This window comes from Micromonospora pattaloongensis (assembly GCF_900107255.1).
In the GTDB taxonomy this organism is placed as follows: Bacteria; Actinomycetota; Actinomycetes; order Mycobacteriales; family Micromonosporaceae; genus Micromonospora_I; species Micromonospora_I pattaloongensis.
Map to the genome: position 1 here is coordinate 1 of NZ_FNPH01000006.1, position 115,343 is coordinate 115,343.

Here is a 115,343-nt window from a genome sequence, read left to right on the forward strand (position 1 = left end):
GCGGCCACCAAGACCAACGACTAGCAAGATTCAACCAGCAGAGGGGGTCCGTTTTCGGCCGTCGCGAAGGGGTCCGTTTTCAGCCGTCGTTGACACGTAGCGTTCCGGTCGTCTACGGCGATGAGGAGGAGCGCATGACAACACAGTCGGTCCGCGATTTCCGGGGTACGCCGTCAGTCGGTCCTGAGGGCGCAGGGAGCACCAGCTGGGGCGATCGCAGTTCGTTTCGCTGGTCGTGGGGTGTGGTCGCAACGCTGTGTGCTTCGGTGCTCGCGATCGTCGTTGCGGACGTCCTGAATCCGCATGACAGCCCGGTGAGTGAGACGGTCAGCCGGTATGTGAACGGCACGGCGTGCTGGCCGGTGCGGTTAGGCACCCCGAGGGGCTGTGCCGCGGATAGCAGCGTCGACCGGCTACTCATGCGCTGGATCGACCAGGCACCTGGTCTTGCTGCGGACCGAGCTGGCTGATCTCGTACCCGTTGGGATAGCTCTTGGCTTTGATTCCATCGGCGAACAACGGCGTGGTCTGTGGCGCGCCGAACCACCGCTGAAGCCGCGACCGCGTTTTCAATGCCGCGTGCAGGCCGGCCCGGACCGGCCAAGCCGGCGCGTCGACTCGCACCGCGCGCCGCAGCGCCGCGTCGTACATGGCGCTGACCAGCGCGTTGCCCAGCGAGGCGAGGGGCTTGGGGATGCGGGTGAGCATCAGCATGCGGGTGGCTCGCTCGATGGCGGCCGCGTCGTCGTTGGGTTTCAGGTGGCTGGCGTCGTGGGCGTCGAACCAGGTCTCGAACTCCTCGTAGGAGCCGGGGATCTCGGTGATGCCCATCCGCCGGCCCAGCTCGCGATAGAAGAGGTAGGTGGCCTGCCGCTCGTGGCAGCAGGGCTGGCGCCAGCCGTACTGCTGCAGCCACCGGGTCGGAACTACCACCAGGCAGCCGAGGACGTAGAGGAAGTCGTCGTTGCTGATGTCGTACGGGCGGTGGATCTGGTTGACCCGTCGCAGCGCATCCCGGCCTCGAGGCTGCTCGAAGCCATTGAGCACCATCTCGTACATCAGAAGGCCGGTGTCGTCGATGCGCTTCTGGGTGCGCTCGGTCAGCTCACCGGTGGCGGTGTGCACGGCGGCGATCGACGGGATCGAGAAGGACCGGTTGAAGGCAAGGTTGAGCCCGAGCTTCATGTCCCACGGGAACTCGTAGCGCAGCATCGTCTGGTAGATGGCCAGGTAGTCGCGCTCCGGGTCGAGTTCACGGATGCGAGCGAGGTTGGCGTAGCGAGCTCTCGTCATCGGGCATCTCCAAGCGGGGACTGCGAGCTGCGGAATTGTCGAGACGCGGTCAGCGTCCGGGCGACTACGACTGATCGGGCGTAGGCCGCGGAGACAAGTGTCAGCCAGGAGACCTCGCCGGCGTAGCCCGCCAGCGGGGCGATGCAGGTCACCTGCGGGCTGGATGAGTCCGGCGGCGAGGCCGGCACGGTGCGCGCGCACAGCGCAGGCCAGGTGCTGCCCACGGTAGCGGCCCAAGAAGGCCGAACCGCAGCGCGCAGAACGAGCTTCGGCCGGTACGACACTGAAAGCGGAAGCAGAAGTATGCATCACCGCGCGTCAGCAATGGCGATGAATTCCAGTCCACCCGGAGCGGCATGAGCGCCGTCTGATCGAGCAGTTCGGCGGCAATATGGTGCTCTGTCGGCCGCCTGACGGTGGGCGCGTGGGCCATAATTCCGGTCGTGCAGATCGAGCTTGTCAGGGGTGACATCACCGCCGAGGCAGTGGATGCGATCGTCAATGCGGCGAACTCGTCGCTGCTCGGTGGTGGAGGGGTGGACGGCGCGATTCACCGCAAGGGCGGGCCGGCGATCCTGGACGAGTGCCGCGCGCTGCGGGCCAGCCGGTACGGCCGGGGCCTGCCAGTCGGACAGGCCGTGGCGACGACCGCCGGGCGCCTCCCGGCCCGCTGGGTCATCCACACCGTCGGACCGGTATGGAGCGCCACCGAAGACCGCTCGTTGCTGCTGCGCCGCTGCTACCGAAACTCACTCGCAGTTGCCGGCGACCTTGGCGCGAAGTCGGTCGCCTTCCCGCTGATCTCCTCCGGCGTGTACCGCTGGCCAGAAGAGGACGCCGTCACCCAGGCGCTGACCGCCACGCGCACTGCACCGCCGGGGATCGAACTCCTTCGTCTCGTCCTGTTCGACGACGACACCTGGCAGACCGCTGAGCGGGTCAGGCAGGCACTGCACGGCCAGCGGATCCCGCCGGGCCAGGAACCCGAAGACCTCTGACGCGGCCTCGCCGCCAGGGCACCTGCGGCTGGCACGCACGTCGATGGCGACCCGTGACACAGTCTGCGGCGATGGCGGCTCGGCGCGCGAACGTGGCTTCGCGGCGCCGGGGTGGACGCTTGGGCTGAGACGGGGATGGCGTCCGTGCAGCGATCGTCGAGTTCTCGCATGTGCGTGATGGTCGCGGGTTTGGCAGACTGCTGCGTCGCCTGCGCTGTCGAACACGTGAGGTGCTGACGATGCTTGACGAAGGTGTCCAGCCCAACGAAACCACCGTGCCGATGCTGCCCTGTGTGGCACCGGAGGAAACCCTGACCTTCTGGCGCACCCTGGGCTTCGCCGTGACCTACGAACAGACGAAGCCCTACCTGTACCTGGCGTTCCGGTGGCGCGGATTCGACCTGCACTACGGGCGCGCGTCCAGAAACCTGGACCCGTCGGAGAACACCGGCGGGTGCCTGGTAATGGTCGATACGGTCGCGCCGTACCACGCAGCGTTCACCGAGGCGATGCGCCGCACGTACGGAAAAGTGCTTGTCAAGGGGCTACCCCGGATATCGCGGTACCGGCCCGGCGCCTCACGGTTCACCGTCACGGACCCGTCGGGAAACTCGATCATCTTCATCCAGCGGGACGAGCCGACAGAGTTGGAGTACGGCGGCTCCAAGCAGCTGCACGGGCTTGCCCGGGTCCTGGACAACGCGCGGATCCTGCGCGAGTTCAAGAACGACGACCGGCATGCCTTCCGAGCCCTGAACTCGGGACTGCGCCGCCACGGCGACAGCGCACCGGCCGTGCAGCAGGCAGTGGCGCTGGCCGTGCTCATCGAGTTGTCGACGGCGCTGGAGGAGCCGGAACGGGTACCGGAGTGGGGCGCCAGGCTCCGGCAACTCAGCCTGACCATGGAGGAGCGTCGTCAGGTCGAGTCCGCCGTTGCCGACCCCACACTGCTCGAGCCATGGATGCCCGCCACGGCCTGACGCACCGGCCACCGTGTGACGCCGAAACGATGGTGCCCGACGTCCCCCTGTTAGCCGCCACATCCGGCCAGGCCAGCCAGGATGACCGCGTCCTGGAACCCCGCACGCGGCTCTCAGCCGAGCAACAGCGGCAGGAGCTGGTTGCCTTGGCGCTCGATCTCGGACAGGTAGGGCGTGTCGGAAAGTACGAAGTGGGCGATGCCGAGCTCCGCGTACTTCCGTAGCGATCTCGCCACGTCCTCGGCCGAGCCGACCAGCCAGGTCGTGCCGGCGCCGCCGGCGCCGAACCTGCCGGGAGCGGTGTACAGGTTGTCGTCGAGCACCTCGCCCCGTGCGGCGAGGTCGAGCAGCCGCCGCTGACCGGCCGCGGCCTGCCAGTTCGGGTTGTGCCAGATGGTGCCCGTGCCGTTCGCCATCCGCGCGACCTTGGCTTCGGCGTCCGCCCAGGCCTGTTCGGTGGTGTCCCGTACCAGGGTGGTGACCCGCAGCCCGAATTCCAACGGGGCGTGTTCGCGTCCCAGTTCCGCGCTGAGTCGCCTGAGTCGCTCGATCCGCTCGGCGACACCATCGAGCGGCTCGCCCCAGAAGAGCTGGACGTCGGCCTCGGTGGCGGCCACCCGCGCGGCGGCCGGGGAGGCGCCGCCGAAGTAGAGCCGGGGGTGCCGGCGTCCGTCACGCACGACCGGTCGGGGAGCGACCGTGGAATTGTCGACGCTGAAGTGTTCGCCCCGGTAGGTGACGTCTTCCTCGGTCCACAGCTTCCGGACGAGCTGCATGAACTCCTTCGTGCGGGCGTACCGGTCGGCCTGGTTGCCATCGCTGTCGCCGTACGCCGCCAGGTGGTCCTTGCCCGAGACGATGTTGATCAGCACCCGTCCGCCGGTGAGGTGGTCCAGCGTGGCGGCAAGCTGTGCCCACGGGAGCGGGCTGCGCTCCGCCATGTCAGCCCGTCGAACCGCCGCATCGAAACATGGACGTTCAGCAAAATCCTCGGCACTGTTGTGCACATGGCGACAGAGGAGGACGTACGGCGGGTGTGCCTGTCCCTACCTGGTGTGATCGAGCGCCTGAGCTGGGGCCAGCCCGCGTGGTTCGCCCGCACGCTGATGGCGCGGATGTGGGAAGACGGGGTGGTCACGGTGAAGAGCGACGAACGGGACTCGCTCGCGGGATCGGATCCCGACACTTTCTTCTGGACACCGCATCACGACCGTTCGCCGAACCTGGTGCTGGTGCGCCTCGACAGGGTCGACGACGATGAGTTGGACGAACTCCTGCGGGAGTCGTACCGGCTTGCCTCCGGCCGTCGACACGCTAGCTAGCCGTCCCGTTGGCGGCAGTCGCCAACCTCCCTGTTGGCGGCTAGATCAGTGAAGCCCAAGCCGCGTCTCTACTTGTCGCGTTGACCGTCATGCGTCACGCCGATCAGGGACATCGGTACCGGGCGGCGCGATACCGCCTCGGGATCCTTCCCCTCCTTGGTCCACGGCGGGGCGAAGAAGTTGATGGCTTCGTCGAGTCGACACGCTCTAACCTCTTCGACCCATCCCTGCCAGCGCAGAGACCCGTAAAAGCCTGTCATCACACCACCGAATCATGGCGGGGTGCCAGTCGCCGTAACCCTGTTCGGATAGAAGATCGCATCGGCAACTCGACGCCGGCGTCAGCCTGCGCGACGTGCAGATCGTCGTCCGCTACGCCGACCCGCGAACCACCATGAGCTACGACCGAGCCCGCAAGAACCTCGACCGCCACCCCAGCTGCATCCTCGGCGCCTACAAGGCCTCCGGAACGTAGATCGCCGCTTCCCCCCTGCCGAGTCAAGGACGCGGCGTCGCTGACAACCGACGACACCCTGTCGGGGCCTGACCGGTATGTTGCGCGCATGTCTTCCCACCTGGGTCATGGTGCATCAGGAGCAATCCGGCGCTTCGCCGGATGCGTCGCGCGTGGCTCGGTCGGCTACCCCTTATTGAAGGGCATCAACTACTGGGACGAGTTGAAGGACTCGCCTTCCCAGATGGAGATCTGCTTCGCCATCTTCGCTAACGTCCTCGAGCTCGACGAGCACGGAGTCCCAACCAACGAAAAGCACGCCGAGCGTCGCGCCGCGACGTGGCTCTACCAGTACTGCACTGGCAAGCTTCCTCCTGGGGAAGCCGAGCTTGCCTCGTGGGAAGTGCAGCTCTACTGACTGTTGGGGTTTCTGGACCGGTTGCCCTGCTCCGCTCCTGGTTACCCGGGACCGTCTCTTCGTGTTTGACGTGGCGCGGGCCGCGCACACTCATTCCCTCTGGCGTGCTCACCACGGAGTACGCCAACCGGCCGCAGGGGGGCAGGACGGGTCAAGCCGCACCTGGTCAACGGGTACATCGTCAAGAACGCCACGCGTGGGTCGTCAAGACCGGCACCTACACGTACGACGAGGCCGGCAAGGTATCGGTGCTAGTGCACAACTGCGGCCTTCGGTAACCGCATTTCTGAAGATGCCCCCGAGGCGTCACTTGGCCTGGGTGTCATTGTGGCGGTTGAGTGGAGGAGTGCCGTGAAAGCTGATTGTCAATCCGCCGTTGACCGCGCGCGTCAGGTGTTTGCGCTGGTGGCCCGGCGTGACAGCCTTGATGTTCGCACCTCGGAGCCCCTGTTCCGGGAACTCGTAGAAATCGCGCAGCGGCACACTCACTGTGCCGATGCCCTGGAAGTTGAGTTTGTTCGGCAACTGGATAACCTTGTCGGGGACATGGTTTCTGCTTTTCAATACTGCATGCACGTGCTTCGGTGGCAAGGGGTTCGTGATGAGGTCGCTCTGAGGCTGGCGCGGGTGCGCGAATACGTGACTACCGATGATCCGGCGGAGAGGGCTCGACTGAAATTAGAGTACGGGGAGCATGCGGTTAATGCTCGGCTCCTTGGGCCACTTGGGTGGATACTCGAGTCGTTCGAGGTGGACTGGGCCGACCGTGACTTGTTCGAGTCCCTTGAGGACGTCACTTAGAAATTTATGGATGGTTGCAGTCGGTGACCGAACTGTGTCGTCGGTTTCCTCGGCGCGCACCGCCAGGCTGACGCGACGTAGTCCGGACCGCCGGCGCCGCAGACCTCACTTCACCGCGATGCCCGTGATTGAAAGAGGAAACCGCTGGCTACTGCTCGGAACCTGCCGGTAACCTGCCTCGGCCAGGGAAGGAGACAGCGGTGACCGACACGATGACCTTGTGGCGGCCAACCGGCCCCAAGGAACTCGACCTGGTGTGCGCCTCCGGTTGGAAGGCGTGGCCGCCGCGCCTGCCCGACCAGCCGATCTTCTACCCGGTCCTCAACGAGCAGTACGCGATCATGATCGCGCGGGACTGGAACGTGCCCGCCTCCGGGGTCGGCTACGTCACCCGGTTCGAGGTCGACCTTGAGTTCGCCTCCCGCTACCCGGTTCAGCAAGTAGGCGGGCGCGACATCCTCGAGCTGTGGGTGCCAGCCGAGGAACTTGACGAGTTCAACCAGCACATCGTCGGGCTGATCGAAGTTGTCCACGCGTTCCGGCCCGGCAGTTGAACAGGCTTACGAGACCGGCGTGGATCGTCTGAACGGCCGGCGAGGGTCCAGCATCCACTGGGCAGGGAAGCCGAGTGCCGGTGTCACGACGCCGTCATCGGTCTCCCAATGTGACGCGTCGAGCTGGACGTTCTGGTAGCCGTGACGGTCCAGGCAGCTGGTGGCCTGTTCCCGCAGGGATGGTGCTGGGGCGAGACCAGGTGCCTCAACGCGTGCCGGGCGCAGCGGGTGGAAGCAGCGAAGCCGTCTGCGGGGTCGACGACCGGCCCGAATCGAGTTCGGTCGGGTGTGTTGGCTCGGGCAGGATGGCGGGGTGATCCGGATGAGACGAGGCAGCAGGGTTCAGCCGTCGACGGTGGGGGAGGGCGGGCCTCTCGGGGCGGTGCGGGTCGCGGTTGACGGTGCCGCCGCGGGCCGGTGGGAGGCGTTGAACCATCTGGTCGAGGTGCTGCTGGAGGTCGATGATGCCGGCGACGAGGGGGTGGCGCGGTCGGCGTTGGCGCTAGTGGCCGGCGCTGCGGGGGTGGTCATCCGGCTGGACCGGCACGCGCGGCAGGCGCCCTGGTATGGCCCGTACCAGGAGTCCACATTGCGGCGGGTCGGGGCCCGTTTCTCGATCACGACGTCGGGGCCTGTCGCGATGGCGCTGGCGAGCATGCATGGCGACGGGCGAATCCGGGAACGCGCGGTCGCGGCGATGGTCGGCCGGCCGTGCCCGGAAATGATGCCGTTCCTCGTGCTGCGTACCGCTGATTGGGTCAAGCCGGTACGGGACCGGGCGCGGGCGGAGCTGGCGTTGTTGCTCGCCGACGATCCGGGTGGCTATCTGCCGGCGGTGCTGCCGATGGCGTTGCGCCTCGACGCGCGGCTGCGAGGTGGCTTCGCCGTCACCCAGATACGGGCGGCGTTGCTGTCGGCGCCAGCAGAGGTGTGGCGCGGGCTGCTCGGCTCGGGTGGCCGCCGGCAGCGGCGGTTCGTGTTCGACATCGTCCTGGCTCAGGGCTGGCTGCGTCTGCCCGACTACGTGACCTGCGCCGAGACTGACTCGGATGTGGGAATTCGGGTCCGGGCAGCCGAGGCGGCCTGCCGTGAGGCGGTCTGGTCCCGCCGGCACGACGTCCTGCGTCGTTTGGCCCGGTCGGTTCGTGCTGAGGTGCGGGTGGTGGCGTTGACCGGGCTGGTCCGGGCTGGTCAGGACAGCGACGTTGCCGCGTACCTGGAGGATGACGCGCCGCTGGTCCGGGCGGTGGCCCGGGACGCGGCCCGCCGGCTCGGCATCGACGCCCGGGAGCATTACCGGACTGCGGTCAGCGCCGGGGAGCCGGCGTTGGGTGCGATCGTTGGGCTTGCCGAGACCGGCTCGGCAGCGGACACCCCGCTGCTGCGGCCGCTGCTGAGCCACCCGCAAGCCAAGGTCCGTGCCCAGGCGGTACGGGGCCTGCGCCTGCTCGATGCGGTTGTCGCGCAGGAGGTGCTTCCGCTGCTGCGGGATCCGTCGCCGGCGGTGGTCCGGGAGGCGACCACCGCGCTGCGGCCCTTGACCGGTGCCCTGCCGCCGGACCTTCCGTGGGAGCTGCTCGGCGACGTCCGGGTGGAGTTGCGTCGTGCCGGCTACCGCCTCCTATGTGGCCACGGCGTCGACGTCGAGTTGCGCGCTGCCCTGATGCTCACCCTCGACCCGGACCCACGCCTGGCCGAACGTGGCAAGGCCGACGTGACCCGCCTGGCCCGGGACGGCGCACGAAACACCTGGCGCCGCACTCCACCACCCGAGCTGCCGGTCACTGTCGCGCAGCACGGCGAGCTCGTTGCGTTGGCGGCACGAGCGGCGGCGGCAGTCGGCGAGGACACCAGCCGGATGCTCACCACCTGGCTGGCGCGTACCCGCCCCGACGCATGAGTGCGCTCCCCGCCTCACAACCCTTTCTCGTCGCCCCGCAGGCTCACGTTGGCAAGGCCAATGCATGGATTCGGTCAGGTGAGGTTAACCAGCTTCTCCGGCAGATTCTGAGTAGTCGACCCGAATTGGGTGAGGGCCCGCATCTCCGGCAGCGCGCCGACGTTGACCCATTCTCCACGCCGGCGCGCACCTTTGCCGGATTAGCGGAAAGGGACCGACTTATGTACAGGTCGGAGCAGTAGCGGACCGTCACTCGGGTCGCGCTGGGCTACGTCAGCCGCTGCACCAGATGGCGGCATGACCCGGTGTCCACGTCTGGGGACGGCATCTGGTGTGTAACCAAGATGACTGATGCTTTCTTGACCATGTTTTCGTCGGTTAGCCTGCCACCCAAACGATACCCGCACATGCTTGATAAGCGCTGTCGCAATACGTGCCGGCCCCTGGCGGATGGTGCTAGCAGAGTGTCAGCTCATTTGGTGGGCATCTTCCGTGCACCGAACGTGGAAGGGCTTCCCATGGCTCTCGCCGACCCGGCTTCCCTGCGCCTACTGATCGTCGATGACGTCCGCCTCTACCGCGAGGGCCTGGCCGCGATCATGTCGCGGGAGTCCGGCGTCCGCGAGGTGGTGACGGCGCGCGACGCCGCGTCCGCCATCGCCCTCCTCGACCATCACGACCCTGATGTCGTTCTCGTCAACGTGGCCGGCGGCAACCACGCCCCGCTGCACCTGGTGCGCGCCCACCGGCCGGAGATAGCCATCGTCGCGCTAGGGGTTTCGGAGGCGGAGGAGGACGTCATAGCCTGCGCCGAGGCCGGCGTCGCCGGGTACCTGTTACGCACAGAACCGCTGGACCACCTGCTGCCGGTCGTGCGGTCAGTCGTCGCGGGCGAGAGCCTCTGCTCGCCGCGGACGTCGGCGATGTTGCTGCGCCGGGTGCAGTCCCTTGCCGCGCAGCGGGTTCGCGGTCCACGCGCACCCAGCCTCACGGCTCGTGAGGACGATGTCCTGCGCCTGCTGGATCTGGGCCTTTCGAACCAGGAGATCTCCGAGCGGCTCGGGATCACGGTGCGCACGGTGAAGAACCACGTGCACAACATTCTTGAGAAGGTCGGCGCCCGGCGGCGGGGCGAGGCGGTGGCCGCCTTCCGCCGGCAGGTCCCGGCCGAGTACCGGGTGAAGACCGGCTGACGCCGCCTCGAGGTACGGGTACGGGGTCCGGATCCTTGGTTCGTTACGCTCGACTCCGCGGCGGGTCACCCTCGTAGGCGTGCCGATCCGCCTCGCTGTCTCGCAGCTGCCGGAAATGCTCGTGGACGTCGTCCGCGAGGCGTTCCGGGCCGAGCCCGACGTGTCCGTCGAGGTGCTGCGCTCCGTCGATGGCGACGTCTCCGCCGCGATCCGCCGAACCGGCCCCGACATCGTCATCGTCGGCACCGAAGGCGGGGATGGCCGTCCCAACTGCGATCTGCTGCTCGCGCACCCCGACGTGGTGGTGCTGAACCTCTCGCCGGATGCGCGTTCGGGTTGGATCTGCGAGCTCCGCCCGTGCGCGCGCAGCCTCGGCGAGCTCTCCCTCAGCAGCCTGCGCGCCACCGTGCATGAGGCGATCCTCCGCAAGCAGGCGGGCGGCCATGGGGTCGGGTGACGTGATGGCGAGCCTCCTCTGGCGCGCCCGGGCCGGCATCCGCACCGAGCGGATGCCCTGCTTCGCGGGGCACGGCATGGCGGACCCGGCGTACCGGCCACCGCGGTTGCCGTATGTCTCCGTGGTCGGCCCGCTCAACGTCGAGCTTGAGCCCGAGCGCGACCCGCCGCGCGCGGCGCACCTGTGGGTGCAGACTCCCGGACACGTCGCGGGCGCGCCGCGCACGGCCGCGGAGACCGTACCCGCGCCCGGCCCGCTCACACTCGTGCTCGACGGCGAGGTGCAGGTCACGGCCACAGTGGATGCCGGTGCCTTGGCCGGACAGCCGCTGACCTCGGACGGCGTCGCCGTCGCTGTCGCTGCCGCCGCGGAGGACGCACTGCGGGATGCCATCCACGCCGGCGCCGCCCGGAGCGGCGGCGTGCCCGTCACGGACCCGGAACGCGTCGCGGAGCTGGCAGCGCTCACCGTGCGCTGGGACGCCACCGGACGCCGCTTCGTGATCTCGTCGGGACGGCGCGGCACCCGTCCGGTGGCCGACCCCGACGGTCGGCCGAGCGGGGTTGCCGTCCCCGCGCCGGCGGGTACGGTGGCGACTGCGCTGGGGCTCGCCGGGGTTACCGGCACCCCCGGCCGCCTCGTGCGGCACCGGCGGCCGTTGCCGACCGCGGTCGCGGTCGACGTGCGCGTGGACCTGTGGGCCGGCTCGCAGCTTGAGCTCGCGGACGCGCTGGACACGTGGATCCGGGTCACTCCCACGCGCGGCCAGCTCCTGGAGCGGCCCGCGCTGCTGGCCGCGGACGTCGCCCAGGGTGCGACGGCGCTCCGGCTCCAGTTGCAGGGAGATCCCGGCACCCGGTGGACCCTGCTGCAGCTCGAACCGACGGGCGGCGGGGCGACCGGCCTCACCGACCGCCGCACCGGCCGCGCACCCGTGCTGGACGGAGCGACCGCCACCGAGGACGGCATCCGGCTGGACGGCGCGGCATCGGCGCAGTGCACGTTCTTCGACCCCCCGCCGGTGCCGCTGCCGTGGCTGCCCGAGCACCCGGCGATCGACGGGTACGCGGTGACCGCCGGACTGCGGTTCGACGCCGGTGCGGCGGTCGGCGACACCGCGCCCGTACTGACGCTGGAGCACGCGGCCGTGCCCGTGCTGTCGGTCCAGGTCGAACACGTGGCGGGTACCAACGGCGGTGAGCCGCAGGCTCGCATCCGCGCCGAGGCACGCCGCGACGACGGCACCCACCTCGCGGCCGCCGTCGCCACCGTCGCGGCCACACGGCTGGTCGCGGGGGTGGAACTGCACGTCGTCGCCGACGCCGCGACCGGCGTCGTCACCATGTTCCTCGACGGCGCGCCCGTCGGAGCGCCGAACGGTGACCCGGCCCCCGGAACGCCCGCGGCCGGCCCGGGGCTGGCCCTGCGCCTGGGCGCCGCCGCCGGTGTGACCCCGGCCGTGACCGTGGGCCACGTGCACGTGCAAGGCCGCCCCCTCGGCCCGCCCGACCCGCGCTCGCGGGCCGGTGTCGCGCCCGCGGCGGCGTGGGCCCCGGGCGACCCCGTCTCGCTCGGGCGCACGGAGGACGGAGTCACGGCGTCCGGCGAGGTGTTCGCGGCCACGGTCGTGGCGGTCGACGGCGACGAGCTGATCCTCGACCGGCCGGTCGTCGGCTCGTTTCCACGGGCGGCGTCGCTGGTGTTCGCGCGGCCGCTGTTCTTCTCCCAGCGGCAGCTGCGGCGGCAGGACGACCTCATGAACCGGCTCTACCGGATCTGCGCCGAGTACCGCGTGTCCACCTTCCTGGACGAGCGCTTCCCATCGGTCAGCGCGCCACTGGTGGAGACGCCGCGGATCGACATCACCGACTTCTCGCGGGCCGTACGGCCCGCCCCCGGCCATCCCGGCACGCGCGCCGTGCTCGTGACCGGTTCGGCGGCACCGCTCCCCACAACAGCGACCACAACAGCGGACATCGCACTGTCGGAGGCACCTCATGGCTGAACGGCTCACGCCCGGCGTGTACGTCGAGGAGGTCGGCGGTGGCGTCCGACCGATCCAGGGCGTCGGCACGTCGACCGCCGGTTTCATCGGCGAGGCCGCGCGCGGCATCCCCGACCGCGCCGAGTTCGTCTCGGGATTCCGGGACTTCGAGCGCCGCTTCGGCGGCCACCGGCGGGGCGAGGCGGGGTTCCTCGCAGCCGGCGTCGAGGCGTTCTTCGCGGCCGGTGGCCGGCGGGCGTACGTCGTGCGCGTACTTCCCGCCGACGCGGCGGCGGGTTTCGTCGGCCCGGTCGCCGCGCGCGCCGCCGACGTGTGGGGCGTCACGCGCGACGCCCTGCGGTTCGACGCCCGTGGCAACGGCGCCTGGTCCGACCAGCTGCGCCTGCACGTGGAGCCCTCGACGTCGTTCACCGACCGCGCGTACCGGCTGCGGGTGGAGTGGGTCGAGGGCGGCCGGTCCCGCACCGTCGAGCTGTTCGACAACCTGAGCACCGACCCGGCGTCCGAGGACTACGGCCCGCGCCTGGTCAACGAGACCTCGCAGTACCTACGCGTCACCGACCTCTACCAGCAATCCCTCGATCAGCCCGAGCGCACGGTCCCGCCGCTGCCCGAGGAGGTGCCGGCGGTCGTCAGCCGGGCTCCCGCCGGCGACGGGCACCGGATTCCCGTCGGTGCGCGGCTCACCTTCGCCTGGCGCGACGCCATCTCGGGCCTCGGCACCGACGCAGCGGCCCCGCCGTCGGTCACGTTCACCGAGGCGACCGTCGAGGGCGCCGGCGGCAGCGTCGAGAACGGCCTAGGACTCCTCACGCCCGAGCGACTGCGCGGCGTCCTCGCGGCGGCGCTGGGCGACGACTTCCGCGTCTCGCGGCCGGGCGACGGCGAGGTTGTGCGGGTCGAGCCGGCCATCGCATCGCGCGCCTACGTCGCGATCACCCCACCGCCGGACGAGGACAGCTTCGACCTCACGCCGGTGGACGCCGTACGGGTCCGGGTGGCCCAGGCCGACGGCGACGCCGAGCAGCTCTACGAGGTCGACACCACCGATCCGGCGACCGACGAGCTGTCGCCCGCCCAACTCGCCGCCCGCATGGCTGAGGCGATCGAGGGCGCGGCCGCGGGCAACCCGTACGGGCTGAAGGTTGACAGCGCCGGCCGCTTCGTCGTGCTCACCGCGCCCGCCGCCAGCGACGGCGTGACCATCGCCGTCGAGGCGGTGGGTGCGGCCGCGCCGTGGCCGGAACCCCGCCGCGCGGGCGGCACCGCCGGCATGGTGGTCGACGATCTGAGCGCGGTGGAGGTCACCGTGGGGGAGACGATCCAGCTCGGCGTCGGGCGCGCGCTTTCCGCGCTCTTCCCGTCCGTACGCGCCAACGGCCTGGTGGAGAACGACGCGGGCAACCCGCTCCTGCGACCCGCGGAGACCGAGGACACGCCGCTGCGGCTCCTCGGCGGCAGCGACGGCACCGGCGAGGTGGGCGTCACCCAGTACACCGGCGCTGTCACCGAGGCCGGCCGTACCGGGCTGCACGCCTTCGACACCGTCGACGTGAACCTGCTGGTCATGCCCGGCCGCAACTCGCCGGACCTGCTGTCGGCGGCGATGGCGTACTGCGACAACGAGGACGTCTTCCTCGTCGCCGACGGCGTGGGCAGCATCGACAGGGAGTTCGAGATCTCCGCTGACGAGGTGCGCCGGCTCGGCGAGGGCCTGCCGGCCCGCTCCAACAACGCCGCGCTGTTCTACCCCTGGATCGAAGTGCCGGACCCCGTCGGCGTCGGCCGCGCCCCGCGGCGCACGATCCCGCCGTCCGGCCACGTCGCGGGCATCTTCGCCAGGACCGACGCCACGCGTGGGGTGTGGAAGGCCCCGGCGGGCATCGAGGCCGTCGTCAGCGGCGCCGTCGACGTGCAGCACCGGCTCGTGAACGCCGACCAGGACCTGCTCAACGTCATCGGGGTCAACTGCATCCGGCAGTTCCCCGGCGTCGGGATCGTCTCGTGGGGCTCGCGCACGCTGTCGGCCGACCCGCAGTGGCGGTACGTTCCCGTGCGGCGGACCGCGCTTTTCCTCAAGGAGTCGCTGCGCCGCGGCCTGCAGTGGGCGGTGTTCGAGCCGAACGACGACGAGCTGTGGGACCGGATCAGTATCAACATCTCCGCCTTCATGCTCGGCCTGTTCCGCCAGGGCGCGTTCCAGGGCGCGACGCCGGACGAGGCGTTCGCGGTCAAGTGCGACCGAGAGACGAACCCACAGGAGCTCGTGGACGCCGGGATCGTCACCGCCCAGGTGGCGTTCGCACCGCTCAAGCCTGCGGAGTTCGTCGTCATCCAGATCAGCCAGAAGAGCCTCCTGGCGGTGTGACGCATGCCGAACCAGCCCCCGCTGACGCCGTGGTACCCGTTGCGGACCTACCAGTTCCGCGTCGGAATCCTGCCGCCGCCGGCGGACCCCTCCGGCGGACGGACCTTCCTCGGTCCGCCCGTCGGACCCTCGCGGGAGACGCCGCCGCAGCCCGCCCCGGACATGCGGGGGTACATCGCGGGCGTGCAGCGAGTGTCGGGGCTGAACCTCACGGTCTCGGCGCACGAGACATGGGAGGGCGGCAACGCGCTGCACCGCTACGCCAACCCCGACAAGGCCACCTGGGACCCCATCACCCTGGAACAGGGGCTGGCGATCGACGACACGCTGGAGCGCTGGGCGGCCGCCGTCCTGAGGTTCCTGCGAACCGGCCTGGTCGAGCCCGGCGAGCCGGTGAAGCGCAACGTCGTCATCGACGTCTGGGACACCCGGCTGCACGGCTTCGAGCTCTCGCGCGGGCTGGCGCCCGCGGATGCCACCGGTGCCGGGCCGGCCGACCAGCGCCTGCGCCGCTACGTCGTCCTCAACGCGTGGGTGAGCAAGTTTCGCGCCATTCCACAGCTCGACGCGCTGGCCGACGAGGTGGCGCTCCTGTCGGTCGAGCTGACGCACGAGGGCTGGCGCGCCGGCCAGCCGTCCGCCATCACACCCGCCGTCATGACGACCTGACCTGACCCACCGAGAACGAAACGGCCCGAACGAACGGCCTGAACCGAACGGAGCGAACCGTATGCCCAGGTTCGAGGAGTCCGACCGCCGCGATCCCTTCCGCAACTTCAACTTCCGCATCGTCATGGGCGGCGTCGTAGTCGCGGCGTGCCGCAAGATGTCTGCGCTCGAGGTCACGGTCAACAGCACCAAGTTCCGCGCCGGCAACAGCCCGTCCACCGTGGACGAGATGCTGCCCGGCCGCACGGAGTACCAGCCGGTCACGTTCGAGGGCGGGGTCACGAACGACCGCACCTTCGAGGCCTGGGCCAACCAGCTCGTGCAGTTGACCGAGCGTCCGACGGCCGCCCTGGAGCCGAACTTCCGGCGCGAGGTCGAGATCCACGTCTACGACATCGACAACACGACGCTGGTGCGCAAGTACGTGCTGCACCGCGCGTGGGTTTCCAAGTACACGGCCATGTCCGAGCTGGCTGGCGACGGCCAGGACACGATCATGGAGACGCTGGAGCTGACGCACGAGGGATTCGAGCGGCGGGACATCGACTGATGCCCAGCGAGCTGCTCCTGCACCGCGGTCTCGTCGACGCCACGGGCGCCCGTCACCGCCGCGTCTCGCTGCGCCCGCTCGGCGGCCACGAGGAGGCGGCGCTCGCCGAGGCGGTGTCCCTCGACGGCGGCGCCCCCGACGAACGCACGGTGCACGAGGTGCTCGCCGCCTGCATCGAGCGCCTCGGCGGCTACCGGCACGTCACTGCCGAACACGCGGCGGCCCTCACCCGGGGCGACCGGCAGCGACTGGCCCTCGCGCTGCGCGGGATCATGCTGGGCGACCCCCTCGTGCTCACGCTGCGCTGCTCGAGCGCCGCCTGCGGCGAGCTGGCTGACCTGGAGCTGCACGTCAGCTCACTTCTCGGCGGTGGCGCCACCGAGCCCGACCCTGAGCCGCAGTGGTGGGCGGTGGAGACACCCGACGGCGTGCTGCACGTGCGCGCGCCCACCGGCGCCGACGACGAGGCGTGCGCGGGGCTGCCCGGTGGGACCGCACAGCGCGCCGGCGTGCTGTGGGACCGCCTGCTCGACGTCGGCGACCCGCCCGCGGCGTGGGCGGACCTGGCCCCCGTGACCCAGCAGTTGCTCGCCCGCACCCTGGCCGACAGCGGCACCCTGCCGGACCTGCTGTTCGTATCCGCCTGCCCCGCGTGCGGCGCGTTGCTGGAGCTGGAGCTCGACCCGTTCCAGCTGCTGGCCCGGGAGCTGGCGCTCGGCGCCGACCGCCTGCTCGCCGAGGTGCACTGTCTGGCCTTCCACTACGGCTGGGGCGAGGAGGCGATCCTCGCGCTGCCCCGGCCCCGCCGCTGGCGGTACCTGGAGCTGCTCCGCCGGCAGCTCGAAAGCCGACCACTGACCTGAAGGGAATCGCGCGATGCATGAGGTGCCGCACCACGGGCTGACCCGACGCCAGCTGGAGTACCAACTGTCCTGGCTCATGCGACGCCGCCCGCAGGACCCGACGAAGCTGCCGGAGTTCATCGGCGACCTCGTCGTCACGCTCATCGACCGCAACAACGTCGCGCTGGCCGCGCACGCGGCCGAGGCCGCGCGCACCGACCTGCCCGACGGCTCCTGACAGCGGGACACGGCGATGGCACTCAACCTCGACCCCCGGCTCGTGGCGTTCGACGCCCAGCTCGAGCGCGGCGCCATCATGCGCCTGGACCCGGCCGGCACCGGGTCGTCGACGAGCGGCGGCCCGACCGGCCGCTCGTCGCCGGCCGGAACGGCGGCGTCCCAGGCCTCGCCCGCACTCAGCGGAAAGGTCCTCTACTTCCAGTACAACCCGGAGACCATCAGCCGGACCCGCACGGGCAAGTGGGAGCCCCGCAAGAAGCGCCGCGGCCTGACCATCGAGACCCCGCAGGCCGTGCGTCAGCGCTCGGGGCAGGGATCGTCCGCGCTGCTCGCCGAGTCCGAGACGATCTCGCTCAAGGTCATCTTCGACGCCACCGAGGCCCTGCTGGCCGGCCGCGTCGACGCCGAGCGCACCGACGGCGTCCTCCCGCAGCTGGCGTTCCTGGAGCTGCTCTCCACGGGCAAGGAGGGCAACACCGCCGACCGCAACCGCGAGAGCGTGCAGCCCGTACGCCCCGACGAGCTGCTGCTCATCCTCGGCCGGCGACGCCTGTTCCCCGTCGTGCTCACCAGCATGACGATCACCGAGAGCAAGTTCCTGCCGACGCTCGTCCCGCTGCGCGCCGACGCCGACCTGAAGTTCACCGTGCTGGAGCCGGACGAGTCCGCGTACAGCGGCACCATCTCGACCGCGTACGCGCGGCTGCTCTCCGGCCGCACGACGCTGTCCAGCGCCGCCGCCGCCGAGGACGCCGTCGTCTCCGCGATCGACCGCGAACTCACCCGCGATCCGTTCCAGGCGCCGGGCCCCACCGAGCAGGTGACGGCATGACAGACCGTTCCTCGCGCCACGCCGACCTGCCGACGTACCGCCGACCGGTCCCCGGCGGCCCGGACGACGCCGAGCTGTTCACGCCGCGCCTGCGCACCCGTCCCGCCCCGACCCGGCAGCACCTGGTCACCGGCGCCGACCGGCTCGACCTGCTGGCGTACCGCTACCTCGACGACCCGCACGCCTTCTGGCGCATCGCCGACGCCAACCCGGACGCCGACCTCGACGCCCTCACCGAACCGGGCCGCACGCTCGGCATCCCCGGGCGGTCGCGGTGACACCCCAGCGGCGCCAGCGCCGACCCGAGCTGCGCCTGTGGCTCGACGGCCGCCCGGTTCAGCGGCCGGGGGACTGGGTGCTGCAGCTGGAGGTCGAGGAGCGCAGTGACGAGGCGTCGTCGCTGCGGCTCGTCGTGGACATGAGCCCGATCGCGGGCGACCGCGGCGCCGGCGACTGGGACGTGCTGGAGCACGCCAGCTTCGCGGAGGACCTGTTGATCCCCGACTTCCGCCTGCTCCGGCGGGTTACCGTCGAGTTCTCGCTGGTGAGCGACGTCCCGGACGACGAGCCGATCGCGGGCGTCGTGTTCGACGGCTATCTCACGGCGGTGGAGCCGGTCTTCGGCGAGTCCCGCGTGCCGGACTCGCGGCTGGAGCTCACCGGCCTCGACGCGTCGTGCCTCATGCACTTCGAAACGGTCACCCGTACCTGGGCCGACATCACCGACGCGCAGATCGCCACCGAGATCTACCGGAAGTACGGCTTCGCGGTGACCGGGCCGGGTGCGGCCGGCAGGGGCACGTCGGTGGAGGACGGCGGCCTGGACCGCCCGCTCCGACGCGCCGTCCTCGTGCAGCGCGCCACCGACGCCGAGTTCCTGCGCCTGCTGGCGCGCCGCAACGGTTTCGAGACGTACGTCGAGCCCGGCCAGGGACCGGTCAGGGAGGGGCCACACCCGGGCGACACCCTCACCGGGCACTTCCGCTCGCCCAGCGTCGAGCCCCCCGAGCAGCCGCCGCTGGAGCTGTTCCCGCGCGACGCGCCGTCGCTGATCGCGTTCCGCGCCCGCTACGACAGCCACCAGCCGACGCGCGTCCTCGGATGGCACATCGACGAGCAGAGCCGCCGGCTGCGCCGCACCGACGTCGGCGATCCCGGCTACCGACGGATGGGCACGCACAGCCGCGCCGACGTGCTGGCCGAGCGCCTCGGGGCGATCCGACCGGTGCGCGTGGCGACCTCCCAGCACCCGACCCAGTCGGCCGACCTGCAGACCACGGACGTCCCGCACTCCGACGCGGAACTCGACGCACTCGCCCGCGCGCAGCTGCGGCTCGTGGACTGGTTCGCCGTCGGCAGCGGCACCGTCATGTGCGAGCGTTACCCGTCGATCGTGCGCTCCCGCCGGCCGATCACCGTGTCGGGCGCCGGCCACCTGCTCGACGGGCCCTGGTACGTCCAGGCGGTCCGGCACCGCTGGGGCGTCGACCCGACCGACCCGGAGACCGAGCCGTCCATGCGCCGCTACGAGGCCGACGTGACCCTCGTACGCAACGCGCTGGGCGGCATGGGCTGAGGCAGGGGCGCATGGGCGACGGCATCCGATCCCCGCTGACGACCTCGATGGCCAGGTCGATGGCGTTCCCCTTCCGCGCCGGCGACCGGGGCGCGGTCGAACTCTCCCCGCGGGCGCGCGCGATCCACGAGTCGATCGAGCAGTTGCTGCTGACCGTTCCCGGCGAGCGGGTCAACCGGCCCGACTTCGGCTGCGGCGTGCAGCGCCTGGTGTTCGGCGGCGCCAGCCCGGAGGTCGCCGCGGCCGCGGAGTACGTCGTGTCCGCCGCGGTGCAGCGCTACCTGGGCGCGCTGCTCACCGTCGACGCGGTACGCGTGAGCGTCGAGGAGACGCTGCTGCTCGTCGACGTCCTCTACACGCTGCGGGACACGGGCGAGGAGTTCGTCGCGACGGTCGCGCAACCGCTGGAGGTGGCGCCGTGACCGCCACGATCCCGCCCATGCCGCGGGCCGGTGAGCCGCCCGCCGTGGTGAACCGCACGTTCGGTGCGGTGGGCCTGGGCGCCGCGCTGGCGGCCGCCCAGGAGGAGCTCGCGGTCGCCGCCGCGGACGGCCGGACGGGCGATCAGGTCTGGCAGCTGCCGCCCGGCGCGCACACCCTCGAGGGCGCCCTTGAGCTGGGCGCGGACGGCGTCGCGCTCACGGTACGCGGCGACCGCACCGTGCTCGCCGTCGTGCCCGCTGCCGCGGCGAGCGCGGTCGAGGTCGCGGCGCTGCTCGTGCGGGGCCGGGCCGTGGTGCTCGAGGGCGTCACCGTGGAGTGCCCGCCCGTCGCCGCCGACCTCGTCGGCGTCCGGCTCGAAGGCACCGACCGCGCCGCTGCGCGCAACGTCGCGGTACGCGGAATCCACGCCCGAACGGCGACCGGCCTGCGCGTGACCGCGCCGCGGGTCGAGGTGTCCGGCTGCGCGGCGGTCGAGGTGGTGGCGTCCGAGGGTCTGGCGACCGGCGTTCAGGTCAGCGCGGACGACGTCGCCGCCAGCGGGGTGCGGGTCGAGGGTGCGCGCGGCCCGCAGGCGCGGGGGGTGGCCGCCGACGCCGACCGGGGCCTGCTCGCGGACGTCACGGTCACCGGGCTCACCGCCACCGCACCCGGCGGGGTCGACGACGCCGTCCAGGTCGCCGCTGGGGTGCGCGTCGAACGCGTCGTCGCCCACCGCGACGCGCCCGTCGCCGACGGCGTCGACCTCGTGGCCTGGTTGCAGGCCGCGCAGGCCCGGCTCGCCGCCGCGCCCGCCGGCACGTCCGAGACCTGGAACCTGCCGCCGGGTGCGTTCGCGCTCGACGCCGGCCTGCACCTCGGCGCCGCCGGGCGTCACCTGGTGGTGGCGGGAACGACGGCGCCCGGCGCCCAGACACACCTCGTCGTCGGCGACGCCACCGCGGTGGCCGGCGATCTCGTCGCCCTCGCGGTCACCGGCGACCGCGTCGAGGTGCGCGACCTGCTGCTGCGCGCCCGCGCCACCGGCGCGCTCGTCGGCGTCCGCGCGACCGGAACGTCGTCGGCAACCCTGCGGGGCGTCGAGGTGGCCGAGGCGCGCGGCGACAGCGCCGCCGCGGTGGAGGTCGCTGCGCCCTGGGTGTCCCTCACGAGCGTGCGGGTGCGGGCGGTCCGCGCGGACGCAGCGGCAGCCACGACCCTCGCGGTGGGCGTCGCCGCGACGGCAAAGCAGGTGCGCCTCTCCCGCGTCGCGGTTACCCAGGTGAACGGTCCGACCGCGACCGGCATCGACCTCACCGCCTCGGTGCGCGCCGACGTCGCGTCGCTGCACGTCGAGGGCGTCACCGGAGCTACCGCCGAGGCCGCGCGGATGCGTGTCGTCGGCCCGTCCGGGACGCACCGCGAGCTGTCGCTGCTGGACGTCGCCCTGCGTACCATCCGTGGCACGGACGCCGCCCACGCCCTCGTGGCCTTCTGCAGCGGCGACGTGGCGGTGCGCGGCCTCACCGTGGCGGCGCTGGAGGCCGCGGACGCGATCGGCGTCCTGGCCGTCGCCGGCGGCGAGCTCGACTGGCTCGGCGGCACCGTCGAGGACGTGCGCGGCACGGCCCGTGGCGCGACGGGCGCCCGTCTGCTCTGCCTGCCCTCGCGCGCGGCCATCACGGTCCGCGACGTCCACGTCGAGGCAGTCCGCGCGCCCGGCGTCGGGCCGTCGGCCGACCCGTCACCCACCTGGCGCGCCTGGCTGGAGCAGCTGCGGCCGTGGATCGCGGACGGCGCCGGCACCGGGCCGCCGGCACCGATCCCGACCGCCGACCCCGCGCACGTCGACGAGGTCACCGGCCTGCACGTCTGCGCGCCGGTCGAGGACTTCGAGCCGTTCCTGACCGACGTGACCGCCAGCGCGGACGGCGGGGACGCCGGCGCGGTCACCGTCGCGGCGTCCGCGCTGCGGCGGGTGAGCGGCACGGCGCTGCAGATCGAGGCCGAGCTGCGAGACGTCGAGATCCGGGGCGTCGAGGCGTGGACGGCGGTGCGCGGCGGGTCCGTGCGGGGCGAGCGGGTGCTGCTGGCCCAGGCGACATGGCACCGCATGCACACCGGGCTGGAGTTCGGGCCGTGCCTGTTGTCCACCGTGGACGCCCTGCTCACCGGTGTCGTCGGCGGACCCGCGGTGGTGACGGGCCCGGAGACCGACCTCGCCGACGTCCTCGTGACCTTCGCGGCCGCGGCACCGCCGCCGTTCCGCCCGGCCCCCGATCCCCTGCCGTACACGGTGCCCGGGCCCGCGGGCATCCCGCCCTCGGTGCTCGCCGGTAGCCTCGCGCCCGCCGCCGTCGTGGACCTGCGACTGGCCGACCCGCGGGCGCACGACGTGGCCGTCCGCGTCCCGGGCGACGCCGAGCGCACGCCCACCGTCCTCGGTGCTCACCCGCCGGGGCAGCCCGGGCGGTGCGCGCTGCGCGACCCCGAACCGCCGCCGCCTCCGTCGGTCGATCCGCCGCCGGTGCCCGGCCCGCCTGTCGACTACCGCGCCCGCGACGCGCGGAGCCTGCTCGCGCTCATGACCGACCGCGCCCGCCGCACCATGCCGGGCTGGGCGCCGACCGGCCCCGCCGACCACACGACGATGTGGCTGGAGCTGCTCGCCGCACGCCTGGACGCGCTGGCGTACCGGCAGGAGGTCGCCGTCGCCGAGGGCTACCTGGGCACCGCGCAGGCGCGCCGTTCGGTGGAGGACCACGCCCGGCTCGTCGACCACCACGCCGATCCCGGCCTGTCCGCGACCGCCATGATCCGGGTCGAGCTCGACGACGACGGTGCCGGTGCGCTCGGCCTGACCGGGCACATCGCCGCCACCGGCGGCGTGGTGATCCCCGCCGGGACGCTCGTGGTCAATCCCGACGCCAACGACCGCTTCGTCGTCTTCGCCACGGAGTCCGATCTCGCCGTCGAGCGGGCGCTCGACACGTTCCGGCTCGCCGAGCCGGTCGAGCCGGGAGCGACCTCGGCGGTGCTCGCCGGGGACCACACGACGCTCGCACGCGACCGCTGGCTGGTGATCCTGGCGACCGACCCGGAGAACCCCGCGCTGACCGACCCGGACATGCCGCCGCACGTCGTGCGGGTCACCCGGACCGAGGTGGGCACCGACACCACGCGGGTGTCCTGGGACCCGCGCCGGCCCTCGCCCGCGCGCTACCGGCCGGACACGGCCACCGTCCTCGGCAACGTCGTCCCCGCGCACCACGGACTGCCGCTGACGCCGCTGTCGGCGCAGGGAGCGGCCGCCGTCCTCGAGGGCACCGAGGGCGACGACCTGCTGCGCCCGTGGCGCGAGCGCCTGACCGTCCGCGATCCGGGCGGCCCGTCGCGGGAGGTCGAGCTGCCCTGGGCACCGGTCAGCGTGCACGCGCCCGGCTGGCCGTGGCCGGGACACCCGGCGCGCTGCGGCGTACCGCAGATCGCCGTGAGCGTCGACGGCGAGCCCTGGAACCTGGCCGACGACCTCGCCACGCTGGGCCCCGCCGACGAGAGCTACGTGCTGCGCCCCGGCCGGGCGGGCGGCGTTGCGGCGGTGTTCGGCGACGGCGTGAACGGCGCGGCCCTGCCGGCGCGCGAGGTCTCCGTCGAGTTCGCGGTGCGCATCGGGCTCGGCACCGTGGCAAACGTCGCGGCCGGCACGCTCACCCGCCTGCTCGCGCTCGGCGAGGGCGGCGACGCCGACCTCCTGCGCGGGGAGGGCGACGCCCAGCGCGTGGACCTGCTGCACAAACACCTGCGCGTGTCCAACCCCGTCGCCGCGACCGGCGGCCGCGACCCGGAGCCGCTGGAGCACGTCCGGTACGCGGCGCCCCTCGGCGTGCGTGATCTGCGGTCGGCCGTCGTCCCCGAGGACTACGAGCGGCTGCTGGAGGAGCTACCCGATGTCGCCGCCGCGCGGGCCCGGGTGCGGACCACCGGGCAGCGGCCCGCGGTCTCGGTCACGCTGCTGCTGCGCGACGAGGACGCGCTGGCCGCCGGCGGCGATGCGGGGGAGGCCGAGCGGCTGCGCCGGTGGGCGCTGGCCCGCGAGCGGCTGGAGTCCGTGCGCCTGCTGGGATTCGACGTCGAGCTCGTGCCGCCGCGCTTCGTGCCGCTCGACCTGGACCTCGTCGTCGACATCGCGCCCTGGGCCACGGGGGAGACGGTGCGCAATGCCGTCACTGCGGCGCTCGGCGGGCCCGGCGGCGCGCTGGACCCCGACACCTCCGGGCTCGGCGGCGACGTGCACGTCGACGCGCTGCACCGGCGCGTGCTCGGCGTCCCGGGCGTCGTCGCGGTTCGGGTTCGGCGCCTGCGCCGCCTCGAGCCGGGGGCGCCGGAGCGGGTGGGGGCGGGTGTGCTGCCCGTCGCCGGCGACGAGGTCGCGATCCTGCGTCACCCGTACGGCCCCGCGTACCCGCACGGGGTGCTCACCGTCGAGATCTGCGGGGGGACGTCGTGAGGCCCGCCCAGCCCGCCCATCGGGCCCGCGACCACCGCGCGCTGCTGGACGCCATGGCGCGGGACGGCCGCCGTCGCGGCCGGATCCTGCCCCGGCCGTGGGATCCGGTGCGCTCGGCGACGCTGCCGGACTCGCCCGACCTGGCCGACCACGGTCGCGGCCTGCTCGACGCCCTCGCCCTCGGTCTGCACGTCCTGTGGGTGTACCAGGAGGCCTGGGCGGACGAGGGCTTCCTCGCCACGGCCCGGATCCCCGCGTCCGTGCGCCGGCTGCTCGAACTCGTCGGGTACGCCGGCGATCCCGGCTTCGCCGCCGGGGGCCTGCAGCATTTCCGCTGCCGGGAGGGTGCGACCACGACGCTTCCGCCGGGCTTCCGGGTGCGCGCGGACGCCGGCGGCGGGCACCCCGCCGCGGTGTTCGAGACCATCCGCGCGATCCGGCTCTGGCCGCAGCTCAACGAGCTGCGGCCGTTCCTGCCGCTCGGGCCACCGTCGCCGGCCACGACGGGCGCCGTCGCGTACGCCGTCGAGCTGCTCCAGCCCGAGGTGTCCGTCCCACCGCCCGAGGTGGCGGGCGCGGTCGCGCTGACCGACGAGCTCGGCGACCGGTTCGCCGCGGCCCGCGCGGGCAACCTCGCGCAGCGCAACGCCGTCCGCGCCCGGCAGAAGGCGCTGGCCCTCGCCGACGTCGTCTCGCAGCTGAAGGCGGCGGGCGGCCCGGAGGCGTGCCCGGACCTCTTCGAGCAACTCTGCGAGGACCTCTGCCACGCGCAGAGCCTGGCCAACCAGGCCGGCTACGACCCGCTGCCCGGCCCGCTGTCGGAGTCGCAGGAGCTGCTGCTGTCCCTCATGCGCGGCATGAGCATGCGGCAGCCGGCGGCGGTGCAGGCGCTGCAGGACGCGCTCGCCCGGGCGCCGGGTGAAGCGGACGTCGCGTGGTCGCGCCGCCTGGACCGCATCGCCGCGTTCCTCGACGCGCTGGTCACCGCGCTGTTGCAGGAGGCCCGCGACCAGGTGGTGCGGCTGCATGGGCCGCGTGCGCTGGAGGCCGCCGACCGAGCGGCGAGCGTGGCGTCGCCGGTCGCATCGTTCACGCTGCCGGGCCGCCGCGGCGGGCGCGGCGTCGCGGCGCCCGGCACGGACGCGCTCTACTTCGACGCCGCCGCCGAGCTGCTGCGCCCGGGTGACTGGCTCGTGGTCGCCGAGGACGTGCCGGTGCCCGACGGCACCGACGCGACGGCGCGGGAGTACCGGGAGGCGGTCCAGGTCGTGCGCCTGCGCCGCGAGGTGCCGGCGGGCGACACCGAGACGGCCGTCCGCGTCACTTTCACGCCGCCGCTCGTGCGCCGGTACCGGCTGGACCGGACCGTGCTCCTCGGCAACGTCGCGGAGATCACCCACGGCACGACCACGAGCGACCATCCGGTCTGGGCGGGCGACGAGGTGCACCTCGACCTGGCCGCCGGGCCCCTCACCTGGTTGCGCTCGTCGAGCCCGGATGCGACCGACGGCCGCCTGCCGCAGGTGTCGCTGGAGGTCGCCGGGCGCGCGTGGGAGCGGGCCGGGGATCTGCGCGGCCGGGCAGGGACCGCCACGTTCGCCGTCGAGGTCGCGCCCGACGCGACCAGCCGGCTGCGGCTGGCCGAGGGCGGCGCCGCGCCCGCGCTCGCCGACGGCACCCCGGTCACCGTCACGTACCGAACCGGCACGGGCGTCGCGGGCAACCGGCCGGCGCTCGCCGTCGCGGCGCTCGCCAGCGCGGACCCCGCCGTCGCCGAGACGTTCAACCCGCTGCCGGTCACCGGCGGCGTCGATCCTGAGGACGCCGACACCTCGCGCACCCGGGCCCGCGCCGGCACGCACGCGCTGCAGCGCGCGGTCTCCGCGGACGACCTGCGCGCCCTCGCGCTCGCGTTCGGCGGCGTGCGCCAGGCCGCGGTGCTGCGGGACGCCGTGCGGCGCCGGGACCACCTGACCGTCGTCGTCTCCGCCGAGGGCGGCGCGGCGCTCACGGATGCCGACGCCGCGCGCCTGCGCGCGTTCCTGCTGGCGCGCACGCCGCCGGGGACCGCCGTAACGGTGCTGGCCCGCGGCGTCGTGCCGGTGCGGATGCGCGTCGTCGTGCGGGTCGAACCGGGTCGCGACCCGCTCGCCGTCGTGCGCGAGGTGCGCCTGAGGCTCGGCGCCGACGCTGAGGATGGCGTCGCGCCCGGCCTGCTGCAGCCGGACGTCGCGCAGCTGGGCCGGCCGGTCCACGCCTCCGACGCGTACCGCGCCCTCGACGGTGTGCCGTACCTGGCCTCGGTGCTGGTCGACCTGCTGTACCGCGACGGCACCCCGCCGGCTCGTCACGACGTCGTCGCCGTCGGCCCGGCCGAACTCGCGCTCTGGGCGGCGGACCAGCCGCTCGACGTGGTGTGGGAGGAGGCACGCGACCTGTGAGGAATCTCAGCCCCGCCGCCCGCGCGCTGGCCGCCCTGCTGCCCGGTGTGTACCTCTCGCGCGACGCGACCGTCGACGGCCGGCCGCTGCACGTGCTGCTCGAGGTGCTCGCCGCGCCGCTGGCCGAACTCGACGCCGCCATCGACCGCCTGCGCGACGACCACTTCGTCGAGCGCGCCGCCCCCGAGGCCCTGCCGCTGCTCGCCGACCTCGTGGGTGCCCGGCTGCTCGGCGACGACGCCCGGACCAACCGTGGCGTCGTCGCGCGGACGGTGCACTGGCGCCGCCGCAAGGGCACCCGGGCGACGCTGGAGGAGGTGCTGCGGGTCACCGGCGGCTGGGACGCCGAGGTCGACGAGGCCTTCCGGTCCCTGCAGCAGACGCAGGATCTCGCGTTCCCGGCGCCGTGGCGGGGACGGGTGCTCGACCTCACCGACCCGATCGCCGTGGCGGATCCGCTGTCGCGCCGCACCTCGGGCGCCGACCCCGAGCACCTGGCCCGGCGCCCCGGCGAGGACGTCGACGAGGCGCTCGCCCGGCTCGGCCGCGTCGACGCCGGCCGGCCCGCGACCTCGCCGCGCACGGTGGACTTCCTCGGCTGGGCCCGCCCGGAGCACGCCGTCGTGGCCACCAGCCGGGTCGACGTGGCCGAGCTGGAGCAGGTCGAGGCCGGCGCGCGCCGCGAGGTCATGCGCCGCGGCGAGGCGGGCGTCGCGTTCGCCGGCGTCGTGCTCGACCCGGGCGGCCGCGACGGGCCGCTCGCGGGGCGCCTGCCCCTCGCGCCGCCGGACGCGTTCGCCACGCTCACCGACCTGCACGAGCCCGCGCCGCCGCCGGCACCGGACGCGGGTCGCGCGCGGATGCTGACGCCCACGGCGCTGGCACAGGACCCCGACGCGGTGGAGCGCGCCGACAGCCTGACGGTCCTCGTCGACGGGGTGCGCGTCGTCGGCGCCGACCCGGAGCCCGCCGCGGGCGACGACCTCGCCGTGCAGCCGGTCGGCCCGTCGCCCGTCCTGCGTCTGTCGGACACGGAACGGCCCGGGCCGGGGGAGGACTGGATCCTGCACCTCGTCGCGGTGGCGGACCCGGCGACCCTCCCGGCGGACGTGTTCGCCGCGGAGCCCTCGGGCGACGTCCTTGCCGCCAACCCGGCGCTGCTGCGGGCGGTCGTGCGCCGGGGCGCGCGGGACGCCGTCCAGGAGCAGCCCGCGGCCCAGGTGCCGCGCGGGGGTGCGACGGTGTCGCTGCGCCTGCAGCGGACCGGGACCGCGACCGGCCACCGTCGACGTGCCGCGGGCTGGCAACGCTTCACGATCGGCGAGCGCCGCGCGGCACCAGCCAGCGACGTGGCGCTGATCGACGTCGCTGGGACGCGGATCGTCGTACGGCTGGAGCACCGCGCGGCCGGCGGGCTGTCGCTGGCGAGCTGGCGGCCCGACGCACCCGCGTCACGGTGGACCGCGCGCGTGCTGAGCCTCGCTGGCATGCCCGCCGCCGAGCGTCCCGCCGCCGCGAACGGGGGAACCGAGGGCCCCCAGGTGTCCCTGGTCGGGCTCGATGACGGCTCGGTCGTGGCGGTCGGCGCCCTCGCGTCCGGGGACGGGCTCGCGGCGTGGCGCATCCCCGACCCGTCGAGCCCGACACCGGTGCTCGAGCGCCTCGACACCCCGCCCGGGCGCCGCCCCGCCGCGCGCCTGGCCCCGTCGGTGTGCCTGCACGGCGGGCGGGTGCTCGTCTTCGGTGGAACGGGCGGGGCCCGCGTGCTGGAGGACCTGTGGTCCATCGCGACGTCCGGGCCGGACGCGGGTCGGTGGACACCACACATCGCGCGCAACCGCCCGCGCCGCACGGGCGGGCGCCTGCTGTCGACGCCCGGTGGCCTCGTGCTCCTCGGCGGGGCTTCGGTACCCGGCTCCCTCGACGTCACCGTCCGGCGCGTCGACCTGACCCGCGCGCGCCCGTCCTGGGAGCCGTTGGCCGACCTGCCCGTCCCGGCGGGCCGTCCCGGCGTGCTGTGGGCGCGCGTCGCCGGCGACGGGATCGAGGCCGTCGCGTGGGCCGACCGCACCGCCCCCGCCGTCCTGCGCCACGACGCGACGCGTGACCGGTGGACCAGCGGTGATCCGGAACCCGACGCACCCAACCCGGCCGCCGAGGGGGAAGCCCTGTTCGTCGACGACGAGCTGACGGTCGTGGGGCCGCCGCCGCTGCCGCCCAGCGAGGTGACGTTCCGGCTGGCCGGCCGCGGCCGCATCGCGTTCCTGCCCGCGCTGGACCTGCCCGCGGCGGACGCCGTCGCCGTCCACGCCGTGCGTGACGACGGCTCGACCGTCCGCCGCTACCTGCCCGGCGAGGTCGCGGAGCCGTCGCTGCGGCTGGGCGCCGGGCGGGCCGCACCGACCGACCGGCGCGCCGCTCCGGCCCAGCGCCTCGGCGTGCCCGGCCGCCTCGCGTGGGCGCCGCTGCGGCTGCGCCAGGTGAGTCTCGGGCGCTGGGACACGCCGCTGGCCCGGGACGGCGGGCACGAACTCGACGCCCATGTCGGCCTCGACCCTCGGCTCGGCCGCCTCCTCGTGCCCGCCGCGCTCGCCGACGGCGTCGTCACCGCGTCCTACCGCGTCGCCCGCGGCGCGCCCATCGGCGCCGGGTTCGCGCCGCCCGGCCGGCAGAGCCCGACGTCATGGGTATCGCCGGAGCGCGCGGGGGTGCCCGGCGCCGACGGCATCCCGATCGAGCCCGAGCTGGCCGCCGGGCTCGCCCGGGCGCGCGGCGGCGACGCGCGGCTGGGCGTCCTGGGCTCGCCGCGTCTGCCCGCACAGACCCTCGCGGCGCAGCAACGGCAGCGGGTGGCGGTGTGGCCAGCCGACACCGGCGGCGTGCCGTACGTGCTCGCGGACGACGGCGTCTCGCTGGCCCTGCACGAAGCCGCCGCGGAAAGCGTCGACGACGACCCGGACGCCGGCCCGTCCTGGGCCTTCACCGGTCTGGAAACCGCGGGATCGGTCGAGCTCGCCGTCGCCGGAGGTGACCTCGACCTCGGCTGGTGCACTATCGGGACGCCCGGCGAGGTCGCCCTGCGCGTGGCCGGCGCGGGCCACGCCTCGCCGCTGCTGCGGCTCACGCTGCCGCCCGTCACCGTGCGGGTGCGGCTGACCGGGTGCCGGCTCGGGCGCGTCGAGCTGCCGCCGTGGGTGTTGCTGGAGGCGAGCGGTTGCACGTTCGACGCCGGGTCGCGCGACGGTGTGGCGATCGCGGCGGCGGGAGCCGACGTGCGGCTGACCCGGTGCACGGTGCACGGGCAGGTCCACACCGGACGGATCGCCGCGTCGTCGTGCCTGCTGCTCGGCGCCGTGACCTGTGACCGGCCGGAGGCGGGCTGGCTGCGGTACAGCGTGCACACTGGCAGGGGCCGGCCCCCGGTCGCCTACCACAGCGAGCGCCACCGCGCGTCGCTGTGCTCGCTGGACCCGCTGCACCCGCTGCACCTGGCGCTCGCCCCGAACAACCCCGCCGCCGTCCTCACCACCGGCGAGGGTGGGTGCACGCCCGGCGCGCACTCCGGCCTCGCCGCGCGGCTGCGCGAGGTGACCGAACGCACCGACGACTTCCTGCCGCTGTCGCTGGTACCGCACCACGTCGACGCCGCCGAGGCCGACCTTCTCCGGATGGGCCTGGAGAGCACCCCATGACCAACCCGCAGGAGACCAGGAGGTCGCCGTGAAGGCCTACACATCCCGCGAGCGCTTCGACGAGCGGCGCCGGTTCACGGGCGTGCGCGAGCGCATGGGGCAGGTGCGGCTGGACTCCGAGACCAACGAGCAGGTGGTGCTGGCCCGCACGGACGCCCGCCGGCGCAGCGGCGACGTCGCCGAGGGCTCGCCCGACGACGGGTTTGCCATCGGCGACACCCACCTGGTCGACCCGATCACGACCCTCGCCGGGTGGAGCGCCGAAGCGCTGCCGCTCGACGACGAGCGCATCATCCCGCGTCGGCTCACCCTCGCCCGCCGCGAACCGGAGACGCTGCCGCACGTGCTGCGCACCCGCGGACACGTCGCCGTGCTGCGCACGCTGCCGGAGCCGATCGACCTGGCGCGCCTGCCGGTGCCGCTGCACCCGGCCGGCGCCACGTACCCGGCCGCTGCCCTCGTGGTGAACCTGCGGTTCGAACGCCCCCCGGCAGATGACGAGATTGTCGACGTGCGCGTCGTCGTCCTGGACGCGGACGGCACCGAGCACGCCGTCGCCAGCCTCGGCGAGCCCGCGTCCGGCTGGATCACCGTGCGGATCGCCCGCTCCGACCTGGGTCCCCTCGTGCGCAACATCGACGGCCGCCAGGCGCTCGTGCTGACCGGCTGGGGCCTGCGCGGCCTGCCGCCGCGCGCGGAGACCGACATCGACGCGCTGCTCGCGCAGGACGCCGCCCTCGGCGACGGCGACGTCATCGTCCGCGGCGGCGACGGCACGCTCACCGGCGCCGGGCGCCTCTACGTCGGCGGCCTGCGGACCTTCATCGAGCACGACTGGCGGTACAGCCTGCAGCCGGACCTGCCCGATCCCGAGCCGCTGCAGCGGCCCCCCGCCGGGCCGGGCGGCACACCCGCCGGGCACCACGTCGTCTACCTCGACGTCTGGGAGCGGTCGTGGCACCGGTTCCAGGACCGCTTCCTCGCCGAGGACGCGCTGCCCGGGGAGGAGACGGCGTTTCGCACCCGCAAGGTGACGCAGGTGCGGGTCCTGCCCGTCGAGCCGGACGGCTCGGAGGCGCTGCCCACCCCGACCGGCGACGGCCGCCTCACGACCAACGTGCCGTCCGGGGAGCTGCCCGACCGCTTCCCGCCCGAGGCGGCCGACCCGTGCCGCGACCGCTGCCTGTTCACGGAGAACGCCGCGACCGGTGAGGGATACACCGGCTCGCGCAACGTCCACGTGCGGGTGGAGGTGCTCGCCACGCACCTGGCGCGGCCCGTCGTCGGTTGGTCACGCGAGAACGCCTCCCTCGTCGCCCCCCTCGTGCGGGACGCGGTCGCCGGCGCCGCCGCCGTCTTCGTCGACCCGGCGGACGCCAAACTCCTCGTCGCCGGCGACGTCGTCGTCGTGGAGGACGAGCGCAGCCGCCTCGACGGCGACCGCGCCGCACACCGCGCGGTGCTGCGGCGGCTCGCGGCGGTCGATGCCGCGACCGGCGAACTGGAGCTCGAGGCCGCCGGGCACCCGCTCAGCACCGACCCCGAGCCGCTCGTCGCCGGCGGCGGCCTGGATCGGGCCTTCGCGCTCGCCGACGCGGCCGCTGTCCGACGTTGGGACGGCGCGGACTGGCTGCTCGATGGCGTCCGCTACAACCTCGCCGACGGAATCACCTTCGCGCTCGCCGGATCGGACTTCCGCCTCGGCGAGTACTGGAGCTTCACCGCGCGCGTCACGAGCCCCGACGGCGCAGCGCGCGGCGTGGTGGAGACCCTCGTCCACGCGCCGGTCCATGGGCCGCGGCACGAGCGGGCGCCGCTGTCGCGGATCACCTGGACGCCGACCGGGCGGGCCTTCGAGGACCTGCGGACCCGGTTCCTGCCGCTGCACGAGGTCCGGGACCGGCTCGTCGAGCTGGGCCGGCACAAGCTGTCGCCGGGGCCGTTCACGGTCGTCGTCGGTGATGGCAACCGCACCTTCGGCGACATCGACCAGAACCTGCCCGAGGGGGTGACCGGCGACGAGGCGCTGCAGGCCGCGCTGGACCGGCTCGGCGTCGACGGCGGCACGGTCTACCTGCGCGCCGGAACGTACCGCCTGGAGCACCCGGTGCTCGTGCGCGGCCGCAGCCGGGTGCGCATCCTCGGAGACGGCGACGCCACCCGCGTGGAGATCACCGGCGCCGGCGGCGCGTTCTTCCTCGACTGGTGCGGCCTCGACGGAGAGGTCTCGCTCGAGCGGCTGAACCTGGTGGAGTCGCCCGCGCCGCTCGTGCCCGTCGGCCTCGACACGCTCGCGCCGCAGCTGCCCGGCGCGCCCGACGGCGACACCACGGCGCGTCCGCTGCAGCCGTCGGATCTCCTGCCCGGCGCCGGCATCGCCGTCGACCTGCTCGCCGGCTACGCGACGCGGCTCAAGCAGATCCGTCCGTTCGAGGGTCGCGGCGCCGAGGCCGTCGTCGCCACGGTCGCCCAGCTGCGGCGGCTCCAGCGGCAGCGACCCGGCCGCCCGCTGGACGAGGTCGCGCCCGACGAGCTCGCCGTCCTGCGCTCCCTGCCGCACGGCGTCGTCACGGTCGCCGACTGCCGGCACGTGCGCCTGGATGGACTGACCGTGACCTCGCGCGAGGCCGGGATGCCCGGTGTCGTCAACGCGGCGGTGCTGGTCGCGGGCGCGTGCGAGGGCGTGAGCGTGACCCGCTGCCGGCTGCAGGCGCCCTCGGGCGTCGTCGCCGCCCCGTACGGCACGTCCTTGCGCCCCGAGTCCCTCGTGCTGTGGCCCCGCTCGGGCCTGTTCCTGCACGGCCTACGGATCAGCGACAACGACATCCGCGCCTCCGGCTCGGCGTCCGACGGCGTCCGTGTCGCCGACGGCGTCATCGACGGGCTCGTCGTCCAGGCCAACCGGATCGACGGCTTCGCGCGCGGCATCTCGGTGCAGGACCGCGCCGAGACGCGGGCCGGGGAGGCTCTCGACTCCTCCGTCGTCGCGGGCAACGTCGTCACCGGCTGCCGGGAGGTCGGCATCGGGGTCGCCGGTGACGGCGTGGACGTCGCCGCCAACGAGGTCCGCGTCGCCGCGCCGGACGGTCCGCAGGACGAACTCACCGTGGGAATCCAGGTGACCGGCAGCGCCGGCCGGATCAGGGACTGCTGGGTGGAACTGCCCGGCACCGCCCCCGCGGCCGCCTTCGCCCTGCAGGCGGGCATCGTCGTCGGCAGCGGCATCGTCGCGTCGCACACCGCGCCGGGCGAGGCGCACGCCGTCCCGCGCCCGGTGCACGACGTCGAGGTCAACGGCAACCGCGTCGAGGGGCAGGGCTCGCTCGCCACCGGCATTCTGATCGGCGGCGCCCAGCCGGTCTTCGACGTCCGGGTACGCGGCAACACCGTGCGCAACCTCGGCGACGCCGGCGTGCGCGCGTGGGGGTACGGCGGCTCGGTCGGCGGCCTGCGAATCGAGGACAACGACGTCGAGGCCACCGCCCTCGGCTACCTGTCGTGGGGGGCCGACGCGGTGGCTGACCTGTCGGGGCGCAGCGGCCTGACGCTGCCCGCCACGGCCTCGCCGGCGGACGCCCTCAGCGCGCTGCTCGCGACGTCGGGCGACGTGGACGCCCCCATCGACGACGTGCTGCGGTGGCTCGAACGCGCCACCCTGCGCGGCGGCATCGTGCTCAGCCTCGTCGAGGAGAGCGAGGTGCGCGGCAACCGCGTCGCGGACGTGGGGACGCACACCCTGCCGCCCGGGTTCGCCGGCCCCGGCGCGGGAATCCGCACCGCGGGTGTCGTTGCCTGCGGCGGCCGTGACCTCGTCGTGGAGAGCAACCGGGTACGGCGCGTCCTCGCTCCGGTCCAGGTGATCGTCGACGTGCCGCCGGGGCCGGCGCCCGGACGCCCGCCGATCTTCGACGTGCTGCGGTCGATGGGCCTGGCGACGACCGGGGCGCAGGGCATCGACACCTACGGCGCGGCCGTCGCGCTACGGCGGTCGGTCATGGACTACGCCGCCGGGGACCGGTCGGTCCGGCAGCGCGTCGGCGGCCGCATCTACACCGCGATGGAGTCGCTCGCGCAGGCACTCGAGGCGACCGGGACGGAGGGCCGCCGGCTGGCGCTGGAGCTTTCCGGCGGCATCGGTGAAATGCAGGAGGCACAGAGCACCGCCGACCACACGCGTGCCGCCAACCACGTACGGGCCACGCTGTCCAAGGTCGCCGCGCTCGGTGCGGCCGACGAGGAGACGGCGCGCGCCTGGGACATCGCGGGGCGCTTCGACAGCGCCCTGCTCGGCAGCCCCGACGCGGTGCTGTCCGCCGCGACCGACGTGCTCGAGGGCGCCGCCGAGCTGACCCAGGGCCTGGAGACCCTCGACCTCGACGTGGCCGGCAAGGCGCAGGCCGTGATCGCCGGAGGCGGCAGCGAGCAGACGCGGACGGCCGCCCGCCTCCAGCTCGCCGCCGCCCTGGGCACGACAGCCGAGGGGCGGGGGCAGCGGCTGTCGATCGAGCGCGCCGCGGCCGGCGGCGTGCTGTCGGGCAGTGACCGCAACGTCGCCGAGGGCATCGTGCGGCTCAGTATCGAGGCGCTCGACGTGCCCGATCCCGCGGAGCTCAACGACCAGACGATCGCGAGCCTGGAACGCGGCGCCACCGCGCTGGCCGACGTCCTGCAGGACGCCCACCCGCCGCTGGCCGACCGCGTCCGCCACGACTTCCGCCTGCTGCGGGAGGCGGGCGGGCGGCCGGACCGGCTGTCCGTTCGGCGCTTCCTCGGCACCCTCGACGCCGCGCGGGCGGTTGCGGCCGGCACGCCGGGCGGTGTCCAGTTGCGCGCGGAGGACGTCGCCGCGCAGCAGGACCGGTTCCAGGCAGAGCTCGTCACGCTCACGGCGGACGGGCTGGAGCGCCGCGTGCAGGGCCTCGCGCTGGACACCGAGTCAGCCGCCACCCGGAACCTGCGGCTGCTCGGCCAGAGCGCGGGACAGCTGGTGAACCTCGTCGGCACGGATCCCGAGCTCGCCGGTCCGGCGCGCCAGGCCCGGCAGGCGATCGCGCTGGCGGTCACCGACGTCGAGCGCCGCTCCGAGCACACGGCGCGCGCCCGTCAGCACCTGCGCGACCTGCAGGCGGTCCAGTCGCGCAAGGCCGGGATCTCGGTGACCAAGCCGGCGGACGTCGCGGCGACGGCGGCCACCGGCGGCGTCGACCCCAAGCCGCTCGCCGCGCTCACCGAGCTGCTGCTCCTGCTGCGGGACACGACCGACGACGCCGTCCGCGCGGAGGGGGCCCAGCTCTTCGACGAGGGACTGCGGCGGCAGATCGACGCCGTGGGTATCCGGGGGAGCGAACGGGAAGCGATGCTCGCGGCCCTCGGTCCGGCGCTGTCCACCATCACGTCCGGTCCGGGGCCGGACGCGGTCGCCGCGGCGCTGCACGTGCTGTCGGATGCGCTGGAGCGGGTGTCCCTGCGCGCCGCTCAGGCCGAGAACGCGGTGCCCGAGGCCCGCGCGGTGTACGCGCTGTCCGGGACGGTCACCCGGGCGCTGGATCCGAGCGCCGACGAGCAGGCCCGGCTGGTCGTGGTGTCGCGGTGGATCACCGGGAACGAGGCGGTGCTGTCGCCGTCGACCGTCAGCGAGGTGCTGCGCGAGACCCGGCTTCGCGGCACCCTGTCCGCCGTCCAGGCCGGCCTGCGGCGCTACCTCGACATCGGACCGACGATCCCGCCGCTGCCGCAGCGCGTACGGATCGAGGCGCATGCGGCGGACGGCCTGTTCGGCGCGGGCGTGGCGCGGGCGCTCACGGTGCGCGGCAACGCGTTGGAGGATGTGCGCACGGGCGTCACGGTCACCGCCCCGCCCGCACATCCGCTCGCCCCGCTCGGCGAGGCCGCCGCGACGCTCGCGGTCGAGGGCAACACGGTGACAGGCGGTGTCGTCGCCGCGTTCGAGCTGGCACCCGGCGGCACGGGCGCCCTGTCGGTCAGCGGCAACGAGGCGACCGCGTGCGCGGGCACCGCGCCGACCTCCGGCGCCGACCTCGGCCAGGCGGTCGTGCGGGTCACCGGGCAGGGTTCGCTGCTCGTGGCCGACAACCGCCTGCACGGCAACGGGAACCGCCGCTCCGGCGGCCCGGTGCACGAACTGTTGCTCGACTGGCGCGGGGACGCCACGGTGCGCGGCAACCTCGTCCGGCACGCCGGGGGCGACGCCGGCGGCGCGGGCCTGGCCGTGCTCGCCAGCGAGGTCACGCCGAGCGTGCTGCACGGCCTGGCGCGGCAGCCGGCGCTCGACGTCGAGCCGCTGCCGGTTACCAGGCCGTTCCCGCAGCCCGGTGGCGGTGTGTTCGAGCCCGGCGGCGGCGTGCTCGGCGGCGGGGTGTTCACCCCGGGCGCGGGCGTGCTGTCCCAGGCGGACGAACTCCTCGCGGCGGGGCTCGGCGCGAGCGCCGGTGCCTTCGCCGGTGGCGGCACGTTCGGGGTGGGAGCCTTCCGGCTGGCCACCCGCTCGACGCGGCCCGAGGTCACCGTCACGACGATGCCGGCGCCGCCCCCGCCGTCGGTGGACCTGCCCCAGAACCGGGCCGACGAGTGGGTGGCGACCGCACCGGCCGCCCGGTTCGAGCCGCTGGTGCAGTTCCTGCTGCGCCTCCCGCGGCCGTTCGTGCTGCCGGTACCACTGGCGCGGCGCGCCGTGCACGTGGCCGGCAACGACATCGTCGCGGCCGGTCCGGCGCTGCTCCTGCTGGCCGAGGGAGCGATCGTGTCCGCCACCGTCGTGGGCAACGAGCTGGAGTCGACCGCCCCCACCGGCGCCGCCTACCTGCGGGGCGTGGACACGACGGTCTTCGCGTCGAACCGCTGCGAGTGCCTCGGACTGACCAACGTGGTCGTCCTGCGTGCGGGCAGGTCCCTCGTCGGCGTGCAGGGCAACATTGCCGCCGGCGCCGAGCCCCCGGCACCAACCCCGCCGCCGTTCATCCCGGTCCGCCCCGAGCTGGAGAAATTCAGCGACCTGGTGCTCCAGGTGAAGGTCGGGCCCCAGGCGACAATGAACCTCAAGCTCGACGAGCAGGCCGTCCTCAACGCCCTGGACACCACCGCCGAGACGTCGTACCGCGAGGTCAGCGAGGACGCCGAGGCGACGTTCAACCTCTTCGCCAAGCAGCAGAAGCTGGTCACCCAGCCGGGCGTCGCCAACGTGCTCACGTTCGGCGCCAGGGACAGGATCTTCGGGTTGGGGCGGGGACCGGCGGGTCCGGTCCTGGAACCTCCGGCGGTTGCCGGCCCGAGCGTCCCGGCCGGACCGGTCGCGCGACCGGCCGAGGAGAGCGGCGACGCCGGGGACACCCGGCCCGCCGCGGCGGCCGTGCCGGCGGACGCCGACGTCGAGAAGGCGTTCGTCGTCTCCAACACGATCCTGGAGAACAGGGAGCTGAGCGGCTCGGCGAAGCTGTACGGGATGGCCGTCAGCGCCGGGCTGGCCGCGCACCAGGCCCGGGCGCTCGTGCAGACGCAGCTGGCGCGCGCCGGCGGCGACCAGAGCGCCGCGCTCGCCGGCGGGCTCGCTGCCATCACCGGCGTTGTCGATGTCGGGCCAACGGTCACCGAGCGCGTCGAGCGCGCGCACCCGGTGGAGAGCCTGCTCGCGACGCTGTTGCGCAACCGCGCGTTCACGCCGGTCGGGCCATCGATCGTCGCCTTCCCACCACCCCCGCCGGACCCGCGCCGGCGCTCGATGGTCGTCATCGGCGGCAGCCGTGTCGCCGCGACCGGCAACGTCACCACGGCTGGGGTCCACGTCCACGACGCCGCGCAGGCCATCGAGAACAACCTCTGAGCCCACCCCGACGACGCAGGGAGCCCGCCATGCCGCCACCCACCAGCCTCACCGCCGGTCACCTCGCGTACGCCGTCGTGCCCCCGGCCCCCGACGACGCCGCCGACCCGGCTCGCGACCCTGTGCCGGTCCTCGTCGCGGGCCTCGACCGGGTGGACTCGCTGCTGCGGATCGCCGACGGGGCGCGGGTCCGCCTGACGGTCCTGCCCGAGCCGCCGCAGCAGCTGAGCCTGACCGAGCTCGTGCAGGCGGCCCGCCGGCGGCTGCGCGGGCAGCGGGTCCGGCTGGACACCGACGAGCTCGCGGCCCGCCGCTACGTGCTCGATCGCGTCCGCGAAGGCCTGGTCACGTGAGCCTGCGCGCGCAGCTGGAGAGCTTCCCGGCCGAGGCCCAGCTGCTGGTTTTCACGACGCTCGGCCACGTCTACGTGGGGTCGGTCGTGGACATCGAGGAGGACGCGATCCGCCTGGCGCGGCCGGACGGGCTGGCGGACATCGTGCTCGCGCTCGGCGACGTCTCGGGCGTGCGGCCGACGGTCGAGGAGACGGAACGGAGGTTCTGATGAGCGACGGCGTGCTGGAGGACCTGGTCGCGCAGCTGCTGGAGCGGCTGGACCAGCGGTACTACGGCAAGTACCGCGGCTACGTGCACGCGGTCGACGACCCCGACAACCTCGGACGCATCCGGGCGATCGTGCCTCGCCTGCTCGGTGACTCGACCCCGACCGGGTGGGCGATGCCGACGGCGCCGTACGCCGGCCCGGACCAGGGCTTCTTCGCGGTCCCCGAACCCGGGACGGGGGTGTGGATGGAGTTCGAGGAGGGCGACCTGTCCAAGCCCATCTACAGCGGCGCGTGGTGGGGGTCGCCCGGCGGCGGCGACATCGGCGGGCCGGACAGCACCGCGCGGGCCGGGGCGCCGCCGGTGCGGAACGGCTCCGCCGAGCGCACGCCCGAGGTGCCGCAGCACGAGTACCCGCGCGAGAGCGCGACGCCGAAGGTGCGCATCCTCAAGTCGGCCACCGGGCACCACATCGTGCTCGACGACCGGCAGGGCAACGAGCGTATCGAGATCCATGACCGCACCGGAAACCGGCTCATCCTCAGCGAGGAGGGCCTGGACCGGATCATGAGCAACGAGCGCACCCTCAACAAGGGCGCGCTGTCCGAGCAGATCGACGGCGACGCGAGCCTCGAACTCGGCGGCAAGCGCACGGAGGGGATCGGCGGGTCGGACACCCGGGACGTCGACGGCGACTGCACGCTGACCGTTGGCGGTGACCTCACCGAACGGATCGCCAAGAGCGCCTTCGTACGCACGGTCGACGCGAACGGCACGACGATCTCGGTCGGCGGGCCGCTCACGGAGTCGGTGTCCGGCTCCCACACGCGGACCGTCTCGGGCGCCGTCAGCGACACGATCGTCGGCGGCTACGGGCTCACCAGCGGGCAAGGCGTCAGTGTCTCGGCGGCCGGACCGGTCAGGATCGCCGCCGGGCTGCCCGACCTCAGCCTCCAGGCGTTCGCCGTCGACGCCCTCGCCGGCAACCTCTCGCTCAACACGAAGATCGGGATCATGCAGCTCGGCGGCATGGGGGCGACCTCGCCGATGGTGCTCGGCGACGGGCTAGCCATCCACCACACGATGCTGGCGCAACTGCTCAAGCTCGTGTACCCCGTGCTGGCCCCGGCGTACGGGCCCGCGATGGACGCCTGGGCGGCCATGACGGCGACGATGGACCTGTCGTACTTCGGCTTCGTCAAGCGCTTCCCGGTCGGGTGACCGCGATGGACCCGCGATCGAACGGACGGCGGGCCGACGGGACGCGGCCGGACCGGCGGCACACCTGGCATCGGATGGACCCCTCCGGGCTCATCGAACGGCTCACGCAGGCGCAGGCGCTGCTGCAGCAGGCCGCCGTCGTGGCGGCCGCGACCGACGGCGCGCGCCTTTCGGCGATGGCGGAACTGCAACGCAGGCTGGGGGAGGAGCGCCATGACGACGCGCACCGGCGACGCTACCGCTGAGCTCGTCGACCTGCTCCGGCTCCACTGCCCCGACGTCGCGGAGGAGACACTGCAGCGCCTGGCGAGCGCGGCGGTCGCCCTCGGCGAGGCGTCCGGCGAGCCGGCCGCGGCCGGGGACGCCGCCCAGGGCCTGCGCTGGAACCGCCTCACGCTGGGCGGCGTACCCGGACTGGCGCAGGTCGTGCCGGCGGCGCAGGTTCCCGTGCAGGTCATCTCGGCGCTGCTCGAGTTCGTCGCCGGGATCCTTGAGGTGGTCTCCAAACTGCTCGTCGGGCTGACCGATCCGTTCCGCGCGCTCATCCTCGCGGCGATCGACCTGCTCACGACGATCGTCGAGGACCTGCTCAACTCGGGCGCCTACGTGTACGTCGACGCACCCGGCCTCACCTCCAACGTCGCGACGATGCAGGACCTCGGCCTGGGCGAGGTCGAGCTGCCGACCTGGATCGCCGGGCAGACGCCGCCCAAGCCCGACCGCCCGGCGGACGGATTCGCGCAGTGGGCGTACCGTTTCCGGCAGTCGTTCGACGACCCCGGCGACCGCAACCGGCCCACCTTCTCCGACGGCGCACCCGTCGAGGCGCTGTTCATCGTCGCCACCGCGCCGCAACTGCCCGACCTCGCGGCGATGGGCCCGCTGCTGGCCTCGCTGTTCGACGCCAAGGCGTTCGGCAAGGCCTGGGAGCACTTCGCCACCACGTTCCCCGAGTGGCCCGCCGACCCCGACCGCACCCGCATCCGTTCGACGTCGGTGCGTCCGGACTGGAACGACTGGCGGCTGCGGGACCTCTCGTCGCAGGACAACTACCCGCTGCGGATGCTCGAGAAGGTCCCGAGGTGGCTGGAGGCGTTGCTGCTCAACGTCGACAACGTCATCGAGCTCATCAAGTCCCTCGTCGCCGCCGTCCGCGACAAGATCGAGGTGTTGCGGCAGATCATCGCGATCCTCCAGGGCGTCATCGACGCGCTCGCCGCGCTGCTGGCCACCGGGCTGCACGGCCTGTTCGTGCACACCGACGAGGGCATCGACGGCCTGGTGAGGGCGTTCCTGGAGGCCGAGAACCGGCCGAACACCTCGACCGAGGACGGCAGCGTGCAGACCGCGAACGCCGTCATGGGGGTCTGCCTGCTGGCCGGCACGAGCGAGATCGCGCCGATCTGGATGCTGTTCGGGCAGGGCGAGCCGGCCGACCAGGCGTACGCCTCGCTCGTCGAGGACTGGAACACGCTCGGTGAGCAGGCGGAGGCCTCCGTCGCCGACGCCAAGGCACTGGCGAGCAAGGCGTGGAAGGGCGCCGAGGGGGCGGGCGGCGCCGAGGCGCTCGGCATCACCGGCCTCTCCGACGAGCTGGTCACCAAGCTGGGCACCGCGCGCGACGACCTCGAAGAGGCCGCGGACACGTTCCCCGGCGCCGTCGCTGAGGGGTTCGAGCAACTGCTCGCCGAGGGTGTGCCGCTGGACCCGGCGACGCTGGCATTCGTGGAGTCCACCCGCCGGGCGCGCCGTCGCGGCAGCCGGTCGCTGGCGATGTCGCTCGGTCCGCGGCAGGGCGGCAACCGCGGGGGCGCGTCGTGAGGGTGGGACGGGCGTTCCGGCGCGAGACCGACCTGTGGGCGACGGCCTGGCAGCAGGTCGAGACCTCCCTCGAGCAGATCGACGGCGCGCGCGACGCGGACGACCCCCACCGGCGCAAGGTGGAGGTCCTGCTGCGGGTGGCCGGCGTCGTCGAGCGGCGGCGGGCGGTCGCCGATCCGGAGGGCGCGCTCAGCGCGCCGGTGGTCGACGCCCTGCCGCAGCAGTACTGGGACGTCGAGACCGAAAAGATGCTCGCGGTCGATGGCTGGGACCCGGCGCTGCGCGCGTGGCGCGTGCCGGGAACGGACGAGCTGGAGCTCGCGGTCGCCCAACTGCGCGTGACGCTCTCGAACGACGACGAGCCGAAGGTGACGCTGCACGACGAGGTGCGGCTGCCCCGGCCCCGGTCGATCTTCACCCGCTCACCCGGCAAGGGGCAGCCGCCCGCGCTGCTGGTGCTTCCCGCCTACCCCGGGGTGGGGTCGGCCCCCATCGTCGGCCCGTCCGGCCGCAACGTGGACGTCGCCGCCGATCCCAAGGGCGGCGACCACGGGCGCAGCGGCGACCGCGTGAGCCTGTTCTGCCAGGCCCGACGCCGCGACGCCACGATGTCCGGCGTGCCGTTCCTGTCGCTGGGCGACGCCGATGAGGAGCCGGACGAGCCCCCGGAGGCCGTGGTCGCGTGGGGGACGCTCTGCGCGCGGCGGCGGTCCGCACCGCGCAACGACGTCAAGCTCACGATCGCGCCGTCGAGCCCCCCGCCCGCAACGGGCGGCCTCGTCACCGCGGCCACCACGGTCCTCGACGGCCTGCGGACCGGCATCCTGACGCCGTTCACCGCCGCGCCGGCGCTGGCCTCGATAGCCGCGCAGGCTCGCGCGGTCGCCGCCGCGCTGCCCGGCGACGGGGAGGTGCTCACGGAAGCCGCCGCGGAGCTCAAGGAGCTCGGGTGCCGCACGTTCCTGCCGGACAGCGTGGCAGACGCCGCCGCCGCGCTGCGTGGCTCGGCTGCGGCGTGGACCGCCCTGGCCGATGCCGCCGACGATGTGCGGCTGAAATCCTCGGCGGATTCGCGCCGGGCCATGGCCGACGCGATCGAGGCCGTGGCCGCGGCCGGCGAGCCCGAACTGCTCGCCACGCCCGTGGAGAGCGGGCCGCTGCGCGCCGATCTCGACGATGCCACCGCCGCCCGCATCGGTTACCCCGACGGGACGCTGCGCCAGCTACGCCTGCTGGAGGCGACGTTCGCCTCGAGCTGGCGCGGCCGGGTGCGCTGGTTCGCCGACCGGCACCGGCTGCTGCTGGACGGGCTCGCGGCGCGGTTCCGCGCACCGTCCGTGCTCGGTGTCCGCGCGCTGGTCAACGGCGGCGACACGGGCCTGCTGTACACCGGCCTGACCGTCGGCGAGGACGCCACGGTCGGCAGCGACACGCTGACGACCGCGCAGCCGGCCTCGCTCGTGCCGTCGCTGTCGGAGCTCGAACCCGGCACCGTCGGGATCGTCACGGGTGAACGGCCGGCGGCCGCGGTGATCGTCGGTCTCGACCGCCGCGCCGACCGCCTGGCCCTGGTGACCACGCCGCTGCGGGTCTCCACCACCCCCGGCCCACCCGGCAGCCCGGGAATCGTCGCCGCCGGCTCGACGATCAGCAGCGTTGCCACCGCCCTCGCTGACACCGAGCTCCGGCTGGGCGAAGCCGCCGCCGGCCCCCACGCCGACGGGCCGGTGCACGAGGCGGTCGGCCTGTGGTCACGGCTGTGCCTGGTGTACGGACGCGGCGTGATCGACGCGGAGATCCGGGGGTCGGCCGCCCTACGGACGGTTCCCGAGCCGTCCACCGTGCCGCTGCAGGCCATGCCGCTGCACGGCTCCGTTCCCGCGTTCGCGACGAGCCTCGTCCTCGCGCGGCTGCGACCGGAGCTCTGGACCGGCACCCCGGCCGGCCGCGTGCCGCTCATCGCCCGGCCCGGCGAGCTGCTCCTGCTGCGGGGGCGCGCCGCGCCGGACCCCGACACGGGGACGCCCGGGCCGATGGTGCAGGGGGTCGTCGAGGTCGACAGCGTGGTGCGCGCGACAGCATCCCTCGTCGACCGGATGGACACGTCCGCCGCCGCGATCCTCGCCTCCGATCCCGCCGCGCTCCCGGGACCGGACGCCGGCTCCTGCCTGGTGTGCGGGCCCCAGGAGGACGTCGCCGTCGTGGTGCTGCGACGGTCGTGGCTGGCGACCGCCCTGGTCGGCGAGGTGACGCTACGCCGGGACTTCCCGGGCTTCGACGTCCCGAGCCTGGCGACCGGTCGCCTGCTGCCGCTGGACTTCCTCGCCGAGGTGACCAGCCGCTCCTCGGCTGAGTTGGCCGGGCCGCCCGACGTCGACCGCGCCGAGGAGTTCGCGGCAGCGCTGGAGGTCTTCCGCGGCTGGACGCGGCACGCGTTGGAGTGACCAATGAGGAGGAACCAGTGGTGACCCCGCCCCGAACCGACGACGCCTACCGGGTCGCGCTGCTGCTGCGCGACCTGGAACGCGTACTGCACCCGTTGGCCGTGAGCGACGGCGGCCAGTTCCGCGCCGTGCCGGGCGTCCCGGGGCCGCTACCGCCGACCACCGTGGCGGGAGCGCCGCCGACCCCGGCCGCGCGAACCGCCGCGGAGTGGGCGGCGTCCCCCCGGCCGCCCTCGGCGGGCGCGCGCTCCCCGGCGATCCGCACGCCATGGGTGGAGCCGCCGCCGGCTCCCCGGAATGCGACGCCGCGCGCCACGCTCGAGCCGCCCGCTTCGCAGCCGGAGCCGGCACAGACCGCGTACCTCGGGGCGGATCGCCAGCCCGCGGCGCGCGGTGGCGGTCGCGAGCCGCCGGTGGTCGCGCACCCGCCCACACCCCCGGCGGTGACCCGCGCCGCGACGCCGCCCCAACCTCGCGTGGTGAGTGCCGTCGCGCCCGCGCCGCCGGAAACGTCGCCGCTCGTCCACCTGGCGCAGCCCGGTCCGCCGCCGGTCCTGCCCGCCGCGCCACCGGGGGATGTCGTCACGGCGCCGCCGGACGCGGTTGTGCGCACCGGTCGCGTCGCCCCGCCCGCGTCGATCGCACCCGACGAGCGGCCGTGGCCCGGACCCCCGGTGTCAGCGCGGCCGTCCGCGCCGTCCCGGCTGGATCCCGCGGTGCCCGCCGCGCCGCCACCGGGAAAGGGGCCGCCCGCGCCGCCTCCGCCGCGCGACGTGGACCCGGCCCCGGAATCGGACCCCGGGCCACCACTGCCGCGCACGTGGCCGGTGCCGGCGGTTCCGATCGCCGCCGACCTGGCCGCTGCACGCACGACACCGGGACATACGACCGTGGCCGGCGCAGCGCCCCCGCTGCCGCAGGCGCCGCCGCCTCCGCCGGAGCCCGCCGCGCCGCCGGCGGACCGGGTCCATCCGCTGCCCGCCTCGGCGAGCGCCGCCACGCCCGTCGGGAAGCCCGCCGCGGCCGACGACGTGCCCCGGTACACGGCCGGGGACGAGGCCGACGAGGACTGGACGCCGGCGCCACCCCAACCGCCGCGCCCCGCGCCCGGCCCGCGCAGGCGCGGCGTCTCGCCGGTGCGCGCGCGGGCCGACCGCCGGTTCCTCGACCGGTCCGTATGGAGGTCCGGATGACCGCCGTCCCCGGTGACGCCCTGCTCGCCCACGTCCTGCGGGCCGTCGCCGGCTGGCTGCCCGAACGGTACGGGGTGCTGCTCGAGGCCGGCCGCTTCGCCGACGGCCGCGAGGCGCTGGGCCGGGTCGCCACGGCCGGGGGCGCGCGGGCCGCGACGCGCGGAGTCGCACCGGGCGAGGCCGCGCGCCTGGTCGAACTCGTGCTCGACCGGTGGGCCGCGCTCGGCACGGTGGAGCTCCCGCCGCTGGCCGTGCTGCTGCCCCCCGACGACGAGGACGCCAGCTACCGCCTCGCGGTCCACGGCGTCGACGAAGGCTGGACGGCGAGCTGGTCGGGTCCGGTGACGCCGTCGGCCGACGGCCGGTCCGCCGTACCCCGGCCGGGGAGCGCGGGGCGGGTGTCCGCCCGGGTGTTCGCGCGGTCGGCGGCCGGACGTACGGTGCTCACCCCGGTGCTCCACAGGGACGGTGCGGCCTCATGAACGGCGGGCCGATCGGGGCACAGCAGCAGAAGGGCGTGACCCCTCCCGCCCCGAGAGACGCCCTCGACCCGCCGGCCCCTCTCGTCCTGTCCCCGAACATCTTCGGGCCGCTGCCGATGGCACCCGTTGTGCCCGGCGGCGCGGGGCAGGACTTCGTGCCCGCCGGCGGGCGGCTCGCCCCAACGGCGCGCGTGGCCGCCCCGGCCCCGTTCCCCCTGGTCGTCCCGTCGGGTCGGTTCGTCCGGCTCCCCGGCGAGGAGCAGATGACCTGGATGGCCGAGGGTGCTCCGGCGGAGCCGGCGGCGCTGGTCGCCCTGCTGTATTTCGCCTGGTCCGATGCCGCGGGAAGCAGCCGGGCCGGCGAGGCCGAGCCGGAAGGGCCCACGCACCTGACCATCCCGGAGGTGCTGCGCCTCGGGGACCGGGCGTCCTGGGTGAAGGCGCGGGAGATCTGGGAGCAATTCGGCAGCAACCTGCTCGACGACCTCAACGACGTCATGGACGACACGGAGCTCGGTGGGATCCTTCCCCTCCTGCGCGGGGTCGTGCCGACCGAGCAGCTGGTGAAGCTGTGGGACGGCTACTTCAGCAACGACGTCGCCGGGATCATCCGCACCCTGGAACGGATGCCCGATGAGGAGCTCCTCGGCCTCGTCTCCGACTACCGCAAGACCGGCAAGCTCACCGGCACGTCGGCCGATTCCCTGGTGGGCACGGTCAGCAACATCCTGCGCCGGGAAGACGACAACGGATACCGCGCGTTACGCGCCCTCGTTGCCCGGTTCGGGCGCGTCACCGGCGCGACCGGTCCGCAACTGGAGGCCGCGGACCGCGACGCGGCCGTGAACCTCACCAGCGAGCTGCGGGTCAAGGCGGCCTTCCTGCGGATCTGCGAGGCGGACCGCCGCTCCAGCCCGGACCTGGGCTACCTCGCCGTCACGGACCTGAAGCCCCACGAGCGGTACTGGCTACAGTCGCAGTACCTCCAGTCGTGGACACCGTCCACGCTCGGCGGCACGTTCCAGAAGCGCCTGTACGCGTTGCTCGAGTCCAACGACGACGTCAGCGTGATCATGCGGGCGCTGGACCTCTCACAGGAGCAGGCCGCCCGGGACAACGCCACCGAGAACGCGGTCGGGGTCAGGGTGGCCGCCGAGGCGCTGGGCACGGCCCTGCGGCAGTTGACCGAGACCGCGGGCGACCCGAAGGCGACGGAGCCGGACCGCGAGACCGCCCGAACGCGGCTGCAGGAGATGGCTGACAATCCCGCGACGGTCAACCGCCTGCTCGCCCTGCCCGACGGGGAGAAGCTGGTGCGCCAGGGGCTCGGGCTCTCCCGCGCCGAGGTCGCCCGGTACCGGGTGCTGCAGGCCACCACGGCCACCGAGCTCATCAACGCGCTCAAGGGCCTGCACGCCTTCAACGTGTCGGCCATCCTCGAGGCGCCCGACGTCAAGCAGCACCTGGCGGACAAGGAGCTTGCGGTCACGCTGCCGATGATGCGGGTGCTGGATGCGTACGCCGCGCTGGAAGGCGCACAGCCGACGTTGTCGCTCGTCCTCACTCCCGGCATGGTGCCGGTGGGCAACACGCACGGACTGATCAGCCTTGATCTCGGCCCGAGCACCGACGCCGACGTCGAGGAGAAGCCGCCCGCGACGCTTCAGCTGGCATCGGCGCCGGACCCGAACGCCCCCGACCCCCAGGTCGTGGTCGCCGCCTACACGATCCACCGCGCGGCGCAGGCCGACGACCTGGCGGGGGTCGTGGCAGCGGTGCGGCCGTTGCGCCGCTCACAGCGGGCTGCGCTGCGGGACGAGGCGTACTTCCAGGCGGCGCTGGAGACGCTGCGGTCCTCGTGGTGGGACAAGACGCCCGGGAAGATCGCGGACGTCATCGCGGATCCGTACGCGGATCTCCAGGTCGCGGCGGACGCGCTGATCGCGGCCGGGCTCGTGGGCGAGGTGCCGTACGCCTACGACGTGGCCGACGCGCGCAAGCTCGCGGAGGGCCTCGCCGTCGATCCCCGCGACCGGCGGCTGCTGCGCTACCACTACGTCATCGAGGCCCTCGAGGCCGAGGAGAGCGCCGCCGGGGGCGGGGGCTGGCTGGACACCCGGCTGGCGATGTCGCGCCGCGGTGTCCCGCCGGAGCTGGAGATCGGGTCGGAGCTCACCACGGCCTACGAGAACCGCATGTTCGTCATCGACCGGCTGGACCCGGTCCCGAAACTGCGCGCCGAGGAGGCGTTCCTCGGCGAGCCGGACCTCACCCGGCCGGACATGTCGCCGGAGGAACTGGCGCTCGAAGCCGAGTTCATGCGGATCCGCCTGCACAAACAGCTGGCCGCCGCGTCGGCCGGCATCGACGCCTCGGGTGTCTTCGGCTGGTCGCCCGAGACCGTGACGGAAATGGCGGCCGAGTTCGAGCGGGTATGGGCGAGGTTCTCGACGACCGGGTGGAGCCATCCGGCGCTCGTCCAGCTCGGTGCGGCCTACTACGACGCGCTGGACGCGATCGACCGCAACCGCGGCGAGCGCAATGAGGTGGCCCAGTTCGTCGGCCAGCTCGCCGCAACCGTGGCCGGCATCGTCGTCATCGTCGCCACGGCCGGCACCGGAACGCCGCTGGTCGTGTCCATGCTGATGGCCGCCGGGTTGGGCGCCGGCGCGAGCGCGAGCGTCGCCGCGCAGTTCCGCGACTACACCACGCCGGACCAGGCGGTCGAGGACGTCGCCCACGGCGCCGTCACGGCGGCGCTGACCGTGGCGGGCGAGTCATTCTCCAACCCGGTCGGCCAACTGGCCGGCAAGCAGATGGCGCGCTTCGCCGCCCGCAGCGCCGTCAACAAGGCGGTGGCCGGCGCGGCGAGGATGGCCGTCGAGGGCGCGATCGACGGGGCGATAGGGGGCGCGGGCGACGCCGTCTTCACCACGGCGATCGACCGGGCCACCTGGGAGCGCAGCGCCTCGGCCATCTTCGCCCGTTTCCTCTCCGCGGCTGCCCAGGGCGCGTTCTGGGGCGGCGTGACCGGTGCGGTCGCGTCGCCGGTCGTGGGAGGTGCGTTCGCGGGCGCCGGGCGACTGCTGCGGATCGCGGGCGAGCTGGGCGCCGTGGGCGGAGAGGTCGCCTCCGGGCTCGAACACGTGGCGGCTCTGGCCGACCAGGGCCGGTTCGACGTCGCCCTCCGCCGACTCGACGAGCTGAACCTGACCGGCGCCCAGCGCGACGCCCTGACCCAGGATCTGTACCGGCGGGCCCTGGGCAGCTCGGCGGACGGCGCGGCCGTCCCCGACCACGTGCTTCGCGAGCTGGAAAACGCGCGACAGGTCACCCGGAGCCTGGAGTACGAGCCCGCTGCGCGCCCCGGGGAGCGGCCCCGGCTCGACGTGACCCCGATCGAGGATCTGTTGAAGCGGCTGGAAGCCGACCTCGGTGCGGGGAACGTGACGCACGTCCGCAAGATCCTCTACGGGGAGATCCGGCTCGCCCCGGAGGAGCTGATCACCAAGCAGCATGCCTTCGGGCGCGGTCTCGACGACGCCTTGGCCGAGCTCGCCTCGCCGGCCGAGCGCGCCGCGATGCCGCCGTACGAAGTTCGCGTGTTGCCGCCCGAGGCGTTCGAGGGGATGTTCCGTACCCGGCAGGGCCGTGCGCTGACCCTGCTCGAGGGCGACCGGGCGGTCGTCTACGTGCGCTCGGACGCTCCGATTCGTACCCAGATGCTGCAGGAGGCCGCGCACCTGCGGCAGCTGGCCGACCCCGAGTTCGCCGCGGACGTGCGCTTCCTGACCGAGCGCAACGTGCTCGACTGGGCGGACAAGTCGGCCGAGGACAGGCTGCACCTGCTCCACGTCCAGCGCCGCCTCGAGATCGACGCACAAGAGCGCATCCTGGCGGCGCTGAAAAAGGAGGCGCCCTACGGCGGTGTCACTCCCGCCGAGCTGGCTGAGGCGCAGGCTCGGTTGGCGGAGCTGAGCCGGCACGAGGCCGAGGCCCGGGCGCTCACGCCGGAGGACATCGCCGAGATGAACGCCGGCACGCGGCCACGCCCGAGCTGGATGGAGGAGGAGGCGCGGCTGTTCGGACGCGAGACGGTCGAGGTGCGACCCCCGGCCCCCGCGTCGGGGCATGCCCCCACCGCCAAGGTCGTCACCGATTCGCCCGCCCCCCGTACCGGCCAGCGCGCGTACCAGATCGGCGACGAGTGGCCGAAGCACACGTATGTGACGTCGGGGATCGAGGGCAAGGTCACCGCGATCGACACGGTCGACGGCACGACCGCGGTGACGGTGACGCCGACCGGCGGTGGAGAGCCACGGGTCTACCTCATCGAGGCGGGCGGCACCACGTTGCCGGGGATCGAGCTCGACGCGGAGGTCCAGCGCGGAACCCGGCTGGGTGGCTGGTCGCAGCGTTATCGCCTGATCGAGGTACGGAGTGGAAAGACTGTGCTGCGAAAGGTCGAGGAGGTCTTCGACGCCAAGGGCAACTGGGTGGAGCGCGGGTCGTACCGCACGACGCGGGGGGAGATCCTGGAGGAAGCGGCGCAGCTTCAGGTGTCGGCGGAGCTGACGCGCGAGGCGCGGCGGCGCGGTACGACGCTGACCGACTGGTGGATCGTGCCTCGCGGCCGCGAACGCTGGGGGTTTGACCGGGTTGTGGTGGAGTTCCACGGGGAGGGTGCCGAGATGACGGCGCTCATCCGGGTGCTGGAGGTCAAGGACTACCCGAACTCCTACGTGCCGCTGGCCGAGTTCACGGCGATCACGGACAACTTCGCCAAAAACCTCGGCGATCTCCGGGCCGTCCTCCGGGCGCGTGCGAAGGAGCTGGCCAAGGCCGGGGAGACCCACGCCGCCAAGGCGTTGTCGAACGCGTCGAAGGCGGGAGACGTCCAGGTAGAGATCTGGCTCGGCCCGAAGACGAAGATGGGGGAAAGCGAGTTGGACGCGCGATCGGTCCTCGGCCGGCTCCGCGCGTCCGTCAACTCGCAACCGGGCAATGTGAAGCTCAAGGAGGGCGGGCCGACCGACGTCCGGGCGACCTACCAGCGACAGGCGGTCGAGGCCAGGAAGGCGGCGAAGGCGAAGTGAGGCTGCAGGAGTTCGTGTCGTCGAGCACGGCGGGGTTCGGGATCGACCGGGACGGCCTGCGCGAAGGGATCGAGGAGATGTTCCCGCCGGACGGGGCGTCCCGGTTCGATGTCGGCGCCCAGGAGCCCGTGGTCGACGACGCGATCGTGGCCGTCGGCGGGCGCGACGCGGGGCAGTTCGAGCCGCTCGTGCCCGCGGTCGTGCGGCAGGTCGCCGCGCTCGACTCGGCCGACCCCGACGCCGTGCAACCCAACCTCTCGGTGCTCGGCGTCATGAACGGCCTGCAGATCATGGGCCTGGACGTGCCGGAGGCGGCCGTCCGCACCGGCACCGGCTGGCTGGCCGGGATGCGAACCGCCGGCCTCGAGCCGGAGTGGATGCACTGGACGCGCGGGCTCGCCGCGCTCGCGCTGGGCGACCTGCCGACCGCGCGCACGATCGCCGCTCTGCCGGAGACCGGGCCGGTCGAGGCCCACCCCGACGTGAGCCCGGGGTTCAACATCCAGGCGTGGCAGGCGCTGCTCGTCGCCGCGGTCGAGCGCGCGCTGCCGTGGGAGCAGCTGCGGCCACGCTGGGAGGAGCTGATCGCCTTGACGGTGGACACGTTCTTCCAGACACACGTGCTGGCGCAGGCGTCCGTGCCGTGGCTCGGGCGTGTCGTGGGCCACGGCATCGCGGGCGTGCCCGTGGGCGAGGTCGCGGACTGGATCCACGACGAGCTGCGCCGGTTGACGGCGGCGCCACGCTAGGCGGGTGCGTCACTCGATCTCGACGTCCAGCACGACGGATGGGCGCACCGGATGACCGTGGCTGCTCCAGAACCGGTGGAGCAGGTCGAAGTCGTGGCTTTCCTGCACGCGCAACCGCGCCTGTCGCCCGTGGACGGGCGCCAACGCCATGCCGGTCAACGCCTCGTGGACGACGCCCAGCAGCTCGCTCTCCTCCTCCGCGCGGTGCGACCAGGCGGAGACGATCAACCCGGCGCGCAGGCCGTCGGCGCCGCGCCGGGCCGCGACCCGGAAGAGCGCCACCGAGACCGCCGGTTTCTTGCCCGTGAGCAGCTCGTCCGTCGGCGAGCCGTGTACGACGTGGATCTCCTTGAGGAACCGCTGCCGCAGGCACACCGCGAGTTGGTCGTGCAGGTCATCCAGGCCGGTGCGCAGCAGCTCGCCGCGGTCCGGAAGTCGTGGCCCCGACAGCGCGCCGTCCGGCTGGCGGGACAGCCGTCCCATCTCCAGCAGCTCCAGCGCGATGGCGCGTTCCAGGTCGTCCTGGCCGACCGGCGCCCCCCGCCGGTGTGCGAGGAACACCGCCTTCAGCGCGGCGTTGCGGATGTCGCCGCCCGCCAGTCGGTGCGCCTTGGCCAGCCGGCCGAGGTCCACATCGTCTGCCCGGACCACGCGCTCCGGCAGCATCAGCTCCCAGATCCGCTCCCGCTCGTCGGCCCCGGGGAACGGGAACTCGATACGGAACTGGAAGCGGCGCAGGAACGCCTCGTCGATGCCGCCGCGCAGGTTCGTCGCGAGGATGGTCGGGCCGTCGTGCTGCTCGATCCGCTGCAGCAGGTAACCGACGAGCATGTTCGCGAAGTGGTCGCCGGCGTTGGACGTCCGTTCCGTACGGTTGCCGAACAGGGAGTCCGCCTCGTCGAAGAACAGCACGGCGGACGCCCGCTCGGCCTGGGACATCACCTCATCGACGTTCTTCTCGGTCTCGCCGATGTACTTGCTCACCAGGCGGGCGACGTCGACCGTGTGCAACGGACGGCCCAGCGCTGCGGCGACAGCCTCGGCCGCCAGGGTCTTGCCCGTGCCCGACACCCCCGAGAACAGCGCGACCGGACCGCGCTGCAACCGGTACCGGCGTTCGAGCCCCAGGTCCTCGGCGAGCTGATCGCGGTGCTTGACGTAGTGGACGAGGCGGTCGAGCGCCTCGCGGGTCGTGGGACGCAGCACCAGGTCGTCGAAGCCGCGCGTCGGGATCGTGCGACGACTGTGCCGCACATGCTCCACGCCCATGCCCGCCGCGACGGCGTCGAGCGCGTCCGCGTCCGCGGTCGCGCCGCCGTCGGTCGCCACGTCGAGGACGCGCCGGACGCCGCGGCCGTCCAACCGGTGTCGAGCGGCGAGGGCCCCGGCCTCGCCCGGGGTCAGCGCGACACCGCGCGCCGATGCCTCCGCGAGCCACGTGTCCCGCCGCCCCGCCCACCCCGCCGGCAGGGCCTCCACGTGCGGAACCGGAACGGCGAGCGGGTCGCGGCACAGCAGCCACGCGGCACCGCCGAACGCCACGAGGTCCTCGACGGACCGCACCACGCTGCCGACCTCCGCCTCCTGGACTGCGGTCAGGTCGAGCAGGGGCAGCGCCCCGGTGCAGAGGCCGGCCCGCCACGCGGCAGCGGCGACGGCGGTCGCGTCGGCAGCCGCGGCGGGCACGCCCACGACGACCAGCCGGCGCTGCCGGGGCACGAACGACCGCGCGGTCTCCACGAGGTCGCCGTGGCCGAACACGACCTGCAGTGCCGGCGAGGGCGGCACCCCGGCGTCCTCGCGTAGGCCGGGCGGCTCGCCGCTCCCGCTCGTCCAGTACTGACCCAGGGCCTGGGGCACCGGCGGCTCCGGTGCGCCGAACAGGGCGGCGACGAGGTCCTCGGGCAGGTCCAGCGGCCGCGCCAGCGGCGCGAACGCGCCGGGCAGGCGCACCACGAGGCCACTGCGTACCAGCCGGCCCGCGGCGCCGAGCGAGGTGGCCAGCAGTCGGTGGCGCTCGGCGTCCCGGCCGAGGATCGCGTGCAGGACCCGCTCCGTCGCCCGCGGCTGGTGCAGGTCATCCTGCAGTACGGCGTACACGGACTGGTAGCGCGGCTCGACGTGCGGCGCGAACAGCACAACCAAAGCTTCGAGTTCGCACTCCACAAGCCCCAGCGCCGCCCCGATCCGCCGTAGGACGTGCGGGCCCCCCGGCAGCAGCCCGGCCCGGTCGGCCGGCTGGCCGACGAGGTCGGCCACGGAGGGGCGCACAAGGTTGCGTACGGCCGTCCAGCCCCGTCCACCGCCTCCGGCAAGCTTCTCCGCGCGGCGCTCCTCCTCGGCGCAGACCTCGAGGACGCGCCGGTCCAGTCGCTGCAGGGCATCAATGAGGAAGACGTCGAGCATCGCCAGGCACCCCGTTCCTCCAGTACGTCAAGCCTAGTTCGGGGCTGGTTGACACCAGGTCGGCCGTGCGGCCGGTGTTCCGACGAATCCGATCCAGCCCGGAACCGGACCTGGTGGGGTGATTGATCATGTATTCGCCGGGCGCGACCAGGCATCGGCCGGGGCGCTGTGGGGCTGCCCGTGGGCAGGGTGGGTCAGTACAAGTAGATGGCGATGAGCAGCCCGATCGCCCAGCAGGCGAATGTGCCGAGCAACGGGACGACGCTGCGAAGCACCGGAGGCTCGCCCACCTCTATAAGGTCCTGGGCCCGCTGCCGACTGTCGCGGAGCTCTTCAAGGTACTGGCGGTTGCGGTTGGCGTACCGCGGTGATAGCCGAGCCAGCCACCAGAGACGGTCAAGTCCCACCTCGAAGCGCCTCTCCGCCAGGTGCACCGTTATTCGATCTCCGGAGACGCCGGATTCGACGATGGTGAGAGCACGAACCTCGCCCCAAGGAACGCGCGCGACGCACCAGAATGAGCGGACCGCTAGGCCGTAGGCGTTCCACGCCAGACGCGGGGCGAAATCGAAGATCCATAACGCGAGCGTGATACACAGCGTGAACGCCGGCATTGCCAACGTGGGAGGCAGCCCGAATGCCGACCACTCGACCAGCGGGCTGATGGCGGTGAGGCCAGCAATCACTAGAAGACCCCCGTAGGCAAACCCGCGACTTGGGCCTATGACGCGAGTGCGCGTCGGGTTCAGCGACCGGCCGGACATTATCGGCCGGCCTCGGGACGAGTTTCCGCGTCCGCCGACCGGCGGAACATGTGCAACGCCTCACCCAGGTTCAAAGGGGCGAGCCCGTACTCGTGCTCCCACTCGCCGTTGCACTGCGAGGCGTACCAGGCCTGCAACCAGGTCCACACGCCGGGCGCTAACTCGTCGTATTCGTCCTGCACTCCGTGGCTCCCGGCCTGCCGATGATCGTTGTCAGCGCCAGGTAAGGGTAGGTCTCACGGGCGACGTATCGCTTGAGGCAACGCAGGATTTCCGCTTTGGTCTTGCCTTCGCCGGTCACGTACAGATCTTCGGGCGGTGGGCGGGCCGCCGCACGGACGCGGCCTGCCGGTGGGCATGGTGCCCACCGGCAGGCCGGATCGTGGTTGTTACGAGATCGCCGGTGAGCCGGTGAGGCTCCAGGTAAGGTCGCCCTTGCCGTCGCCGATGATGTCGTAGGAGACGTTGCCGTCGGCCGTCCATCCGCCGGTCGCCGCCGTCTGCAGGAACGGTGTGGCGCACGTGAGCATGTATCCGTAGGTGGAGCCGTTCGCGTTGTAGGTCGCCGTGCAGCTCGCGGTCTCGAAGTCGGAGTCGTACCGCTCGAGCCGCACGTTGATGATGAAGTGGTAGAAGATGTTGACACTGCCGGCCTTGGGACCGTTGGTCATTTCGGCGTAGGCGCGCACAGTGTCGACGTCGACGCGCTGTACGCACAGCGTGATGGTGATGTTGCGCTGTGCGGTGGCCGTGCCGTTGCTGAATCCCTTGGAGTTGCCCCGGCACTGCTCGACGGCGGCGGCGCTGGCCGGCGACGTGATTGCCACCGTCCCGACCAGGGTCGCGGCGATCACGAGCAACGTCGCCAGTCCTTTTTGGAACCGCATGTCCTTGTCCCCTTCACTGTTCAGGAAATGGCCGGAGAACCCGCGAGGCTCCAGGTGAGGTCGTTCTTGCCGTCGCCGATCAGGTCGTAGGAGACATTCCCGTCGGCCGTCCATCCGCCGGTCTCACTCGAGTACCGGTCCTGCGTCTGGCAGGTGAACCGCTGCCCGCCGGCGTCGTCGAAGTTCGTCCATGCGGTGGCGTCGCAACTGACGGCGGCCATGTCCGCGTCGTTCTGCTCCAGCCGGACATTCACCACCAGGTGGTAGACGATGTCGGCGGTGCCGGACTTGGCGCCCATCGACACCGAGCCCCACGCGCGCAGGGTCACGTCGTCCCGCTCGACACACAGTCGGACCGTTACGCTCCGCGAGGCGGGCGTCGCGCCGCCACGGGCGAACACCTTGCTGTTGCTGCGGCACTGGATGTTCGCCGCCGGGGCGCTCGCGTTCGCGTTCGCCGCCGGCGCGAACGTCAGCACGCTGGCCAATACCGCGACGACCAGTGCGCCGACTCCAAATCTCTGTGTACTCACCGTGTCATGCCCTCCCGTTCCCCGAACCGGGTGTCCGCGGCAACGGCCGCTCCGCTGCCGGCTACTTTGACGGTCGCCGATGGGCGTGGAAAGCGAGTGGACGCCGCGTGAAAGCCGGCGAATTCATCGATACGATGGCTGCGCGAAGCATCTGGGCCTGGGGGACCATAGACGTGGGTGAATTACGGGTCGCTGTGCTGGGGCCGATTCAGGTGGAACGCGCCGGCAGACCCGTGCGGCTTGGGCCGCGATTGACCGAGCTGCTGTCGGTGCTGGTGCTGGAGCTGGGCGCGGCAGTGCCGGCCACCCGCCTCGTCGAGCTGCTGTGGGGGGACCCGGCGCCGCCGAGCGCGGCGGCAACGCTTCGCAGCCACGTCTCGCACCTGCGCCGGGCGCTCGGCCCGGCGTCGCTGGTGACCGTCGGCAGCGGCGCCGGCGTCGGCTACCGGTTGACCGCTCCGCCCGAGTCGACCGACGCCCACCGCTTCGAGCGGGCCTGCGCCGACGGACGTCGACTCCTGGCGACCGGCCGGCCCAAGGACGCCGGATGCGCCGTCACGGTGATCGGTGAGGCGCTCGCGTCCTGGCGCGGTCCGGCGTACGCCGAGGTCGCGGACCGGTCCTTCGCCCTGTCCGAGGTGGCCCGCCTCACCGCCGTGCGCCGGGCGGCTCTGCGTGACTACGGTGAGGCGCTGTCGGCCTGTGGCCGGCACGCCGATGCGGCCGCGCACCTCGCGGGCTGCGTGGCCGAGGAACCGCACGACGAGGGTCTGCGCCGGCTGCTGGTCCTCGCGCTGTACGCCGCGGACCGGGTCGACGAGGCGGCCGAGGTGTGCCGGCAGGGGATCGAGCTGTTACGCGAACGCGGCATCGACTCTCCCGGCCTGCAGGACCTGCAGCGGCTCGTGCTGCGCCGGGAGGTGCCGGCGTCGGCGCCCCCGTCGCCGGTCCCGCGCCTGCTACCGCCGGACCCGCAGCGCTTCGTCGGGCGGGCGGACGAAATGGCGGTGGCCCGGCGTCGGCTGGGCGATGCCGCCGAGCGCGGCGGGGTGCTTGTCGTCACCGGTCCGGCTGGTGTGGGGAAGACCAGCTTCGCCGTCCGGCTTGCGCACACCGTCGCGGAGCGCTTCCCCGATGGCCAGCTGTTCCTGAATCTGCGCGGCTTCGACCCGAGCGGGACGCCGATGGACCCGGCCGAGGCGCTCCGGGTTGTCCTGGACACTCTCGGGATGCCGCCGCACCGCATCCCGGCCAGCGTTCCCGCGCAGGCGGCACTGTACCGCGACCAGCTGGCCGGCCGCCGGATGCTCGTGGTACTGGACAACGCCCGTGACACCGACCAGATCCGCATGCTCCTGGCCGGCGTGCCCGGCTGCGCCACGCTGGTGACCAGCCGCAACCGGCTGGCCGCGCTGGTGGCCTACGACGACGCGCACCCGTTGACCCTCGACCTGCTCTCCCGCACAGAGGCCGAAGACCTGCTGGCCCGCCGGATCGGTGCGGACCGCGTCGCCGCCGAGCCGGGCGCGGTGGACACGATCGTCGAGCGGTGCGCCCGCCTGCCGCTGGCCCTGTCCATCGTGGCCGCGCGGGCCGCGGCCCATCCGGCGTTCACGCTCCAAGCGCTCGCCGATGAGCTGCTGGACTCCGGCGGCGGGCTCTACGCGCTCGCCGGCGGTGAGGCGGTGACGACCGTACGGACCGTCTTCTCCTGGTCGTACCGGACCTTGAGTTCCGCTGCGGCGCGCCTGTTCCGGCTGCTCGGTCTGCCGGTCGGGCCGGACATCGGCGTACTCGCCGCCGCCGCCCTCGCGGGGTGCCCGCCGGCCGAGGTACGGCCGCTTCTGGTCGAGTTGACGTCCGCGCATCTGCTGGCCGAACAGGTCCCCGGACGGTACAGCGCGCACGACCTGTTGCGGGCCTACGCCGTCGAACTCTCCCGCGACGACGCGTCGGACGACCGGCAGGCCGCCCTGCGCGGGCTGCTCGACTACTACCTGCACACCGCGTACGCGGCCGAACGTTTGCTGTGGCCGCACCGGGACCCCATCACCGTCGAACCGGCCGCCACCAAGGTGACGATCGACGACCTCACGGACCAGAGCGACGCGCTCGCCTGGTTCACCGCGTGCCGGGCGGCGCTCCTGCCGGCCGTCGAACACGCCCTCGACGCCGGCTTCGTCACCCACGCATGGCAGCTGGCCTGGACCCTGACCTCGTTCCTGCACCGGCAGGGACTCTGGCCCGCCCTCGCCGCCAGCCAGACCGCAGCGCTCGCCGCCGTGCAGCACCTGGGCGACCGCGCGGCACAGGCACAGGCACACCGGGAGCTGGCGCTCGCCCTGACCCAGCTGAGCCGCCACGACGAGGCACACGCCCACCTTCGACGCGCCCACGACCTGTTCGACGAGCTGGGTGACCGGGTCGGTCAGGCACACACGTACCTCAACCTCGGCTGGATCTGCGAGGTGCAGGGCCGTCAGCGGGCCGCACTGGACCACGACCGGCGGGCCCTCGAGCTGTTCACCGCGGCTGGTCACAAGATCGGACAGGCCAGGGCGCTCAACGCTGTGGGTTGGGACCTCGCCCAGCTCGGGCAGCACCTCGACGCCGTCAACCACTGCCAGGAGGCACTCCGGCTGCACCAGTCGCTCGACAACCTCTCCGGTGAGGCGCGGGCCTGGGACAGCCTCGGTTACGCCCACCATCACCTCGGTCAGTTCGCGGAGGCCCTCGCCTGCTACGACCGCGCGCTCGCGCTCCACCGACAGGACGCGGACCGGTACTGCGAGGCGGAGACGCTGACCCACCTCGGCGACACCCAGCACGCCGACGACGCCGACGACGCGGCACGCGGGTCCTGGCTGCTTGCCCTGGCCATCCTGGAGGATCTCGGTCATCCGGACGCCGAGCAGGTTCGGCAACGGCTGGCGGCGGTAGCCGACGGGCCAGGGTAGCCGCGACAGGCCACGACGTCCCCGTCGCAGCGCAGGGCAGAGTCGACCGGGTGCCGAGCACGACAACTACTCGCGGCGAAAATGGCCGGCTACGCCCACGTCACCGTCGACCGCGCCCACGACGCCCGGTTCGTCCTCGGCCGCATCGAGGACCTGGTCGCCGGCCGCAACCCGGACGCCGAGCGGCTTCCGCTGCGTAGCGGAGCGGCACGGCGACCCCGGTTGCGAGCGCGGCTGCGAGCAGGTGTCGGCGGGTCAGTGCGTGGTCATCGATCATCCTGGGTGTCGGTGGTCTCGACTCGCGCGATGAGCAGCTTCAGGCGCCCGATCTCGTCGGCGAGCGCCGTGTTGCCGGCGCTGGTGAGAGTGATCCAGGTCCGGCCCCGCCGTCCGGCGTAGCCCTTCTCGACCTGGACCAGGCCGGCGGTCTCCAGCACGCTCAGGTGCTGGGAGAGGTTGCCGGCGGTCAGTTCCAGTTGGGTGCGTAGGTAGCCGAACTCGACCCGGCGGGCCTCGTGCGCGATGGTGAGGATCCCGAGCCGGACCCGCTGGTGCACCACGTCGTCCAGGCCGGTGACCGGATGCGGGGATTCGATCTCGTCCGGCTCCGGGGTGTCGGCGGCGTCGGTCACCGGGGCCGCCGCAGCCGTTGCGCCAGCGTGAAGCCGGCGCTGCCCAGCAGCAGCGCGCTGCCGTTGATGACCAGCTGGGGTATGAACCAGGTGTGCGGACCCCAGTGCGCGCCCCAGCCGAAGTTGATCGGCACCAGGACCACCGCGAGGTACCCCAGGGTGAACAGCAGCAGCGCGACGTGCCGCTCCAGCCAGGCCAGCACGAGCAGGGCCAACCCGATCGCGCCGGGCGGGTCGAGCAGCCGGAACAGGAACTGGGCGAAGGCGGACGGCTCCTCCGGGTAGGCCAGCGGGTTGAGGTGGGTCCACACCGCCGCGAAGGCGAAGCCCAACCCGATGAGCGCGACGCCGGTGACCGCGTACGGCAGCACCCGGGTGTCCACGCCCCGGGCCCGGGCCGCCCGCAGGTACCCGCCGGCGATCACCACGTACGCCAGGACCAGCGCCGCCAACCAGTAGAACGTCACGGTCTGGAGCCAGACCGTGCACACCTGGCCGTCGTTCGCCGGGTGGCAGTCGCTGATGACGCGACCGTACCGGTACGCCGGGATCGCCCCGAACGTCATCAGGGCCAGCACCAGCAGCGGCAGCCACGTCACCCGCTGGTCAAGGCGAACCCGGCGCGCGAGGTCGCGCGCATCAGACAGCAGCCGGCGGGGGTCACCGCCGGCGGGTACCGATTCAGTAGTCATGCGAACAGGTTTGCATAGCAAACTCGTTTCCGCTAGTACTACCTTCGGCGGCTGCCGCGCAGTCAGCCCGGATCCGTACCAGCCCGCGGGCGAACGCCGCGACGACGAAGACGCCGAGGGCCAGTACGCAGGCCGTGCCGCCGGCCGGAAGCCGCTTGCCACCCAGGCGGCGAGGTCATCGATGGTCAGTAGAGGGCTGGCCGCCATTCGGGGGCGGCGGGGCTGTTCATCGCCGGCCTAACATGTTGGCCGAACCGGGCTGGCGTCGCATAGCGCGGCCGGCAGATTGCCGGTGGGCCCTGGCGTCTGACGGCACGGCCGGGGCTGCCCGGGAGGAGGCGGTGGTGAGCGGCACCGACAAGCCGATCGGTTACTGGCTCAAGCACCTGCACAACATGATCGAGGAGCAGTTCGACGCGACGCTAGGCGACCTCGGCCTCGACCGCCGGCAGTGGCAGATCCTGAACCTGCTCTCCGCCGCGACGCGCAGCCGCAGCGAGATTGAGCAGGCGCTCGCGCCGTTCTGGCCGGATGGCCCACGTCGACTCGAAGCGGCCGTTAACGGTGCCGATGGCCTGGCCGCGCGGGGGTGGGCGCGGTACGACGGCGGCACGTTCAGCCTGACCGAACAGGGGCGCGCGGCGCACCGCGCGGCGGCGGAGCGTGTCGGCGAGACGCGGCGGCTGCTGCTGCGCGGGCTCACCCCCGAGCAGTACGCCGAGACCGTCCGGCTGCTGTCGGTCATGGCCGGCAACCTCGAGGCGGCCTTGGCAGGCCGTGCGGCGGGCAGCAAGCAGGACTGAGCGCAAGAGAAATCTCCGGCCGCGTGGCCGTGCACTCACACGTGGTTGGAGAACTCGACCTGCCATCGCCACGCCGAGTGATCATCGGCGTGCCACCACGCCCGCAGGATGCCCGCCTCGCCCCCCGGCAGGATCACCAGCCGCCCCAGGTCGTCGTCACCGGGCCACCCGTCTTCCAGCGTGATCCGGTCGTCCCGCCGGACCAGAAAACTCATCGGCCCGGGCGCGCCGCGCTTGAGATCGCGTCCCTCGGCGCGGGGCGACCCGTCCTCGCCGCGCACCGTCACATCCAGCACCGGCGGCGCCGCGTGCACCAGCAGCCGGTCGCCGGCGACCTCCGCGCCGACGCGGGACCGGGCGAACGACAGACCCGTCGCTCCGACGTGCGGCATCCACAGGTCCCACACCTCGTTCATGTCCATCACATACCCGTCGCGCGGCACACCATACGGGAGCAGCGGTGGCGCTATTCGAGGCTCGCCAGCTCGTCCGCGGACAGGCGAAGCGCCCCGGCGGCCACGTTCTCGACCAGGTGGTCCGGGTTGCCCGTACCCGGGATGGCCAACACGTGCGGCCCGCGACTCAGCGTCCAGGCGATCCGGACCTGCGCCGGCGTGGCGCCGTGTTGACGTGCGATGGCGAGCACGGCGTCGTTGTCGGCGACACCGCCGGCCTCACGTCCGTCACCCGCGATCGAGTAGAACGGCACGAACGCGATGCCCTGCTCGCCACACGTGCGGAGGGTCTTGTCGCTGATGCGATTAGCGATGCCGTACGCGTTCTGCACGCACACGACGGGGGCGATCGCCTGGGCCTGTGCGAGATGTTGCGGGCGGACATTGGAGATGCCCAGGTGCCGGATCAGGCCGGCGTCGCGCAGTTCGGCAAGCGCACCGAAGTGTTCGGCGATCGAGTCGAGGCCGTGTTGGCGCAGGTTCACCACGTCCAGGTGGTCGCGGCCGAGCTGGCGCAGGTTCTCCTCGACCTGCCCACGTAGTTGATCCGGCCGGGCCAATGGCAGCCAATCCCCGGCCGGATCCCGGCCGGGGCCGACCTTCGTGGCGATGACCAGATCGTCGGGATACGGCGCCAGCGCCCGGTTGATCAGTTCATTGGCCGAGCGCAGCGGGGAGAAGTAGAACGCCGCCGTGTCGATGTGGTTCACACCCAGCTCGACCGCACGGCGCAGCAGGCCGATGACCCGATCGCGGTCGCTCGGCGCGCCGAGGGCGCTGCCCGTCAGTCGCATCGCGCCGAATCCGATCCGGTTGACGGTCACGTCGCCGAGCGTCCACGTACCCGCCGAAGCCGCAGTGGTCCTGTGAGTAGACATTGGACGAACATAGCCATGGCCGCCGATCTGCCCGGTCGGTCGTGTGACGGATGGTGCCACGCCAACATCAGGGTTACGTTGCTTGTGGTCAGAGATCACTGCCGAGCGCGGCACGGTTGGCGGCGTGGGACGCCGGCCGCCGGTGGCGGCGACCGGCGTCCCGCGGCCGCGCGTCAGCCGTCGGTACGGTCCTCGGCGATCACCTGCGCCCGCAGTTTCACCAGGGCGCGGAGGGCCAGGCTGTACATCTCGATGCTCTTCTCGCTGTGCGTGTCGATCGCGGTCTTGAGTTCTTTGAAGGTTTTGGCCACGACCTCGTCCAGGGTGTTCTTGTCGATGCCGTTCATCGCTGTCCCTTCGTCTCGGTTCGATCGGACCGGCGTTCGCACCGGCCAATGCGTGATGCTCTGCCACGGGGCGCAGATCCGCATGCTCTGCGTCCCCCGAACGCACCGCCAAAGACGCGGTCATGGCGCTGCGGGAACTAACGAGGTCCGGCTGACGACTATGTGACCGAGACAACCGCTGCGCGCCCTCCGCGGTGGCGGGTGGCAGCCGACGGCGCTGTTGCGCCCCGACCGAGGAGTTCGCCGTGACTCTGGAAATCGACACGACGAGCGGTGAGACGCGCGCCGCTGCGGCGCCCCCGCGACCGAGGGGCGCGTGGGCGCTGTTGCGGCCGTTGATCCTTCGTCTGCACTTCTACGCGGGCGTACTGGTCGCGCCTTTCCTGCTGGTGGCGGCGGTCAGCGGCGGGCTCTACGCGCTGAGCCCGCAGCTGGAGCGGGTGGTCTATGCCGAGCTGCTCGAAGCGCCGGCCGCGTCCGGTCCCGCGCAGCTGCCGCTGGCTGACCAGGTGGCGGCCGCGGAGCGGGTGAGCACGGTGACCGGTCTGGTCGCGGTCCGGCCCGCCCCGGCGGGTGGCACGACGCGGGTGCTGTTCGACAACGGCACGTTCGCGGAGTCCTACCGGCACGCGGTCTTCGTCGATCCCGCGACGGGGAACGTCCTGGGTCAGGAGACGGTGTACGGCACCAGCGGGTCGCTGCCGGTGCGGTCCTGGATCGACGAGCTGCACCGGTCGCTGCACCTGGGGGAGACGGGCCGGCTCTACAGCGAGCTCGCCGCGTCCTGGTTGTGGGTGCTGGCGTTGGGTGGGCTGGCGTTGTGGGTGGCTCGAACGCGGGCGCGCCGGTCGGCGCGCGCCCTGCTGGTGCCCGAGGCGGGCGCGCGGGGTCGGGCCAGGACGCGTTCCCGGCACGGCGTGCTCGGTGTGTGGCTGCTGCTCGGGCTGTTGGCGCTGTCGGCCACCGGGTTGACCTGGTCGCGTTTCGCTGGCGAGAACGTGACCGACCTGCGTGCTCGCCTGGGTTGGTCCACGCCGGGGCTGACCACCGCGACCGCGTCGAATCCGGGCACGGCCCACGGCGGCGATCACGGGGATCACGGCGGATCCGTCGCCGGCAACGGGGCGGTGAACGTCGCGGACATCGACGCCGTGCTCGCCGCTGCCCGCGCGGTCGACGTCAGCTCCGACCAGGTCGAGATCGGGCTGCCGAAGCCCGGGAAAACCTGGACCGTCACCGAGGTCCACCGCGAATTTCCCACCGCCGTGGACGCCGCGGCCGTCGACCCGACCACGCTGGCTGTCACCGACACCGTGCGTTTCGCCGACTATCCCTTCATGGCCAAGCTGACCCGCTGGGGCATCGACCTCCACATGGGCGTGCTGTTCGGGCTGCCCAACCAGATCGCTTTGGCCGGTCTCGCGGCGGGCCTGGTCACGATGCTGGTGCTCGGCTACCGGATGTGGTGGCAGCGGCGGCCCACCAGCGCCGCCCGGTGGCGCCCCGGCCCGGCCTACGGCCCCGGCGCACTGCGGGCGTTGCCCTGGCCCGTGTTGGCGGCCGTAGCAGTGGTGGCGATCGCGGTCGGGCTCTTCCTGCCCCTGCTGGGGGTCAGCCTGCTCGCGTTCCTGCTCGTCGACACCGCGCTGGCCGCGTACCGGCGGGTCACGACCCGGACCGCCTGATCCACCCGTCGGGGTGACCGGCGAGCACATATCTGTCGACTTCTATTGCCGCGCCAATCGAGCGGATGGTAGTCATTTGGGACCCGAGAAGAGGGGACCAACTCATGAGCCAGCCGCAGAACGAAGGGGTGAGCCGGCGTCGCGTTCTCGGCGGAGCAGCCGGACTCGCCGCCGGCGCCGCGGCCGTCGCGGCGCTGCCATCCGGCGGCGCGTCCGCCGCTGCCGCGACGAACGCCCCCGACCTCGCCCGCTGGCGTCGGCAAGCCGCCCACGTGACGATCACCCGGGATGACTGGGGCATCCCGCACGTGGTGGGCAGGACCGATGCCGATGCGGTGTTCGGGATGATGTACGCGCAGGCCGAGGACGACTTCAACCGGATCGAGCGCAACTATCTGGTGAGCCTCGGGCGGCTGGCCGAGGCCGAGGGCGAGGGTGCGATCTGGCAGGACCTGCGCCAGCGGCTGTTCGTCGACCCCGCGGTGCTGAAAAGGGATTACGCGAAGGTCCCGGCCTGGCTGCGCAAGCTGATGCAGGCCTGGGCGGACGGGCTGAACTACTACCTCGCGACCCACCCGGAGGTGCGACCACGCGTAATCGATCGGTTCGAGCCGTGGATGCCGCTGAGCTTCTCCGAAGGCAGCATCGGCGGCGACATCGAGCGGGTGCCGCTCACCCAGCTCGAAGCCTTCTACGGCAAGCGTGCGGTGCCGATGACGGACGAGGAGCGTGGGCTCCTGTTCCGCGAGCCCAGTGGCTCCAACGGCATCGCGATCGCGCCGAGCCACACCCGGGACGGCCACGCACTCCTGCTGATCAACCCGCACACCAGCTTCTTCTTCCGCTCCGAGCAGCATGTGACCAGCGGCGAAGGGCTCAACGCCTACGGCGCCGCCACCTGGGGGCAGTTCTTCATCTACCAGGGCTTCAACGCGAACACCGGCTGGATGCACACGTCGAGCGGCGTCGACAACGTCGACGAGTTCGCCGAGACGATCGTGACCGGGGCGGATGGTCGCCGCTTCTACCGCTACGGCACGGCGCTGCGGCCGGTGACGACGAAAACGATCACGTTGTCCTATCGCACCGCGGATGGCGGACGGGCGCAGCGCAGCTTCACCACCTTCGCCACGCACCACGGCCCGATCGTGCGCGAGGTCGACGGCAGGTGGATCGCGTTCGCGCTGATGAACCGGCCCCTCGAGGCGCTGCAACAGAGCTTCCTGCGCACCAAGACGCGGGATTACGCGGACTTCATCCAGGTGGCGGACCTCAAGGCCAACAGCTCGAACAACACGCTCTTTGCCGACTCGAACGGTGAGATCGCCTTCCTGGTGCCGCAGTTCATGCCGCTGCGGGACGATCGCTTCGACTATCGCCGGCCCGTCGACGGCAGCGACCCGACGACCGACTGGCGCGGGCTGCACAGCCTCAGGAGCCTGCCGCAGGCGGTGAACCCGAGGAATGGCTGGGCGTTCAACGCGAACAACTGGCCCTGGACCGCGGCCGGCGCGGACAGCCCGCGGGCCGCCGACTATCCACGCTACTTCGACCAGGCCGGCGAAAACCCCCGCGGGCCGCAGGTGGTGCGGGTGCTGACCGCGCGGCGCGACTTCACCCCGCAAACGCTGATCGCCGCCGCCTTCGATCCGTACCTGACCGCTTTCGCCCGGCTCGTGCCGGGGCTCGTCGCGGCGTGGGACAAGCTGCCCGGGGGCGACCAGCAGAAGGCGGAGCTCGCCGGCCCGGTCGGCGTGCTCCGCGACTGGGACTACCGCTGGGGCGCGCAATCAACCGCGACGTCGCTGGCCGTGTTCTGGGGTGAGGCGCTCTGGGCACCCCTGGCCCAGGCGGCGAGAGACGCCGGCATGTCGATGTGGGATTACCTGGCCGAGCGGGCCACCGACGCCCAGCGGCTCGCGGCGCTGGAGGCGGCGACGGAGCGGCTGACGCAGGATTTCGGCAGCTGGCAGGTGCCCTGGGGCCAGATCAACCGCTTCCAGCGCAACGACGGCGCGATCGTGCAGACGTTCGACGACGCCAGGCCGAGCATCCCGGTGCCGTTCACCTCCGCGCAGTGGGGCTCGCTCGCCTCGTTCGGGGCGCGGCGCTACCCGGGCACGAAGCGCTACTACGGCACCAGCGGCAACAGCTTCGTCGCCGTCGTGGAGTTCGGGCCGAGGCTGCGCGCCTGGGCGGTAACGGCGGGCGGCGCGAGCGGACATCCCGACTCGCCACACTTCAACGACCAGGCCGAACGGTACGCGAGCGGCAACCTCCGGCGCGTCTACTTCTATCCGGAGGAGCTCAAGGGCCATGTCGAGCGGAGCTACAAGCCGGGGCACTGATCCCGGATGACCGCCACCGAAGGGGTGTGACACAGTCCCGAGCAGCCCTCACTGAGCGGGGGCGACCTCCAGTTCGGTGGCGCTCTCCGACGGGATCTGCGCCCCCTCCGCCTCGGCGCGCACCGCGGCGTCGTGGGCGGCCATGGCCTCCTGACGATCGTGCTCCTCGCGCAGGATCGCCGTGGCCTTCCACTCCTCGGGGATGGCGAACGCGTCGACCAGCGTGATCATGTGCGGTCGCAGCTCGTGGAGCAGTTGGTTCACCGTGGCGGTGAGCACCTTGGCGCGGGCGGGTGTCAGCCTGCCGTGTTCGAGGAACCACGCCTTGTCCCGCTCGATGGTCGACAGCGCGTAGAGGTCGCAGACCTTGTCGAGCAGCGCCTTCGCGCCCGCGTCCGCCGTCCGCTCGATGCCGGCGACGAACGCCTCGAGCACCACCCGGTCGATGTGCGCCTGCGCGGTGCGCAGCACGTGGTCCTGGACGCCGTTGAACACGTCGAACGGCTTCATGCCGTCGGTCGCCGCGTTCCTGCGCAGCCGCCGGATCGCGCCCTCGAGCACGTGCTTCTCGCGGTCCTCGAAGGTCTTCAGCTGCCAGCCGCGGTCGCGCATCGGCACGTCGTCCTCCCGGCCGGGGACGGCGTCGACGAGCCGCTGGATCAGCCCGCGGGCCGCCGTCCGCTCCAGCACCGTCTCGCGGACCAGATCCGCGATGAAGCCGATCCTGCCCCAGCCGTCGAGCGAGCCGAACGTGTCGCGGTAGCCGGTGAGCAGACCCTTCGCGACCAGCTGCAACAGCACCGTGTTGTCGCCCTCGAAGGTGGTGAACACGTCGGTGTCCGCCTTCAGGTGCGGCAGCCGGTTCTCCTGCAGGTAGCCGGCGCCGCCGCAGGCCTCGCGGCAGAGCTGGATCGTGCGGGTGGCGTGCCAGGTCTGGGCGGCCTTGAGGCCGGCGGCGCGGGACTCGATCTCGCGCTGGGCGGCCTCGTCGATCTCCTCGCCGTGTTCGTGCACCGCCGTCTGGATGTCGTGCATCTGGCTCACCAGCTCGCCCTGCGCGAAGTGCAGCGCGTAGGTGGTGGCCAGCGCCGGCAGTAGCTTGCGCTGGTGCGCCAGGTAGTCGTTGATGACGATCTCGCGCTCCTCGCCGGGAGCGGTGAACTGGCGGCGGATGTCGCCGTAGCGGACGGCGATGTCGAGCGCGAGCTTCGTCGCCGAGCCGGCCGAGCCGCCCACGCTGACCCGCCCGCGCACCAGTGTGCCGAGCTGGGTGAAGAAGCGCCGCGTCTCGTTGCCGATGCGCGACGTGTACGTGCCGTCCTCGGCCACCTGCCCGTACCGGTCGAGCAGCATGTCGCGGGGGACCGTGACGTGGTCGAAGGTCAGCCGGCCGTTGTCGACGCCGTTGAGGCCGGCCTTGGGGCCGGCGTCGCCGATGGTCACGCCGGGCATGGGGTTGCCCTGCGCGTCGCGGATCGGCACCAGCCAGGCGTGCACCCCGTGGTTGGTCCCCCGCGTGATCAGCTGCGCGAACACGACGGCCATCCGCCCGTCCTTGGCGGCGTTGCCGATGTAGTCCTTACGGGCGGCCGCGTGCGGGGTGTGCAGGTCGAACGTCTGCGTCTCGGGGTCGTAGGTGCAGGTCGTGCGCAGCTGCTGGACGTCGGAGCCGTGCCCGGTCTCGGTCATCGCGAAGCAGCCGGGCAGGTCGAAGCTGATGATGTCCCGCAGGTACGCGTCGTGGTGCCGCTTCGTGCCGAGCAGTTGGACGGCGCCGCCGAACAGGCCCCACTGGACTCCGGCCTTGACCATCAGCGACAGGTCGCCGAAGGCGAGCATCTCGATCGAGGTGACCGATCCGCCCGAGTCGGCCTGGCCGCCGTACTCCTTGGGAAAGCCCAGGCTGGCCCGGCCGGACTCGGCCAGCTTCCGGGCCATCCGGGTGACCCGCTCGCGGGCTTCCTGCACGCTCTCGCCGTAGACCGGCAGGAACTCCTCGTCGTGCAGGTTCTCCCGGGCGTCGCGGCGCACGTGAGCCCAGCGGCCGTCGAGGACGTCGCGGATCGCGGCCGGATCCACGCTCGTGGGCAGGGTGCTGGTCACTTCTCCTCCTGACTTGCCGCGGCGGCCTGGTCGCCGACGAGGTCGGACAGGCTCGATGTCTAAGCCATCACCAGGACATCACGCCGATCATCCTAGGTGGCGGAGGAGTCGAGGTCGCGGCGGAGCCGCCGGGGCGGGGTGAACGCGTACAGGTCGAGGATGCCCGGAGGATCGGCGATGCCGGGGCCGCCGGCGCGGACCCAGGCGACGATATCGTCGGCGGCGTCGGGGTCGTTGACGAGGCCGAGCCACACGGGGTGGCCGCCGGCGGCGCGCCCGGCCGCCGACGGTTGCACGACGATGACGTTGGCGTGATCGCAGGCGTCCAGGCACCCGGTGGCGCGGACCCGGGCCTGCCCGGCGAGCGCCCCGCGCAGCTGGGCGAGCTGCGCGGGGTGATCCAGTCCGGGGATCTTTCCCGTACCGCAGCAGCAGCCCCGGCACACCGTGACCGTGCAGGACCCCGCCTCCCGCGACGCCGGGCGGCGGGGGCGACGGCTCACCGGGCGTCCCCGGGCCGGCGCCGGGCACTCGCGTGCAGCAGGCGGCGACGGATGATCACACGAACACGCTATCCAGGCCGTGGTGCCTGAGCCGGACGGGGGCGGCGCTGCGGCTGCTCCGCTTCCGCCCGGTCAGGCGCGGCGGGGCACCTGTCGTGCCGGATTGCCGCCCCAGGTGGTGCCGGCCGGGGCGCTGCTGCCCTTCATGAGGAAGGAGCCGGGCGTGACGACGACTTCGTCGGCCAGCTCGACGCCGTAGTGCACGAGCGCGCCGGTGGCCACGGAGCAGCCGTTGCCGAGGCGGATCCGGTCCGACTTGAACGTGCCGTCCTCCAGCGAGTGGGAGTGCAGGCTCGATCCCTCGCTCAGGGTGCAGTAGTCGCCGATCTCGACGAGGCTCCTCTCCGGCATCCCGCAGCCGTCCTCGTAAACGCGACGGCCGATCCGCAACCCGAGCAGACGCAGGAAGAACGGCTTGAACGGGGTGCCGTTGAAGATTCCGAGGACTCCGGCCTCGTTGAGCTTCCAGTAGCGTTCGTGCCGCCAGTACCGCCGGTCGTAGATCGAGCAGTACAGGGGACGGAGTCGGCGGAAGCCGAGGGTGATCCAGTTCAGCAGGACGACGTAACCGATGCTCAGCAGCAGCGCCAGCGCGACACCGGCGGTGATCGTGAAGACGTGCACCCCGGCGGGGTCGTGGAGCCGTTCGACGCTCACCACGGTCAGGACCGGAAGGTAGAAGAGCAGCCAGCGGGAGGCCAGGAAGCAGCCGATGGTGGCGAGGTTGGAGCGGTTCTTCCGCGCCAGTCGGCGACGGAACTCCGCCCCGTTCTTGAACTCGTCGAACTGCGCGTCCCGGCGTACGGACCGCGGGATCTCGAACGGCGGCGACCCCAGTAGCCCCACACCATTCCTGACCGGTCCGTCGATCGGAACCATCACCTTCGTGGCGAGCAGGCAGTTCTCCCCGACCCTCGCTCCGGCCGGGTAGACGATGTTGTTGCCGAGAAAGCTGTCCGAGCCGATCGTCACCCGGGACAGCGCGAACGACGTACTGGAGAACTGGGCGTTGCCCATGGACAGCCCGTCCGAGACGAGCACGCCGCCGCGGACGTCACACAGGAACGGGCTGTCGTGCTTCTGCCCGACCCCGAAGTTTGAACCGGTCTGTCGTACCTGGTTGAACCGCCAGCCGATCGCGCGGAGGTAGCCGATGATGTAGGAACTGTCGCCGAAGACGATGTTGAAGAAGCGCACGTTGCTGAACCGGGAGACGATCTGGAAGCACATCCAGTGCCACCCGTACAGCGGGTAGGCCCGGGCGGTGACGAGGAACAGGTGCGCCAGCCGGGGCACGGCGACGGCCAGCAGCAGGCCGAGCGGGATCGCGCCGAAGAACATCAGCAGCGACCCCTCGACCGTGCTGATGTCGACGAAGAACGCCAGCGCGGCCCACACGATGACCAGCTGGCTGTCGACCACCACCCGACCGAGCAGTTGACTGGTCGCGTAGGAGAACCGACGCGCCCGCGAGCAGGACTTCGGCGGGGGCAGGGGATTGCCGGTCCGGCACGGTACGGCCGGTGACCCGTGGAAGGTGGCCCCGGCCGGTATGACCGTGCCGGCCCCCATGGTGGACGCGTGGCCGAGGTGCGCTCGGTCGCCCAGCACCGTGTCGATGTCGAGGACGCTGCCCTCGCCGACGTGGACGCCCCGGCCGAGGCTGATCGGGCCCGTGGTGATCCATCCGGCCTCGGCCCGGTAGCCGAGGAAGCTCACGTCCTTGCCGATCACCGTACCGGGGCCGAGCGTGATCAGGTCGGTGCAGACCGGAACCGATCGCGACAGCACCACGACACCCGGACCGATCTTCGCCCCGAGCGCCCGCAGGTAGAGGGAGTACAGCGGCGACCCGACGAAGAGCACCATGGGGCTGGCCCGGATGACCCGCTTGACGATCCAGAACCGGACGTAGGTGAGCCCCCAGATGGGGAACGTTCGTGCCCGCCACCTACCGATCAGCAGCCACTTCACCGCGACCGGTAGCGCGGCCGTAGCGAGAAACGCGAGGACGCCGAAGCTCAGCGAGCGCAGCGCGCGGTCGAACAGCCCGGCACCGGCGGTGATCCAGCCGTATCCGGCGACGACGACGGCGGACACGACAAGCATGGACGCCAGACCGAAGAGGGCCTGCAGCGCCGCGCAGCCGTAGTACTCCAGGCCGGTGGGCACCCGCACGGGCGGCGGCGGTGGTTCGACCGGCGCGGCCGGCGCGTCCGCGTCGAGCACCCCGGCGACCACTACGGCGAAGGCGCGGACGGACGGGTTCAGATACACGTCCTTGATCGAAACGTCCGTGCCGAACCGTTCCCGTACCCGCGTGCAGTAGCGCGCCATCGTCAGCGAATCGGCGCCGAGATCGGCGAAGAAGTTGTCCTCGACCGACACCCGTTCCACCCGCAGCAGCTCGGCGAGCAGATCCGCCAGCACCGACTCCGTCGCCCCGGCCGGGGCGACGACGGTCGACGTCGTCGGCCGGCACCGCGGCCCGGACGGGGCCGGCAGCCTCTTCCGGTCCACCTTGTCGCTGGGCAGCCTGGGCAGGTCCGGAAGCTCCTCGAGGTACGCCGGAACCATGTAGCCGGGCAGCCGGGTCCGCAGCGCGGCGAGCGTCCGTCCGTGGTCGAGCGGCGCCGCCCCGGCACGCCGGGTGTAGAACGCCGCGAGCTCCACGACGCCGGGCTCCGGCTCGTACGAGGTGACCGCCGCCTGGGCGATCTCCGGCAGCCGCAGCAGCACCGACTCGATCTCGGTCAGCTCGATCCGGTACCCGCGGATCTTCACCTGCGTGTCGATCCGGCCGAGATACTCGATCTGGCCGTCGGCGTTGACCCGGCCGAGGTCACCGGTCCGGTAGATCCGCCCGGACGGGTTGTTCGGGATGCCCAGCTGGTCGGGGATGAAGGCGCGTGCGGTGAGATCGTCCCGGTTGACGTACCCGGGGGAGAGGCAGATGCCGGCGACGCCGATCTCACCGGTGCCGCCCCGCGGTAGCGCCCGTTGCTGCGCGTCGAGGATCACCACCGAGTACGTCGGCAGGGGGACCCCGATGGTCACCGGCTGCTCGGGGCGCAGCCGTGCCCAGGTGGCGGTGACCGACGTCTCCGTCGGCCCGTACACGTTGAGCAGCGTCCGGCCCGGTCGGTGCCACCGCCTCACCAGGTGCGGCGGACAGGCCTCGCCGGAGACGAGGACGAACCGGAGGCCGGGCAACTCCTCCTCGATCGTGGCCAACAGCGTCGGTACGCAGCAGAGCGCCGTGACCCGATGGTGGACGAGAAAGGCGGCGAGATCGCGGCCGACCAGCGCTCCGGTCGCGGTGCTGGGGACCAGGGTCGAACCGGAGATCAGCGGCACCCAGATCTCCTCGACGGAGAAGTCGAACGCGATCGTCATCCCCTGGTAGACGCGATCGTCCGCGCGCAGCCCGTACGTCTCGGTGGCGACGTGGACGAAGTTGCAGATGTTCGCCTGGTTGATGGCGACGCCCTTGGGCTGGCCGGTGGTGCCGGAGGTGTAGATGATGTACGCCAGGTCGTCGGTCGCCGGCCCCAACTCGTCCCGGCCGATGCGGCGCGCCTCGGGGGAAGCGGCATCGACCCGCTCGTCCACCCGGACCGCCGTGTCCACCCGGATCACGGCGGCGTCCACCCGCTCCAGGCGGTCGGCCAGCGCCGAGACCGTGAGAATCGTCCGGACGCCGGCGTCGGCGACGATGTAGGAGATCCGATCCGCCGGGAAGGCGGCGTCCATCGGCACGTACGCCGCGTGGATCTTGCAGACGGCGAGCATGGCGAGGTACGCGAAGGCGGATTTGTCGACGAACAGGCCGACCCGGTCCCCGGGGGACACGCCCTGGGACAACAGGTGACGCGCGAGCTGGTTGGCCCGGGCATCGAGTTCGGCGTACGTCATCCGCAGTTCGCCGTCGTCGACGGCCAGGTGATCGGGATCGCCCTCGGCCACGAAGCGGTCGCAGCGCCGCTCGAACAGGTGGTGCAGCCGCTCGCCCGGCCGCCACCGGACGCGGTTGTCGACGCCCTCGGCGGTCAGCACCAGCGTGTCGGCGGGCGGGGCAGCCTGCCTCGGCGTACGGGTCGCGGGCGTCGTGCCAGTGCGTCCCGGGGCCATCCCGGGCTGCCCGGTCACGCGGTCACCAGACCGGAAGAACTGCGGGTCTCGCGCGCCGATGCGACGGCCCCGGTGGCCGCCAGCAGGATGTCCAGACCGTCGTCCAGGAGCTTGTGGGGTGTCGTCAGCGGCGGGAGCACCTTGACGACCTGGTCGTACGAACCCGCGGTCTCCAGCATCAGCCCGTCCGCGAAGCAGCGGCGGACGACGGCCGCCGCGTAGGCGCCGGAACCGACGTCGATGCCGCACATCATTCCGCGCCCCTTGACGGTCGCGCCGGGGACCAGAGCGGCCGCCTCAGCCAGTCGACGGGCGAGCAGGTTGCTCCGGCGTGCCACGTCGGCGGCGAAATCGCGGGTCGACCAGAACTTCTCCAGGGCGACCCGGGCCGTGACGAACGCGTGGACGTTGCCCCGGAACGTTCCGTTGTGCTCGCCCGGGAGCCAGACGTCGTACTCGGGCCGGATCAGCAGCAGCGCCATCGGGAGGCCGTAGCCGGAGATCGATTTGGACAGTACGACGAGGTCGGGAACGATGCCGAAGGGCTCGAAGCTGAAAAACGTGCCGGTCCGACCGCAGCCCGCCTGGATGTCGTCAACCACGAGCAGGGCTCCACTGGTCGACGCCAGCTCCGCGATCCGGCGTACCCACGCCGGCGACGCGACGTTGAGCCCACCCTCGCCCTGCACCGTCTCCAGCAGGATCGCCGCAGGCGCGTCGAGCCCGCTGGAGGGGTCGTGCAGCATGCGGTCCAGGAGCTCAGCCGTGTCGATGCCGTCGCCGAGGTACCCGTCGTACGGCATCCGCGTCACCCCGTACAGCGGGATCTCCGGACCGCCCCGATGGTGCCGGTTCCCGGTCGCGGCCAGTGCGCCCTGCGACACCCCGTGGAAGCCGTTGGTGAATGCGATGACATTGGTCCGGCCGGTGACCTTGCGAGCGAGTTTGAGCGCCGCCTCGACCGCGTTGGCCCCGGTCGGACCGGTGAACTGCACCCGGTGGTCCATCCCGCGCGGCAGCAGCACCAGCGACTCGAAGGCCGTGAGGAACGCGCGCTTGGCGGAGCTGAACATGTCGAGGCTGTGCGATATTCCCCGGCGCTCGAGGTGGGCGATCAGAGCGGCCCGCATGTCCGGGTCGTTGTGCCCGTAGTTCAGCGAACCCGCACCGGCGACGAAGTCGAGGTATTCGCGGCCGGTGACGTCCCGGACGACGCTTCCCTCCGCCGTGTCGAGGATGAGATCGAGTCGGCGGCAGTAGCTGCGCACCACCGACTCGCGGCGTTCGAAGATCGAAGGTTCGTATGGACGCGGGATGGCACGTCTGGTCACCGCACCCCCCGTGGTCTGTGGATCATCACAGACCTCCTTCCTGATCACCGCAGAGGTTTTTTTCCTTGTGCTACAACGAGGGCTGGCCGGTCCAGTTCCATGTCGACTCGCCGTCGCCGGTGCCGTGGAATCCGGCGTCGAACGCACGAGGATCGATCGCCTCAGCGGGTAGTCTGCGGGGGCGGTGTCATCGCAGTCTCACAGCAGCCTCACCGCAGCCTCACAGACACGGAGGTTGCCCGGTGAACGCGAGAGAGGGCCATGTTAGAGCGCCTTCTGCCGGCCGGCGTTATCTGTCGTGAGGCCTTCGACGACCGGGTCCCGGCTCCGTTGCCCGCAGAGGAAGCATGCGCCGTCGCACACGCCGTGGAAACACGCCGACGCGAATTCGCGACGGCGCGACGATGCGCCCGAGAGGCGTTGACGGCGCTGGGCGTTCCCGTTCGGGCCCTGCCGGCCGGACCGTCGAGGGAACCGCGCTGGCCAGACGGTGTCGTGGGGAGTATCACCCACTGTGACGGCTATCGTGCTGCCGTTGTCGCGTCCCGCGTCAGGATGGCCACTCTGGGCGTCGACGCGGAGCCACACGACCGACTGCCCCGGGGCGTGTTGGACCGCATCGCGCTTCCGGCCGAGGTGGACTGGGTGATGCGGAGTACCGCGATCGACGGTTCAGTTCACTGGGACCGGCTGTTGTTCTGCGCCAAGGAGGCCGTCTACAAGGCGTGGTTTCCGTTGGCGCGGTGCTGGCTGGGGTTCGAGGACGTAGCCGTCTCCCTCGAACGTCCTCGTGGGACGTTCACCGCGCGCCTTCGCGCGCCGAAGTCACTGCTACCCGGCGGTGTGCCGGTGACCGGGTTCGCTGGTCGATGGCGGGTCGACCGCGGACTGATACTGACAGCAATCGCGGTGCCGGCTCCGCGTCGTTCGGGAGGATGACCGGACCGCGGTGTCCGGGTCGGCCCGCGCGGGCCGACCCGGACACCGGGATCAGACGAGGTCGTACCGGTCGAGGTTCATGACCTTGACCCACGCCGCGACGAAGTCGTTGACGAACTTCTCGCGGGCGTCGTCGCTCGCGTAGACCTCCGCGAGCGCGCGCAGTTCCGAGTTGGAACCGAACACGAGGTCGACCCGGCTGCCGACCCACTTGACCTCACCCGTGGCGAGGTCACGACCCTCGAAGGTGTGCGCGTCCGGTGACGTCGCCTTCCACGCCGTGCCCAGGTCGAGCAGGTTGGCGAAGAAGTCGTTGGTCAGCGACCCGGGGGTCGTGGTGAAGACGCCCAGCGACGACTGCTGGTAGTTCGCACCCAGGACGCGCAGGCCACCGACGAGCACCGTCATCTCGGGCGCGCTCAGGGTCAGCAGGTTCGCCTTGTCGATCAGGAGGAACTCGGCCGGCAGGCGGTGCCCCTTGCCGAGGTAGTTGCGGAAGCCGTCCACGGTCGGCTCCATCGCGGCGAAGGACTCGACGTCGGTCTGCTCCTGCGACGCGTCCGTGCGGCCCGGCGCGAAGGGCACCTCGACGGTGACGCCGGCGGCCTTGGCGGCCAGCTCCACGGCCGCGGAGCCGCCGAGCACGATCAGGTCGGCGAGCGAGACCTTCTTGCCGCCGGTCTGGGCGGCGTTGAACGTCTCCTGGATCCCCTCCAGCGTGCGCAGCACCCGCGCCAGCTGGTCGGGGTTGTTGACCTCCCAGCTGTTCTGCGGCTCGAGGCGGATGCGCGCCCCGTTGGCGCCGCCGCGCTTGTCGCCGCCGCGGAAGGTCGACGCCGACGCCCACGCGGTGGAGACCAGCTCGGACACCGTCAGGCCCGAGGCCAGGAGCTGCGCCTTGAGGGCCGCGATGTCGTCGGCGTCGACGAGCTCGTGGTCCACCGCCGGGATCGGGTCCTGCCAGACCAGCGTCTCGGCCGGGACCTCCGGGCCGAGGTAGCGCTGGATCGGGCCCATGTCGCGGTGGGTCAGCTTGAACCACGCCCGGGCGAAGGCGTCCGCGAACTCGTCCGGGTTCTCGAGGAAACGCCGCGAGATCTGCTCGTAGACCGGGTCGACCCGGAGCGCGATGTCCGACGTGAGCATGTTCGGGGCGACCCGCTTCGACGCGTCGTGGGCGTGCGGGACGGTCCCCTCACCCGCGCCGTCCTTCGGCTTCCACTGGTGGGCGCCGGCCGGGCTCTTCGTCAGCTCCCACTCGTAGCCGAAGAGGTTCTCGAAGAAGTTGTTGCTCCACGCCGTCGGCGTGGTGGTCCAGGTGACCTCCAGACCGCTGGTGATCGTGTCGCCGCCCTTGCCGGTGCCGAAGCTGTTCTTCCAGCCCAGGCCCTGCTCCTCGAGCGGGGCGCCCTCGGGCTCGGCGCCGACGTGGTCCGCGCTGCCCGCACCGTGGGTCTTGCCGAACGTGTGACCGCCGGCGATCAGGGCCACGGTCTCCTCGTCGTTCATCCCCATGCGGCGGAACGTCTCGCGGATGTCGCGGGCCGAGGCGAGCGGGTCCGGGTTGCCGTTCGGGCCCTCCGGGTTGACGTAGATCAGGCCCATCTGGACCGCGGCGAGCGGGTTCTCGAGATCCCGGTCGCCGGTGTAGCGCTCGTCACCGAGCCAGGTGGTCTCGGGACCCCAGTAGACGTCCTCGTCGGGCTCCCAGACGTCCGGACGGCCACCGGCGTAGCCGAAGGTCTTGAAGCCCATCGACTCCAGCGCGACGTTGCCCGCGAGGATCATGAGGTCGGCCCACGAGATGCTCTGGCCGTACTTCTTCTTGACCGGCCACAGCAGGCGGCGGGCCTTGTCGAGGTTCGCGTTGTCCGGCCAGCTGTTCAGCGGCGCGAAGCGCTGCATCCCGGCCCCGGCGCCGCCGCGACCGTCGCTGATGCGGTACGTGCCCGCGCTGTGCCACGCCATCCGGATGATGAACGGGCCGTAGTGGCCGAAGTCGGCCGGCCACCAGTCCTGCGACGTCGTCATGACCTCCGCGAGGTCCCGCTTCACCGCGGCGAGGTCGAGGGCCTTGAACGCCTCGGCGTAGTTGAACTCCTCGCCGAGGGGGTTCCGCACGGCGGGGTTCTTGGCGAGGATCTTCAGGTTGATGCTGTTCGGCCACCAGCCGCGGTTGCCGCCGCCCTGGGTCGGGTGGGGAGCACGACCGTGCGCGACCGGGCAGCGGGACTCGCTGCCCGCCTCCGCGTCATGGACGACGGCGTCGTGGTGCTCGGACATCGGGTTCTCGGACAACGGGTTCCTTCCGTGGTGGGGTTGATCGGAGATCAGGAGTTGCCTGCCGTGGAACAGCCGGGGCACAGGCCCCAGTAGATGACCTCGGCCTCGTCGATCGAGAAGCCGCCGTCATCGGACGCGGTCAGACAGGGCGCCTCGCCGACGGCGCAGTCGACATCGGCGATGACCCCGCATGAACGGCACACGACGTGGTGGTGGTTGTCCCCGATCCGCGACTCGTAGCGAGCCACGGAGCCGGATGGCTGGATGCGCCGCACCAGACCTGCCGCCGTCAGCGCATGCAGACAGTCGTACACGGCCTGGTGGGACACCTCGGGAAGATCAGTACGCACCGCACGAATGATCGAATCCGTGTCGGCGTGCGGATGCGTGTGCACCGCGTTCAGCACCGCGACCCGAGGACGGGTCACGCGCAACGCGGCCCCGCGCAGCATCTGCTGAAAGTCCAGGGTCGTGGTCACGGCCGGAAGTGTGGCCCGTTTTCTGGAATTAGTCAAGTTTGCGGCCGGGGTGTCGTCCCGGCTCCGCGCGGACGGTCAGAACAGCGTCGACGGGCCGACCGGCGTGGGCTCGGGCAGCGGCTCGAGCTCGGGCAGCCGGGCCCGGACCTCGTCGTGGAACCTGCGGGCGAGCTCGGGCGCGTCCGCGTTGTCCGGTGTGTGCACGAACACCGTCGGCGACCGCCCCTCGCGTAGCCAGCCGGCCACCACGTCGAGCCATGGCTGCCAGCCCTCGATCGTCCGCGCGGGGTCGTCCCGGCCCAGGTACCGGACGATCGGCCGGTCGGTCAGCGCCCGCGTGCGCAGCGCCGTACGCGGCTTCCTGGTCCACGCCTCCCGTTCCGGATCGCTGGTCGGCGGCGTGCGGAAGAAGGCGGTGGTGTCGAAGGGGATCCACTCCGCGCCGACCGTGTCGAGCGTCTCCTCCAACGTCCGCGCCGCCCGCGGGTCGGCGAAGAACGCGGGGTGACGGACCTCTACGGCGTACCGGTGGGCGGTGGGCAGCCCGCGCAGGAAGCGGGTGAGCGAGGGTACGTCGGCGGGGCCGAATGAGCCCGGCAACTGGATCCAGAGGGCGTGGGCCCGCGGGCCAAGGGGTTCGATCGCGTCCAGGAAGACGCGCAGCTCCTCGTCGGCGCCGGTGAGCCGGCGCTCGTGGGTGACGGCCTTCGGCAGCTTGAGCACGAACCGGAAGTCCGGGTCGGTCTGCCGCGCCCACGAGGCCACCGTCTCCCGCGCCGGGGTGGCGTAGAAGGTGGTGTTCCCCTCAACCGCCGTGCACCAACCGGCGTAGGCCCGCAGCCGCTCGTGGACCGGTAGCGGGTGCGCCAGGAACCGTCCCTGCCAGGACCTGTGCGTCCACATCGCGCACCCCACGTGCAGGCGCATCCGACCCCTTCCGCCGATGACGAAGCACCCGCCGACCGTTGCGCACGACCGCGACGTGGTGCGCCGGGTCGCGCGCGAGCTCGGTAACACGCTCGGGGCGTACGCGAGGTCGGGGTGCCCGGCTTCATTCTCGCGTACACCCTTCACCCGGGGGCCGCGCCGCGGGTCGGTTCGGGCATGCTTTCTGATCATGGACATCGCCGCCCGCCACGAGTTCCGCGTCCTGGCCGCCGCGAAGCCGGCGCTGCCGGTGCTGCTCACGCTGGGGCGGCTGGCCCGCCCGATCCGTCGGGTGCCCCGGCTCGGCTGGCTGGTCGCCGACCCGGTCACCGCACGTGCGGTGCTCAACGACCCCGCGCACTTCACCCTGTTGGGGGAGGGCGGGGTGGGGCACCTGTGGGCGCAGGTGCTCGGCGACTGGGTGTACGAGCTGTTCGACGGGCCCGGCCACCACCAGCTGCGCTCACGTACCCGCGGCCTGTTCACCGAGGACAGCGCCCGGCGGCTGGTCGGTCGCGTGGTGGGCCCCCGGCTGGAGCGTTTCCGCGCCGAGCTGGCCGAGGGACGTACCGTCGACGTCGCGGACCTGGCGCGCGTCATCGTCGGCCGGATCGTCGCGGACCTGCTCGGGATGCGCCCGCCCACCGACGACGACGACCATTTCCGGGAAATCTTCGCCACCGGTGAAGAGCTGGCGAGCCTGGCGCTTGGCACGACCGCGTCGACCCATCTCGACCCGGCGACGGTCGACGCGGCGCGGGCGATCGTCGCCCGTCTGACCGCGCCGGTGGCCGAGTTGTGGCGCAGCGCCTCCAGCGAGACCTTGATCGGCCACTGTCGGGAACTCGGCCTCAGCCAGCAGGAGACCGAGGGGCTGACGACGCTGCTGATGGTCGCCGGCACCGAGACCGCGGCCAGCGCGATGGCCCGCACCGTCGCCCTGCTGCACGACACCGGGGAACAGTCCGTACTGCGCGAGGACCCCGCGTTGCTGCCGGTGGCGGTGCGCGAAGGACTGCGGGTCACGACACCCGCGACGGTGATCGGCCGCGCGGTCAGCGCGGACACCACGGTGGCGGGTCGGCAGTTGCGCGCGGGCGAACGGGTGCTGGTCCTGACCTACACCGCGAACATCGCGGCGGGTGGCTACCGGCTCGACCGCGACTACCTGCCCGAGAACCGGCAGCTGTGGTTCGGCGCCGGACGGCACCTCTGCCTCGGCGCGCCGGTGGCCCGTGCCGAGATCACCGGACTGCTCACGGCGCTGCTCGACACCGGTCGGCCGTGGCGGGTCGTGTCGCGGCGCTACCGTCGCCGCGTGAAGATCCCGACGTACGAGTCGCTCCGGGTGGCACTGGCCTAGCTTCGCCAGGAGACCTCCGCCCCGTTCCAGCAAAGATTTGTTTCAATCGATGGGCGAGGCATTGACAGTCATGCGTCGCCACCATGACAGTGGTGTTACGTGAGAGAGCGCTCTCACGCTCGGAGCCCTCGGTGGCCGACCCGTCCGTCCGCCGTGCATCGCGAAGGAGCGCCGATGCCTCGGACCCTGTCCCCGTTCCACCCCGATCCGCCCGCGACACACTCCGCCCGCCGGCGCCTGGCCATCCTCGGCGGCGTGCTGCTCACGCTGCTCGGCGCCGGCCTGGGGCTCGTGGTCCCGCCCGCCGACGCCGCAGACACACTGCTGTCGCGCAACCGACCCGTGACCGCGTCGTCGACCGAATCCGTGGCGTTCCCCGCCGCGGCCGCCGTCGACGGCGACACCGCCACCCGCTGGTCCAGCGGGTTCAGCGATCCGCAGTGGTTGCAGGTCGACCTGGGAGTCACCGCCACCGTCAGCCGCGTCGTGCTGCGCTGGGAGGCCGCGTACGCCCGTGCGTTCACCATCGAGACCTCGCCGACCGGCTCCGGCGCCTGGACGACGATCCACACGACCGCGGCCGGCGCCGGGGGAGTGCAGGATCTTCCGGTCACCGGTACCGGCCGGTTCGTCCGGATCGCCACGACGCAGCGCGCCACCCAGTGGGGCGTGTCACTGTGGGAGTTCGAGGTCTACGGCGGCGGCAACACCCCACCGCCGACGCCGCCGCCCGGCGGGGCCACGCTGCTGTCGTACGCGAAGCCGGCCGTCGCCTCGACCAGCCAGAACGACGGCGCCTGCTACGGCTGCACGCCGGACAGGGCGTTCGACAACGACCCGGCGAGCCGCTGGGCGACCAGCCCCACCACCGGCTGGGTCGACCCGGGCTGGATCTATGTGGACCTCGGCGCGATCGCGGAGATCACGCAGGTCGTGCTGCAGTGGGATCCCGCGTTCGCCCGGTCCTACCAGATCCAAGTCTCCCCGGACGCGTCCACCTGGACCACCGTCTACTCGACCACGAACGGACAGGGCTTCAGGGAGACCATCACCGTCACCGCCACCGGCCGGTACGTGCGGATGTACGGCACCGCCCGCAGCGGCCCGTACGGGTACTCGCTGTGGGAGTTCAAGGTGTTCGGCACGGGTGGCAACCCCACCCCGCCGCCGGCGACGCCCCCCGACCCGACCTTCCCGGCCACCCGCCTCGTGTTCAGCGACGAGTTCACCGGCGCCGCCGGCGGTAAACCCGACCCCGCCCGGTGGACGATCGACCCGGGCACCGGCCAGAACAACGAACTCCAGTACTACACGAACAACAACAACGCGTACCTCGACGGTGCGGGTTCGCTCGTCATCGAGGCGCGGCGGGAGAGCGCGAACGGCCGCGCGTACACCTCGCACCGGATGAACACCGGCAACAAGTTCCACGTGCAGTACGGCCGCATCGAGGCGCGCGTCCGGGTGCCGAAGGGCAACGGGCTCTGGCCGGCGTTCTGGATGATGGGCGCCGACTTCCTCACCGGACGGCCGTGGCCGTACAACGGCGAGATCGACATCATGGAGGTCCTCGGGCGCAACACCGCAGAGGCCTACTCGACCCTGCACGCGCCGGCCTACAACGGTGGCAACGGGTACGGCCAGCGGTACCCGTCACCGGGCGGGGTCGACCTGTCCGCCGACTTCCACGTCTGGGCCGCCGAGTGGGACAGCCGCGGCATCACGTTCACGATCGATGGCCGGACGGTCTTCGTCGCCAGCAAGGCGACCGTGGAGACAACGCGCGGGCCCTGGGTCTTCGACCACCCGTTCTACCTCATCCTCAACCTCGCCGTGGGCGGGGACTTCCCGGGCCCGGTCGACGGCAGCACGCCCTTCCCGTCGCGGATGCTCGTCGACTACGTCCGCGTCTACCAGTAGCGCCACCCCGCGAAAGGAGCCCCGATGTTCACGGCAGCACCCCCGACCCCGAGACGTCGCCGGCCGCGCCGCGCGGCCCTCGCCTCCGCGCTCACCGCACTGCTCGGCGCCACCCTGGTCGCCGGCGCCGTGCGCGCCGGCGCGGCCGATCCCGTGGCGGCGGCGCCCGCGCCGATCGTGCGCGTCGCCGAGTTCGTCGCCGACTGCCCGTTCAGCCACCGGCTGCCCGACGACCCGATCGTCTTTCCCGGCCTGCCCGGCGCCTCGCACATGCACAGCTTCTTCGGCAGCCGCGTGACCAACGCGCACACCGACGTCGACGACCTGATCAACGCCAACAGCAACTGCAACCCGTCGGTGGACAAGTCGTCCTACTGGATCCCGACGTTCTACGTCAACAACCAGCCGGTGGAGCCGTCGATCGCCACCTTCTACTACCTCGGCGAGGGCGTCCGCTCCGACGTGACCGCACGGATCCAGCCGCTGCCGCTGGGCCTGCGCATCGTCGCCGGCAACGCCAGGGCCACCGATCCGGCACAGAGCATCGCCCGCTGGTCCTGCCTGCACCACGGCGAGGTGGCCCCGTCGAAGAACTTCGTCACTTGCCCGGCCGGCAGCATGATCGAGTCCTACCTGGACTTCCCGCAGTGCTGGGACGGCGTGAACCTCGACTCCGCGAACCACCAGAGCCACATGGCGTACCCGGTCAACAACGCCTGCCCGGCCAGCCACCCGGTACCCGTACCGAAGCTGCGTCAGGTCATCCGGTACCCGGCCAACGGTGACCCGTCCCGCTTCCGGCTCGCCTCGGGCGCCGGGTACACGATGCACGGCGACTTCTTCAACGCCTGGCCCGTGGCGGAGATGGAGCGCCGGGTCCGGGACTGCATCCGCCCGGTCATCAAGTGCGGCGCCAACGGCACCCCGTTGTGACGGTCAACGTCCCCCGCCGGTCCGGGACCGGACCGGCGGGGGTTGCCGCGCTCCTCGCCGGGTTGCTGTTCGTCGCCGTGCCCGCGGCCGGGGCGTGCGCCTCGGCGCCGTCCGCCCCGCCCGCCCCGACCCCCGCCGGGGCCGGGTTCGGTCGCACCGACGCAGCGTGGATCCAGCTCATGATCCCGATGAACGAACAGGTGCTCGAGGCGCTGGCGCTCGTACCCCGGCAGAGTTCCGACGCGCGGCTGCGTGCCCTGGCCGGACGGATCGCGGAGAACCGGCGCGCGGAGCTCGAGGAGCTGAGACGGCTGCGCGGCAGGGCCGGCCTGCCGACGGCCAACGAGCACGAGGGGCACGACCTTCCCGGCATGGTGGTCGCGGCCGATCTCGTCGCGTTGCGCTCGCTGCGCGCGGCGCGCTTCGATCGCGCCATCGCGGAGACCCTGCGCGAGCACGTGGAGCAGGGCGCGCGGCTCGCCGACGCGGAGCGGACCGGCGGGACCGATCCGGAAACGCGGCGGATCGCCGCGCGCGTGCAGCAGGCCCGGGCCACCGAGATCGCCTGGCTCACCTCGCCCGCGGGGACGCCCCCGTCGCGCGGGTGAGAGCCGAGCGCGGTACGGCCGGTTCGCGCGCTCAGCCGACCTGGCTGTTGTCCTTCATCGCGCCCCAGCCGTGCCAGCGATCGATCTCGATCCAGGCGCTGACCCGGGCGCGATTCCGCCGCGCGTACGGCCGCCCCAGGTAGTGCTGGGACAGGCGGTCGATGTCCGTCAGACCGTCGTCCGCGCGCAGCTCGGCGATGCGCCCGATGATCGTGATGTGGGTGTACCAGTCGCTCTCGTCCAGCACCGTCAGCGAGACGCGGGGGTCATTGCGGATGTGGGTCAGCCGACGGCGGCCCTCGTCCATGTTCACCAGGATCCGGCCGTCGTCCCATAGATACCAGGTGGCGGTGGAGACCGGCTGGCCGTCGGACTTGAGGGTGGTGATGACGGCGGCGTTCGGCTTGCGCAGCATGGCGACCGCGGGCTCCGGAAGCGGCGGCTTCGACATGAAATCTCCTCTTCGCGTCGGACGTTACCTCCGCACGTTACGCACCTCTCGGTCCTGATCAAGTTTGTACGGGCATTTCGGCGTGGCCGGAACGGCCCTCAGCTGGCCGCGCAGGCGGCCTCGAGCCCCTTGACCGCGGCGTCCAGGGCCGCCTTGCTCGGCTTCCCCTTGGGGGGCGTCGCGTACGTGTCCGCGAGGTCCGACATGGCGTCCGCGACCTGCTTCGTGGCGTCGTTGACCGAGGCGCTCGAGGTGAACGTGTTCGCGTAGAGGACCGCGGCGCCAGCGGAGTACTGGGCGCTGACCGCGGAGTGTCCGGCCGGCGGTCCGATCTTCTCCGCGTCGGCGACCTTCGCCATGGTCGTCTTGATGTCACCGCTGATGGTGGTGCAGGTGGCCTTGGTCGCGGCGTCCACGGCCGGCGCGCCGCTCGCGCTGGCGCTCGGCGCGGAGGTGGCCGCCGTGTCGCCCCCGCCGGACGCCGCATCGTCACGCGGGGTGCATCCCGCCATGACGACCGTCGCCATGATGACCGAGCCGAGCAGCCCGAGTCGAGCCGAGCCCATCGTTTCCTCCCGCTGTTGGCGTCGCGTTGGCCGCCGCACCGTACCAGATGATCAGGGTGCACTGTGGACCCTTTCTCGGCCGGCGGCAGCGGGAACTCGCCGCCTGTCGATCACCGTGGCCGGCGCATGATGTACCACCGGATCGGACGCCGGCCTTCCTCCTCCTCGTCGTATGCGCGGGCGACGTTGATCGCGTGGCGCAGGCCGCGCGGATGGGTGCGACGCGTGCGGGGCGCGGCCATGGGGTCGGCCGACATCTCGCGCAGGAGTGACACCGTCAGCGTGAGCATGACAGCGACGAACGGCAGGGCCACCAGGATGGTCGCCTGTTGCAGCGCGGCGAGCCCGCCGGCCAGCAGCAGCACCGCCGCGACGGCCCCGATGAGCGTCCCCCACACCACGACGACCCAGCGCTGCGGATGCAGGGCGCCGCGTGAGGTGAGCGAGCCCAGGACCAGGGAGGCCGAATCGGCGCTGGTGATGAAGTAGATGGCGATGAGCGCCATCGTGATGACGCTGGTGACCGCGGCCAGGGGGAGGCTGTCGAGGAATCCGAAGAGCGCGGCCTCGGCGCCGGCCTGGGTGTCGGCGACGAGGTCGTGGCTGCCGGTGGCCTGTGCGCGGAGCGCGCTTCCGCCCATGATCGCGAACCAGACGGCGCTGGCGCCGCTGGGGATCAGCAGCACACCGATGAGGAACTCGCGGACGGTGCGCCCCCGCGAGATGCGGGCGATGAAGGTCCCCACGAAGGGCGCCCACGAGATCCACCACGCCCAGTAGAAGATCGTCCAGGCGCCGAGCCAGTCCGGGTCGGAGAAGGCGCCGGTTCGGGTCGACATGAACAGCAGGTTGTTCAGGTAGTCGCCGATCGAAGCCGGAAGCACCTCAAGGGCGTAGACGGTGGGCCCGGCGACGAAGACGAAGAGCATCAGCAGCACGGCGAGCAGCACGGTGGTGGTGGAGAGCCATTTGATACCGCGGTGCAGGCCGGAGAAGGCGGAGATGACGAAGGCGCCGGTGAGCGCGGCGATGATGATCAGCTCGATGGTCCGGGTCCCGGCCGTACCGGTGACGATGTCGAGGCCGGCGGCGACCTGCAGCGCCCCGAGGCCGAGGCTGGTCGCGGAGCCGAAGACGGTCGCGAAGACCGCGAGCAGGTCGATGACCCGCCCGGCGGCGCCGTCGGCCCGGTCGCCCAACAGCGGCCGGAACGGCGCCGAGATCCGATTACCGCGCCCCTTGCGGAACGTCGAGTACGCCAACGCGAGCCCCGCCACCGCGTAGATCGCCCAGGGGTGCAGGGTCCAGTGGAAGAGGGTGTACTGCATGGCGACGGCCGCGGCGGGGCCGGTCTGCGGCGTCACGCCGGTGGCCGGCGGGGGAGCGGCGTAGTGCTGGATCGGTTCGGCGACCGCGTAGAACACGAGTCCGATTCCCATGCCGGCGCTGAACATCATCGCGATCCAGGCCAGGGTGCTGAACTCCGGCTCGTCGTCGTCGGCCCCGAGGCGAATCCGTCCGAACCGGGTCAGCGCGATGACGACGGCCAGCACCAGGAAGACGTCGGCGGCGACGACGAACAGCCAGCCGAACGTCCCGATGACCCAGTCCAGCCCGGCGGCCCCGAACCGGGCCAGCGACCCGCGGCCGAACACCCCCCACACCACCACGGCCAGCACGCCGGCGATCCCCACGCCGAGGACCACCGGATCGACGGTCGGGCGCGGTCGGCGCGCTGAGTCCCGGTCTTGTTCGCTCATGATGTCCTCTCGTCGGGGCAACGGGCCCATTGTCGTGACGTCTCGGCCGGGCCGGTGCGGTAACCCGGCGGGTGGGGACCACCGGCGGCGAAGCGTCTCCCCACGGCCGACGGTGAGGTCGGTGTACGGCACCGGGCTGCTGATGGTGGGGCTAGGGTTGCGGCTGCCCCGGCGGAGCGGCCGACGCTCCGAACGGCAGCCCGGTCGCCCAGAGTCGCCGGCGCATGACCGGCGACACGTTCTCCAGCCGCAGGACCGTACCGGCGACGGCGGCGGACCGGTGGCAAGCCACCAGCGTGCTGATGCCGGCCGAGTCGATGAACGAGACCCGGGCGAAGTCGAGCGCTATCTGTTTCGGCGCCGACGAGGCAAGCGCCGCGGCGACGGCATCGCGGAGACGGTCGGCGGTCGCCAGGCCGATCCCGCCGGCCAGCGTGAGCCGGAGAGTCGGTCCGACCTCGCTGGCGTTGATCACCAAATGCACGCCGCCGCTCCGATCGTGGCCTCCGCGCTGGCCTCCTGCCGACCGCGGGCCGTTCCCGTCCCGGGGCTGCCGTTCATCGGTCGCCGCGCCGCTGGCCCGGCACCCGCAGCGTGTTGCAGACGTCGAATACCCCCGGTACGTCCCAGGCCAGCTCGCCGGCGACCTGCCGCGCCTCCCGGTCGTTGACCAGCCCCGCGAGGATCACGACTCGGTTCTGCACCGCGACCACGATCTGCTGTCGCCGGGTCGTCCAGTCGCTGCTCAACCGCTGCGCGACCAGCGCCTCCAGGCGAAGGTCGTCGCTGTCCGGGGCAGGCCCGTTCGCGGTCGCGGCGAACCAGCTCTCGTCCGGTAACGGCCAGGGCATGTACACGAAATGGCCTTCCTCAACGTCGGCGTGTCGGTCGTTGTCGCACGGGTGTCGGGTCTCCTGGCTCCTGACGACGCGCGGTTCCCTCCGGTCCCGGCTGCTGGCCGCCCGCGCGTGATGGCACCCGCGGACCGGTGCTTCAGTGTCGGCCGGTCGGTTGGCGGGGACCGCGCGGACGGATGACAGTTGCATGACAGATCGAGTCGAACGTGTGAGGCAGCTCCCGCTGGCGAACAGAGATCCGTCAGTCGCCGGCGCGCGGCGCGATCAGCGGCTCGGCGTGCACCCGGTCGGCGTCGGCGCCGAGCGCGGCGAGGGCGTCCGCGCGGGTGTCGAAGACGGGGAACGCGGGAAGCAGTCGCATCGTGTGCAGCACGGTGAGCACGAAGCGTGACGGCGCGGCGAGGCAGAGCGGCACCTCGTTCTGCCGGGCCGCCTGCCGCGAACGGACCAGCACGCCCAGGGCGATCGCGTCGATGACGGTGACCCGTTCCAAATCGAGCACGACCGGGCGGCCGGCGGCGATGGCCGATGTCAGCGCCGCGCGCAGGTCGGCCACCAGCCGCGCGTCGACGTCGCCGTGCGCGGCGATGACGGTTGCGCTCGCCCCGGCGTGCACCGTCACCCGGGCGCTCGTGCCGCGACGGTCCGCGGCGGCGTACGCGGCCGGACGCTGTCCGGGATCCGCCACGGCGCAGCGCGGGCACCGGTGCTGTCCGGACGCGAAGGGCGAGCCCACCCAGCCGATCTCGACGAGGACCGTCCAGACCAGGTCGTCGTCGTTCACGACGGAGTTGCCGGTGGTCGCGACGGCGCCGCAGCCGTCGCAGATCACGTCGATGGATGTATCCCTGGCGCCCGGCACCGCGGTCATGGCGTCTCTCCGTCGTCGGCGGCGATGTGCAGCACGTGACCCACGCGGGCGAGGTCGAGGATGCGCCGCAGTCGCGGGGTCGGCGAACGCAGCGTCAGCAACGCGCCGTCGCGCCAGAGTCGGCGGTGGACGTCCAGCAGCATGCCGACCCCGGCCGCGTCCAGTCCGCGGCACTCGGCCAGGTCCACGACGACCCGGTGTGGCCGCAGCGACAGGATCTCGGTGAAGGTGGCCGTCAGGGCGGGGACGGCGGCGGTGTCGATGTCGTCGGTGATCGCCACCTCGACCAGCGGTACGGTCGACTTCGTCGTCGCGCCCACCCGTACTCCTTCCGCCACGCCGCGATCCTGCGCCCGTCAGCGTCCACCGGCGGTATGGCGGGGGGCCGACGGCGGTATCTCAGTTCTGTGACAAAGGCCGCGCGGCGTGACCGCCGAATGGGGGAGGCGGCCGGGTGGCGGGGATGATGCGACCCGTGACGGCCGTACTGGTGATCGAGGACGACAACCGAATCCGCCTGTCGTTGATGCTCGCGCTGGAGGACGAGGGCTACACGGTGTACGGGGCCGCCACCGCCGAGGAGGGTCTGCTGCTGCACCGCCGGAGCCCCGTCGACGCGGTCGTGGTGGACCTGATGTTGCCCGGCATCGACGGGTTCGAGTGCATCGCGCAGCTGCGCGTGCAGGACGACGTGCCGATCGTGGTGGTCAGCGCCCGCGACGACAAGCGAGACATCGTCGCGGCGCTCGAGGCGGGTGCCGACGACTACGTCGTCAAGCCGGTGGCGATCGAGGAGCTCGCGGCGCGGCTGCGGGCGTTGCGGCGCCGGCTGCGCGCCGTAGTCCCCCGGGCCGACGACGTGCCCACGTTGGTCTTCGGCGACCTGGAGATCCGGCCGGAGGCCGGGGAGGTGCGGTTGTGTGGAGAGCCCGTCGCGGTGACCCGCACCGAGTTCCGGCTGCTGTGCGAGCTGGCCGAGCACCCGGGACGGGTGCTGTCGCGCCAGCAGCTGCTGCAGCGCGTCTGGGAGTACAGCATCGGCGACGAACGCCTCGTCGACGTGCACGTCGGGCGGCTGCGGCAGAAGATCGAGCAGGACTCCGGCACGCCGCGGCACCTGGTCACGGTCCGCGGCCTCGGCTACAAGCTGCAGCGGTGAACCGACCCCGCGGGCTGCGGGCCCGCATCGCCGCCGGGTTCGCCGCCGGCGCCCTGGTCCTGTCGGCCGGCATGGCGCTGGTGTCGTACGGGCTGACCCGCACCTCGCTGCTTGAGGAGCGGGAGCGCACCGCAATCCGGGCCGCCTACTTCAACGCGACGATCGTCAACGCGGGGATCAGCGGCGACCAGCCAGACGTGCTGGAGGTGTTGCGTTCGCTGGACACCGGCACCAACCGGCGTCCGGTGCTGCGCCGCGACGCGCGCTGGTACGCCCGCAGCGCCGACAGCGGGATCACGGACGCCATCCCGCAGGCGCTGCGGCAACTGGTCGAGCAGGGCCGCCCGGCGGTGCAGCGGATCCGCGCCGGCGACGGCCCGGCGATCGTGGTCGGCGTGCCCCTGGCCGGCGGCACCGCCTTCTACCAGGTTGACTCACTGACGGAGCTGGACCGCACGGTGCAGACGCTGGCTCTGGTGCTGATCGCGGTCGCGGCGATGACCACCGGGGCCGGCGCGGCGCTCGGCTGGTACACGACGCGCCGCGTGCTGCGGCCGCTGGCGCTGGTCGCCGACGCCGCCCACGACATCGCGCGCGGCGACCTGACCGCCCGCCTGGACCCCGCCGCCGACCCCGACCTGACCCGGCTGACCGGCTCCTTCAACCACATGGTCGACGAGCTCGCGCGCCGGCTGGAGCGGGACCGGCGGTTCGCCGCCGACGTGGCGCACGAGCTGCGGTCGCCGTTGCAGACGCTGGCGGCCGCCGGTAGCGTGCTCACCCGGCGCCGCGCCGCCCTCGACGACCGGACCGCCACCGCGGCAGACCTGGTGGCCGTCGAGATCCAACGCTTCCAGACACTCGTTAACGACCTGCTGGAACTGGCCCGCAGCGATCAGCCGGCCCGTCGGGAGCCGGTCGACATCGCGGCGCTGGCCCGGCAGGTCTGCCGCTCGCGCGGCCTGCCCGACGACATCGTCGAGGTCGCCGAGGGCGCCGCCGTCACCTGGCACGTCGACCGGCGTCGCGTACGGCAGCTGCTGGGCAATCTGGTCGACAACGCCGTGGACCACGGCGGTGGGCCGGTCGCCGTGCGCATCGGCGGCGCGGGCGTCACGGGTCAGCTCGACGTCGACGACGAGGGGCCCGGCGTCAGCCCGGAGGACAAGGACGTGATCTTCGACCGCTTCGTGCGCGGCCGGGCGGCCGCGGCGCGCGGCAGCAGCGACGGTACCGGGCTCGGGCTCGCGCTCGTGGCGCAGCACGTCGCTGCGCACCAGGGACGGGTGGCCGTGCTCGATCGGCCGGGCGGGGGCGCGCGCTTCCGGGTGGAGCTGCCGGGGTGTCTCCGATGACCCGTCGCCTTCGGCCCGCGCTGCTCACCGCGCTGCTCGCCCTGCTCGCCGCGGTGTTGCCGGGCTGCGGCCTGCCGGCGGAGCAGCGGCCCCGGCAGATCAAACCGCCGCCGGGACCGTTCCCCACCTTCGCCGCCGCTCCCGCGAGCACCGCCCCGGCCGAGCTGGTCGAGCGGCTCTGCTTCGTGCGCGACAACCGGCTGGTAGCGGTGTCACGCCCGGTGCCGAGCCCGCCGACGATCGCCGAGCAGCTGCGGCACCTGCTGTCCGGACCGACCGCGGTCGAGCGCGACGCGGCCATCACCAGCGCGTTGACCGGCGCGCCGGCGGTGGGCGCCGTCGCGCCGACGCTCGGGGCGGTGACGGTGGACGTGGGCGGCACCGGCGCCGACACCGGGCGCAGCGACGAGGCGCTGGCGTACGGCCAGCTTGTCTGCACCTTGACCGGGCGCCCCGACGTCACCGGGGTGATCTTCGTGCGGGATGGCCAGCGGCTGCGTGTGCCGCGGGCCGACGGCTCGCTGTCGGAGGGGCCGCTGACCGCCGCCGACTACGCGGAGATCACGACGAGTTAGCCGCCCGCCGCGCGGTGCGGCCCGATGCCCTCCGCGCATGCGCGGAGGGCATCGGCGGATGGCCAGCTGATCGTCAGGTCACTCGTCGCACTGCTTCCAGGCCAGGTGGTAGACGGTCCCGACGCTGCCGTCGGTCGAGTCCATGGCCATGAAGCTGGTGGTCTTCGTCGGGTCCGAGGAGCCGGCGGAGACCCGCAGCTCGGTGTTGACGTTCAGGTTGCGGTCCTCGCCGCACGGCGCCCAGACGATTTCCGCGACCTCGGTCTTGTCCGTCGTCTGCCAGTTGTCGCTGTACGGCCCCGCGAACGAGTGGCTCCTGGGCACCGTCGGCGAGGTGCCCTGGAAGTAGTAGTTCGCCCGCTGCAGCCCGGTCGCCCCACGCGCCAGGTGGGCGAAGCCGCGGTAGTCGGCCTGAGCGATGGCGTACGTGAAGCCCTGTGGCACGTGGATGCGCAGGTTGAGTTGGCAGTTCTTGCGGAAGTCGGTCGGCTTGGCGCCGACGCCCACCTGCGCGAGGTAGTCGCTGTAGGTGACGGTGAAGGCGGTGTTGTCGGCGGCGGGGGCGACCGCGGCGGTCCCGGCGGGACAACCCGAGCCGTTCACGGTCACGACGTCGATGGTGATTCTCTCGGTCGGGGGCGGGGATGACTGTTCAGTGAGCACCGGTGCGACGGCCAGGGCGAGGGCCAGGCCAGCGGTGGCCAGGGATTCGAGCATGGGGTCCTTCCGATCACCGTGTTTCGGGTATGTGGGGTGGGTGTGTTCCTCGGTCGCGGTGGTCAGGCGTTGCACCGCTTCCACGCGAAGTGGTACGTCGTGTTGATGCTGCCGTCGGTGGAATCCATCGACACGAAGCTGGTCGTCTTGGTGATGTCCGACGTGCCGGCGGCGACCCGCAGCTCCGTGTTGATGTTCAGGTAGCGCAGCTCGCCGCAGGGGGCGTACACCAACGACGCCACCTCGCTGGTGTCCGTCGTTTGCCAGTTGTCGTCCAGCGGCCCGCTGAACGGGTGGCTCTTGTAGACGGTCGGCGAGTTGCCCTGGAAGTAGTAGTTCGCGCGTTGGGTGGCGGTGGCGCCCGACGCCAGGAACGCGTATCCGCGGTAGTCGGCCTGCAGGATCGCGTACGTGAAGCCGCTCGGCACCTGCACCTGCAACGCGAGCTGACAGTTCTTCCGGGCATCGGTGGGCTTGGCGCCGACCCCGACCTGGGCGAGGTACTCGCTGTACGTGACGGTGAAGGCGGTGTTGTCCGGGGCGACCGCGACGGCGGCGGTGCCGGCGGGGCATCCCGAACCGTTCACGGTGATGACGTCGATTTCGATCCGCTGCGGGGGCACCGGATCCGTGGGGATGATTATGGGCCCACCGAGCATTGACAGGGCCATGGTGCCGGCGGCTAACAGATTCAGCATTCTGTCCTCCCGAAGATGCCGACAGGGGTGGCGCGCGCACCGTAACAGTCCCAGATCAATTGACGAACGTCAATATAACGTGCGGCATGTGTTCAATCGGCAATTGCCGCAGGGCCGGTTTCCTCGATGCCACGACACTCTGGTGCGAAAAATGACGAAAACGCCTGCACCAGTGGTCGCGGATATGCGACGGCGGCCGCCACCGTACCGGTCGCGGCCGCCGTCGGCTTCCGGGTCAGTCGCAGCGCTTCCACGTCAGCTGGAACACGGTCCGCACCCCCGCGCGCGTGGCGTCCATGGTCATAAGGCTGGTGGCGCCGGACGGGCCGGCGTCGACGCGCAGCTCGGTGTTGATGTTGAACAGGGCGTCGGCGCCGCAGCGCGCGTAGACCGCGACCTCCGTGCGGTCGGTCGTGTGCCATGCCGCGTCCATCGGGCCCGCGAAGGAGTGGCTCGACTCGGCGGTGGCCGCACTTCCCGTGAAGTAGTAGTGCGCCAACTGTGCCCCGGTGGCGCCGGCCGCGAGCCCGGCATACCCCCGGTAGTCGGCCTGGGCGATCGCGAAGGTGAAGCCCTGGGGGAGATGCACCCGGAGGTTGATCTGGCAGTTCTTCCGCGAGTCGGTCGCGCGGGTGCTGCCGCCCGCCTGCGCCACGAAGTCGTCGTACGCGACGCTGAAGCTCGTGTTGTCGGGGGCGGTCGTCGCGGTCGCCGTCCCGGCGCGGCACCCGGAGCCGTTGACCGTCTGCACGTCGACAACGATCTTTTCGGCGGGGGCCGTCGCCGTCGACTGATCAATGGAGGCTGTCGGGGCGAGCATTGACAATGCCAGCGCGCCCGCAGCCGTCATGTTGAACATGGGGGGATCCTCCAGATTGGCGCGATGTGTGCGCGAACGCAGCCACAGTAGCAACGCCATAGATCAGAATCAATGAATGAGCCCGCGGCGCGGTGGAATCTCATGGAGATCGCCGCCCCCGTCCAATCCGACGTCACTTAATGAATCGTCCGATCGATGGCGATGAAACTATTCGCGCTTATTGAACCATCTATGTAACAGGCGCGTAATGTCTGGTCTTTGCCGTGCGCCGGTTCTCCGCTCGACCGGCCGGCGTGGGCGAGCGCCGTGCCCTCGAGGGTGGTGCCGACGGTCGGGTGCGGCGGTCGCCGATCGCGGTGGCACGCCGCGGAAAGTGCGACGTTTGCTGTGCCGAGGCATCGGGGACATTTCGCCGGCGTTCGCGGCCCGGGCGGGGACCGGGACGGCGGGACGGTCCGGGCCGCGGGTCGGCACGGCCGGGAAGGGGGCGAGTGATGGTGTCCATGCTGCGGACAAAGCCGATCAAGGACGTGATCGCGCAGGCCGAGGACGACGGCGGTCAGGACGCGCCGCGCCGGCTGCGGCGGCGGCTCGGGCCGGTCGACCTGATGGGATTCGGGGTCGGCATCGTCATCGGCACCGGGATCTTCACCCTGACCGGCATCGAGGCGCGCGAGCATGCCGGGCCCGCGGTGATCGTCTCGTTCGCGATCGCCGGCGTGGTCGCTCTGCTCGCCGCGCTCTGCTACGCCGAACTCGCCTCCAGCGTGCCGACCGCGGGCAGCGCCTACACCTACGCGTACGCGACCATGGGCGAGATCGTCGCGTGGATCATCGGCTGGGACCTGCTGCTGGAGTTCGCCCTCGGTGCCGCGGTCGTCGCGCGCGGCTGGTCCGGTTACCTCGCCGAGCTGTTCGGACTGCCCACCGCCTGGTTCGGGGAGGAGGGCAGCGTCGTCAACCTGGGCGCCATCGCGATCACGCTGTTTCTCGGTCTGATCGCCACGATCGGCATTCGGCAGTCCGCGCGGGTGACGAACGTCCTCGTCGTGGTGAAGGTCGCGATCTGCCTGTTCGTGGTCATCGCCGGGCTGTTCTTCGTCAAGGCGGCGAACCTCATGCCGTTCCTGCCCCCGTCCCGACCGGCCGAGGACGGTGAGTCGGGACTGGCGCAGCCGTTGTCCCAGGCGCTGTTCGGTCTGCAGCCGTCGGTGTTCGGCGTCGCCGGGGTGCTGACCGCGGCCGCGGTGGTGTTCTTCGCGTACACCGGTTTCGAGGCGGTGGCGAACCTCGGCGAGGAGACCCGCCGACCGGGCCGCGACCTGCCGCTGGGCCTGCTCGCCACCCTCGCCGTCTCCGGGGTGTTGTACGTCGCGGTGTCGTTCGTCCTGGTCGGGATGGTCGACTACCGCGAGATCGACCTGGGCGCGCCGATCGCGTCGGCGTTCTCCGCCGTCGGCGCGCACTGGGCCGCGGTGCTGGTGTCGATCGCCGCGATCGCCGGGCTGACCAGCGTGATTCTCGTGGAGATGGTGGCGATGGGGCGGATCGGCTATGCGATGGCCCGCGACGGGTTGCTGCCGCCCGGCGTCGGGGCGATCCACCCGAGGTGGGGCACCCCGCACCGGATCACCGCCGTGGTCACCGTCGGGGTGGCGCTGCTCGCCGGCTTCCTCCCGCTGGCCTCGCTGGCCGACCTGGTCAGCATCGGGGCGCTCTGCGCGTTCGTGATCGTCTCCATCGCCGTGCCCATCCTGCGGCGTACCCGTCCCGAGCTGAAGCGGCCGTTCCGGGTGCCGTTCTCGCCGGTGCTCCCGGTGCTCTCCGCGCTGGCCTGCGTCTACCTGATGACGAACCTGTCGGTGGAGACGTGGCTGCGCTTCCTCGCCTGGCTGCTCCTCGGGGCGCTGATCTATGTCGGCTACGGCCGGCGCCGTAACCGGCTGGCGCAGCGCGAACAGGGCGCGGAGCAGGGGCGGTGAGTTTTGTGGCGCGCGTCAGACGATCGTCGCGCGCCGCGGCGGACAGCTACCCGGTCGCCGCCGTCACCGGCCCGGAGTCGGTCGCCGGTTCCGCGCGCCGGCGCTGCCCCGGCACGGCCGCGGCCGCCGCGGCCACCGGCTCGGAATCGGCCGGCTCCGGGCGACGGCGCTGCCCCGGCGTCGCCGCCGTCGCTGACACGCCCGCGGTTGCCCGGACAGGCGCGGTCGCCGCGACGGACTTCGGCTGCTCCGTCGACCCGGACCTGTCCGGCGACTCCGGGCCGGGTTGGTCGAGTTCCCCCGTCACCTGCGGCTGGTCGACCCAGAGCGCCCGCAGCTGACCCTGCATGAACGCGGTCAGCCGGCCCCGGTACTCGCGGTCGAACCGCTCCAACGCCTCGATCTGCTGCTGCAACGCCTCGCGCTTGGCGCCCAGGCTGCCCACGACGTCGTCGTACCGCCGCTGGGCCTGCAGCTCCAGCTCCGCGGCGTTCTGCTCCGCCTTGGCCGCGGTCGCCTCCGCCTCCGCGCGCGCCTCCGACAGAATCTTCTCGGCGTCGCGCTGGGCCTTCTGCACCTGCGCCTGCGCCTCCCGCGCCGCCTGCTCCGCCGCCGCGCGGGCCTCGGCGAGCACCTTGTCCGCCTCGCGGCGGACGCTCTGCGCGTGCGCCTCGGCGTCGCGGGCGATCTGCTCGGCCGCCGCCGCCGCGTCCGCGCGAATCTTGTCCGCCTGACGGTGCGCGGTGCTGACATGCTCCTCGGCCGTACGCTGCGCCATCGTCAGCACCTGCAGCGCCTGGTTCTGCCCGGCGCCGTTCGGCGTGACCAGGGGGTGCTCCCGGGGCGACGCGTCCGGAGTCGTCGTCCCGTTGAGCATCACCGCGACGCGGTCGGTCATCCGGTTGTCAGTCACGAGAGACCTCCGTACGTGCGGGTTCAGGCGGGTGGCTCGGTGCCGACGGGACCTCGGTCGGCGGGTGGGCGGACGTTGCGCGCTGCGATTGTCGACCGGCGCGTCCACCTAGGACATGGGGCGTGATCGGCGGCATGTTACCAAGCCGAGCAGGGTAAACGCGAGGTCGAGTTTCGGCCGTGCCGGTGCTGGACGGGGCGCGGCAACGGCGGCGTCCTGCCCGCTCAGATCCACGGCAGGGGGTCGACGGGGCGCCCGCCGAGTCGTACCTCGAAATGCAGGTGCGGCCCGGTGGATGCGCCCGTCGAACCGACCAGGCCGATCACCGTGCCGGCGCGAACCTGCTGGCCCGGCGCGACCAGGAGCTTGGACTGGTGGCCGTAGCAGGTGGACAGTCGTTGGCCGTCGAACCGCCCGTGGTCGATGCAGGTGTACCTGCCGTAGCCGCCGAACCATCCCGTGCGGCTGACGCGGCCAGCCGCGGCCGCCACGATCGGGGTGCCGATGCCATCGGCGAAGTCCACGCCGGCGTGCAACTGCCAGACGTGGTAGTACGGGTCGAACCGGACGCCGAAGCTGCTGCTGACCGGGCCCGGCACCGGCCGCCGCAGCCGGCCGCCGGGGTGGCCGCGCTCCACGGTGACCGGCCCGGCGGGGGCTGACAGCGCGGCCTGCGCGCGGCGGGCCAGCTGCCGTTCGAGCGCCGCGCCTTCCTCCCGGCGGCGCGTCAACTCGGTCTCGGCGGAGGCGATCGCGGCCGACAGCGCGACCGCGTGGCCGGCCGGGGTGTCGGCCGCGGCGGCGGTGGCCCACCGGGCGGGGGCCGGTGTCGCTTCGGCACCGGTCAACGCCGTGAGCAGCCGGGGCACCGGGTCGGGTCGGCGCTCCAGCGCCGCCAGGTCGTCGCGGGTGCGGGTCAGGATGTTGTGCAGGTACTGGATCCGCCGCTGGAGATCCCGCAGCGCGGCGACCCGACGCGCCTGCGGCGTGGTGGCCGCGTCCACCGGCTGCTCGGGATACAGGTCGGCGCCCGGATCACCGGCAATGACCTCCCCGGCGTTCTCCGGGTCCACGGGCGGGTGTGGCCCGGTGCCGGGCACCCCTTCGTCGTCCAACACTGGTGCGGGACGGCCACCGGGCGCCGGCGCGGGCGGCTTCGGCGTGCCCGGCCGCCCGACCGGCGGGGCCGGCGTCGGCTCGGCCGGCCGCGGCGGGACCAGCGGCGCGACACTGATCCGTGGCAGGGGGAGCGGTAGCGTCGGCCCGGGCGGTGCCGGGGCCGGGACGGGCGGGCGAGCCGGGCCACTGCCGATGGGCAGCGGCAGCGGCGGCGTGCCGGCGTCCGCCACCGGGGCGACCGCCGCCACGACGGCGACGGCCACCCCACTGACCAGCGCCACCCGCGTGCGCCATGTCGGACAGGTCACGGCGAACTCCCACCTCGGTCCCGGTCTTCTGTCCGAATATCGCGTTCCCCGCCCGCGGCGTTACAGCGTCCGGCGTCGCCGCCGGCGGAGCAGGAGCAGGGCGGCCGCGGCGAGCGCCGCGCACGCCAGTACGGCCGTCGCGGCCGGGCCGGCGACGGACCGGGGCCGCCACCCGGTCGCGGGGGCGGGAGCCGGGCTCGGCGGGGCGGTCGGCGTCGCGCCGGCTCCCGGGACGAGGTAGGCGTTGGTGGCGACCGCGTCGGCGGGCCCGGTGCCGGGCGACGCGGTGTCGACGCTGACCCGGTTCTGTACGAGCGCGCCGGGCGCGGCCGCGCGGTCGACCGTACCGGTGATCGTGATCGTCGGCGGCTGCGCGGCGGGAAAACGCAGGTCACCGAGGTCGCACACCACTGTGCGGCTGGTGACGGCACAGCGTCCCGGGCTCGTCGTCGCGGCGGCGCCGGCGAGGTCGACGGTGGTCGTGAACGTCACCCGCACCGCTGACATCGTGCCCCGGCCGGTCGCCGACAGCGTGATCGTGTGTGTGACATGCCGACCGGGACCGGCGCCGAACGGCGTCGACGTCAACACCGGCGCCGCGGCCACCGGCGACGGTGACGGTGCCGGGGCCGGGGCGGCAACGGCCAGCACGGCTACCACTCCTGCGGTCGGCGCTCTTCCCGGCAACATCACGTCCACACTCTAGGTCCGCGACGGCGTCGCGGACGCCGCCGATCACCCCATCAGGCGTGCCAGCTCGGTGCGCGACCGTACGCCCAGCCGGCTGAAGATGTTGCGCAGGTGGTGATCGATGGTGCGCGGGCTGAGGTACAGCCGGGTGGCGACCTCCCGGTTGGTCGCGCCGTCGGCCACCAGCCGCGCGATCTGCTCCTGCTGCGGTGTCAACGCGGCCGTCGTCGCCGGCCGCGTCGGCGGGGCCACCTGCTCGCCGGCGGCCCGCAACTCGGCGGCGGCCCGGGCCGCCCACCGCGCGGCGTCGAGCCGCTGGAACGTCTCCAGCGCGCCACGCAGGTGCTCCCGCGCGGCGCGGGGCCGGCGTCGCCGGCGCAGGTCCTGGCCGAACAGCAGCGCGGTGTGGGCCCGGGCGAACTCCGAGTCGCCGGCTTCGTGCAGGCGTAGCGCCTCGCGGAAATGCTCGTCGCTGTCGCGGTGCGACCGCAGCGCGCGGCAGCGGGCCGACAGCGCCAGCCAGGTGGGGTTGCCGGTGCTGGCCGCCCAGCCGTCGAACGCGGCGAACGCTTCCGTCGGGACGCCGGTGGCCTGGACCTGTGCCGCTGCCTCGGCCAGGTGCACCAGCGCCGGGATCTGGATCACCCGGTTGCCGTGCCCACCCCCGGTGTCGAGGATGCGGGTCAGCCGGGCCAACGCGGGACCGGGGCGCCCCTCGACCAGATCGAGCAAGGCCAGGGCCCACTCCGCGAAGGCCCGGGCCTGACCCAGGTTGGCGCCGGCGGGCTGAATGCGTAGCTGCCGGACCCGGGCGATACAGGTCGGCCGGTCGCCGACGATCGCGGCCAGGACCGCGAGCAGCCCGAGGTGGTTGTCGGCCAGGGTGGACTGTCCGGTCATCCGCGCCAGTCGCACCCCCTCCAGTGCGGCGTCGCGCCCCTCGTCGTGCCGTCCGGTGGCGAGGCAGGCGACCGCGGCGATCTCCAGAGCCTGCGGTACGACGATCGTGTCGCCGCCGGCGCGGGCGATCGCGACCGCGTCGAGCGCCAGCTGATGGGCCCGGGCGGCGGCGCCGACCAGGATACCGGCGCTGCCGGCGCGGACCAGCGCGACCGCGTCGCCCAGCCCGGGAGCGGCGTCGAGGACCCGACGCAGCGGCGCGAGCGCGGCGGGGAAGTCGCCGCGGAACAGCGCCGCCACTCCGGTGAAGTGGTCGAACATCAGCGCGACCGGGAGGGGCGGATGGTCGCGGCGCAGCGCGAGCGCCTGCCGGGCGAGCTCGGCGTAGCCCAGGTGGTCGCCGGTGAGGCACGCGGCCTCGCCGGCGAGGATGAACGCCCCGACCGAGAGGTGCCGCTCGGGGCCGGCCAGCGCGGTGGCGGCGGCCAGCAGGGTGTGCCGGGACCGCGTCACCGCGCCGCCGCGCAACTCGATCTCGCCGGTCAACAGCTGGGCGCGGGCCCGTACCGCCGGGGGCGCCGGCCGGTGCGCGGCCCGGCGCAGCAGGGTCCGGGCGCGCGACGGCTGGCCGCCGAGCCACGCGTGCCGGGCGGCCGCGACGAGGTGGCCGGCGGCGTCGGCGGGCTCGGCGGTCAGCTCGGCGGCGCGCTCGAGCGCGGTCGCCGCCGCCGCGTGCGCCGCCCCTTCCGCCGCCCGGCGCAGCGCGTCGGCCAGCGCGGGATCGGGGCCGGAGGTGGCGGCGGCCCGGTGCAGCAGGTCACGGAGCGTCCCGGTCCCGACGATCCGGGCGAGCAGCAGGTGGGCGGCGCGACGGCGCGCGAGGCTGGCCTCGTGGTACGTCACCGACCTCAGCAGCGGCTGGGGGAACGTCAGGTGGCGGTCGCCGACGCGTATCAGGTTCGCCGCCTCGGCCGGTTCGAGCGCCGCGACGTCGGTGCCCGAGGCGTCGGCGGCGGCGGCGAGTTCCCGCACGTCGAGGTCGGGGTCGGCGGCGGCGAGCAGCAGCAGCCAGCGGGCGTCGGGATCCAGCCGGGCCAACCGGGCCCGGTACGCGCGGCGGAGCGCGCCGTCCGGCGGCAGCGTGGCCGGGGGCGGTACGTCGCCGCGACACTGCTCGGGGCTGAGGGCGGCGGCCAACTCGACGAGGGCCTGCGGGTTTCCGGCGGCCGTGGCCGCCAGCGCCGGGGCGACGTCGGCGCTCAGCTCGGGCCGCCGGTCGGTGAGCAGTCGCGCGCTGTCGTGCTGATCCAGCGGCTCCAGCCGGAGCAGGGGCACGCCGGGGACGCCTTCGGTGTCGGGTGCGTCGTCCACGGCGGCCAGCAGGGCGATCGGCTGGCCGTCGAGGCGGCGGGCGGCGAACTCCAGGACCGCCCAGGAGGCGGGGTCGAGCAGGTGCGCGTCGTCGACGAGCAACAGCAGGGCACGTTCGCGGGCGACCTCACGCAGCAGCGCCGGCACCGCCAGACAGAGCGGGAGCCGGCCGGCCGGGCAGTCGCCGTCGCGGACCGCGCGCAGCAGCATGCGTGCCTGATGCTCCGGCAGCGCCGGCGCGGCGCCGAGCACCGGCTGCAGCAGCCGTTGCAGACCGGCGAACGGCAGCCCCGCCTCGGCTGCGGCGCCGGCGGTGGCGAGCACCGTGAGGCCCGCTGCCTCGCCGGCCGCGAACCGGAGCAGCGCGCTCCTGCCCGAGCCCCGCTCGCCGGCGAGCAGGAGCCCGCCCCCGTTCCCGGCGGCGGCCCCGGCGACCAGTGCGACGATCGCGGCGCGCTCGCGCACCCGGCCGCGCAGCAGAACTTGCTGCACCGTGGATGCACTTACCACGGCGACAGTGTTACGCACGAGTAACGGAGTTGGGAAGTCCTGGCGGCGAACGATCGACCCCCTGGCTGGTCCGCCCCACCTCACGGCACTGGTGATTTCGCCGATGTGTACGGGCGATGAATGCACAAACACTGCAGGAACCCGTCCTTGTATCGAGGAGGTTCCATGCGTCGCATTCTCGCCATCCTGCTGGCGACGGTCACTGCCGTCGTGGTCGTGCCGGCCGTGCGCGCGGAGGCCGCCGCGCGGACGCCCGTGATCTTCGTTCACGGCTACACCGGCAGCGCGTCCAACTGGACCACCGCCCGCTCGGTCTTCCGGGCCGGCGGCTACAGCGACAGCGAGCTGTTCGCCTACGAGTACAACTCGTACGGCGACAACGTCACCAACGCCCGCGGCCTGGCCAGCTTCGTCGCCCAGGTGCGCAGCCGCACCGGCGCGGCCAAGGTGGACATCGTCAACCACTCCATGGGCGGCATGGTCAGCCTGTGGTACGTCAAGCAGCTCGGCGGCGCGGCCAACGTCGCGCACCTCGCCTCGCTGGCGGGCGCCAATCACGGCACCTACGCCGCCAGCGCCTGCCTGGTCTTCGTCACCTGCCAGCAGATGCTGCCCGGTTCGGCGTTCCTGCTCACGCTCTCGGCCGGCGACGAGACGCCGGGCGCGACCCGGTACGCCACCTGGTACTCGGCCTGCGACGGCGTCATCAATCCGTACACCAGCACCGTCCTGAGTGGCGCGACCAACAACAACGTCGCTTGCGAGACCCACATCGGGTTCCTCGGCAACACCTCCGTGCTGGCGGCGGTGCGCGCCTTCATGGCCACCTGAGGCGACGTCGGCGTCGCGGCCCGGATGGGGCTCCCGCCCGGGCCGCGACGTGCTGTCCATCTCCGGCGGTGCGGCTGCGTGAAGGTCCCGCTGAGCGTGGTGCTCTGCCCGGACATCACGGGCTCATAACGAGACGTTGACGAATGGATGCCGGAAACTACACTCCCGATGTAATAACCTGCTCCGCCGCAACCTCTCAGCAGCGCAGCCTCCGCCGCGCCGTCCGTCCAGAGGTGACGATGAGCCCACCCGAAGACGCCCCCACCGACGGAACGGCCCTGTCGCTCGACCATGTCGGCGTGCGGTTCGGCGGCCTCGTCGCGCTCGACGACGTGTCGCTGCGGGTCCCACCGGGACGCATCGTCGGGGTGATCGGCCCCAACGGCGCGGGCAAGACCACGTTGTTCAATGTGGTGTGCGGATTCGTCCCGCCGACCAGCGGCACGCTCACCCTCGACGGGCGGCCGTTCCGGCCCCGGCCGCACCGGCTGACCCGGCTCGGCATCGCCCGCACCCTGCAGGGCGTCGGCCTGTTCCCCGGCCTGTCGGTGCTGGAGAACGTGATGGCCGGCGCCACCCACACCGCCCGGGCCGGGTTCGCCGCCGCCCTGTTCGGACTGCCGCGCAGTGACCGCGACGAGCGACGACTGCGCGAGCGGGCGCGCGAAGTGCTGGCCGAGCTCGGCGTCGACCGGCACGCGCACGCCTCCCCGGCGACGCTGCCGTACGCGGTCCGCAAACGCGTCGCGCTCGCCCGCGCGCTCATCGCCCGGCCGCGGCTGCTGCTGCTCGACGAGCCCGCCGGCGGTCTGAGCGCCGAGGACATCGACGAGCTGGCCCGGCTGATCACCACGCTGCCCACCCGGACCGGCGCCGCCTGCTCCGTGATGCTCGTCGAGCACCACATGGACCTGGTGATGTCCGTCTGCGACCACATCGTCGTGCTCGACTTCGGCAAGGTCATCGCCGCCGGCACCCCGGCCCAGGTGCGCGACGACCCGCGGGTCACCGAGGCCTACCTCGGGGCCGAGGTGATAGCGGGGGAGACGGCCGGCCCCGCACCCGGCGCTCCGGACGCCGGGCCGGGCGCCGACGACGGCGCGCCGGACGCGTCCGGCGGTGCCCCGGACGCCGACGGGGCGGTGCGGCGATGACCGAGCCCCTGCTGCGCGTCGAGGGCCTGCACGCCGGATACGGGGCGGTCCCCGTCCTGCGTGACGTCGGCCTCAGCGTCGCGGCCCGCACGATCACCGCCGTGCTCGGCGCCAACGGCGCCGGCAAGACCACCCTGCTGCGTACCCTCTCCGGGCTGCTGGCGCCCACCGCCGGCCGGATCGTGTTCGACGGCGCCGACCTGCGCGGCGTGCGCGTGGAGCGTCTCGTGCATCGCGGCCTGGCGCACGTGCCGGAGGGACGCGGGGTGGTCGCGGAGCTGACCGTCGACGAGAACCTGCGCCTCGGCGGGCTGTGGCGCCGCGACCGGGCCGACGCCCGACGGGCCCTGGACGAGGTGTACCACCTGTTCGAGCCGCTGGCGCGGCGGCGGCAGCACGCCGGCCACCAGCTCTCCGGCGGCGAGCGGCAGATGCTCGCCCTCGGCCGCGCCCTGGTCGCCCGGCCCCGGCTGCTGCTGCTCGACGAGCCGTCGCTCGGGCTCGCGCCCCGGGTCACCGCGCAGATCATGGCGCTGCTGCAGCGGCTGCGCGACGACACCGGCCTGACGGTGCTGCTCGTCGAGCAGAACGTGCGCAGCGCGCTGTCCGTCGCCGACCAGGGGGTGGTGATGTCCCTCGGCCGGGTCGCCGCGGCCACCACCGCCACCCGGCTGCGCGACGACGAACACCTGCGCCACGCCTATCTCGGGTTCTGACCAACGCGTAGGAAGGATCGGCGGTTGGAGCGGTTCCTGTTCCTCACCCTCGACGGACTGTCCACCGGGGCGGTCTACGCGGCGTTCGCGCTCGCGCTGGTCCTGATCTGGCGGGCGGCCCGCCTGGTCAACTTCGCCCAGGGGGCGATGGCGGTCGCCACCGCGTACGTCGGCTACGCCGTCGTCGCGGCCACCGGCTCGTACTGGCTCGGGCTGGCCGCCGCCGTCCTCGCCGGCCTGCTGCTGGGGGCGCTCGTCGAGCGGGTGCTGATGCGTTTCGTCGGGCACGCGAACCCGCTGGGCGACGTCATCGTCGCCCTCGGTCTGGTGCTGCTGATCCAGGCCGTGCTCGGGATGGTCTTCGGCAACGAGTACCGGCCGGCGGCCGCGCCGTTCGACACCGACGGGCTCACCGTCGGCGGGATCACCGCCATCTCGCCGTACGACCTCTGGGTGTTCGCCGCGGTCGCGGTCGTCGTGGTGCTGCTCGCGCTGCTGTTCACCCGTACGCCGATCGGACTGCGGATGCGCGCCTCGGCGTTCGCGCCGGAGGTCTCCCGGCTGCTGGGCGTCGACGTCAACCGGATGCTCACCGTCGGCTGGGCGCTGGCCGCCGCCGTCGGCGCGCTGGCCGGCATGCTGGTGATCCCGACCGGGCTCGGCCTGCACCCGCACGCGATGGACCTGGTGTTCGTGATCGCCTTCACGGCCGCGGTCGTCGGCGGACTGGACAGCCCGGTCGGCGCGGTGATCGGCGGCCTGCTGGTCGGGTTGATCCTGTCGTACGTCACCGGCTACCTCGGCCCGGACACCACGCCGCTGGCCGTCCTGGCGCTGCTGTTGGCGGTGCTCCTGGTCCGCCCGGGCGGACTCTTCTCCGGCGTTCGAGCGAGGCAGGTATGACCCAGTCACCGTATGCCACTGTGGACGCGCGTCCCTCGCCGCTGCGCCGGCTGCTTCCCCCGCCGCCGGGCGCGGCCGGCCCACGGGGCTCCACGCTGCTGCGCCACCTGGTGCTGGCCGTGCTCGCCGGCGCGGCCGTGGTGCTGCTGACCAACCAGTTGGAGCCGTACCGCAACCTGCAGGTCGCCCGGGTCTGCGCGTTCCTGTGCGTGACCGCCGGGTTCACGATCCTGGTCGGTCTGAACGGTCAGCTCTCGCTGGGACACGGCGCGCTGATGGCCACCGGCGCCTACACCGTGGCGCTCGTGCAGCGCGGCCTGGACGGCCGCGACCTGCGGGGGCAGTGGAGCGTGCCGCTGTCGCTGCTGCTCGCCGTCGCGGTCACCGCGCTTCTCGGGCTGGTGATCGGCCTGGCCGCGGCCCGCCTGCGCGGGCCGTACCTCGCCGGCGTCACCCTCGCGGTCGCGACGCTGGTCCCGGCCGTCACCACGATCTTCACCGGGGTGTTCAACGGTGAGCAGGGTCTGCCGTTCCCGGTGGCGACCCCGCCGGCGTTCCTCGGCGCGTACTTCCAACCCGAACGCTGGCTGGCCTGGATCGCGCTGCTCGCGGCGCTGCTGACGATGCTGCTGATGGCGAACCTGGTGCGCAGCCGGTACGGCCGCTCGCTGCGCGCCGTCCGCGACGACGAGGTCGCGGCCCGCCTCGCGGGCATCCACGTCGCCCGCACCCAGGTGCTCGCGTTCGTGGTCAGCGCCGGCTGCGCGGGACTCGGCGGCGGGGTGTACGCCGTGCTGACCGCGACCGTCGCGTCCGGGAAGTTCCCGCTGGAGCTGTCGCTGTTCCTGCTGATGGCGATCGTGATCGGCGGGCTGGGCAGCCTCGCCGGCGCCGTCTGGGGGGCGCTGCTGCTGGTCGCGCTGCAGGACCTGCCGGCGCTGCTCACCGAGGCGTTCACGCTGCCGGGCGGGCTCGCCCAGCGGCTGGAGGGCAACCTCGCGCTCGCCGTGTTCGGACTCATCCTCATCGTCGTGATGCTCGTGGCCCCGGGCGGCCTGCAGGACGCCGTCCGTAAGGCCACCGCACGGCTCGGGCGGCGCCGGCCCCGCCCGAGCCGCTGACCGACCGCCGGCGCCCACCGCACGCCCCGATGAACAGGAGAGCCATGCACCGCATCGCACGTCGCGGCCTCGCGGCCGCCGCCAGCCTCGCGCTGCTCGTCGGCGCGGCGGCCTGCGCGAACGACGAGAAGAACGCGGCCGGCAACGTTCCCGGTGTCACCGACACCGAGATCGTCATCGGCACGCACCAGCCGCTCACCGGCCCGGCCGCGCCCGGCTACGCCCGCATCTCGGCGGCGACCAAGGCGTACTTCGCGCACCTCAACAGCAAGGGCGGGGTGAACGGCCGGAAGATCACCTACAAGGTGATGGACGACGGCTACAACCCGGCCAACACCGAGAACGTCGTCCGCAAGCTGATCCTCGACGACAAGGTTTTCGCGATCCTGGGCGGGCTCGGCACCCCCACCCACACCAACGTGCTGGAGTTCCTGGAGGGCCAGAAGGTGCCCGACCTGTTCGTCGCCTCCGGCAGCCGCAGCTGGAACCAGCCCGACACCTATCCGACCACCTTCGGCTGGCAGCCCGACTACACCGTCGAGGGCAAGATCCTCGCGACGTACGTCAAGCAGGCGTTCCCCGGAAAGAAGGTCTGCCACTTCGGGCAGAACGACGACTTCGGCCGCGACTCGCTGCTGGGCGTGGAGAAGGTGCTCGGACCGGTGGCGGCCAAGCAGACGTACACGCCCACCAACCAGCAGGTGGGGCCGGCGATCGGCGCCCTGAAGGCCGCCGGCTGCGAGGTGATCATCTCGGCGACGATTCCGGGCTTCACCGCGCTGGCGATGGGGCAGGCGTTCGGGCAGGGACTGCGGGCGCAGTGGGTGGTGTCGAACGTGGGGGCCGACTACACCACGCTCTCGGCGCAGCTCGGCGACAAGAAGGCGATTCTGGAGGGGATGATCGGCAACTACTACCTGCCGATGGCCGGTGACAGCGCCGACCCGTGGATCCGGGAGTACACGAAGATCCACCAGCGGTACAACGGGACCAACCCGCTCGACGGCAACGCGATCTACGGCTACTCCATGGCGTACACCTTCGTGCAGGCGCTGCTCGCGGCCGGGCAGGACCTCACGCGCGAGAAGCTGGTCGACGCGGTGGAGAAGGGCGGCTTCCAGGGTCCCGGCCTCACCCCGTTCCGCTACAGCGCCGACGACCACTCCGGTTACAGCGGGGTGCGGTTGAACCGGGTGCAGGGCGGCGTGCAGTCCTACTTCGGCGCCACCTACACGACCGATGACGGCGACGGCGAGGTCAGGGAGCACACCCAGCCGCCGGTGACGCCGCCGGCGGACGCGGTCCCGGCGAGCTGACCCGGGTTGTGGAGCGGGCCGCGGGCCGTCGGCCCGCTCCACGCGCTCGCCCGGCGGTTGGCCGTCGAGCGCGCCGGGCGGCCCCGCGCTGCCGCGGGTTCGCTGGCAGGGTGCGCGGTGGCCACCGGTCTAGACTTCCGATGCACTTTTTCCCGGTCAGCCGGGGTGATGGACGGGGGACGAGCAGATGAGCGACGTCGGGGCGCCGCCGCACGTCGACGGGGCGGCCGCGCCGGCCCGGATGGACGGTCGCGCGGCGCGGGCCGCGCGTACCCGCCGGGCGATCGTCGACGCGCACCTGGCGCTGATCGACGAGGGCGACCTCAAACCGACCGGCGAGCGCATCGCCGAGCGGGCCGGGGTGTCGCTGCGGACGTTGTGGACGAACTTCAAGGACATGGAGACGCTGTTCGCCGCGACCGGCCAGCGGATCAGCGAACGGCAGGACGCGCTCGCCCGACCGATCTCCGCGGAGCTGCCGATCACCCGCCGGATCGAGGAGTTCTGCGCCCAGCGCGTCCGGATGCTGGAGATGCTGGCGCCGTCGGCGCGCGCCTCCGCGCTGCGGGAGCCGTTCTCCGCGCAGCTGCGAGTGAACCGCCGTCGCAACATCGCGCGGGTCCGCGCGGAGATCGAGAGCGTGTTCGCGCCGGAGCTGGCGCACGCGGGACAGGGGCGGGAGCAGCTGCTGGACGCGCTCACTCTGGCGAGCACCTGGTCGGCGTGGTCGATGCTGCGCGACGCGATGGGCCTGGACGTGGAGGCGGCGCGGGCGACCATGGCGCGCACGATCGGGGCCCTGCTCGTCGACGCCATCGCGGCCGCCCTCCGGTGACGGAATCACTCGCGATCTTGCAGTGTTGGCCGGGGCAAAACTGGACGGACAACTTCAAATCGGCGGGCAGAACTGCAAGATCGACGGCGCTGGGTGGGGCCGGTGCCCGCATTTCCGACGTAACGGCAGCCGAACACGGAACCGGAGGAGCACACCGCCATGAGTAGCCTTTCGTTGGCCAGTGTCCTGGCCGAATCTGCCCGCCGGTATCCGGAGAAGGTCGCCGTCGTCGACGGGGCCGTCCGGGTCAGCTACGCCGACCTCTGGGCGCAGGCGCGTACGCTCGCCGCCGGCCTGCAGGCGCTGCGGATCGGTCCCGGGTCCACCGTCGCGCTGGTCGCGCCGAACGTCGTGGACTTCCCCCGCGCGTACTACGGCATCCTCGCGACCGGCGCCGTCGTCGTCCCCGTCCATCTGCTCCTGACCGCCGACGAGATGGCGTACGTGCTGAAGGACAGCGGCGCGGATCTGGTGGTCTGCCACACCAGCCAGTACGCGGTGGCGGCCGGGGCGGCGGCGAAGGCGGGTCTTCCGGTGGCGACCGTCGGCCCGGTCCCGGCCGGGGCGGGCCTGGACGGCGTGACGCGGCTGGAGGACGTCGCCGCGGGCGTGCCGCCGCTGCCGATCCACGCCACCCGCTCGCCCGACGACCCGGCGGTCGTCTTCTACACCAGCGGCACCACGGGGGAGCCGAAGGGAGCGCTGCTCAGCCACCTCAACCTGGTCATGAACGCGACCGTGAACGCGTTCGACGCCAACGACGCGCGTACCACCGATGTCGTGCTGGGCTGCCTGCCGCTGTTCCACACCTTCGGACAGACGGTCAGCATGAACACGACCTTCCGGGTCGGCGCCACGCTGGTGCTGCTGCCGCGGTTCACGGGTGAGGCGGCGGTGGAGCTGATGCTGACCGAGAACGTGGACGTGTTCCACGGGGTGCCCACCATGTACCTCGCGCTGCTCGAGGCGGCGGCCGGACGGGAACGGCTGCCGCGGCTGCGGCTGGCGATCTCCGGTGGCGCCGCGCTGCCGGTCGTCGTGCTGGAGCGGTTCAACCGGGTGTACTCGGCGACCATCTTCGAGGGCTACGGCCTGTCCGAGACCTCGCCGACCGCCTCGGTGAACCAGCCGCACTTCGGCACCCGCGCCGGCACCGTCGGTCACGCGATCTGGGGCGTTGATGTGGAGATCGCGCACGCCGAGGTCGAGGACCGCATCGAGCTGGTGCCGACGGGGGAGCTCGGCGAGATCGTGATCCGTGGCCACAACGTGTTCAGCGGCTACCTCGGCCGCCCCGAGGCGACCGAGCAGGCCATCGTGGACGGCTGGTTCCGCAGCGGTGACCTGGGTTTCAAGGACGCCGAGGGCTTCATCACGATCGTCGATCGCAAGAAGGACCTGATCATCCGAGGCGGCTTCAACGTCTACCCGCGTGAGGTGGAGGAGGCGCTGGCGCGGCATCCGGCCGTGGCCCAGGTGGCGGTGATCGGCGTGCCGCACGAGGTGCACGGGGAGGAGATCTGCGCGGTGGTGGTCGCGGACGCCGGAACGCCGAGACCGAGCGCCGAGGAGCTGATCGACTGGGCGAAGGAGCACCTGGGGCGGCACAAGTACCCGCGGCAGGTGCGGTTCGTGGAGGCGCTGCCGCTCGGGCCGAGCCACAAGGTGCTCAAGCGGGAGCTGCGCAGGACGATCATCGCGTAGCCGCGTCCCGTTCCTCGCGATCCGGGTTGACCGCGGCGGGGCACGACCCGCCGTCAGGCGCCGCCCAGGAGCTGGGGGAACCACAGCCGGGCGGCGGCGTCGCGGGCGACGAGGAATCCGGCGATGCCCAGCACCCAGCTCAGCACGCCGCTGCCCTTGGCGACCACCCAGGCGTTCATGCGCTGGAGCACCGTGTCGATCCAGCCGCGACCGACGAGCCGGAGCGCGAGGAGGGCCAGCGCCGGCAGGACCATCACGACGCAGTACCCGGCGAGCAGCGGCAGCAGCAGCCACCAGCTCAGCTCCGCGGTGGTCATCATCCCGATGGCCCCGAGGTACGGCAGCATCGTGGCGACCTCGGCGAGCGCGGCCATCAGCGCCAGCCCGACCAGCCCACCGGACCCTGCCGCCCCGGCCGGGGCCCGGTCCCGCAAACGCAGGATCGCGGCGGTGGCCCGGTTCCGGCGCGCCTCCACCCAGAAACTTAGCGCGAACAGCGCCAGCCCCACCGCCAACTGTGCGAACAGCAGCCAGCGGCTCGCGGTCACGTCGTCCAGCGCGCCGGCCACCCCGACGCCGCCGAGCGTCAGCACCGCCCCCACAACGAAGTAGAACGCGGCGATCGTCGCCAGATAGCCGAGGAACCGGCCGACCCCGATCCGGCCCGGCGCCAGCAGCAGCCACACCGGGATGAACAGCGTGCCGATGCTGGTGCTGTCCACGATCGCGAGCGCGACAAGGGACAGCAGAAGACCGCCGCTCATGGTGCGCATCCTCGCATCGGCACCGTTCGCCGCGCTGCCCCGCGTCGGGCAGCGCGGGGGCCGTGCGAAGCCGATCGCCGGGCCGCCACCGCCGCGGTACGGCGGTGGCGACCCGGCGATCGGGGGATCAGCGCAGCGCGGGCTCCGGCTCCCGGGTGGTCGCACCCGACTCCGGCGCCGTCTGCTCGAGGTGGTGCAGCAGCTTCTCGCCCTCGACATCGACGTTGGGCATCGCCCGGTCGAGCCAGCGGGGCAGCCACCAGGCGGCGCGGCCGAGCAGGGTCATCACGGCCGGCACCAGCACCATGCGCACGATGATGGCGTCGAAGAGCACGGCGATGCCCAGGCCGAAGCCGACCGACTTGATGATCGACTCGGGCGAGAAGACGAAGCCGAAGAAGACACTCATCATGATGAGCGCGGCGGCGGTGACGACGCGGGCGCCGTGGCCGAAGCCGGTGACGACCGCGTCGCGGGCCGCGGCGCCGTGGACGTAGTCCTCGCGCATCCGGGTGACCAGGAAGACCTGGTAGTCCATGGCGAGGCCGAACACGATCCCGATCAGCAGGATGGGCAGGAAGCTGATGATCGGTCCGGTCTGCTGTACGCCCAGCAGCTCGGCCAGCCAGCCCCACTGGAAGACCGCCACGACGGCGCCGAAGGTGGCCGCGACGCTGAGCAGGAAGCCGACGGTCGCCTTGAGCGGCACCAGCAGCGACCGGAACACCAGGGCCAGCAGGACGAACGCCAGGCCGACCACCAGCGCCAGGTACGGCAGCAGCGCGTCGGCGAGCTTCTCGGAGATGTCGATGTTGATCGCGGTGGTGCCGGTGACGCCGACGCTCGCTCCGGCGGGGGCGTCGAGGTCGCGGATCGCGTGCACGAGCTCCTCGGTGGCGGCATCGTCCGGCGCGGTGACCGGGATGACGGTGAGGATCGCGGTGTCGCCGGCCGGGTTGGTCATCGCGGGCGCGACCACCGCGACGTCGGCCAGCGCGCGGATGCGCTGCGCCGTCTGGTCGGCGGCGCTCTGCACCGTCCCGGCGGGCGCGTCGACCACGACGGTCAGCGGGGCGTTGAAGCCGGGGCCGAAGCCGGCGGCGAGCAGGTCGTACGCCTTGCGCTGGGTGGTGTCCGGGGCGGCGTTGCCGTCGTCGGGCATACCCAGGCGCAGCTCCATCGCGGGAATGGCGACCACGCCCAGGCCGACCACGGCGGTGAGCAGCGCGGCGACCGGGCGGCGCACGATGGCCCGGACCCAGCGGGTGCCCAGGGTGGGCGTGGCGCTGTCGCCCTCGGGGTCCCGGTCGCGTAGGCCCGGCACCCGCCCGGCGGTGATGCGGCGGCCGGCGAAGCCGAGCAGGGCGGGCAGCAGGGTCAGGGCGATCAGCACCGCGACGCCGACGGTGCCGGCGGCGGCCACGCCCATCTGGGTCAGGAACGGAATGCCGACGACGGCCAGGCCCGCAAGGGCGATCATGACGGTCAGGCCGGCGAAGACGACGGCGGAGCCGGCGGTGCCGACCGCGCGGCCGGCCGCCTCGACCGGGTCGCGGCCCACCGCGAGCTCGTGCCGGTAGCGGGAGACGATGAACAGCGCGTAGTCGATCGCCACCGCCAGGCCGAGCATCATCGCCAGCGTCGACGTGGTCGAGGAGAGGTCGAAGAAGTGGGTGGCGGCGGTGATCGCGGCGATCCCGATACCGACGCCGAGGATGGCGGTGACCAGTGGCAGGCCGGCCGCGACCAGCGAGCCGAACGTGATGACCAGTACGAACATGGCGATGATCAGGCCGATCACCTCGGCGACGCCGGCGTGCGGGGCGGCCTGCAACGCGTCCCCGCCGACCTCGACGGTGAGCCCGGCGTCGCGGGCGTTGTCGACGGCGGCGTCGAGTGCGTCGCGGGCGGCGTCGGTCAGCGCGATCGGCGCCACGGTGTAGGTGGCCTGGGCGTAGCCGACGGTGCCGGCCTGGTTGACCGCCCGGGTGGCGAACGGATCGGTCACCGCGGCGATCTGCGGCGACTGGGACAGCTCGGCGACGGCGCGTGCGATGGCGGCCTTGCTGTCGGGCTCGGCGAGGGTGTGCCCGTCGGGTGCGGCGAAGACGATCCGGGCGGTGGCGCCGCCGGCCGAGGCCTGCGGGAACCGCTCGCCGAGCAGGTCGATGGCGCGCTGCGCCGGGGTGCCGGGGATGCTGAACGCGCCGGAGGTCGGCTTGGACAGCGTCGCCGCCCCGATGAGCGTGGCCACCAGCACGGCCAGCCACGCGCCGGTGACCAGCCAGCGCCGGCGGAACGAGAACCGGCCCAGCCGGTAGAGCAACGAAGCCATCGGAGATCTCCTGTTCAAAGACGTGCGGAATCGTCTGTCCGCCGCGTGCGGCGGCGGACGGCTGACTAGCGGATGTGGTCAGTCGGCCGGCGCGGTGGCCCCGATGGGCAGCCCGGCGCGCAGCTGCGCCAGACAGTCGCGGATCAGCTCGGACAGCGGGGTGTCGGTGCCGGTGCGGGCCCAGAAGCCGACCGACGTGCCGATCGCGGTTCCGACCGCGTCGGCCAGCAGGCGCGGGCGAAGATCCCGCTCGGCATCGGTGCCGGTGCGCGCGGCGATGACCCGGGCCATGACGTCGCTCAGGTGTTGCGTCACGAGCAGCAGCTGGGCTCGCAGCGCCGGGCTCTCCGTCATGACCCGCATCAGCACGGCGAGCTTGTCGCGGTCGCCCACCACCTCGGGGACCTCCGCGCAGAGCACCGCCTCGAGGGAGTTCCACACCGTCTCGCCGGCCGGCCGGGCGCCGATCTTGTCGGCGAGCGTCACGTAGCGCTGCGCCAACGCGTCGACGATCGCCTCTTCGCGGCTGGCGAAGTAGTTGCGGAAGGTTCGCGGCGACACGTCGGCCGCCTCGGCGATCGTCTCCGGCGTCACCGCGTCCAGTCCGTGCTCGAGCAGCAGCGTCCACGCCGCGTGGCTCAGCGCCGCCCGCGTCGCGGCCTTTTTGCGCTCGCGCAGGCCCGGCTCCGAGGTCATGCCTCTAACACTCGGGTTTTGTTGCCAACTTTGCAAGTTTTCCGTAGCGGCAAGATTGTGTTCTGGCTCACCGCTCGGCCGCCGGTAGGCGAACGGTCACCCGCGCAGGAGATCCTTCATCTTGTTCGCGATCAGGCTGGCGGCGCGACGCGGGTCGGCGCGGTAGAGCAGGTCCATCAGCTTCGCGTCCCGGCCGACCAGCACCCGGTACGCGTCGCGCTCCACGCCGTCCAGGATGTCGCGGGCCGCGCGCGCCGGGCTGGTGATCTTCTGCGTCCGCGCCGCCGCCCGGCCGTCGGCCCCCGGGATCGCCACACCGGAATTGGCGGTGATGTTGGTGGCGACGGCACCGGGGAAGACCACGGTGACGCGGACGTTGGTGCCGGCGCACTCGGCGTGCAGGCCCTCGGTGAGCAGCTTGACCGCCGCCTTCGACGCGCCGTAGATCGTCTGGCCGGGTACG

The 115,343-nt window shown here is 72.7% G+C and carries 92 protein-coding genes (1 of these 92 running past the window's edge); 53 read left to right on the forward strand and 39 right to left on the reverse strand.

Going from position 1 to position 115,343, the window contains the following annotated elements; all coding sequences use genetic code 11:
• Positions 1–417 precede the first annotated feature (417 nt).
• Positions 418–1,293 carry an oxygenase MpaB family protein gene (locus BLW47_RS17050; protein ID WP_091558260.1) on the reverse strand — a complete coding sequence of 292 codons (876 nt, stop codon included), beginning with the start codon at positions 1,291–1,293 and terminating at the stop codon, positions 418–420.
• Positions 1,294–1,736: 443 nt separating this feature from the next.
• On the opposite strand from BLW47_RS17050, the gene BLW47_RS17055 reads away from it, so the two are divergent.
• Both BLW47_RS17055 and BLW47_RS17060 read left to right on the forward strand, forming a co-directional pair.
• On the forward strand, positions 1,737–2,291 hold the full coding sequence (locus BLW47_RS17055) for an O-acetyl-ADP-ribose deacetylase (RefSeq protein WP_091558264.1): 555 nt from the start codon (positions 1,737–1,739) through the stop codon (positions 2,289–2,291).
• A gap of 239 nt (positions 2,292–2,530) precedes the next feature.
• Positions 2,531–3,271 carry a VOC family protein gene (locus BLW47_RS17060; RefSeq protein ID WP_091558766.1) on the forward strand — a complete coding sequence of 247 codons (741 nt, stop codon included), beginning with the start codon at positions 2,531–2,533 and terminating at the stop codon, positions 3,269–3,271.
• A 113-nt stretch (positions 3,272–3,384) separates the two neighbouring features.
• On the opposite strand, the gene BLW47_RS17065 is transcribed toward BLW47_RS17060, so the two are convergent.
• A complete protein-coding gene (locus BLW47_RS17065; protein ID WP_245736710.1) occupies positions 3,385–4,212 on the reverse strand; it encodes an LLM class flavin-dependent oxidoreductase in 828 nt (275 codons plus the stop codon).
• Between the two features lie 66 nt (positions 4,213–4,278).
• Between BLW47_RS17065 and BLW47_RS17070 the strand changes: the two genes are divergently transcribed.
• Positions 4,279–4,593 (forward strand): MmcQ/YjbR family DNA-binding protein, encoded by a 315-nt coding sequence (locus tag BLW47_RS17070; RefSeq protein ID WP_091558769.1) that lies wholly within the window; start codon positions 4,279–4,281, stop codon positions 4,591–4,593.
• Between the two features lie 68 nt (positions 4,594–4,661).
• Here the strand turns inward: BLW47_RS17070 and BLW47_RS26065 are convergent, their stop codons facing one another.
• Positions 4,662–4,853 (reverse strand): DUF2625 family protein, encoded by a 192-nt coding sequence (locus BLW47_RS26065; protein WP_091558268.1) that lies wholly within the window; start codon positions 4,851–4,853, stop codon positions 4,662–4,664.
• A 303-nt stretch (positions 4,854–5,156) separates the two neighbouring features.
• Between BLW47_RS26065 and BLW47_RS17080 the strand changes: the two genes are divergently transcribed.
• Entirely contained in the window at positions 5,157–5,465 is a 309-nt protein-coding gene (locus tag BLW47_RS17080) for a DUF7677 family protein (protein ID WP_091558273.1), read from the forward strand.
• Positions 5,466–5,771: 306 nt separating this feature from the next.
• Here BLW47_RS17080 and BLW47_RS24780 read toward each other — a convergent pair whose 3' ends face one another.
• Positions 5,772–5,990, reverse strand: a complete 219-nt coding sequence (locus BLW47_RS24780; protein WP_139307325.1) for a hypothetical protein — start codon at positions 5,988–5,990, stop codon at positions 5,772–5,774.
• Positions 5,991–6,478: 488 nt separating this feature from the next.
• Here BLW47_RS24780 and BLW47_RS17090 point away from each other — a divergent pair, with 488 nt between their 5' ends.
• The 28 genes from BLW47_RS17090 (at position 6,479) to BLW47_RS17225 (ending at position 51,916) form a co-directional block, all read left to right on the forward strand.
• Positions 6,479–6,820 (forward strand): ADP-ribosylation/crystallin J1, encoded by a 342-nt coding sequence (locus tag BLW47_RS17090; RefSeq protein WP_425435412.1) that lies wholly within the window; start codon positions 6,479–6,481, stop codon positions 6,818–6,820.
• 322 nt (positions 6,821–7,142) lie between these two features.
• Positions 7,143–8,720, forward strand: coding sequence for a HEAT repeat domain-containing protein (locus BLW47_RS17095; RefSeq protein WP_245736711.1), 1,578 nt, complete (start codon positions 7,143–7,145; stop codon positions 8,718–8,720).
• Positions 8,721–9,199: 479 nt separating this feature from the next.
• Positions 9,200–9,913, forward strand: coding sequence for a LuxR C-terminal-related transcriptional regulator (locus BLW47_RS17100; RefSeq protein ID WP_175543671.1), 714 nt, complete (start codon positions 9,200–9,202; stop codon positions 9,911–9,913).
• 79 nt (positions 9,914–9,992) lie between these two features.
• Positions 9,993–10,370: a hypothetical protein gene (locus BLW47_RS17105; protein WP_139307327.1), complete on the forward strand. Its 378-nt coding sequence runs from the start codon at positions 9,993–9,995 to the stop codon at positions 10,368–10,370.
• A 4-nt stretch (positions 10,371–10,374) separates the two neighbouring features.
• Positions 10,375–12,375 (forward strand): hypothetical protein, encoded by a 2,001-nt coding sequence (locus tag BLW47_RS17110; protein WP_139307328.1) that lies wholly within the window; start codon positions 10,375–10,377, stop codon positions 12,373–12,375.
• Positions 12,368–14,743, forward strand: a complete 2,376-nt coding sequence (locus tag BLW47_RS25390) for a phage tail sheath family protein (RefSeq protein WP_139307329.1) — start codon at positions 12,368–12,370, stop codon at positions 14,741–14,743. Before BLW47_RS17110 ends, BLW47_RS25390 begins: the two co-directional genes overlap by 8 nt.
• A 3-nt stretch (positions 14,744–14,746) precedes the next feature.
• The gene (locus tag BLW47_RS17125; protein ID WP_091558294.1) at positions 14,747–15,412 is read left to right on the forward strand and encodes a phage tail protein; all 666 of its coding nucleotides are present in this window, start codon (positions 14,747–14,749) and stop codon (positions 15,410–15,412) included.
• A gap of 61 nt (positions 15,413–15,473) precedes the next feature.
• Positions 15,474–15,962, forward strand: a complete 489-nt coding sequence (locus BLW47_RS17130) for a phage tail protein (RefSeq protein WP_091558298.1) — start codon at positions 15,474–15,476, stop codon at positions 15,960–15,962.
• Complete coding sequence (locus tag BLW47_RS17135; RefSeq protein ID WP_091558301.1) at positions 15,962–16,825, forward strand: hypothetical protein; 864 nt, start codon at positions 15,962–15,964, stop codon at positions 16,823–16,825. The genes BLW47_RS17130 and BLW47_RS17135 overlap by 1 nt, the downstream gene beginning before the upstream one ends.
• Positions 16,826–16,838: 13 nt before the next feature.
• Positions 16,839–17,042 carry a hypothetical protein gene (locus BLW47_RS17140; RefSeq protein WP_091558304.1) on the forward strand — a complete coding sequence of 68 codons (204 nt, stop codon included), beginning with the start codon at positions 16,839–16,841 and terminating at the stop codon, positions 17,040–17,042.
• A 15-nt stretch (positions 17,043–17,057) separates the two neighbouring features.
• Positions 17,058–17,876, forward strand: a complete 819-nt coding sequence (locus BLW47_RS17145) for a CIS tube protein (RefSeq protein WP_091558308.1) — start codon at positions 17,058–17,060, stop codon at positions 17,874–17,876.
• The gene (locus BLW47_RS17150; protein ID WP_091558312.1) at positions 17,873–18,154 is read left to right on the forward strand and encodes a hypothetical protein; all 282 of its coding nucleotides are present in this window, start codon (positions 17,873–17,875) and stop codon (positions 18,152–18,154) included. Before BLW47_RS17145 ends, BLW47_RS17150 begins: the two co-directional genes overlap by 4 nt.
• Complete coding sequence (locus BLW47_RS25185) at positions 18,151–19,452, forward strand: phage late control D family protein (protein WP_175543672.1); 1,302 nt, start codon at positions 18,151–18,153, stop codon at positions 19,450–19,452. Before BLW47_RS17150 ends, BLW47_RS25185 begins: the two co-directional genes overlap by 4 nt.
• A gap of 11 nt (positions 19,453–19,463) precedes the next feature.
• Positions 19,464–19,874 carry a GPW/gp25 family protein gene (locus BLW47_RS25190; protein WP_175543673.1) on the forward strand — a complete coding sequence of 137 codons (411 nt, stop codon included), beginning with the start codon at positions 19,464–19,466 and terminating at the stop codon, positions 19,872–19,874.
• Complete coding sequence (locus BLW47_RS17160) at positions 19,871–24,379, forward strand: baseplate J/gp47 family protein (protein ID WP_091558315.1); 4,509 nt, start codon at positions 19,871–19,873, stop codon at positions 24,377–24,379. Before BLW47_RS25190 ends, BLW47_RS17160 begins: the two co-directional genes overlap by 4 nt.
• Positions 24,376–26,820: a baseplate J/gp47 family protein gene (locus tag BLW47_RS17165; RefSeq protein ID WP_139307330.1), complete on the forward strand. Its 2,445-nt coding sequence runs from the start codon at positions 24,376–24,378 to the stop codon at positions 26,818–26,820. The genes BLW47_RS17160 and BLW47_RS17165 overlap by 4 nt, the downstream gene beginning before the upstream one ends.
• A complete protein-coding gene (locus BLW47_RS17170; protein WP_139307331.1) occupies positions 26,817–30,512 on the forward strand; it encodes a phage tail protein in 3,696 nt (1,231 codons plus the stop codon). Before BLW47_RS17165 ends, BLW47_RS17170 begins: the two co-directional genes overlap by 4 nt.
• Positions 30,513–30,540: 28 nt before the next feature.
• Positions 30,541–38,349, forward strand: coding sequence for a hypothetical protein (locus BLW47_RS17175; RefSeq protein ID WP_091558327.1), 7,809 nt, complete (start codon positions 30,541–30,543; stop codon positions 38,347–38,349).
• Between the two features lie 29 nt (positions 38,350–38,378).
• Positions 38,379–38,702 (forward strand): hypothetical protein, encoded by a 324-nt coding sequence (locus BLW47_RS17180; RefSeq protein WP_091558330.1) that lies wholly within the window; start codon positions 38,379–38,381, stop codon positions 38,700–38,702.
• On the forward strand, positions 38,699–38,911 hold the full coding sequence (locus tag BLW47_RS17185; RefSeq protein ID WP_091558334.1) for a hypothetical protein: 213 nt from the start codon (positions 38,699–38,701) through the stop codon (positions 38,909–38,911). The genes BLW47_RS17180 and BLW47_RS17185 overlap by 4 nt, the downstream gene beginning before the upstream one ends.
• Positions 38,911–40,131 carry a phage baseplate assembly protein V gene (locus BLW47_RS17190; protein WP_091558337.1) on the forward strand — a complete coding sequence of 407 codons (1,221 nt, stop codon included), beginning with the start codon at positions 38,911–38,913 and terminating at the stop codon, positions 40,129–40,131. Before BLW47_RS17185 ends, BLW47_RS17190 begins: the two co-directional genes overlap by 1 nt.
• Before the next feature lie 5 nt (positions 40,132–40,136).
• Positions 40,137–40,376 (forward strand): hypothetical protein, encoded by a 240-nt coding sequence (locus BLW47_RS17195; protein WP_139307332.1) that lies wholly within the window; start codon positions 40,137–40,139, stop codon positions 40,374–40,376.
• Entirely contained in the window at positions 40,345–41,952 is a 1,608-nt protein-coding gene (locus BLW47_RS17200; RefSeq protein WP_091558344.1) for a hypothetical protein, read from the forward strand. Before BLW47_RS17195 ends, BLW47_RS17200 begins: the two co-directional genes overlap by 32 nt.
• The gene (locus tag BLW47_RS17205; protein ID WP_139307333.1) at positions 41,949–44,396 is read left to right on the forward strand and encodes a hypothetical protein; all 2,448 of its coding nucleotides are present in this window, start codon (positions 41,949–41,951) and stop codon (positions 44,394–44,396) included. The genes BLW47_RS17200 and BLW47_RS17205 overlap by 4 nt, the downstream gene beginning before the upstream one ends.
• Positions 44,397–44,416: 20 nt before the next feature.
• Entirely contained in the window at positions 44,417–45,589 is a 1,173-nt protein-coding gene (locus BLW47_RS17210) for a hypothetical protein (RefSeq protein ID WP_139307334.1), read from the forward strand.
• Positions 45,586–46,071, forward strand: coding sequence for a hypothetical protein (locus BLW47_RS17215; RefSeq protein WP_139307335.1), 486 nt, complete (start codon positions 45,586–45,588; stop codon positions 46,069–46,071). The genes BLW47_RS17210 and BLW47_RS17215 overlap by 4 nt, the downstream gene beginning before the upstream one ends.
• Entirely contained in the window at positions 46,068–51,167 is a 5,100-nt protein-coding gene (locus tag BLW47_RS17220; RefSeq protein WP_139307336.1) for a hypothetical protein, read from the forward strand. The genes BLW47_RS17215 and BLW47_RS17220 overlap by 4 nt, the downstream gene beginning before the upstream one ends.
• A complete protein-coding gene (locus tag BLW47_RS17225) occupies positions 51,164–51,916 on the forward strand; it encodes a hypothetical protein (RefSeq protein WP_091558363.1) in 753 nt (250 codons plus the stop codon). Before BLW47_RS17220 ends, BLW47_RS17225 begins: the two co-directional genes overlap by 4 nt.
• A 9-nt stretch (positions 51,917–51,925) precedes the next feature.
• On the opposite strand, the gene BLW47_RS17230 is transcribed toward BLW47_RS17225, so the two are convergent.
• The 5 genes from BLW47_RS17230 to BLW47_RS17250 all read right to left on the reverse strand — a co-directional run bounded on the left by BLW47_RS17230 (position 51,926) and on the right by BLW47_RS17250 (position 56,452).
• On the reverse strand, positions 51,926–54,322 hold the full coding sequence (locus BLW47_RS17230; RefSeq protein WP_091558366.1) for an ATP-binding protein: 2,397 nt from the start codon (positions 54,320–54,322) through the stop codon (positions 51,926–51,928).
• Positions 54,323–54,516: 194 nt separating this feature from the next.
• On the reverse strand, positions 54,517–55,008 hold the full coding sequence (locus BLW47_RS17235) for a hypothetical protein (RefSeq protein WP_139307337.1): 492 nt from the start codon (positions 55,006–55,008) through the stop codon (positions 54,517–54,519).
• Positions 55,009–55,085: 77 nt separating this feature from the next.
• A complete protein-coding gene (locus BLW47_RS17240; protein WP_091558372.1) occupies positions 55,086–55,268 on the reverse strand; it encodes an Imm53 family immunity protein in 183 nt (60 codons plus the stop codon).
• A 207-nt stretch (positions 55,269–55,475) separates the two neighbouring features.
• Positions 55,476–55,973, reverse strand: a complete 498-nt coding sequence (locus BLW47_RS17245; protein WP_139307338.1) for a hypothetical protein — start codon at positions 55,971–55,973, stop codon at positions 55,476–55,478.
• A 20-nt stretch (positions 55,974–55,993) separates the two neighbouring features.
• Positions 55,994–56,452 (reverse strand): hypothetical protein, encoded by a 459-nt coding sequence (locus BLW47_RS17250; RefSeq protein ID WP_091558378.1) that lies wholly within the window; start codon positions 56,450–56,452, stop codon positions 55,994–55,996.
• A 188-nt stretch (positions 56,453–56,640) separates the two neighbouring features.
• Here BLW47_RS17250 and BLW47_RS17255 point away from each other — a divergent pair, with 188 nt between their 5' ends.
• Entirely contained in the window at positions 56,641–59,463 is a 2,823-nt protein-coding gene (locus tag BLW47_RS17255; protein ID WP_139307339.1) for an AfsR/SARP family transcriptional regulator, read from the forward strand.
• 266 nt (positions 59,464–59,729) lie between these two features.
• Here BLW47_RS17255 and BLW47_RS17260 read toward each other — a convergent pair whose 3' ends face one another.
• Positions 59,730–60,095: a transcriptional regulator gene (locus BLW47_RS17260; RefSeq protein ID WP_091558384.1), complete on the reverse strand. Its 366-nt coding sequence runs from the start codon at positions 60,093–60,095 to the stop codon at positions 59,730–59,732.
• Positions 60,092–60,787 (reverse strand): hypothetical protein, encoded by a 696-nt coding sequence (locus tag BLW47_RS17265; RefSeq protein ID WP_091558387.1) that lies wholly within the window; start codon positions 60,785–60,787, stop codon positions 60,092–60,094. The genes BLW47_RS17260 and BLW47_RS17265 overlap by 4 nt, the downstream gene beginning before the upstream one ends.
• Positions 60,788–61,131: 344 nt before the next feature.
• On the opposite strand from BLW47_RS17265, the gene BLW47_RS17270 reads away from it, so the two are divergent.
• Positions 61,132–61,590, forward strand: a complete 459-nt coding sequence (locus BLW47_RS17270; protein ID WP_091558782.1) for a hypothetical protein — start codon at positions 61,132–61,134, stop codon at positions 61,588–61,590.
• 35 nt (positions 61,591–61,625) lie between these two features.
• On the opposite strand, the gene BLW47_RS17275 is transcribed toward BLW47_RS17270, so the two are convergent.
• The 3 genes from BLW47_RS17275 to BLW47_RS25195 all read right to left on the reverse strand — a co-directional run bounded on the left by BLW47_RS17275 (position 61,626) and on the right by BLW47_RS25195 (position 63,270).
• Positions 61,626–62,006 (reverse strand): DUF7712 family protein, encoded by a 381-nt coding sequence (locus tag BLW47_RS17275; RefSeq protein ID WP_139307340.1) that lies wholly within the window; start codon positions 62,004–62,006, stop codon positions 61,626–61,628.
• A gap of 50 nt (positions 62,007–62,056) precedes the next feature.
• Positions 62,057–62,923: an oxidoreductase gene (locus tag BLW47_RS17280; RefSeq protein ID WP_091558394.1), complete on the reverse strand. Its 867-nt coding sequence runs from the start codon at positions 62,921–62,923 to the stop codon at positions 62,057–62,059.
• A gap of 173 nt (positions 62,924–63,096) precedes the next feature.
• A complete protein-coding gene (locus tag BLW47_RS25195; RefSeq protein ID WP_175543675.1) occupies positions 63,097–63,270 on the reverse strand; it encodes a hypothetical protein in 174 nt (57 codons plus the stop codon).
• A 245-nt stretch (positions 63,271–63,515) separates the two neighbouring features.
• On the opposite strand from BLW47_RS25195, the gene BLW47_RS17285 reads away from it, so the two are divergent.
• Positions 63,516–64,955 (forward strand): PepSY-associated TM helix domain-containing protein, encoded by a 1,440-nt coding sequence (locus tag BLW47_RS17285; protein ID WP_175543676.1) that lies wholly within the window; start codon positions 63,516–63,518, stop codon positions 64,953–64,955.
• Positions 64,956–65,059: 104 nt separating this feature from the next.
• The gene (locus BLW47_RS17290; RefSeq protein WP_091558401.1) at positions 65,060–67,303 is read left to right on the forward strand and encodes a penicillin acylase family protein; all 2,244 of its coding nucleotides are present in this window, start codon (positions 65,060–65,062) and stop codon (positions 67,301–67,303) included.
• Between the two features lie 48 nt (positions 67,304–67,351).
• Here the strand turns inward: BLW47_RS17290 and BLW47_RS17295 are convergent, their stop codons facing one another.
• The 4 genes from BLW47_RS17295 to ectB form a co-directional block, all read right to left on the reverse strand.
• Positions 67,352–69,406 carry an acyl-CoA dehydrogenase family protein gene (locus BLW47_RS17295; protein WP_091558405.1) on the reverse strand — a complete coding sequence of 685 codons (2,055 nt, stop codon included), beginning with the start codon at positions 69,404–69,406 and terminating at the stop codon, positions 67,352–67,354.
• A 92-nt stretch (positions 69,407–69,498) separates the two neighbouring features.
• The gene (locus BLW47_RS17300; protein ID WP_091558408.1) at positions 69,499–69,909 is read right to left on the reverse strand and encodes a (2Fe-2S) ferredoxin domain-containing protein; all 411 of its coding nucleotides are present in this window, start codon (positions 69,907–69,909) and stop codon (positions 69,499–69,501) included.
• A gap of 132 nt (positions 69,910–70,041) precedes the next feature.
• On the reverse strand, positions 70,042–74,118 hold the full coding sequence (locus BLW47_RS17305; protein ID WP_217634875.1) for a Pls/PosA family non-ribosomal peptide synthetase: 4,077 nt from the start codon (positions 74,116–74,118) through the stop codon (positions 70,042–70,044).
• Positions 74,115–75,431 carry a diaminobutyrate--2-oxoglutarate transaminase gene (gene ectB / locus BLW47_RS17310; RefSeq protein ID WP_217634876.1) on the reverse strand — a complete coding sequence of 439 codons (1,317 nt, stop codon included), beginning with the start codon at positions 75,429–75,431 and terminating at the stop codon, positions 74,115–74,117. Before ectB ends, BLW47_RS17305 begins: the two co-directional genes overlap by 4 nt.
• A gap of 261 nt (positions 75,432–75,692) precedes the next feature.
• Between ectB and BLW47_RS17315 the strand changes: the two genes are divergently transcribed.
• On the forward strand, positions 75,693–76,370 hold the full coding sequence (locus BLW47_RS17315; protein WP_091558411.1) for a 4'-phosphopantetheinyl transferase family protein: 678 nt from the start codon (positions 75,693–75,695) through the stop codon (positions 76,368–76,370).
• 51 nt (positions 76,371–76,421) lie between these two features.
• Here the strand turns inward: BLW47_RS17315 and katG are convergent, their stop codons facing one another.
• The 3 genes from katG to BLW47_RS17330 all read right to left on the reverse strand — a co-directional run bounded on the left by katG (position 76,422) and on the right by BLW47_RS17330 (position 80,035).
• The gene (katG, locus tag BLW47_RS17320; RefSeq protein WP_091558792.1) at positions 76,422–78,653 is read right to left on the reverse strand and encodes a catalase/peroxidase HPI; all 2,232 of its coding nucleotides are present in this window, start codon (positions 78,651–78,653) and stop codon (positions 76,422–76,424) included.
• Positions 78,654–78,700: 47 nt separating this feature from the next.
• Positions 78,701–79,105 carry a Fur family transcriptional regulator gene (locus BLW47_RS17325; protein WP_281247286.1) on the reverse strand — a complete coding sequence of 135 codons (405 nt, stop codon included), beginning with the start codon at positions 79,103–79,105 and terminating at the stop codon, positions 78,701–78,703.
• A 102-nt stretch (positions 79,106–79,207) separates the two neighbouring features.
• The gene (locus BLW47_RS17330) at positions 79,208–80,035 is read right to left on the reverse strand and encodes a DUF72 domain-containing protein (RefSeq protein ID WP_217634883.1); all 828 of its coding nucleotides are present in this window, start codon (positions 80,033–80,035) and stop codon (positions 79,208–79,210) included.
• A gap of 214 nt (positions 80,036–80,249) precedes the next feature.
• Between BLW47_RS17330 and BLW47_RS17335 the strand changes: the two genes are divergently transcribed.
• From BLW47_RS17335 to BLW47_RS17350, 4 genes are all read left to right on the forward strand, one after another.
• On the forward strand, positions 80,250–81,422 hold the full coding sequence (locus tag BLW47_RS17335; RefSeq protein WP_091558426.1) for a cytochrome P450: 1,173 nt from the start codon (positions 80,250–80,252) through the stop codon (positions 81,420–81,422).
• Positions 81,423–81,596: 174 nt separating this feature from the next.
• Positions 81,597–83,342 (forward strand): discoidin domain-containing protein, encoded by a 1,746-nt coding sequence (locus BLW47_RS17340; RefSeq protein WP_091558429.1) that lies wholly within the window; start codon positions 81,597–81,599, stop codon positions 83,340–83,342.
• Positions 83,343–83,366: 24 nt separating this feature from the next.
• Positions 83,367–84,275, forward strand: a complete 909-nt coding sequence (locus tag BLW47_RS17345; protein WP_091558432.1) for a DUF1996 domain-containing protein — start codon at positions 83,367–83,369, stop codon at positions 84,273–84,275.
• Positions 84,272–84,883, forward strand: coding sequence for a DUF305 domain-containing protein (locus tag BLW47_RS17350; RefSeq protein ID WP_091558435.1), 612 nt, complete (start codon positions 84,272–84,274; stop codon positions 84,881–84,883). Before BLW47_RS17345 ends, BLW47_RS17350 begins: the two co-directional genes overlap by 4 nt.
• 31 nt (positions 84,884–84,914) lie before the next feature.
• On the opposite strand, the gene BLW47_RS17355 is transcribed toward BLW47_RS17350, so the two are convergent.
• The 7 genes from BLW47_RS17355 to BLW47_RS17385 form a co-directional block, all read right to left on the reverse strand.
• Positions 84,915–85,334: a PPOX class F420-dependent oxidoreductase gene (locus BLW47_RS17355; RefSeq protein ID WP_091558439.1), complete on the reverse strand. Its 420-nt coding sequence runs from the start codon at positions 85,332–85,334 to the stop codon at positions 84,915–84,917.
• A 98-nt stretch (positions 85,335–85,432) separates the two neighbouring features.
• The gene (locus tag BLW47_RS17360) at positions 85,433–85,900 is read right to left on the reverse strand and encodes a hypothetical protein (protein WP_245736712.1); all 468 of its coding nucleotides are present in this window, start codon (positions 85,898–85,900) and stop codon (positions 85,433–85,435) included.
• Between the two features lie 110 nt (positions 85,901–86,010).
• Positions 86,011–87,660, reverse strand: a complete 1,650-nt coding sequence (locus BLW47_RS17365) for a BCCT family transporter (RefSeq protein ID WP_091558442.1) — start codon at positions 87,658–87,660, stop codon at positions 86,011–86,013.
• A gap of 151 nt (positions 87,661–87,811) precedes the next feature.
• Positions 87,812–88,144 (reverse strand): STAS domain-containing protein, encoded by a 333-nt coding sequence (locus tag BLW47_RS17370; protein WP_091558448.1) that lies wholly within the window; start codon positions 88,142–88,144, stop codon positions 87,812–87,814.
• A gap of 73 nt (positions 88,145–88,217) precedes the next feature.
• Positions 88,218–88,517, reverse strand: a complete 300-nt coding sequence (locus tag BLW47_RS17375; RefSeq protein WP_091558451.1) for a BON domain-containing protein — start codon at positions 88,515–88,517, stop codon at positions 88,218–88,220.
• A 241-nt stretch (positions 88,518–88,758) separates the two neighbouring features.
• A complete protein-coding gene (locus tag BLW47_RS17380) occupies positions 88,759–89,388 on the reverse strand; it encodes an STAS domain-containing protein (protein WP_091558454.1) in 630 nt (209 codons plus the stop codon).
• A complete protein-coding gene (locus tag BLW47_RS17385; RefSeq protein ID WP_091558457.1) occupies positions 89,385–89,726 on the reverse strand; it encodes an STAS domain-containing protein in 342 nt (113 codons plus the stop codon). The genes BLW47_RS17380 and BLW47_RS17385 overlap by 4 nt, the downstream gene beginning before the upstream one ends.
• A gap of 137 nt (positions 89,727–89,863) precedes the next feature.
• Here BLW47_RS17385 and BLW47_RS17390 point away from each other — a divergent pair, with 137 nt between their 5' ends.
• The 3 genes from BLW47_RS17390 to BLW47_RS17400 are packed head-to-tail and all read left to right on the forward strand — an operon-like array spanning position 89,864 to position 92,477.
• Complete coding sequence (locus BLW47_RS17390; RefSeq protein ID WP_091558799.1) at positions 89,864–90,547, forward strand: response regulator transcription factor; 684 nt, start codon at positions 89,864–89,866, stop codon at positions 90,545–90,547.
• A gap of 26 nt (positions 90,548–90,573) precedes the next feature.
• Positions 90,574–91,902: a sensor histidine kinase gene (locus BLW47_RS17395; protein ID WP_175543688.1), complete on the forward strand. Its 1,329-nt coding sequence runs from the start codon at positions 90,574–90,576 to the stop codon at positions 91,900–91,902.
• Positions 91,899–92,477 (forward strand): GerMN domain-containing protein, encoded by a 579-nt coding sequence (locus BLW47_RS17400; protein ID WP_091558460.1) that lies wholly within the window; start codon positions 91,899–91,901, stop codon positions 92,475–92,477. Before BLW47_RS17395 ends, BLW47_RS17400 begins: the two co-directional genes overlap by 4 nt.
• Before the next feature lie 78 nt (positions 92,478–92,555).
• On the opposite strand, the gene BLW47_RS17405 is transcribed toward BLW47_RS17400, so the two are convergent.
• The 3 genes from BLW47_RS17405 to BLW47_RS17415 all read right to left on the reverse strand — a co-directional run bounded on the left by BLW47_RS17405 (position 92,556) and on the right by BLW47_RS17415 (position 94,751).
• Positions 92,556–93,194 carry a DUF4360 domain-containing protein gene (locus BLW47_RS17405; RefSeq protein WP_091558806.1) on the reverse strand — a complete coding sequence of 213 codons (639 nt, stop codon included), beginning with the start codon at positions 93,192–93,194 and terminating at the stop codon, positions 92,556–92,558.
• Positions 93,195–93,256: 62 nt separating this feature from the next.
• Entirely contained in the window at positions 93,257–93,892 is a 636-nt protein-coding gene (locus BLW47_RS17410; protein ID WP_091558463.1) for a DUF4360 domain-containing protein, read from the reverse strand.
• A 235-nt stretch (positions 93,893–94,127) separates the two neighbouring features.
• Positions 94,128–94,751 (reverse strand): DUF4360 domain-containing protein, encoded by a 624-nt coding sequence (locus tag BLW47_RS17415; protein ID WP_091558467.1) that lies wholly within the window; start codon positions 94,749–94,751, stop codon positions 94,128–94,130.
• Between the two features lie 455 nt (positions 94,752–95,206).
• Here BLW47_RS17415 and BLW47_RS17420 point away from each other — a divergent pair, with 455 nt between their 5' ends.
• Complete coding sequence (locus tag BLW47_RS17420) at positions 95,207–96,694, forward strand: amino acid permease (protein ID WP_245736713.1); 1,488 nt, start codon at positions 95,207–95,209, stop codon at positions 96,692–96,694.
• A 46-nt stretch (positions 96,695–96,740) separates the two neighbouring features.
• On the opposite strand, the gene BLW47_RS17425 is transcribed toward BLW47_RS17420, so the two are convergent.
• The 4 genes from BLW47_RS17425 to BLW47_RS17440 form a co-directional block, all read right to left on the reverse strand.
• The gene (locus tag BLW47_RS17425) at positions 96,741–97,607 is read right to left on the reverse strand and encodes a hypothetical protein (RefSeq protein WP_175543677.1); all 867 of its coding nucleotides are present in this window, start codon (positions 97,605–97,607) and stop codon (positions 96,741–96,743) included.
• A 224-nt stretch (positions 97,608–97,831) separates the two neighbouring features.
• Positions 97,832–99,034, reverse strand: a complete 1,203-nt coding sequence (locus BLW47_RS25395) for a M23 family metallopeptidase (protein WP_245736714.1) — start codon at positions 99,032–99,034, stop codon at positions 97,832–97,834.
• A gap of 60 nt (positions 99,035–99,094) precedes the next feature.
• Positions 99,095–99,685 (reverse strand): DUF11 domain-containing protein, encoded by a 591-nt coding sequence (locus BLW47_RS17435; RefSeq protein ID WP_139307343.1) that lies wholly within the window; start codon positions 99,683–99,685, stop codon positions 99,095–99,097.
• Positions 99,686–99,769: 84 nt separating this feature from the next.
• Positions 99,770–102,487, reverse strand: coding sequence for a helix-turn-helix transcriptional regulator (locus BLW47_RS17440; protein WP_245736715.1), 2,718 nt, complete (start codon positions 102,485–102,487; stop codon positions 99,770–99,772).
• A 183-nt stretch (positions 102,488–102,670) separates the two neighbouring features.
• On the opposite strand from BLW47_RS17440, the gene BLW47_RS17445 reads away from it, so the two are divergent.
• From BLW47_RS17445 to BLW47_RS17480, 8 genes are all read left to right on the forward strand, one after another.
• Positions 102,671–103,336, forward strand: a complete 666-nt coding sequence (locus BLW47_RS17445) for an esterase/lipase family protein (RefSeq protein ID WP_091558474.1) — start codon at positions 102,671–102,673, stop codon at positions 103,334–103,336.
• A 239-nt stretch (positions 103,337–103,575) separates the two neighbouring features.
• Positions 103,576–104,490, forward strand: coding sequence for an ABC transporter ATP-binding protein (locus tag BLW47_RS17450; protein ID WP_091558477.1), 915 nt, complete (start codon positions 103,576–103,578; stop codon positions 104,488–104,490).
• Positions 104,487–105,206, forward strand: coding sequence for an ABC transporter ATP-binding protein (locus BLW47_RS17455; RefSeq protein WP_091558481.1), 720 nt, complete (start codon positions 104,487–104,489; stop codon positions 105,204–105,206). Before BLW47_RS17450 ends, BLW47_RS17455 begins: the two co-directional genes overlap by 4 nt.
• A 24-nt stretch (positions 105,207–105,230) precedes the next feature.
• Positions 105,231–106,109 (forward strand): branched-chain amino acid ABC transporter permease, encoded by an 879-nt coding sequence (locus BLW47_RS17460; protein ID WP_091558484.1) that lies wholly within the window; start codon positions 105,231–105,233, stop codon positions 106,107–106,109.
• Positions 106,106–107,230 carry a branched-chain amino acid ABC transporter permease gene (locus BLW47_RS17465; RefSeq protein ID WP_091558489.1) on the forward strand — a complete coding sequence of 375 codons (1,125 nt, stop codon included), beginning with the start codon at positions 106,106–106,108 and terminating at the stop codon, positions 107,228–107,230. Before BLW47_RS17460 ends, BLW47_RS17465 begins: the two co-directional genes overlap by 4 nt.
• Positions 107,231–107,274: 44 nt before the next feature.
• Entirely contained in the window at positions 107,275–108,546 is a 1,272-nt protein-coding gene (locus BLW47_RS17470; RefSeq protein WP_091558493.1) for an ABC transporter substrate-binding protein, read from the forward strand.
• A 187-nt stretch (positions 108,547–108,733) separates the two neighbouring features.
• Entirely contained in the window at positions 108,734–109,381 is a 648-nt protein-coding gene (locus BLW47_RS17475) for a TetR/AcrR family transcriptional regulator (RefSeq protein WP_091558495.1), read from the forward strand.
• Positions 109,382–109,540: 159 nt separating this feature from the next.
• Complete coding sequence (locus tag BLW47_RS17480; RefSeq protein ID WP_091558497.1) at positions 109,541–111,085, forward strand: long-chain-fatty-acid--CoA ligase; 1,545 nt, start codon at positions 109,541–109,543, stop codon at positions 111,083–111,085.
• 53 nt (positions 111,086–111,138) lie between these two features.
• Here BLW47_RS17480 and BLW47_RS17485 read toward each other — a convergent pair whose 3' ends face one another.
• From BLW47_RS17485 to BLW47_RS17500, 4 genes are all read right to left on the reverse strand, one after another.
• A complete protein-coding gene (locus BLW47_RS17485) occupies positions 111,139–111,849 on the reverse strand; it encodes a GAP family protein (protein WP_091558821.1) in 711 nt (236 codons plus the stop codon).
• Positions 111,850–111,976: 127 nt separating this feature from the next.
• Positions 111,977–114,184, reverse strand: coding sequence for an MMPL family transporter (locus BLW47_RS17490; RefSeq protein ID WP_091558501.1), 2,208 nt, complete (start codon positions 114,182–114,184; stop codon positions 111,977–111,979).
• Positions 114,185–114,262: 78 nt separating this feature from the next.
• Entirely contained in the window at positions 114,263–114,880 is a 618-nt protein-coding gene (locus BLW47_RS17495) for a TetR/AcrR family transcriptional regulator (protein WP_091558504.1), read from the reverse strand.
• Between the two features lie 96 nt (positions 114,881–114,976).
• Positions 114,977–115,343, reverse strand: the final stretch of a protein-coding gene (locus BLW47_RS17500) for an SDR family NAD(P)-dependent oxidoreductase (protein ID WP_091558507.1). 440 nt of this gene lie beyond the right edge of the window; only the last 367 of its 807 coding nucleotides appear in the window; its start codon lies beyond the right edge, outside the window; the stop codon is at positions 114,977–114,979.

What these genes read in the sequence shown, in the direction of transcription:
- BLW47_RS17050 (WP_091558260.1), bottom strand. Translation starts at nt 1,293, where the DNA reads ATGACGAGAGCTCGCTACGCCAACCTCGCTCGCATCCGTGAACTCGAC.
- BLW47_RS17060 (WP_091558766.1), top strand. Translation starts at nt 2,531, where the DNA reads ATGCTTGACGAAGGTGTCCAGCCCAACGAAACCACCGTGCCGATGCTG.
- BLW47_RS17065 (WP_245736710.1), bottom strand. Translation starts at nt 4,212, where the DNA reads ATGGCGGAGCGCAGCCCGCTCCCGTGGGCACAGCTTGCCGCCACGCTG.
- BLW47_RS17070 (WP_091558769.1), top strand. Translation starts at nt 4,279, where the DNA reads ATGGCGACAGAGGAGGACGTACGGCGGGTGTGCCTGTCCCTACCTGGT.
- BLW47_RS26065 (WP_091558268.1), bottom strand. Translation starts at nt 4,853, where the DNA reads ATGACAGGCTTTTACGGGTCTCTGCGCTGGCAGGGATGGGTCGAAGAG.
- BLW47_RS17080 (WP_091558273.1), top strand. Translation starts at nt 5,157, where the DNA reads ATGTCTTCCCACCTGGGTCATGGTGCATCAGGAGCAATCCGGCGCTTC.
- BLW47_RS17090 (WP_425435412.1), top strand. Translation starts at nt 6,479, where the DNA reads ATGACCTTGTGGCGGCCAACCGGCCCCAAGGAACTCGACCTGGTGTGC.
- BLW47_RS17095 (WP_245736711.1), top strand. Translation starts at nt 7,143, where the DNA reads ATGAGACGAGGCAGCAGGGTTCAGCCGTCGACGGTGGGGGAGGGCGGG.
- BLW47_RS17110 (WP_139307328.1), top strand. Translation starts at nt 10,375, where the DNA reads ATGGCGAGCCTCCTCTGGCGCGCCCGGGCCGGCATCCGCACCGAGCGG.
- BLW47_RS25390 (WP_139307329.1), top strand. Translation starts at nt 12,368, where the DNA reads ATGGCTGAACGGCTCACGCCCGGCGTGTACGTCGAGGAGGTCGGCGGT.
- BLW47_RS17125 (WP_091558294.1), top strand. Translation starts at nt 14,747, where the DNA reads ATGCCGAACCAGCCCCCGCTGACGCCGTGGTACCCGTTGCGGACCTAC.
- BLW47_RS17130 (WP_091558298.1), top strand. Translation starts at nt 15,474, where the DNA reads ATGCCCAGGTTCGAGGAGTCCGACCGCCGCGATCCCTTCCGCAACTTC.
- BLW47_RS17135 (WP_091558301.1), top strand. Translation starts at nt 15,962, where the DNA reads ATGCCCAGCGAGCTGCTCCTGCACCGCGGTCTCGTCGACGCCACGGGC.
- BLW47_RS17140 (WP_091558304.1), top strand. Translation starts at nt 16,839, where the DNA reads ATGCATGAGGTGCCGCACCACGGGCTGACCCGACGCCAGCTGGAGTAC.
- BLW47_RS17145 (WP_091558308.1), top strand. Translation starts at nt 17,058, where the DNA reads ATGGCACTCAACCTCGACCCCCGGCTCGTGGCGTTCGACGCCCAGCTC.
- BLW47_RS17150 (WP_091558312.1), top strand. Translation starts at nt 17,873, where the DNA reads ATGACAGACCGTTCCTCGCGCCACGCCGACCTGCCGACGTACCGCCGA.
- BLW47_RS25190 (WP_175543673.1), top strand. Translation starts at nt 19,464, where the DNA reads ATGGGCGACGGCATCCGATCCCCGCTGACGACCTCGATGGCCAGGTCG.
- BLW47_RS17180 (WP_091558330.1), top strand. Translation starts at nt 38,379, where the DNA reads ATGCCGCCACCCACCAGCCTCACCGCCGGTCACCTCGCGTACGCCGTC.
- BLW47_RS17190 (WP_091558337.1), top strand. Translation starts at nt 38,911, where the DNA reads ATGAGCGACGGCGTGCTGGAGGACCTGGTCGCGCAGCTGCTGGAGCGG.
- BLW47_RS17195 (WP_139307332.1), top strand. Translation starts at nt 40,137, where the DNA reads ATGGACCCGCGATCGAACGGACGGCGGGCCGACGGGACGCGGCCGGAC.
- BLW47_RS17200 (WP_091558344.1), top strand. Translation starts at nt 40,345, where the DNA reads ATGACGACGCGCACCGGCGACGCTACCGCTGAGCTCGTCGACCTGCTC.
- BLW47_RS17215 (WP_139307335.1), top strand. Translation starts at nt 45,586, where the DNA reads ATGACCGCCGTCCCCGGTGACGCCCTGCTCGCCCACGTCCTGCGGGCC.
- BLW47_RS17220 (WP_139307336.1), top strand. Translation starts at nt 46,068, where the DNA reads ATGAACGGCGGGCCGATCGGGGCACAGCAGCAGAAGGGCGTGACCCCT.
- BLW47_RS17230 (WP_091558366.1), bottom strand. Translation starts at nt 54,322, where the DNA reads ATGCTCGACGTCTTCCTCATTGATGCCCTGCAGCGACTGGACCGGCGC.
- BLW47_RS17245 (WP_139307338.1), bottom strand. Translation starts at nt 55,973, where the DNA reads ATGCGGTTCCAAAAAGGACTGGCGACGTTGCTCGTGATCGCCGCGACC.
- BLW47_RS17255 (WP_139307339.1), top strand. Translation starts at nt 56,641, where the DNA reads ATGGCTGCGCGAAGCATCTGGGCCTGGGGGACCATAGACGTGGGTGAA.
- BLW47_RS17265 (WP_091558387.1), bottom strand. Translation starts at nt 60,787, where the DNA reads ATGACTACTGAATCGGTACCCGCCGGCGGTGACCCCCGCCGGCTGCTG.
- BLW47_RS17275 (WP_139307340.1), bottom strand. Translation starts at nt 62,006, where the DNA reads ATGAACGAGGTGTGGGACCTGTGGATGCCGCACGTCGGAGCGACGGGT.
- BLW47_RS17280 (WP_091558394.1), bottom strand. Translation starts at nt 62,923, where the DNA reads ATGTCTACTCACAGGACCACTGCGGCTTCGGCGGGTACGTGGACGCTC.
- BLW47_RS25195 (WP_175543675.1), bottom strand. Translation starts at nt 63,270, where the DNA reads ATGAACGGCATCGACAAGAACACCCTGGACGAGGTCGTGGCCAAAACC.
- BLW47_RS17290 (WP_091558401.1), top strand. Translation starts at nt 65,060, where the DNA reads ATGAGCCAGCCGCAGAACGAAGGGGTGAGCCGGCGTCGCGTTCTCGGC.
- BLW47_RS17315 (WP_091558411.1), top strand. Translation starts at nt 75,693, where the DNA reads ATGTTAGAGCGCCTTCTGCCGGCCGGCGTTATCTGTCGTGAGGCCTTC.
- katG (WP_091558792.1), bottom strand. Translation starts at nt 78,653, where the DNA reads ATGTCCGAGCACCACGACGCCGTCGTCCATGACGCGGAGGCGGGCAGC.
- BLW47_RS17325 (WP_281247286.1), bottom strand. Translation starts at nt 79,105, where the DNA reads ATGCTGCGCGGGGCCGCGTTGCGCGTGACCCGTCCTCGGGTCGCGGTG.
- BLW47_RS17330 (WP_217634883.1), bottom strand. Translation starts at nt 80,035, where the DNA reads ATGTGGACGCACAGGTCCTGGCAGGGACGGTTCCTGGCGCACCCGCTA.
- BLW47_RS17335 (WP_091558426.1), top strand. Translation starts at nt 80,250, where the DNA reads ATGGACATCGCCGCCCGCCACGAGTTCCGCGTCCTGGCCGCCGCGAAG.
- BLW47_RS17340 (WP_091558429.1), top strand. Translation starts at nt 81,597, where the DNA reads ATGCCTCGGACCCTGTCCCCGTTCCACCCCGATCCGCCCGCGACACAC.
- BLW47_RS17345 (WP_091558432.1), top strand. Translation starts at nt 83,367, where the DNA reads ATGTTCACGGCAGCACCCCCGACCCCGAGACGTCGCCGGCCGCGCCGC.
- BLW47_RS17355 (WP_091558439.1), bottom strand. Translation starts at nt 85,334, where the DNA reads ATGTCGAAGCCGCCGCTTCCGGAGCCCGCGGTCGCCATGCTGCGCAAG.
- BLW47_RS17360 (WP_245736712.1), bottom strand. Translation starts at nt 85,900, where the DNA reads ATGGGCTCGGCTCGACTCGGGCTGCTCGGCTCGGTCATCATGGCGACG.
- BLW47_RS17365 (WP_091558442.1), bottom strand. Translation starts at nt 87,660, where the DNA reads ATGAGCGAACAAGACCGGGACTCAGCGCGCCGACCGCGCCCGACCGTC.
- BLW47_RS17380 (WP_091558454.1), bottom strand. Translation starts at nt 89,388, where the DNA reads ATGACCGCGGTGCCGGGCGCCAGGGATACATCCATCGACGTGATCTGC.
- BLW47_RS17400 (WP_091558460.1), top strand. Translation starts at nt 91,899, where the DNA reads ATGACCCGTCGCCTTCGGCCCGCGCTGCTCACCGCGCTGCTCGCCCTG.
- BLW47_RS17405 (WP_091558806.1), bottom strand. Translation starts at nt 93,194, where the DNA reads ATGCTCGAATCCCTGGCCACCGCTGGCCTGGCCCTCGCCCTGGCCGTC.
- BLW47_RS17410 (WP_091558463.1), bottom strand. Translation starts at nt 93,892, where the DNA reads ATGCTGAATCTGTTAGCCGCCGGCACCATGGCCCTGTCAATGCTCGGT.
- BLW47_RS17415 (WP_091558467.1), bottom strand. Translation starts at nt 94,751, where the DNA reads ATGTTCAACATGACGGCTGCGGGCGCGCTGGCATTGTCAATGCTCGCC.
- BLW47_RS17420 (WP_245736713.1), top strand. Translation starts at nt 95,207, where the DNA reads ATGGTGTCCATGCTGCGGACAAAGCCGATCAAGGACGTGATCGCGCAG.
- BLW47_RS17445 (WP_091558474.1), top strand. Translation starts at nt 102,671, where the DNA reads ATGCGTCGCATTCTCGCCATCCTGCTGGCGACGGTCACTGCCGTCGTG.
- BLW47_RS17450 (WP_091558477.1), top strand. Translation starts at nt 103,576, where the DNA reads ATGAGCCCACCCGAAGACGCCCCCACCGACGGAACGGCCCTGTCGCTC.
- BLW47_RS17455 (WP_091558481.1), top strand. Translation starts at nt 104,487, where the DNA reads ATGACCGAGCCCCTGCTGCGCGTCGAGGGCCTGCACGCCGGATACGGG.
- BLW47_RS17465 (WP_091558489.1), top strand. Translation starts at nt 106,106, where the DNA reads ATGACCCAGTCACCGTATGCCACTGTGGACGCGCGTCCCTCGCCGCTG.
- BLW47_RS17470 (WP_091558493.1), top strand. Translation starts at nt 107,275, where the DNA reads ATGCACCGCATCGCACGTCGCGGCCTCGCGGCCGCCGCCAGCCTCGCG.
- BLW47_RS17475 (WP_091558495.1), top strand. Translation starts at nt 108,734, where the DNA reads ATGAGCGACGTCGGGGCGCCGCCGCACGTCGACGGGGCGGCCGCGCCG.
- BLW47_RS17480 (WP_091558497.1), top strand. Translation starts at nt 109,541, where the DNA reads ATGAGTAGCCTTTCGTTGGCCAGTGTCCTGGCCGAATCTGCCCGCCGG.
- BLW47_RS17485 (WP_091558821.1), bottom strand. Translation starts at nt 111,849, where the DNA reads ATGAGCGGCGGTCTTCTGCTGTCCCTTGTCGCGCTCGCGATCGTGGAC.
- BLW47_RS17490 (WP_091558501.1), bottom strand. Translation starts at nt 114,184, where the DNA reads ATGGCTTCGTTGCTCTACCGGCTGGGCCGGTTCTCGTTCCGCCGGCGC.
- BLW47_RS17495 (WP_091558504.1), bottom strand. Translation starts at nt 114,880, where the DNA reads ATGACCTCGGAGCCGGGCCTGCGCGAGCGCAAAAAGGCCGCGACGCGG.